This window comes from Flammeovirga sp. SubArs3 (genome assembly GCF_947387565.1).
Lineage (GTDB): Bacteria > Bacteroidota > Bacteroidia > Cytophagales > Flammeovirgaceae > Flammeovirga > Flammeovirga agarivorans.
This window is the reverse complement of the sequence record NZ_CANDOA010000015.1, coordinates 1-115,343: the sequence shown is the minus strand read 5'-3', so window position 1 is coordinate 115,343 and position 115,343 is coordinate 1. Positions and strand designations below refer to the sequence as shown.

Below are 115,343 nucleotides of genomic sequence, written 5' to 3'. Positions count from 1 at the left end.
ATAACCTTAGTTGTGCTTCTTGCTCAATAGGCTGATGAGTTGGTCCATCTTCACCTACTCTAAATGAATCATGTGTCCACATGAAAATCACAGGAGTTTGCATTAATGAAGCAATTCTAATTACTGGTTTCATGTAATCTGAGAATACAAAGAATGTTGCACAGACAGGAATAACACCTCCATGTAACCCCATTCCAACTGCTATTGCAGCCATTGTTAACTCAGACACCCCTGCTTGTAAGAATGCTCCTTTAAAATCATTCTTTTTAAAGGCAGTTGTTTTCTTTAAAAATGCTTCTGTTTTATCTGAATCTGCTAAATCCGCAGAAGCAACAATCATATTTTCAACTCTAGTCGCTAAGTGAGCAAGTACTTTACCAGATGCTGCTCTAGTAGCAACACCTTCAGTTTGAGTGATATTTGACCAATCTACAACCGTATTTTTTCGATCATAGAATGAAACTAATTTGTTTGCTAATTCAGGGTACATTTTACTCCACCCTTCTTCTTGAGCTTTTCTCTCATCAGCAGCAGTTTGTTTCTTCTTAATTACTTCCGCATAATGAGCCTTTACCTCATCAAAAATTTGGAATGGATCTTCAGGGTTACCTCCTAATTTCTTTATTGTTTCTGAGAAACTTGCTCCTGAATTTGATAAAGGCTGACCATGAGTTGAACATTTTCCTTCAAAACTTTGTCCTTCTTGATCAATCGCTCCTTTACCCATTACTGTTTTACCAATAATTAGTGTCGGTCTTTCTTTTTCAGAATTTGCTGCTTTTAATGCTGAACGTATTGCCTCGGGGTCATTGCCATCAATTGTGATTACATTCCAGTGCCATGCTTCGTATTTTTTAGCTGTATCCTCAGTTGTTACTTCTTCTACAGTTGTTGATAATTGAATATCATTCGCATCATAGAACATAATTAGGTTACTTAAACCTAAATGACCTGCGATTCTACCTGCTCCTTGTGATATCTCCTCTTGAATACCGCCATCTGATATATATGCATAAGTTTTATGCTCTACAGTTTTACCAAAACGACTTTGTAAAAAACGTTCTGAAATAGCAGAACCTACCGCAAAAACGTGTCCCTGCCCAAGAGGACCTGAAGTGTTTTCTATCATTCTGTGCACATCAACTTCTGGATGACCTGAAGTTGGGCTCCCCCACTGTCTGAATTGTTGTAACTCTTCCATTGAGAAACAGTTCAATAAAGACAATTGTCCATAAAGCATAGCCGACATATGACCAGGATCTAAAAAGAAACGATCTCTTGCATGCCATGAAGGGTCTTTAGGATCAAAATTTAAAAATTCACTATATAAAATTTCAATAAAATCTGCTCCGCCCATCGCACCTCCTGGGTGGCCAGATTTTGCTTTTTCTACCATCGCTGCTGCTAATATTCTAATATTATCAGCTGCCTGTGTATTAATATTTTTCATCTTATTTCGGTATATAATTAGTTGAAATGATCGGATAATGATCTTATTTGCTGGGTTTCATTGATATAAAAAAAGAGAAAAAAGGCCATCAAAGAAGACCTCCTTTCCCATGGAATTAAAGTTTATACTAAAGCCGATTCCTCTTGCATCGTTTTCGCCGCTTCTATAAACTGAGCTAACCCTTTGTCTGTTAGAGGGTGGTTTAATAGTGCTTCAAAAACTGATAGAGGACATGTTGCTACATCTGCTCCTACTTTTGCACATTTCAATAGGTGCATTGTATGACGTACAGATGCTGCAAGAATTTCTGTGTTCAACTCAGGATATTGAGAGAAAATTTCTTTGATTTCTTCAATTAGTAACATACCATCTTGTGATACATCATCTAATCTACCGATAAAAGGAGATACATAAGTTGCTCCTGCTTTTGCCGCTAGAAGCGCTTGACCTGCAGAAAAAATTAATGTACAGTTTGTACGGATCCCTTTTTTCGAAAAATGTTTGATTGCTTTTAAACCATCTTTAATCATTGGTATTTTCACCACGATTTTTGGAGAAATAGCAGCAAGTTCTTCACCTTCTTTGATCATTCCTTCCAAATCAGTAGATAATACCTCAGCACTTACCTTATCTTCTACGATATCACAGATTTTAGCATAGTGTGCCTTGATATTAGCATTACCTACTATATTTTCTTTAGCCATTAAAGAAGGGTTAGTAGTTACACCGTCCAAGATACCCATGTCATATGCTTGTGCGATATCACCTAAGTTTGCTGTGTCAATAAAGAATTTCATAACTATCGATTTTATATTATTTGATGAACTAGATTAAACCATTTGAGGCTCTTTATCTAAAATATTTAAAAGCATTTTTTTCCAATTTTGATAGGCTAGTTTTGTTTCTTCTACCTCATCGATATTTGGATATATTGTTTCGATCACATTCAATGATTGGAATGCATCTTCTAATGATGAAAAGTGTTTAACACCTACTGCTCCACCTATCGCTGCACCTCTTGCTCCATCTGTATCTAATAGTTCAATTGGAGCACCTGTGATGTTTGCCAATGTTTGTCTGAACAATGGACTCATAAACATATTGGCATAACCTGCTCTAATTACAGCTGGTTTTAAGCCCATTTCTTGCATCACTTCTATACCATATTGGAATGAAAATACGATTCCTTCCTGCGTGGCTCTAATCAGTTCGTTTGTAGAATGTCTATTAAAGTCTAAGTTTAGATAGTGTGCTCCAACATTATTGTTTTCCAAAACTCTTTCGGCACCATTACCAAACGGTAGATACACTACCCCTTTGGCTCCAATAGGTGATTTTACTGCTGCAACATTCATTGCCTCATAATCCATATTACCTGCGATATTTTTTTGGAGCCAAGAATTTGCAATACCTGTACCATTGATACATAATAAAACACCTAATCGAAGAGTCTCTTCAGTATGATTTACATGAGCAAAAGGGTTTACTCTTGATTTTGGATCGTATTTTACTTCATCAGTTACCCCATAAACAACTCCAGAAGTTCCACCTGTAGCTGCAATTTCACCTGGATTAACGACATTTAGAGAAAAAGCATTATTGGGCTGATCTCCTGCTTTATACGTAACAGGGATTCCTTCTTTAATACCTAATTCTAAAGCAATTTGTGAAGAGACTTTACCATGTTCCGTAAACACCTCTTTATAATCAGCTACTAAATTGAATGGTATTCCATAATGCTCTAGGAGCTCAGTATTCAGTCTGTTGTGCTTGAAGTTCCATAAAATACCTTCAGATAAACCTGATATAGTTGTATTTATTTCACCTGTCAACTTCATGTTGATATAGTCTCCAGGTAACATAAATTTGTGTATTTTTTTGAAGTTCTCTGGTTCATTTTCCTTTACCCACTTCAATTTTGATGCAGTAAAGTTTCCAGGAGAATTCATAAACTGCTTTAAACAGTTTGCTTCTCCAATGGCCTCAAATGCTTCTTGACCGATTTCAACCGCTCTACTATCACACCAAATAATAGAAGGTCGGATCACTTCTTTCTTATTATCAACAATCACTAACCCATGCATTTGGTAAGTGATACCAATAGCACCAAGTTCATCTCCTTTGAATGCAGGATCTTTCTTTAGTTGTTCAATTGCTTTTTTGATAGCATCCCACCACATTTCAGGATCTTGCTCTGCAAAACCCGGCTGAGGAGCATCAATTTTCATTTCCTTTTCAGGATATTGAGCGGATACTATCACTTTTCCGATTTCATCAGTAACTGATACTTTTACTGATGAACTTCCGATATCTAAACCTAAAAACTGCATCGTATTAAATTATTTTTTTGATCGCTGTAATTATCTTACTCATTCAAATGAGGCAATGATCTATTACTTGAAAAGAGTTTCCATTTCCTCTAAAGACTTTCCTTTTGTTTCTGGTACATACTTCCAAACAAAAAGAATGGTCAACAAACACATAAAACCATATACCCAGAATGGAAATGCTCCATGATATGTATTGAAGAGATAGTCATTATCCATCATCATTGGGAAGGTCTGAGAAACGATAAAGTTAAAGATCCATTGAAATGCTACAGCAATGGATAACCCTACTCCCCTTACTGCGTTAGGCATAATCTCTGACAATAAGACCCAAACTACTGGACCTAATGACAATGCAAAACAAGCGATATAGCCTAAAACAAAAGCCAAAAGCCAAACGTCTGTATTGCCAAAGTATGCTGCTGTTCCAATTGCACTGATACAAATTCCCATTCCGAGTGATCCAATGAGCATGAGTGGTTTTCTTCCAAATTTATCTACAGAGAAAATTGCAATCACTGTAAATAATAGGTTTACACTACCCACAACTATGGTTTGTAATAAGGCTGTATCTGTATTTCCACCTCCTAGTTTTTTAAAAATCTCTGGAGCGTAATACAAGAACACATTAATTCCTGTTACTTGTTGGAAGATGGATAGCATCACACCAACAAAAACAATAAACATATATGGCTTCTGGAATACACTTACTTTTACTTCGTTTTTAGAAGCATGAAGTGATAGCTTTATATCATTTAATGATAAGGAAGCGTTTTCCGAAATCTGATCTAATATTTTCAATGCTTCATCATCTCTATTTTTCATTGCCAACCACCTTGGGCTTTCTGGAACAATAAATAGTAATCCTGTAAACGTTAATGCAGGAATACATTCTGAAGCAAACATCCATCTCCATCCTACTGTATCTATCCAACTGTTATCCCCTAGACCTGCGATATAGTAGTTCACAAAATAAACGACCAACATACCAAAAATAATGGCGAATTGATTGCATGAAACCAACCTACCTCTGTAAGCTGCCGGAGCTATCTCTGCGATATACATTGGAGATAACATAGACGCAATACCTACTCCTAACCCTCCGATGATTCGGAAGATGATGAACACTGTGAAGGATTCAGGTATTGCTGATCCAAAAGCAGATATAAAAAATAGTATACCTGCAATAATTAATGACTTTTTACGCCCTAGAATTGTAGCTAAGTTTCCTGCAGCTGCTGCTCCTATAATACATCCAACCAAAGCACTGGATGCTGCCCAACCTTTCTCTGCTGCTGATAGTTGAAAAAATGTTTCAAGAGATCCTATAGCCCCTGAAATAACTGCAGTATCATATCCGAAGAGTAATCCGCCTAATGCGGCCACAAGTGTTACCTTGATGACAAACCCAAAATTGACCTGCGATTTTTGTTCTATTTTATGTTCTAGTATAGTATTGTTGTCCATTTCATTCATTGCTTTAATTCCTTAGTTGAGTGAGAGTTCGTGAGTTGATAGTTGAAAAAGTATAGGTAACCAACACAAGAAGACTCTCCTTGTGTTAGTTATCCATTTACTATATATACTTATTCTCTGAAATGATTAGATATACATATTAATCAAGTTTTCAAGGTATTCTTGCTTACCTGAAGTTGGTACAGGCTCACCTGTTTTAATTGCGATGTTACGCAAGTCTTCTAGAGACAACTTACCGTCTTCAAATAATTTACCTTCACCATTATCAAAAGAAGCATAACGGTCTGTTCTGATTTTGTTGTACTCAGAATTCTCCAAGATATCGTTAGCGATCAGTAGAGCTCTAGCAAAAAGGTCCATACCACCAATATGTGCATAGAACATATCTGCTAAATCCGTTGAGTTTCTTCTTACCTTCGCATCGAAGTTTACTCCACCACCTTTAAAGCCGCCAGCAGGAAGAATAATCAACATTGCTTCAACGATTTCATAGATATTATTCGGGAATTGATCTGTATCCCATCCATTTTGGTAGTCACCTCTGTTGGCATCGATAGATCCTAATTTACCCGCATCAACTGCTACTTGTAATTCATGAGTGAAAGTATGGCTTGCTAATGTTGCGTGGTTTACTTCTAAGTTTAAGTAGAAGTCGTCTGCTAGATCATATTTCTCTAAGAACCCTAATACTGTAGCTGAATCAAAATCATACTGGTGCTTAGTAGGTTCTGCCGGTTTTGGTTCGATAAAGAAATTACCTTTAAATCCTTGTTTACGAGCATAATCTCTGGCCATCGTTAAGAATCTAGCCATATGTTCTTGCTCACGTTTCATATCAGTATTTAAAAGGCTCATATAACCTTCTCTACCACCCCAGAATACATAGTTTTCACCATCTAAAGCGATAGTTGCATCTAATGCATTTTTCACTTGAGTACCTGCATGAGCAACAACAGAAAAATCTGGATTTGTTGAAGCACCATTCATATAACGTGGGTTAGAGAATGCATTTGCTGTACCCCATAGTAACTTCATTCCTGAAGCTTCTTGCTTTTGCTTTGCATAATCTACGATTGCAGATAATCTTTTTTCAGATTCTAAAACTGTTGAACCTTCATCAACTAAATCGAAATCATGGAAGCAATAATAAGGAAGACCTAACTTTGTAAAGAATTCAAAAGCAAAATCCATTTTCATTTTTGCCTTTTCGACTGCATCGCCCACATTAGCATAAGGGAAATCACGAGTACCAGGACCAAATGGATCACTACCTTCTCCACACATGTTATGCCAGTAAGCTCCAGCAAACTTGAAATGCTCTTTCATTGTTTTTCCTGCTACTACTCTGTTCTCATCATAGTAACGGAAAGCTAAAGGGTTTCTAGATTCAGGTCCTTCGAATTGGATTTTACCAATTCCTTTAAAAAATTCTTTTTCTCCTAAAATTACTTTTGATTCTGCTGCTGTTTCTAACATGGCTGTAATGTTTAAGTATATGTCTTTAAAAAATTCGCTCTTACCTTCTCAATGAAAGTTTATTTATTGAAATGTCCTTGTAACACTTGCTAGTTAGAAACAATAGGGTTCTGATGTCAAATATCTGATAATGAAATTACAATGAAACCGTGTTCGCAACCGCTCCCGAAACAGTTCCCGATACAAAAAATGCACATTTTCAGTGTTTTTAATCAAATAAAAATCTATAGACAGGAAGGCTTTTTCACAATAATTTAGGTGTTCTTTTTCAATAGTTATCCTCATGATTCTATAGGCAATTCACCATCAGAAACTACAAGTTTATAATGATGAAAACGATGGTTTATAAAACGAGTAGACATAAAAAAAGTCACTCAAAATGAGTGACTCGTTTTTAATTAAGTTTGTTTGTCTAGAATGAATGATAGGTACTTATAGTCTCTATAATTATAAATCCGTGTATAGTGTTGGTGACGACATTAAATATTTATCTTTTTCCATTTCGTCTATCCATCTTTTTTTCAAACCTTCATTGATTTGTAATCTTGCATCTATTCCTTTAAATGTTGGGTTTTCAAACCACATTCTATGTTCTTTCCAGTTACAGTTGATATATGAAAAAGCTTTAATCACATCAGGGTTTTCATCAATGGTCTTGAAGAAAGGAATAAACCATTTATCCCAAGCTAATTCTACATCATGTTGATTATTAAAGTCCATTGGTAAAGTTTCATTATCAAACTTCATGTTCGGACCAGAAACCGTTGGTGATGCTTCTGCAATAAATACAGGCTTGCCTTTTTTCCTTGCAAATTCTACCATCTCCTGCTCTCTCCATCGAGAAAAGAATGAAAAAGCACACCAATCCACATATTCATCACCAGGATACCATTCTTCTAATTGGTCTGGTGTAGAGACAAAGCCTGTTGATTGCCATACATAAGCAACATTAGTTACACCCTGTCCATCTAGAGTATCCTTTATTCTACGATATGCCTTTAAATACTCTTTCTTGTTGTAATGATTCCAAGGATGACCATCAAACTCATAGCCTATTCTAAGAAAAACGGGTCTTGGAGCTAATGATTTCAAGTAATTCCCTAACTCTTTGACCATTTCATCATGCTCACCATTAGCAATCTTCTCTTCATGGTTAACCATTCCTAAACCAATTGCTAATGCCATATTGGCATAATCTGGGTCGCTTAATTGAAGACTCATATTATAATCATTGTCTCCCCAATCATCAGTGGTTTCAATACCGTCTAACCCTTTATGTACAAACCCAAATGTTGTATCTCCGGGTGTTAGGAAAGTGTATGAAGTAAACCCTGCCGGTCTTTTTTCAAAATGATCTAGATAACCATCATTATATTTTTCCAAACCTCCAATAGCTGTCAACTCCTGTCCAATGAAAACCAAAACTTTTCCATCTTCAGGCTCAAACTTAGCTAATGGTCTCTCTCCTTTTTTATTAATACTATTTGACAATAACGGTGGGGTTATTGATGCTTCTCTAATAGATGGATTTTCTTGCTGCTCGACACATCCAGTTAGTCCTATTAATAAAGAAACAGCCCCTATAAAAACTGTTCTCAACATTTTCTTACTATTTATTCCATGAGGGTGACCAACCCATAATACCTTTTCTAATTGTTGAAGAGATAAGTCAAATAACTTCTTTCATTTCGATACTTCAAAGTTCTTCATTTTTGTTTAGTGTATTGATACTGCAAGTTTTCTAGGTGCTACTTCATGGATACGTCAATTAAGCTCTACACATTCTAAACGGCTATTTCTTTCAAGTAATACTACTACTTTGTATTCAAAGTTTTTCATTTCGCTAACTATTCAATCAATCTATTCACCAACTAATGAAAGACAACTTTTGGTTGTGTCCTTAATAATTTCATTAGAAACTTAAACAATACTTATTATGGATGTAAAAAAATTAGCAGAGCAATTCTGGGCCAACGGATATGTAGTTATTGAGGAATACTTTGCCGCTGAACTAATGGACCAGTTAAATAACAAAATCATTACTCATTTTGGAATGGATCCCAACTTTGAACATAACGATGAGTTTTTAGATAAGTCTGCTACTGAGGTAGTTCCTTGGTTTCCTGAAAGAGAAGGAGAAATGGCATTTAGAGAAGTAAATGATGACCCTTTGATGGTTAACCTTACAAAAGAAATTCTTGGGGATGACTGGAATGAATTATACTGTATGATCATGTTCTCGAAAAAAGGAACCAAGGGCCAAGCATGGCATCAAGACTGTCCTCCAGAGAATAAAGCACAATACAATCTAAACCGTCTGGTTTATACTCATGATATCACTGATGAAATTGGAGGACAAACATTAGTTGTCCCTGGTACTCATAAATACGGAGAAATCTCTGCTGGCGTACCTGATGAAGTAATAGAAAACCAGATTGTTCTTAAACCAAAAAAAGGAACAGTAGTACTTCTTCATGGACATTGCTGGCACAGGGTTTTACCAATTACAGGTACTTATAGAGTATCTACAAATTTTAGAGCAATGCCAGAGGGGACACCTGAAGACATTACTGATATCGCTGTATATCGTAATATGCGTTATAAATTCTCTACATCTGAAGTAGTAGAAGAACGTATCTAATTATTTTCACTTTTTATCTCACACTGCTCACACATGTTCTACAAGTGTGAGCTTTTATTATTATCATTAATAATATTTCTGTGAGCACCGATATAAACTTTTTACAATGAAATTATTCAACTATTGTATTCTTTTGAGCTTTCTCTTTCAATCACAATTATTTGCTCAACAGGATAATCCACGATTAAAATTATTTTATGAAGATCAATTCTTTATAAAAGGTGCAGGTATTGACAATAATGGTCCTCAATATTTTCAGGCATTGAAAAATGCGAGTGGTAATGCATTTAGAACTTGGAGATCTACCACTGCCGATGCCGAATTCGATTCTGCTGATAAATACAACCTAAAAGTTGCTTTGGGTATCGAAGTCGGTCAGGAATTACATGGTTTCGACTATAATGATAGCGCTGCTATTGCACAACAGTTTAATGAAATAAAGGAGAAAGTATTAAAGTATAAAGATGAAAAACAGCTGCTGTGTTGGGTAGTTGGTAATGAATTGAACTTACTATTCAAAGAAGATGGAACTTTAGGTACTGTTAATCCTAAAGTCTATAATGCCTTAGAAAATATAGTTCAATACATTCACAGTGTGGATAGTATACATCCTGTCACTACTACTTTTGCGGGTATTATATCTGATCATGTTAAAGTTGGTTTAGAACGTACTCCTTCTTTGGATTTCATTTCTTTTCAAGTGTATGGTGACCTATCTAATTTACCTCTAGCCACTAAAAGACTGAATCTTTCTATTCCGTTCATTATTTCTGAATATGGGCCTTTAGGACATTGGGAAAGACCTACAACAAAATGGGGACGAGAAATTGAAGAAACATCTACTGAGAAAGCCAAAGGTCTCAGAAACAGGATTAAAACTGCTTATATCAACCAAAAGCCAGAGTTATTGTTAGGAAGCTTTGCCTTTTTATGGGGAAATAAACAAGAGCGTACTCCAACTTGGTATGGTATGTTTTTATCCAGCGGAGAATGTGATGCCAGAGTAGATGAGTTAACCTATTATTGGAGTGGAGAATACCCTGAAAACAGAGCTCCTGAGGTCAATAAGATGACAATCAATAATAATATTGCGACGGATAATATCACTGTATCACATCAGTTAAACACACTTCAAGTTGAAGTAGAAACTTACGACCACGAAGGTGATGAATTAGTATATAAATGGGAGTTATTAGGTGAAGTAAAAGTAAAAAGTCAGGGTGGAGCTTTTGAACAAAAACCTGAAGTATATCCAATTACGTTTATCGAAAATCAACAAAATAAAATCAGTATTCAACTTCCTAAAGAAGAAGGCGAATATCGATTGTTTGTCTATGTATTTGATCAGAAAGGTAAAGTTGGCACTGCCAATGTTCCCTTTTTAGTAACAGATGCGATGGAATAAACTAGAAATAAAAAAGTCATCCTGTAATTATTACGGGATGACTAACACTTATCAAAAACCAGATTATCAACTGTTGTTTTGTTAATTACACACTAAGACTTTAATTCTATTGATCTGTCCGTTAAAGTCTTCAACACTTAATATATACACTCCTTTAGATGCGATAATGTTCAATACATTTTGTTCGGGGTGAAATAATTCTTTCATTACTTTACCTGTTGTAGCATCTAATAAGTTTATTCTCTTTACTTTAGAAAAATCTTTAAGATTGACTTTTAAGTTATTCGGTTCATTATTACAAACATACCCCCATTGATAAGGAGTATCATCCGTAGCATTCACAATATCCTTTGGTGGAAAACAATCTGAAGAAATATCAGCGAAAGGGTAACCTATCGTCTCAAATAATTCTGAGTTTCCGTATACCCAGTTTTCTTTTTGCAATTCATTCTCCCAATGTTGTGTCAATGCCTCATTCACTTCGATTCTTGTATCTCCCCAACCTTCACCTTTCCACATCTGTTGGCTATCCCAATCTGTATTGATATAGGCTAGACCTTTAATAATTGGATTATCATCCATTAATTGAATAAGTGGTTGAAACCATGAATTCCATAATTGATCACCATTAACTGTTTTCAAGTCATATCCTCTTGGTGTAGCCTCAGCGATCATTACAGGCTTCTCATATGTTTTTGCTAGTCGTATTAAATCATTCCCTGCATTTTTCTGAAAATATGAGAAAGCAAACCAATCTACATATTCACTTCCAGGGTAATATCTTTGCATTGTCGAAGTAGAGTGAACTCCATCCGATTGCCATACAAAATCGCAGTTTGCTACTGACTCTTCATCAAATATATCTACGATTCTTCTCCACATATTTTTGAAGTATGTCACACTATAATGGTTATGTTCACCATCAAACTCATAACCTATTCTTAGAAATACTGGTCGATTGGTATTTTTAATCCAATTCGCCATTGTTCTAATTTTATCATCTAAATCTCCGTCAACGATACGCTTTTCTTGATCGACCAAGTAAAGACCTATTACTAATGCAGTACTATCAAAAGTAGCATCGTCTAAGTAAACTTCCCCTGAAACATCCCCTGCTCCATAATTCACTACACTATACAAACCACCCAATGAGGGTAATGAAGTATACGTTGTAATTCCTGCAGGCATCTGACTAAAATGATCAACATAACCATCAGTATATTGATCTAATCCTCCTACAGCTCCTAAATCTTGCCCCATAATAAGTAGACGTTTTCCGTCTACAGGTGCAAATTTAGCGAGACCAGAAAGACATGAATTTCTTGTTTGTCCTATAGTCCATTGTAAGGAGAAAAAACAAATCAAAAATAGGATTCCTTTTCTCATGATATCACCTTTTAAAAAATCCCCCTTCAATAAAGAAGGGGGATGAAAATAATCTATTTCAACTTTTAAATTAGTTTACAGCATTTTCAACTAATTCGAAATCTTTAATGTAGAAAGTACCTGAACGTTTATGTCCTTCACCACCAATTTGGATAATGATTTTATCATAAGTATCTGACTCTGCAGCATCTTCCCAAACTATAGATTGATCGTTTCTGTTCGTTACTTCTAATCCATCATATGAGAATTCTAATTCTACCCACTCGTCTCTAGTATCATCAGAAACTCGTACAGTAGCCTCAGTATGCCAAGCATTACCACCCATTTTAGTATCATATAATTTCAAGTTCACCATAGAAGCTAGTTTACCTTCAGAGTCTGTCCAATCTTCAGCAGAATCATCAACAGTTTCATAATCATTAGAAGATGGGAAGTAAACTTTTAACTTGAATGTGTTATTTGTAGATAGATCCATTCTGTGGTTTAATGTTACTTGAACATCATCTACAGTACCATTTTTAGTATAAGATAAAACTTGAACACCGTCATCAGTAGGGTCTGCAACAAATGCAGTTACAATATCTGCTTCGTTGATAAATGCAATAGTTTCATCACCAACAGTAGCATCCATAGTTCCATTGAATGAAGCAGAAATTGCTCTGTACTCAAGGTCTTTTACAACTTCTTCTGGAGCTTCTTCAACTACATCTTCTTGAACATAACGTAAGTATCTGTAATTTTTATCTTCTCCATCATTATAGTTTAATACGTTTAAGTATCTAACATATAATTCAGTTTCAGTTAAAGTAACAATCTCATACTTAGTAGGTGTCGCTCCATCAACTTCTTGATAGTAAGCCATGTAACCACCATTTGCAATATTTAAGTACATTTTTCCTTCTTCCTCAGTGATTGAGTAACCATACGAGCTTTCACCACCATAAGTAGCTTGGTAGTCATGGAAAGGTGTTGCTTCACCATCTGTTTGCCAGTTATTAATTTGATGTGTTGCACTAACAGCCATTGTATTTGGCACTACACCAAATGTAAAACGAGATTCCATAGTTTCAGGCATTGCAAAACCTTCACCGTTATTACCATTCCAGTGGTCATACTCAGAGTTCCACCAAACTGCTTCTTCTCCATCTGCTGGACCTACACCATGTGAACCATATGCATTTGATAACTTCCATGTTTTACCTTCACCTGGACCATCATTAACACAACCACCTGTTAGTAATGTATAGTATTCGCTATTACAGATTCCTGAAACATCGATTGTAGTTACAGTTACTGTAGTTTTTAATTGTGCTTGATCAGATGCACTATTTAATGTTACAACAACATCGAAATCACCAGTTTCAACATATGTATGTGTTACTGAAGTTTCACCTGAATTTGCAGTTGAACCATCACCAAAATCAAAAGAGTAAGATAGAACATCTACAGGATTCTCTATAGTAAAAGTTACTTCATAGTCTGCACCTTCAGCTTGAGTGTAAGTTAACGTTCCTGTTGGACCTGTTACTGTTGTTTCATTATCATCACAAGCGCCAAATGCGAAAGCAATGATCCCTAAAATAAGCCAATTAACGAAGTTTAATTTTTTCATTTCAATTCAAAGTTTAATGATTTTCTTGAGCATTCTATGCCCATGTAAAAAGTTTAGGCAGTATGGTGCCAGCATGGTAAAAAATTACCATCGAATGAAAGAAGTAGTTTATATCGACCCCGTTAGGAAAATAAGAATTTCACATTTCGACTAACGGGGAATTATATACTATTAGTTACTAGGGTTCCCTACAATCAAACCATCCGTAAGATCGATTTCTGATTGTGGAATTGGGAACTTCTCGTGTACTCCCTGAACATAACCTTCATTAGCTAGTTCGGTAGTAATTTGCCCTGTTCTTACTTGATCAAAGAAACGGTGACCTTCTAATGCCAACTCTAAACGACGTTCATTATAAACATCCTGTAATGTTGGAGCAGCAATAGCGTCAAGACCTACTCTTGCTCTTACTTCATTTAAGTAAGTTGCAGCATCTCCTTTTCCTGTTTCTAAAGCCAATTCTGAAGCGAATAATAATAAATCCGCATATCTAAACATTCTATAGTTTGAATGACCATTATATCTATTATCACCAAAACCAGCTGTAAGTTCTCTTTGAGGTAAGAAGTACTTCTGAGGAGCAAAACCAGTTGTATTGTACCAATCACTGTCATTGTCTCCAGGTTGAGCTACTCTAATTCTCGGCTCACCTTCATATACTTCTTCACCATCATAGATGATTGTCTGCTCTCTACGAATATCATCGCCTGCATCTCTAAATGCTTGCTCTAATGCAGCAGTAGGTAGGTTAAAGCCCCATCCTTCTCCAATTGCAGAATCGTTACCCGAGTTACCACCAGCTCTTGGAGATTGCATCATATTTTCACCAGCACCTTCACCTTCTCTACTCCAGTTATTGAAGTTTGATGGTTCGTATTGAATTTCGAAAATAGATTCAGAACCATTTTCTTCCTCTAAGCGCCAGATTTGAGTGTAATCTTCCAATAAAGCGTACTCTCCTGTTCCGATTACCTCTTTTGCTAAGTTGTAAGCCTCTTCATAAGTACTTTCATCTTTAGAATAAAGAGCTGCTTTTGCAAAATATGATTTCGCCATACCTGAAGTCGCTCTTCCAAGATAGTTCTCATCATATTGACTTTTCAGTTTCAGTAAAGTACCAGCTTCTTTAAAGTCTTGAAGAATGACATCGTATACTTCACTTTCAGTAGATCTTCCTGTTGTATTCAGGTTTTCGTAGTCTTCTAATGAAGTAAATAAAGGTACACCACCAAACATTTTAGTTAACTGGAAATAGTGCCATCCTCTTAAGAATAGACCTTCACCTCTAATTTGGTTGTAAACTGACTCATCAACAATTGACTTTGCTACCTCAATATTTGAAAGTACTGTATTTGCTCTGAATACACCTGCAAAATGACGTTTCCAAACAGACTCAAATAATGGTTCAGCGGGGTTCCATTGGAATTTCTGAACTAGTGTCATATAGTCTAAGTCAGTTTCAGACAAACCACCTTTATCAGCATCATCTGAAGCGATATCACCAAAGATGAAATAGTTGTAGAACTGAACACCATCAAATCTCCACTGAATAGGATCATAACCTGCAATGACCATCAACTCTAAGTTATCTGGATCAGATACAAAAGTTTCCGTTGTTTCTCTCGCTAATGGTTCTCTATCAAGGAAGTTAGAACACCCTGTAGAAGTAAAACCAATAAGCGTACTTGCTATTAATATTTTATATAGATTTCTCATGTTTATTCGTTCAGATTAGAAGCTAATGTTTACACCTGCTGTATAGATTCTTGGAACTGGATAGTTACCTCTATCAATACTAAAGTCGATAGCACTTTGAGCAGTTGATAAGTTTTGACCAATTTCTGGGTCGAAACCTGTATACTTCGTTAGTGTAAATAAGTTTTGACCTGCGATGTATACTCTAAACTTGTTCACACCAATTTTCTGTGTGATTTCTCTTGGGATCGTATAACCTAATTGTAAGTTTCTTAATCTTAAGAAATCGCCATCTTCTACATAGTAGTCTGAATACAACTTGTTGTTTGCTGTACCTGTAACTCTTGGATGCTCATTTGTCGAACCAGGACCATTCCAACGGTTATCATATGTCAGTTTCATATAGTTTGTATTCGGAGCATTTGAGTTGTACTTGATACCATTGAAAATTTGGTGACCACCCATACCTTGTAAGAAGATTACTAAATCAAATCCTTTATAACCTAGGTTTGTTGTCAAACCGTAAGTATATACCGGAATAGTATTACCAAGAATTTTTCTATCATCAGGAGTAATACTTCCGTCTTCGTTGGCATCAACATAGATTAAATCACCTGCTTTTACATTTGGATTCAATACTGCTCCAGTTGGTTCTTTTTGGTAAACACCTGCAGTTTCGTAACCATAGATAGATCCAATCGAATGACCTTCCGTCGTAATTAGTACATCTTTACCAAAGAATGGTGCAGTGTAGAATGGTGTCTTAGCACCTGTACTTAATACTTCATTTTTATTGTATGAGTAGTTACCTGTAAGGCTATAAGAGAATCCGCTCTTTGTCTCATCAGACCAACCTAATACCAATTCAACACCTGTGTTTTGCACTGAAGCACCGTTTGTCCAAGGGTTTTCAGTAAATCCAGATGAACCTAAGATATCAGCTTGGAAAAGCATATCTAATGTTTTCTTATTGTAGAAATCTACCGAAGTTGATAATCTACTATTAAAGAATGATGCATCAAGACCTACATTCAACTGTTCTGAAGTTTCCCAAATAAGGTTTGTTGTTGGACCAGTAGTAAGTGATGCTCCATCTGCAATAGCACCAGTTCCTGTTGGGTATCTTAAACCATTTGAGATTGTAGAAATCGTAGGGTAGAAACCTAAGTTGTTTGGCATTTTATCGTTGGCAACTTGTCCCCAACCACCTCTAAGCTTAAGATCTTTCACAAAATCTACACCGCTCATGAAGTCTTCATTAGAAATTTTCCAAGCCAATGCGAACGATGGGAATACTCCCCAACGGTTTTCTTCAGTTAATCTTGAAGATCCATCCATACGGAATGAAGCAGTTAATAAATAACGGTCATCATAACCATACATCACACGACCTAAGTAAGACATTATACCTGCATCTTGAGCAAAGTTTCTTGGTGCATTATCTGACTCTTGGTCAACACCTGCATCTAAAAATCTTAAGTATTCAGCATTTGGTAAACCGCTCTTACCACCATTAAAGAATTCATGATACTCATTATATAATGAGAAACCTCCTAGTAAAGTTAAATCATGCTTATTATTCCAATTTCTTTTAAACGTTACTGTATTATCCCAAGTGTAAGAGAAATGTTTCTCCTGACCAATAAATAAGTTTCCAGACTCTCTAGAAAGCTTAAGGTTATTAGTATCTTCAAACTTAGGGTTGAATGTTTTTCTTTCAAGGTAAACTCTGTCCATACCAAACATTGTCTTGAAAGTTAAACCTCTGATTGGTTCTAACTCTGCAAAGAAATTGGCTAGGTAACGATCTACAATAATGTTATCGTTGTTTAATGCTAGTCTACCTACTGGGTTTGTAAACTGGTCTGAGATATTAGACGCACCGTATACTTTTCCTTCGTCATTTTCAGGAGCATAAACAGTGGCCATTGGATCCATACTCAACATGTGCATGATTGGATCTTCATACTCATTATTTTGAGGAATTACTTCTTGATCTGAACGGGTAATTACAATGTTAGAACCTACTGCAAAGATATCTGATACTTGAGATTTAACATTTACTCTACCTGAAAGTCTATTGTAAGCTGAAGGAGCAATAATACCTTTTTGATCAAAGTAGTTAAAACTCATCAAGAACTGTGATTTAGCATTACCACCTGAAGCAGTAAACTGGTAATTTTGGATAGCTGCTTCCGAAGGCTTACTAAATACTTCATCTTGCCAATCTGTACCAGGACTTTGTTTAAAAGCTTGTAATTCATCAAAAGAATATCTTTCACCTCTACCATCATTGATACTTGCTTCATTAATTAAGAAAGCTAATTCGTATTGGTTTGTTAAAGGAATTCTTTTTGCCACTTCCTGTACACCTGCATAAGCATCGAAAGAAATATTTACTTTCCCTTCTTTACCTTTTTTAGTCGTAATAATGATTACACCATTTGCTCCTCTTGAACCATAGATTGCAGTTGCTGATGCATCTTTCAATACATCCATCTTTTCGATATCAGCTGGGTTTAAGAAAGAAATATCTGTTGTTAAAATACCATCAACAACATATAAAGGTGTTGCATCACCAATAGTACCTTGACCTCTAATTGTAATCGTTGATGCAGAACCTGGTGAACCCGAGCTTTGCGATACAGTAACACCAGCTACTTTACCTTGCATTGCCATTTCAGCACTTGGTTCTACGGCTATTGCTAATGCTTCGTTATCAACAGAAGCAACAGAACCTGTAACATCTTTTTTGCTTTGCGTACCATAACCAATTACAACTACCTCTTCCATTTGTTTTACGTCTTCTTCAAGAACAACGTCAATAAATGTTTGAGTACCTATTGTGATTGATTGTTGTTTGTATCCAACAAAAGTAATGCTTAAAACATCTCCTTCATTTGCAGTAATTTTAAAATTACCATCAAAGTCAGTAACTGTACCTTGTGATGTACCTAAAATTGTAACGTTAACCCCAGGTACCGAACCATTATAATCTTTAACTGTACCTTTGATTACTCTCTCCTGTGCTTCGGCAGAGATTGCCAAAAGACCAAAAAGTAAACTCAGAAAATAGAGCTTAGACAGAAAAGAGAAAGGTTTCTTCATTTGTAAATTATTCATAGTATAATTCATTTGCGTCGTTAATCTTTAAGAGTAACATGTGAAGTAAGAAGGACAATTTCATCTCATAAAAAATTGAGAGAGTTAGTAGTGAAATCTTAAAGACAAGTTTTTCATTTCGCTAATGCAATTAAGGAATATTTATACTTGAGATTCAAAAAATGCACTACTTCACGACTACTTCAAGCACTACTCAACTATACTACATGTGTAAAAAGAACACTTCAATCCTTTTATTTCACTCACAGGGCATGTTTTTTTAATATTTTAAGAGACTTTATAGATAATACTCTTAAAAAATCTTTGGATTATTTGTCATTACAAACTCGTCAATCAACTCAAAAACCACTGATAACATGTCCATTAGACCATAAATGCAGTAATGAAGTACTTCAAAATGAACCCGTATTCTCTCAAAAGAGAATAGAATGTAGAAAAACACTTCATTTACCATTAGAAATAAAAAAAACGGTACAAAATGCACCGCCTTTCTACGATTAATTATTAAAATTACTTGATTCAGTAACTCAATGAGTTTCTTCTGTACTTGTTTCTAACTTTTCTTGATACTCCTTATAATGGAAGTAACCAAAAGCAGCTTCTTTTAGCTGTCCAGATAAGTCTTGACAAGTCATTCCTATAAATGATCCAGTGAAAGCAGGACGGTATCTACCAGTCCCATCGTATTGTATATAATCATCAGAAAGAATGGAACCATTTAGCGTTGGTCCAAACTCAATAAAATCTTTATCGTTCAGAGAATAGTAAAACTGAATGTTCTCTCTTTCAAATTTTACTTTTAAGTAAACCGTCTGATCAATTGGAAAAGATGTTTCCTTCACATCCACTTCGTCGTATTGAAATCTATTCGCAGAAATAATCTGTAATTGTTTTGTCTTTCCATTATCATTAGAAGTGAGATATAAATAATGAAAATGCTGAGTATTATAATAACAGACTAACCCTGCCATCTGCTGAAAGTTCTCAGGGGAGTAATCTAATTTCACTGCTGTTTCTACAGCATGAGATTGTACTCTTCTCGCCACCATACTTTGTGTATGATATGATGATAGAGAGCTTCTCCCTTTTATCACTAACTCACCATTTTCAATGTTTACCCAAGACTTATCAAAAGGTTCGCGTAGTGACGCGAAGTGTGGTGATAACTTTTCATTTGTGAAATTTTCTTGGAAAGGTTCTTCATTTGAAAATGTGTAATTCTTTCCAATACCTTCTACTTCCAACCTAGGTGCTTTTGACCCTGAGAATGTTCTCGGCCATTCTCCCTTTTCCCAAATGATTTTCTCTATGGATGTTTCTCTTCCCAGTGTACACTTTCCTCGTTTTGTTAACGGTCGACCTGTAAGAAAGACACAATACCATTCTCCATTTTCCGCTTGGAATAGATCACCATGACCTGATTTCTGAAGTGCATTATCTGGAAAATCTTTTGCTGATACTAATGGATTATTAGGAGCCGTCTCGTATGTTCCAAATAGTTCCTTTGATCGAGCTATACTGACAGCATGATCATATTCCGTTCCTCCTTCTGCAGTAATTAGATAATAATAGCCATCTTTCTTAATTATATGCGGCCCTTCGGTTAAACCCAATTCAGAACCTTCATAGATATGATGCATTTCACCTACTAATTTTTTGCTTTCTACATCATATTCTTGAATTACGATTCCTCCAAAGAATTTTCCTCCTCTATGATCAACGATCATACTTAAAAAATACTTTTTACCATCATCATCATGAAATAATGAACCATCAAAACCGCAAGATGTAAGGAATGACGGCTCACTCCACTCTCCAAAAATATTATCAGTAGTTACCACATAATTTGGGGTATCTTTCCATGGTCCTTCAAAGTTTTTCACATTAGAATACACCAAATAAAATGTTCCTTTATCATAAGATAAACACGGAGCCCAAACACCACATGAATCCGGAACACCTCTTAAATCCAATTGGGATAAACTTTTCAAAGGATGACCTATCAGTTTCCAATTTTTTAAATCCTTCGAATGATGAATCTGAACACCAGGATACCACTCAAATGTTGATGTAGCTATAAAGTAATCATCCCCGACCCTTACAATCGAAGGGTCAGGGTTAAACCCTTTCAAGATAGGGTTTTGTATAATATCTGTCATAATAATTTATTAATGTGCCATTGGAGTAATACCCTCCACCTCATCAGATGATGAACTTATTTGCTCACCAATTAGCTCTTTTTCGATTTCTTCTAATGATTTGCCTTTTGTTTCTTTTACGATCAAAGAAGAGAATAGTAAACAGGCAATCATTCCAAAACCAAATATCATAAAAGTGGTAGATGCACCTAATAGTTCTAGTTCTAACGGGAACATGGTTGCTACCAAGAAGCTTGTTGCTGAGTTTACACCTCCAATAATTGAAATACCTATTCCTCTTAATTTATTCGGTAAGATCTCTGGTAGCATTGCCCACATAACAGGCCCTACAGAAATTGAAAAACCAGAAATAAACCCTAAAATCCCAAGTAATACCCATAAAGCATTAATATGAATACTTGCATTTAAAATCGGCGATTGATAATCTCTTGAGAATACCTTATTGATTGCTGAATTAAATGCTTCCTTATAATCCTTTCCTTTCAATATGTCTTTTCTTGCCTGACTAAAGAATGGAGAAGATGCAGAATTACTCATTTCATTGATTGTTTCATTAAAGAAAAGAGTTTTCATATTCGCCTTTATTTCATCGAAAAAAGCAATTTCGGAACTAAATTCTTGCCCCTTTAAAGTATTCATTGCAGCTGTTAGAATTTCTACTTGAGTCAATTCTCCCAATGTTTGATCAATATTTGTACTTAATTTCTTTACCGTTTTTCCATCTTTCGTAAGGACTAATTCTCCTTCTATCCATTGATAATGATCAAAACCTTCAAAAGAAGGATCTTCAACTTTCGCTTTTTCCATTACAATTTGATGAGATAAACCTGACTTTATGTTATCAATATTCCTTGCATCTAAACTGTAAGTAGCTTCAGAGAAGTAATAACTTGTCATAAACAAAGAAAAACTCATTATCGTAGAACCAATAATTAATAATGGTCTTCTACCTAATCTATCTATCAAAAACATTGATAATACAGTCATTACTACGAATACTAAACCAATAATAATAGACTGCATAAATGCTGCATCCTGCCCCTCACCTGTCATTTCAAAAATCATAGGAGCATAATATAGAATTGCATTAATACCTGATACTTGTTGAAAAACTGCCAGTCCAACACCAATCATCATTACTAACCTGAGCTTTTTACTAAAAAGTTCTTTTCTTAATGCTTTACTATCTAATTGTTTCTTCCCTGATTTGTCTAAAGCAGCTTTTATTTGTTCGAATTCTTTTTGTGCATAATCTTCTCCTCCAATCTTAGACAAGACCGCCTTTGCTTCATCATGACTTGATTGCTGAATGAGCCACCTTGGACTTTCAGGTATTATTAATAACAATAACATATATACCAAAGCAGGAATAGCTCCTACACCTAACATCCATCTCCAATTCAGATCAGGGTCTTCTATCATTTGTAATATATAATAGTTAGAGAAGTAAGCGATAGATAAACCTAAGACAATATTCAATTGATTAAAGGTAACCAACCATCCTCTCTGTTTAGGAGGAGCTATTTCTGATATATACATGGGAGCTACCAAAATGGCTACACCAACTCCTAAACCTGCTATAAATTTGCACAATATAAAGAAATAGATATCGGTAGCTAAAGCAGTTCCTAATGCTCCAACACTAAACAATAATGAAGTTAGTAAAAGGCTTTTCTTTCTCCCGTATTTATCACTAATAAATCCCGCCATCAAGTTTCCTAAAAAACCACCGAGGATAATCATACTACTAGAGATACCTATTAATAAAGGAGTTTCTGCTATATCAAAGGTGTGTTTATAAAAAGGAATAGCCCCTGAATTTACTACCCCATCAAACCCTAAAAGGAAACCTCCTATCGCTACAATAGAAGCAACCATAATAGGATACATGATATTCTTATTTTTCATAGTACTCGACTTAATAATGTTAGTGTCTTTTAAGATAAACTGAGACCAATACTTTAATCTCAATCAACTCACTTCTTTCATGTTCACAATTCGAGTATACAGCTTTAAGTGTATCAAAAACACACAAAAACAAGGAAGAAGTAGTGTTTTTCGAAGGTTGACGTAGTTTTGAAGTACCTTGATTCACACTTGGCGTAAGACATTCTAAAATAAAATATTGATATTGCTAACGTACATCTTACACTAATTAAACAAAGACCAATAATACTTTTTAAGGCTATTCTTGACGACGAAAACAGTTACATTATGATCACTAGGTTATACATTTTACTTCTATTATTATTTAATTTTCTCACTGCATTTTCATCCAATGAGCATTACGGTATTCCTATAGTTAATAGATATTCTGCATCTGAGTATGGTGCTGGTTCTCAGAACTGGGGCATCTCACAAAACGAAGATGGTTTTATTTATATCGCTAACAACTTTGGCCTCTTAGAATTTAATGGAGTGAACTGGAATACCTTTACCATGAATAAAGGGAATAACAATTTAAAGTCTGTACTAGCTATTAATAAAAGAATATATGTCGGAGGACAGCATGAATTTGGGTACTTCGAAAGAAACACAAAACATGAACTGAAGTATGTATCACTACTTCCGCTGATTGATAGTAAAGAAGAGTTTGACGAAATATGGAACATATATTCTGGACGTAATGATAATGAAATCATCTTTTGTTCACACCGAAAAGTCTTTAGGTTTGACGGTTCAAAGATTACGAGTATCACCCCTCCTCAAAATATTTTTTACACCTTTTATATCAATGGAGATTTCATTTCCAGTAGCCCTGAAATTGGATTACTAAATTGGAATAATAAAAGAATCTTACCCCAATATAAAGGCACAAAATTACTTAAAGGTCATATGGTTCGGTCCATTATCAATTTTCCTAATGGCTTGTTGTTAGCATTATCTCATGATGGTAAACTATTAATGAATTCTGGTGATGGTTTTGAACCTTGGGCAACGGACACTTGGGATACTTTTAAAGATGCTAAAATAAATTCTGCTTTATTGTTAAAGGATAATTCTCTAGCGATTGCAACCCAAAATGATGGGGTATATATCTTAGACGAAGAAGGTAAAGTTCAGCTGCATATCAATAAGAAAAATGGGCTCTCTGATATGTCAGTATACCAAATTTTCCAAGATCAAACAGAAAACCTATGGTTAGCACATCGTAATGGTCTATCATATATTGAGATTCATTCTCCTTTTTCATTAATCAATGAGCAAATAGGTATCGATGGTGGTGGATATGCTGCTTCATTTTTTCAAAACACACTCTACCTAGGTACATCAAATGGAGTATTTAAATATGATCCTAAAGGCCCTTTTCTTGAACCAAATTATAATAAAATAAATATAGGACATACCTATAATTTAACGGTAAGTAATGGCTATTTATTCCAAGGTCAACATGAAGGTTTATACGCATTAAAAGACACTAAAAATGATATTGTCACTTCCAATAAGGGAGCATGGAATGCCATATATATTCCAGAAAAAGATGCCTATTTACAAGGAGCTTATGACGGGTTGTTAATTCATCGATTTAAAAATGGCCAATGGAATACACAAAAGCTACAAGGTTTTAATGAGTCTTGCCGATTAATAAAAGTGGATAACTACAATACCATTTGGATGAGTCATGGCTTCAAGGGTGTTTTTCGTCTAAAGATTGATTATTCGACAAATCAGATCACAAAAGCTGATTTTTATGGTAAAGAAAAAGGTTTTTACTCCAATGTTTTGATTAACCTCTTTACCGTAAATAATGAACTGATTTTCTGTGGTGAAAATGGTGTATATACCTACGATCAAAAGAATGATAGGTTTATCATCCATGAATTATATACAAAGCTATTAGGAACGGAAAGAGTTTCTAGTCTTACAAACGATGAAGAAGGAAACCTTTACTTCATTCAAAATAATAAAGTAGGAGCAGTTTATTCTCCAAAATCCAACAGTCCTTACGTAGAGCGTCAACTATTCGAGAGGATCAATAAATACATTTCAGATGACCTTGAAAGTATTATTGTTATTGACCCTTCCAATGTACTTATTACTGCCAAAGAAGGTTTTATCCGTTACAATCCGCGCTTTAAACAAGTAGTTCATAATAATATACCTTTGAGTATTACTCAATTTAGTAGTAGTAATGGTATTGATTACAAAAACGAACTCAATGAAGGAGCTGATATTAAAATCAACTATGCCAATAACGATATTAGTTTTTCCTATGCTACACCTTTCTTTGATGGACTGGAATACAATTCATACCAAACTTTTCTAGAAGGTTTTGATAAACTGCCTAAACCTTGGAATACACAGCCTAATATTTCCTATACCAACTTAAAAGAGGGAGAATATACTTTTCAGGTAACTTCAAAAAATATTTATGGTGAAGTGAGTAAAATGCAGAAAGTCAAATTTACCATTTTGGCACCTTGGTACAGAACTAGTTTTGCCTATCTTATTTATCTTATACTTACAGCTGGATTTGTATTCTTAATCACAAGAATTTCTAAAAAGAGGTATAGTAAAAAGTGGTTAAGTATACTAGGTCAAAAAGAACAGCAAATTGAAGATCAAGATGGCACCATTAAAAAACTTTTGGATGAAAAGCACCACCAAGAAATTGATTTTAAAAATAAAGAACTAGCACTCTCTGCTTTTCATTTATCACAAAGAAATGCATTGCTTACTTCTATAAAAACAGACTTGATTAAAGTATCCACTTCTGCAGAGGATGTTCGTACATCTAAAGAATTACACCATCTTGCTGTTAGAATATCGAAAGAAATTGATGATGAAAAAGATTGGGCTAGATTCAAAGATCACTTCAACCTGATACACTCAGATTTCTTTGAATATTTTAAAGAAAACTATCCACAATTAAGTACACAAGAACTTAAGATTTGTGCTTACATCAAGATGAATATGTCAACAAAAGACATCGCCAATGCACTTAACTTATCTGTTAGAGGCGTTGAAACATCTAGATATAGATTAAGAAAGAAACTGAATTTAGAGAAAGGGGAGAATCTATTAGACTTTATCGCTCAAGTAGAAACACAAGTTGAAATGGATCAATCACAAAATTAATATAAAAAGAAAGCCCTGTACGTATTAGGTACAGGGCTTCACACTTAATTTATTTCATCTGCTTGGTTAAGCATTTGCAATTTCATCTTTTAGTTTATTCAATGAAGCTTTAGCATCACCGAATAACATTTTTGTTCTATCCCCAAAGAATAATGGGTTCTGAACACCAGCATAACCTGTACTCATACCACGCTTAAATACTACTACATTTTTAGCAGTCTCAACGTCTAAGATCGGCATACCGTAGATTGGAGACGAAGTATCATCTTTTGCAGATGGGTTAACAACGTCATTTGCACCAATTACTAAAACAACATCAGTTGAAGGGAATGCATCGTTTGCAGGCTCAAGTTCTAATAACTTGTCATAAGATACATCCGACTCTGCCAATAATACGTTCATATGACCTGGCATACGACCTGCTACTGGGTGAATTGCATATCTTACTTCAACACCTTCCTCTTCTAATACTGATTCAATTTCATGACAAATATGTTGTGCTTGAGCTACAGCTAAACCGTAACCTGGAACGATACATACTCTGTCTGCATATTTTAATTGGATCGCTAAATCCGATACATTTACTTCTTTTACAATCTCTTCACGAGATGATCCAGATCCACCACCTGATGCACCTAAGTTACCTACTAATACGTTAACTAATGAACGGTTCATAGCTTCACACATCATCACAGTAAGAATAATACCTGATGCACCTACAAGGATACCACCAATGATCATAATATTGTTACTGTAGATAAGACCTGCACCAGTTGCTCCAATACCAGTTACTGAGTTTAGTAATGAAATAACTACTGGCATATCTCCTCCACCAATTGGCGTTACGAAAGCAATACCATAGAATAATGATAATCCTAATAAAGCATATACTAAAGGCATGTTCAATTCTGGTTGAGTCATGATCATACCAGCCAAAACGAATACACCAATTAAAGAAGCAATGTTGATTAATTGAGGAGCAGGTAACGAGAAGTTATCTCTTAAAGATCCATTCAATTTACCATAAGCTACTAATGAACCTGTTAACGAAACAGCACCTACAAACATTGCAAAGATGTTTGTTAAAACAGCACCACTCATCATTTCAGTACCAGCAGGTAAGTTATTGAATTCAGCAATACCAATTAACATGGCACAAGCACCACCTAAACCATTGAATAAAGATACCATCTCTGGCATTTTTGTCATGGCTACTTTCTTTGCTGATACCATACCGATACCACCACCTACTAACATTGCTCCTAAAATCCACAGGTAGTTATTATCTCCTGAAGCTTGTGGGGCAAATAAAGATATTACGATAGCCATACCCATACCTAAAGCAGCGACTAAGTTACCTTTACGAGCTGATTCCGGGTGAGACAGACCTTTTAATCCTATAATGAAAACGACTATACTTACTAAGTATAATAAGTCGATGATATTAGAATACTCCATTGTTTTTTAATTTCAGATTTTAGAGTTTAACTTAAGCTTTACGGTCTTTTTTCTTGAACATGTCAAGCATTCTGTTCGTTACAGCAAAACCACCAACTACGTTGATCATAGCTAATGCAATACCGATAAAACCTAATGAAAGAGTTAGGTAATCATCCGCTGATGCCTTACGAATTAGAATAATTGCACCGATAACAACTACACCTGAAATTGCGTTTGCACCCGACATAAGAGGAGTATGCAAAACAGTAGGTACTTTTCCAATAATCTCCATTCCTAAGAATGAAGCAAGTACTAACAATGATAACATTGCTAGAGTATTATCATCTAAAAATTGAATTAATTGTTCCATTGTTTGTGTTTTTTGTTTGTTCAGTAGTAATGATTAAGCTTCTGCAGTTTCTTCAACTTGAGGGGCAGGAACTAAAGCTTGTTGCTTTGCCTCATTACCATAAATCACTTCACCTTTGTATACTATACAGCTTTGAAGAATAATCTCATCACTAAAATCAAAGTTGAAACCTTCTTTTGTCAACATTAATTTAAAGTAATTCTGAACGTTCTTACTGAATAGTACTGAAGCTTGCTCACTGATATCTGCAGCTAGGTTTGAGTTACCAACGATAAATACATCGTGTTTCTTCACCACCTTAGCGTCTTCTGTTAAGGCACAGTTACCACCTGTAGAAGATGCGATATCAACGATTACTGAACCAGGTTTCATGCTTTTCACTGCTTCTTCCGAAATCAGTGTTGGAGCAGGTCTACCTCTTAACTGAGCAGTAGTAATTACAACATCAGCTTTTTCAATTTTCTGATTAATTAATTCTGCTTGTTTCTTTTTATATTCTTCTGATTGCTCTACAGCATAACCACCAGCATTTGTATCATCATTAGCTCCCGCTACTTCAACAAACTTCGCACCCAATGATTGTACTTCTTCTTTAGATGCAGCACGAGTATCAAAAGCCTCTACTTGAGCACCTAAACGTTTAGCAGTTGCAATTGCTTGTAAACCTGCAACACCAGCACCTAAAATCAATACTTTTGAAGGAGGTACAGTACCTGCCGCAGTAGAAAGCATTGGCATATAACGAGGAAGCAATTCTGTTGCTTTCAACACCGCTTTATAACCAGCAATTGAAGCCATAGATGATAATACATCCATAGATTGAGCAATAGTAGTTCTAGGAATCATATCAAAGCTAAATGCTGAGATTCCTTTAGTAGCGTACAATTCACAGATTGATGCGTCTTGAAAAGGCTCGAAAGAAGAGAACAACAACGTTCCTTCACTCAATAGCTCTACTTCTTCTTTAGAAATAGGAGCAAGAGTGATTAAAACATTTGCAGTCTTTAAAATATCCTCTCTAGATTTTTCAGTTGCTCCAACAGCAGTATATGAACTGTCATTAAAATAAGCTGTAGTCCCAGCTCCAATTTCAAAACACACCTCGTGACCTTCAGAAATAAACTTTTTAGCTAATTCTGGAGTAACGGACACACGGTGATCATTTTCTCTTAAAATTCCAAATAGCATACCGATGCGATTTTAAATAGTAATATCTAATAGAACGGAGCAACTTGCCCCACCTTTTATGTTAGTCTGTTTGTTGTAATGAATAATTAAAACATTTGATATGTTTTCCATTCATAGTTTAGCAAATATACAATAAAAATATGAATTTTTTACAATGATAATAATCAACATAGGGTATTTTTGTAAAAGTTTCAAAAATACACTTATTTTATTTACTTTTATTTACCTACTCAAAATGCAACTTTACAAAAATGATCATTCAGTTATAATTCAAACAAGGGTGTAAAACATCGTTTAGAATTATACAAAACAAAAGTTAATAACTCGGCTATCTCTGAGATAGCAATCATCACAATTTGATATATCAAGAATAACCTTACAACTAGATCATTATATGATATATTAGAATAATACAATTAACATAAAAAAAGCCCCTCACCTTTCGGGAGGGGCTTTTTTTTTAAAACCGCTTGCAAATATTAAAGACCTGAGTGCATAGTATGTCTTTCTCTAGAATCAATTAACGCTTCGTATTCTTCTTTAGAACCTACGCGGATTGAATCATAATCACGAAGACCTGTACCAGCAGGGATCAAGTGTCCTACAATTACGTTTTCTTTCAAGCCTACTAATTCGTCACGCTTACCTCTAATAGAAGCTTCACTTAACACTTTAGTTGTCTCTTGGAAAGAGGCAGCTGAAATAAACGATTTCGTATCCAATGACGCTTGAGTAATACCTTGTAACGTTGGTCTTGAAATAGCTGGCTGTGCATCACGAACCTTCATTTCTTTCAAGTCTCTACGCTTCAAGTTCGAGTTCTCATCTCTCATTTCTCTGAATGTGATTAAAGCACCCGCTTTGAATCTTGCAGAATCACCCGCATCAGTAACGATCTTCATGGCTAACACCTTGTCGTTTTCTTCACGGAAAGTAAATTTCTCTACTACTTGACCTGGCAAGAATGTAGTATCACCGTTATCTTCGATAACTACTTTTTGCATCATTTGGCGAACGATCACCTCGATATGCTTATCGTTGATCTTTACACCTTGTAAACGGTATACATCTTGAATCTCATTTACTAGGTACTCCTGAACTGCAGTAGGACCTTTAATTTTCAAGATGTCTGCAGGAGTAATTGCACCATCTGAAAGTGGCATACCCGCTCTCACATAGTCATTCTCTTGCACTAAAATATGTTTCGACAAGTTCACCATGTAACGACGCTTCACACCATCACGTGACTCTACGAATAACTCACGGTTTGCACGTTTTACCGCACCATAAGTAACAATACCGTCGATCTCAGAAACTACAGCTGGAGATGATGGGTTACGCGCTTCGAATAATTCCGTTACACGTGGAAGACCACCAGTAATATCTCGTGATTTACCTGCTGAACGAGGAATCTTCACTAGAATGTCACCTGCTTTCACTTTTTGACCGTCTTCAACAATCAGACGAGCGTCTGTTGGAAGGTTGGACGCTACTGTTTCCCCTTTGTCACCAGCGATGTGGATAATTGGGTTTTTCGTCTTGTCCTTAGTATCAATAATTACTTTCTCCTCGTAGCCAGTCATTTCGTCTGTTTCTACTCGGTAAGTAATATCTCTTTCGATTGATTCGAATTCAGTAACACCATCGTACTGAGCAAGGATTACGGCGTTGAATGGATCCCAGTTAGAGATTACATCACCTTCCTCAACCATATCTCCTTCTTTAACATGAAGATATGAACCATATTGAACGTGAGCGTTGAAAGCTACTTTACCTTCTTCGTCGATTACATTCAATTCGGCAGTACGGGCCATTACTACATCTTTAGGATCTCCGTTCGCATCTTTCGATTTTACAGAACGCATTTCCTCAAATGTTACTTTACCTGCTTTCTTAGACTTTAATGATGCATCAATCGCAATGTTTGATGCCACACCACCGACGTGGAACGTACGTAAAGTAAGCTGTGTACCTGGCTCACCAATTGATTGTGCTGCGATTACACCTACAGATTCACCTTTTCCAGCTACACCGCCAGTTGCAAGGTTTTTACCGTAACATTTCTCACAAACACCTTTACGAGTTTCACAAGTAAGTACTGAACGTACTTCTACTTCTTCGATACCCGCTTCTTCGATAGCCTGAGCAATTTCTGGAGTAATTGAACCCGTTGCAGGAACAATGATTTCACCAGTTTCAGGATGCTCAACATCATTTAGAGATGTACGACCTTCAATTCTATCCGCTAATGCTTCCTTAATTTCGTCGTTTTCTTTTAATGCTGTTACAGTCAATCCACGAAGAGTACCACAATCTACCTCAGTTACTACAACATCTTGTGCAACGTCTACCAAACGACGAGTTAAGTAACCCGCATCGGCTGTTTTCAAGGCTGTATCGGCAAGACCCTTACGAGCACCGTGAGTTGAGATAAAGTACTCAAGAACGTCAAGACCTTCTTTAAAGTTTGAAAGAATTGGGTTCTCAATAATGTTTGCTGCTGAAGCACCACCTAAGTTCTTCTGAGGTTTCGCCATTAGACCCCTCATACCACCTAACTGACGAATCTGCTCTCTTGAACCACGAGCTCCTGAGTGCATCATCATATAGATTGAGTTGAATCCTTGGTTATCCTCTTCCATTTGAGTCATTACTGTAGACGTCAACGTGTTGTTTGTTTTCGTCCAAACGTCAATTACTTGGTTGTAACGTTCGTTATCAGTAATAAGACCCATCATGAAGTTGTTACGGATGATATCTACTTCACCTTTCGCTTCTTCAATTAAGTCTACTTTCTCTTTTGGAATAATGATTTCATCAAGACCGAATGACAAACCACCTTTGTAGGCCATTTGGAAACCTTCATGCTTGATATCATCTAGGAATTGTGCAGCACGTGCCATACCTACGATATCTACCACTTTCGCGATAATTACCTGTAAAGCTTTCTTAGAAAGTAGTTCGTTTACGAAACCTACTTCTTCAGGAACGTGTTGGTTGAATAACACACGACCAGCAACAGTCTCAACAAACTTTTCTTCAAGTTCGTTAGTTTCGTCATTCAATACTTTTGTTTTGACATTGACCCAAGCATGACGAGAGATAGTTCCTTCGTTTAATGCAATGATCACCTCTTCAGAAGAGTAGAACGTCATACCTTCACCTTTTACTACTTCAGTATCGGTTGTACGACGACCTTTTGTCATATAATATAGACCTAATACCATATCCTGAGAAGGTACGGCGATAGGCTTACCATTGGCTGGGTTAAGGATGTTATGCGATGCTAACATCAATAAAGATGCCTCTAATACAGCTTCATGTCCAAGAGGAACGTGAACGGCCATCTGGTCACCATCGAAATCGGCGTTGAAGGCTGTTGTAACTAATGGGTGTAATTGGATTGCTTTACCTTCGATAAGTTTCGGTTGGAAAGCTTGAATACCCAATCTGTGAAGTGTAGGGGCACGGTTTAGAAGTACTGGGTGTCCTTTCAATACATTTTCTAGGATATCCCAAACTACTGGATCTTTACGATCAACGATTTTCTTCGCTGATTTTACCGTTTTTACGATACCACGCTCGATCAACTTACGAATAATGAACGGCTTGAATAATTCAGCTGCCATATTCTTAGGAAGACCACACTCATGAAGTTTAAGCTCTGGACCTACTACAATTACAGAACGACCTGAGTAGTCCACACGCTTACCTAATAAGTTTTGACGGAAACGACCTTGCTTACCTTTCAACATATCTGAAAGTGATTTCAATGGACGGTTACCATCAGAACGAACTGCATTTACTTTACGAGAGTTGTCAAATAATGAATCAACTGCTTCTTGAAGCATACGCTTCTCGTTACGTAAAATTACTTCAGGTGCTTTGATATCGATCAGACGCTTCAGACGATTGTTACGGATGATTACTCTTCTGTATAAATCGTTAAGATCTGATGTTGCGAAACGGCCACCATCTAGAGGTACTAAAGGACGTAACTCTGGTGGAATTACAGGAACCATACGAATTACCATCCACTCTGGGCGGTTTTCGATTCTTGTTCTTGCATCTCTGAATGCCTCAACTACTCTAAGACGCTTTAAAGCTTCCGCCTTACGTTGTTGAGAAGTATCATTATTAGCTTGGTCACGCAATGCTGCGGCCATATCATCCAATTGAGTACGAGCTAATAGCATTTCTAATGCTTCAGCACCCATCTTAGCGATAAATTTATCTGGATGGTCGTCTTCTAATTGTCTGTTTTCGCTAGGAAGTTTATCCATGATATCTAGGTACTCATCCTCAGTAAGGAAGTCCATTTTTGCGATACCATCAGCAGCTTTAATACCTTCTTGGATAACTACATAGCGCTCGTAGTATATGATTTGATCAAGTTTCTTAGTTGGTAAACCTAATAGGTAACCAATCTTGTTCGGTAAAGAACGGAAGTACCAAATGTGTGCTACTGGCACAACTAGTTGGATATGACCCATTCTCTCACGACGAACCTTTTTCTCTGTTACTTCTACACCACAGCGGTCACAAATAATACCCTTATAACGGATACGCTTGTATTTACCACAGTGACATTCCCAGTCTTTTACAGGACCGAAAATTCTTTCACAGAATAAACCACCCATCTCCGGCTTGTACGTACGGTAGTTGATGGTTTCCGGTTGAGTTACTTCACCATGTGAGCTCTCCAAGATTGACTCTGGAGATGCTAAACTCACTGTTACTGAAGTAAAATCGTTGTTGATCTTTTTGTTTTTTCTGAACGCCATTTGCAATTTGCGGTTTTCTTGAACTTGCAAATATAGAAACTATTAGTCAAATTTTCTATCCAACGCAATAAAAAAACTATTACATTTTTTGTATTTAAAAAAATAAATCATAAGTAATTAAAAATCAGTTAATTAAATTTATTGCATTATTTCTAAAAGATATTTAACAGAGATACTATATAGTACTTTTCTAATCTTTTACTGTATAAAAAGTGTATACCAAAGAAACTCAAGTTCTACTTGTGCATTACTCCAACTTTGGATCAATAGAAGAAGAGTTTTAACGATACAGAGAAATAAGACCTAATCTTGTCATACAATCAAAATCAATTTTCTTTTATATAAATAGTATATCAATTACTCTTTAATTTTTACTGTCAAATTATCGTGATATCCATTGTTTCTACATTATATTTGATATCACAATTAAAACTTCATAACATGAAAAAACTAAGTCTTATATTTTTTTGTATCGTACTATCCTATGCTTCCTTCGGACAAGGTGCATTATCTAAAATACCTGGTAATTTTTATGTTGACTTCGGCTTAACTTTTTGGGAAGATGATAGCGGACTACCTTTAGAATCTCAATCAAGATCAATCTCGATTTCTTATATGTATGAGTTTTCTTTATCACCTAGTGGTCAATTCACGTTCAATCCTGGTTTAGGTTATACTGGTGAAAACTTATTCTTTAAAAGTGGTATGACGTTAACACATGCAGGAGACCAGACAATAGCAACACCTACTAATAACCTTTATGACAATACAAAAAAGTCGAAATTAGTGGGCAATTATTTTGATCTCCCTGTTGAATTCCGATTTAGAACCTACCCTGGTAGAAATGCTTTCCGTTTTGCTTTAGGAGCAAAAGTAGGTGTATTAATGGGAGGACATACGAAAGTAAAATATGAAGACAATGGTGAAACAAGAATCGCAAAAGATAAAGGGGAGTTTAATCTAAATCGCTTCAAAGCTAGTCTTGTAGGACGAATAGGTTACGGATGGATTAACTTCTTCTGTACTTATGGATTAACTAACACTTTTCAAGACAATACTCTTGTTGATACTAATGGCAACCTAATTAACGTTAAGGATAGACCTATTACTGTAGGAATCACCATCTCCAATTTTTAAGAGTTCAAACACCAATATTCATAAAGCCTTTCTTATATTTTCAAGTATAAGAAAGGCTTTATTGTATATTATAATTCACTGACTTCAAGAAATATGATTCATCATGGTTTTTTCAAAAGAATTTTACTTAAATTCAGTTTCTGAACTTATCTCTATAAAGATCTAACAGTTATCTTTGAAAGATATGAAAGCTAATACATTAAAAATCACAACGAATTCCCTTACTGATTTACCGGAAGCAGCAAAGAAAATATTAGATTTCACTAAAAGCAGCTCTCCTGTTTGGCTCTTCGAAGGAGAAATGGGAGCAGGTAAAACAACACTAATTAAGGCAATTTGTGATGAATTAGGAGTACTTGACCATGTAAACAGTCCAACGTTTGCATTAGTAAATGAATATATGACCAATGATGCTGATACAGTTTATCACTTTGATATGTATCGTATAAAGGATGAGATGGAAGCCTTTGATATTGGTTTTGAAGAATATCTTTATAGTCAGAATCTATGTTTAATTGAATGGCCTTCTAAAGTAGAACGCTTACTACCTGATGACTGTACTGAAATTTCCATCACTACTATCGACGAAAATTCAAGAGAAATTATCGTCACTATCATGTAACTTTTTATTGAGTTAAAATGGGCAAACAACGTGAAGGCTTTGAAAAAGCTACCGAAAGTTATTTTCAATTCCATCCTCAAGAAGTGATGGAAGGTCCAGTTCATAAAAGAGGGAACCCTCTTAAAATTGGTGTTCCTAAAGAAATCAACCTTGATGAAAAAAGATGTGCTCTACGACCAGGAGCAATATCTCTTCTAATTAATAATGGATGCGAAGTTTATGTGGAGACAAATGCCGGAAAGCATGTCAATCACTTAGACAACGAATATTCAGAAGCAGGTGCTACTATTGTGTATTCTCACAAAGAGGTGATGGAATGTGATATCGTAATTAAGATTTCAGCTCCTACTATCGATGAGATTGCAGATATGAAACAAGGTAAGGCTATCATTTCTACCATTCATATGAGGGAAATCAAGAAAGATGTCTTAGTAGCTCTGAATAAGAAAAAAATCACTGCTCTAGGTTTTGAATTGATTGAAGATAAAGTAGGTGGACTACCTCTTGTTCGAGCTATGAGTGAGATTGCTGGTAGTACAGTGATGCTTATTGCTGCAGAATATCTAAGTAGTTATAATGGCGGAAAAGGAATTATCCTAGGCGGCATTACAGGTGTCCCTCCTTCAAAAGTTGTGATTCTAGGCGCAGGTACTGTTGCCGAATACGCAGCAAGAACTGCTATAGGTATGGGTGCAGAGGTAAAGGTGTTTGACAATGCCATTTACAAACTCAGAAGATTAAAGAAAGAACTGAATTACCCTCATCTATTTACGTCTGCCTTAGATAGTACCTCTATTAATGAAGCTTTAAAAAGAGCGGATGTTGTTATTGGAGCAATACATACTCACGGGGCAAGAACTCCATCGATTGTTACCGAAGAAATGGTCATGGATATGAGGGAAAACTCTATTATTATTGATGTTTGTATCGACCAAGGTGGTTGTTTTGAAACCTCAGAACCCACAAATCACAGACACCCTGTGTATAAAAAACACGGTGTAATTCATTATTGTGTTCCCAATATTGCATCAAGAGTTTCTAGAACTGCAACAGCTGCAATTAGTAATATCTTCACTCCCATCCTTATGAAAATAAATGATGAAATGAATGTAGACACCATGATGAGAAGACATCCATGGTTTTCAAAAGGAGTATATACTTACCGAGGGAGTATCACAAACCAAGCAATTGCGGAAAAGTTCAACCTACCATTAAAGAATCTCGATTTAATTTTGGCTGCAGGCTTATAAAGGTTTTACTTTTCAAAAAAATAACAAACCCTCATCTTAAAATGGCGAACCATTTATAGATGAGGGTTTTTCTTTTATTAGTAGATAGTAGTATTAGGGTTATTCTTCGTTATCTAAGTGCATTTTTGATTCTACTCTATTACCTGTATCATCAGTATACCAGTTAGAATTTGCACTACCGCTGGATTCAACGAAATTTTCAAAATTTGAATACGCATTCGTAATATCAATAGCTTCTTTCGGTGGATGGAATTTGTGCGGTAAGTGAATCGCCCATGGGTGCCCTTCTGCTGTTTTGAAATTACCATCATCAACACCATCTGTTTGTAATGATTGATTGAATTTCGATGTAGTAGGGAAATTAGCTAAATGGACTTCTTTCGTTCTATCTTTATTGATGAAAATAAATGGATTAAATGCACCAATCGGTAATGACGAAGGATCAATAGGCTCTGTAAAGGTGATCACTACTTCGAATTCATCACTCTTACTGATCTTACCAGGTCTACTTATCAATGCAAAGTGATCATCGAAAGCTACCACTACTGGTTTTTCAGGAGCAATACCACTTTCTAATCCTTTTGAATCCAAGGTTACGGCACCTGCTGTAACTCTAGATCCTGTTACACTTAAAATAGAATCTGCATGTATCGGTAATTGGAACGCAAAACCTGATGGTAAATCAGACTGTACTGTTTTTACAATATACTTTGTCTTGAACTCTACAATTTTATTGTCTGCATTACTCACACTAGTATGTCTGTAGTGTACTATAATATCGTTAAAATCGTAGTCACCTTTAGCAGGGTATAAATCCTCGAATGCATAAGTACCATAGCCATTTTCACCTGGAGTATAAGATTCAAATGCTCTTGTAGAATCATTAGGATATAAATCGAAACCATCTACAACTCCATCGCCATCTGCATCTTCGCCTGCAAAGTCTTCTTCGGTACATCTAAATGAACTTAAATCGTTCATCCTTCTTCCCATTCTTTTTAATGTCACATAGGAACCATCTTTGATGTCCATTTGAATCAACCTACTATTTTGATCATTTGTTGACGCGTACAAACGATCAAACCTGTCAATTGTAACACCTGTTAGATAGTGAGGAAAATTATCTGCACTAATACGAGTAGCATTAATAATTGTTGAGTCACTATTAAATGCCATTCGGAACATGCCTCCACTAGACACTTGATATAATGTCCCATCGGATGAAAAGTCAAAGTCACCTCCCCCATTTTGAGATCCTGTGATACCTTGAATTCTAGCATTTTTAACAACACTACCATCTGAAGGATCAATAATTGCGAAGTCTTCTTTCGCTGCGATATATAAATAACCATCACTTGGATTGATTACCATTCTTGGATAACCATCATTTAGATTATTACTTGAAGTGTTCAGTGATGCAATCAAGGTAGATGTTCCTGTTTCTTTTACATAGCTGTAGAGTTTACCTTTAACATCATAATAAATAATATTGTTCTCTCTATCATAAGTAGCTGCATAACTTGTCCCCTCCAAATCAGGGTAATCAGTTATTGCTAAATCGTTGTCCAAATTGATAGAAAAGAATTCACTGTTACCATTCACGACATAAATAAAGTCGTTACAAGTATTAGATTTTCTTGCTTGTGATGCTTCAAATGGTACTAATTCTGATTCTACATCAAATTCTACATTTACATATTCAGTAGCGATTGAAGCAGTTTCGAAAAACTCCAATCCTGCTGCTTGCTTTGAAATGTACAGTTCGTCGATATAGGTTGGTACCGACAATTCCATGTTTAGCACTCCGTTTTCATCACTGAGTCCTGAAAACATTTTGATTTTCTCTCCTGCTGGAGTTGATAAATAAGCTGTAATTAGGTTTGATCCTGCGAAATTAGATGAGGATACTTTTACATAAATTGTTTTTGTGGTTTTGTAATCGAAACCAGAAGGGACATTCACATCATTAATGCTTCCTTCTGAAATAGGGTCGTCTGTGTTGATCTCTTTATCTTTCTCATTGGTACAACCAATTAAAAGAAACAGAACAATGCTAATTGATAATAGGTTGAGTGGTCGCATTATAACGTTATTAAATATTTACATAATAACACTATAACACAGCCTTTTTAAAATTAATTCACTCAAATCGATTTTTTTTATAAAAAAGTAGATGCCCAAATCAAATTCAAGCATCTACATATAATTATATTTTCCTTTTATACTTAGAGTAAAATTAAGGGTGATTATTTATAGTTGTTTTTCCATTCTGACAAATAGAATTCCTTTACGTATAAAAGAAGTATCCGTTTGATGTAATCCCTCTCTTTCATATAAGATTGTAGCTGTTGCTCTTGCATTACACCACAATACTTTAGCTCCTTCTTCTTTTGCTAGCTTTATCACATGCTTTAGTAGAATACTTCCATACCCTTTCCCTTGCTGTTCTTGCAGAGTGGCAAATTTTCTAAACTGAACATTCTTGTCAGGATCCATAAATAATGAAATCACAGATGTTAATTCTTCTCCAACAAATAATCCTAAATGTCTTCCTTTATCATCATCTGGAATTTTGACATAAGATAGTGGTTCTTTCGGCCACATTACTTTATGTCGGATTGCCCAAGTTTGTGCAGCAGTAATATCTCTAATTTCAAATTTCATACAACAAAAAAAGCGACTAAAAAGCCGCTTTACAAATCCTTTAATATTTTCTTACATTTTAGAATGCAACTTCGACTCTAATTACCCAAGGAGAACCGTAAGTTACATAAGGAGAACCATAATATGCATTATTTGAATCGTAGGCTACATCATACAAAGCAATAATATTTACTCCTCCTTTTCTTCCTACTCCTTGAGAAACACCACCACCAATTAAGAACTGTTCCTGCCATCTTCTATCCGTAATATATCTTCTAGAAGAAGCATCATAATCTTCGATGTGCTCGTAACTAAAGGCATAGTATTCTATTTGTGGAAATATTTTTAAACCATCTCTTACGTTAATCATGTATCTAGCAAATGGTCTAAATCCATAATTATTAGTGCTGTAATCTGGTCCGATATCTGACTTATAATTGTAGTACTCATATACAAACCCAATACCTAATTGTAGGTTTGGTGTAATCAAGTAACCTACCATTGGTGTAACTGCGATTTGGGTGTAATAATTTGAAAAACCAAACCCTAAACCTCCTCCAAAAAATATTTTATCTTTTAACGGTTTATCAGAATGTTTTTGATCTTTAAAGGCATTAACTTCCGATTGTGTAGGTTTTTTGTACTGTTGTTGAGTGTAGGCATCTTTTTGTTTGGTACTATCTTCCACATAATCATAAGTTTGTGCAGACAAGTTTCCACTGAACATCAGTAAAACAAAAAGTAAAGCAATAGCTTTTATGGTATCTTTCATGGTAGATGCTTATTTTTATTTATATGAAAATACGTAAAAAAAATATATTTATTGAAATAATATGACAAATCAGACTTCCCAGTATGCCAACGATCCCTCTTATAAAACTTTAAAAAGAATTAGTTCTATCATGGATGAGGCCATTCCAATTCCTGGAACAAAACAAAGTATAGGATTAGATGCGTTTGTTGGGTTGATCCCGGGAGTTGGTGATACTATCTCTGTTTTTATTTCTGGAGTTGCCTTATTTACAGTGGCAAGAAATGGTTTACCCGCAAGACTAATCATGGCAATGACTTTTAATCTATTACTGGATTACCTCATTGGAATAATACCAGGCATTGGAGATTTCATAGATGTATTCTACAGAGCTAATAGAAATAATGTAAAATTGATTGAAGGATATTATAATCAGAACCCTCAAGCAATCAACCAAGTACAAAAAAGCTCCACAGGGTTAATGATATTCGCAGGGTTAATGTTCATATTACTGACTAGTGTTGTATTTCTTGTTGCCTATTTTGTAAAATTGGTCATTTGGCAATCAATGGGGTGGGAATAAATTATAAATCCAAAAGATACTCTACCAATACATAGACATTCGTGTAGGGTTCTCTTTCATGAAATTTAGTATTTGATTTTACACCAGAGATAAAATGCTCTTCTAACTTTTTTGCCCTTTCTATAGCCAAATCAGTCAGAGGTTTTAGCTCGTGGTAGTTTTTTGCATTTTTATGGTAACGGGACACATAATTTTGCTGGATGTATTTGATTAAATTTCCACATTTCAAATAGCGCTTATTGACGTCCACCATTTCATAGTGCAGTAAAAACCATAACTCAAAACAGATATTAGAGATAATTACTTTGATGTCATTTTTCCCTGCCAAAATGATCACTTCTTCGATATGTTTGTGATAATCTCTATCAAAGACAAGCCAAATAGTTTCGTATGGGTTTCCTTTTGTTAAGGCTTTCTTTTTTTTGAATATCGCTTCTCTCACTAAACCTAATGGGCTATGACTTTTAGGTTGATATACTTCAATATCAACAGCAGATAAAGTTCTTCTTTTTGCTGCATCATGTTTTAAACCATTAAAATAATTGGGTTCTGTTTTAGCTCCCTCACAAAGAATCAATACTCTTTGGCGAAGGGAATTATTCTTATCTCTCCTTCTGTTCCTCATCGCCTTGTATGTTAAAGTCAAACTCTAAACCTAATTGATTAATTGCAGGTGTTCCTCCAAATTTACCAGTCAGGTACCATTCCTCTAGTGGTACTTCTTTTTTCAAGTTAGGAATATCAGAAACCGATGATACTTCAGTCTCTCCATCTTCCGATCTCTCTGAAAGAAAAACTTGGTCGAAACGAAATAGATCATCATTTAATAAAGAAGCATCGTGAGTAGAAAATATCAATTGTGCTCTTTTAGGGTTCGTATTTGGATTATGAAAAAGCTTAATTAGTGCTCTTGTTAGGTGAGGATGCATACTCTGATCAAGTTCATCAATAGCAAGTGTATCTCCCGCTTCCAATACTCTTAATATTAACCCTCCTAAAGCTACTAGTTTTCTAGTACCAATAGATTCCTCTTTCAACTCAAATAATACTGGTTTTTCAGTATCTTCAGAATGATGCAGAGTTTTTATTTGAAACCTTCTTCTTCCTTCAAAAAGTCCCATTAACTCCGAATCTTCCTGAACAACATCAATCCCTTTTATCCCAGTGTCAGCATTATACACTAATTGACTCAAATTCTTCAGAAATCTTCCTGATTCATCATTGACAATGTGTTTTGCGATTCCTTGTAATAAAGCATCATCATATACTGATCGATAAAGGATATATGCTCTCAAATGACTCTTGAAAAACCTCCATGGAGCCATTAATTGACCTAAACCCAATTGAGCTCCCTTCGCTAACATTAACTGATGCGGTAGTACATGCCTTGCTATAGACTGTTTATCACCTTTAAGTTTCTTACCAAAGACTACAGGCAAATTTTCACTTCTTTCAAAAAGCTTAACTCTTCTGTTTTTGGGGTAAGAATACAAAGCCTCATGTGTTACACTTTCGGCGTCTCTAGACAATTCATATTCATACTGAACTCCATCTGACGCTATAAATCGAATATAGAAATTTGTAGGAAGCTCCCTTGACATTCGATCCAAACGGAAAGGAACATAGGCTTTAGCTCCTTCTCCTAACACACTATCATGCCCCTCTTGTACCATTACGCTAAGTGCTTCCAATGCTCGTAATAAGTTACTTTTTCCCGAAGCATTAGCACCAAAAACAACTGCAGAAGCCAAAGTCTCTGTTTGTGGATAATTGGAATGGGTTAACAATCTATTATCCTTGGAAATTTTTCTTACTCTTCCTGATGGAAGTAATGACAACACCTGTTCATTTTTAATAGACCTAAAGTTGGTCACAGAAAATTCTATCAACATGGCTTTTTGAGATAAAAAGTAAATTAATAGTGAAGCACTGATTATAAGGGAAGATACAAAATATTGAGATAGTAATTGATGATGTTGCTCTCCAAGTAATGGGTTATATAGAATAAAAAAAGGGTTTTAGAAGACTTATTACCCTTCTAAAACCCTTAATATAAACATCACAGATCTTGTGATGTTTATTTCAAGTATTAAACTTCTACTAGTTCTCCTAACAATGTACCACCTGTACAGTCATGTACTTTAACATGTGCATATGCACCGATTTGTGCATTTCCTTTTGGGAATACTACTACTTTATTTGCAGAATTTCTACCTTGGAAGTGTTCTTGTGAACGTTTAGAATATCCTTCAATCAATACTTTTTGAGTTTGACCAACATTTAAAGCATTACGTTCTGCTGAATGTATACGTTGTAATGTTACAATTTCTTGTAAACGACGTTTTTTCACTTCTTCAGGAATATCATCTTCAAATTTCTTTTCTGCTAATGTTCCTGGTCTCTCTGAATAGAAGAACATGTAACTGAAATCGAATTTCACATACTCCATCAATGACAAGGTATCTTTATGTTCCTCTTCTGTTTCTGTACAGAAACCAGCAATCATATCAGAAGAAACACCACACTCGTTTCCTAAAATTTCTCTAATCTTATCAATTCTATTAATGTACCATTCTCTATCATAAGTACGGTTCATAATATCAAGAACTCTAGAGTTGCCAGACTGTACTGGAAGGTGGATAAACTTACAGATGTTTTCGTACTTTTTCATAGTATATAGTACCTCGTCTGTAATATCCTTAGGATGAGAAGTTGAAAAACGAATACGAAGTTCAGGAGAAACTTGTGCTACCATTTCTAACAAATTAGCAAAGTTCACCACTTCTTCTACTTCTTCCTCCTTCTCTTTTTTCTCTAATCGAGCTTTATTGTTTTCTTCACCAGACCACTTGTATGAATCTACATTTTGGCCTAATAAAGTAACTTCTTTATATCCTTGTTCGAATAATTCTTTTGCTTCTTGTACGATAGAATGAGGATCTCTAGAGCGCTCACGACCACGAGTAAATGGCACTACACAGAAAGAACACATGTTATCACAACCTCTCATAATAGAGATCATTGCTGTAATACCATTTGAATTCAATCTGATTGGAGCAATATCCGCATACGTTTCATCTCTAGATAAAAATACATTGACACCTTTATCTCCTTCATCAACATCACCGACAAGTTTAGGAAGATCTCTGTAAGCATCGGGTCCAGCCACGATATCTACCATTTTTTCTTCTTCCAGTAATTGAGTTTTTAGACGTTCAGCCATACAACCCAATACACCGATGATCATTCCTGGCTTTCTTTTCTTTATCTTATTAAATACAGTTAGACGCTTACGAACAGTTTGCTCTGCTTTCTCACGGATTGAACATGTATTTAAAAAAACTAGGTCTGCTTCTTCGACATCATTAGTTGTTCCGAAGTTATTTTCCTGCATTACTGAAGCTACAATTTCAGAGTCAGAAAAATTCATCTGACAACCGTAACTTTCAATGTATAACTTACGTTGTCCTTCAGCTGCAGTGTTGTCAGTTACCTTAACTTCACAAGTCACAGCTTTCTTATCAACTTCTTCACCAACAAAGTTGATATCCTTAATTAAATCGCTCATTACGTTAGGAATTTAAGACAGAAGGTTGAGGATTTTCAGTCCTCCTAATTCTGAGCTTAATGATTCAAAAATTAATTAATACACATCTAAGTGTTAATTCCGGTCGCAAAAATAACATTTCAAAATACAATCAACAATTTTGTTTAGAATTCATTGACATTCACGTTATTATTCGAGTTGGTTTTAAAAAAGGATATTTAAAAGTATTTACTGAAAATATATTTTTACCGTTTAAAAAATTGATAATAAATCATAAAAACAACCTGTATAATTAAGGTAAAATAAGTTTATTAGTTAATATTAATTAATCATATTGATTAATTATTATGAATTGTACATTTTGTAGTGTGTAACTAAATAAATGAACTTTTAATTAAATATTCCACTACCATTTTGTCCCCTTTCAGAAGCTATATCATCTTTCTGTGTGCATTCCTTCCGAGTATATCTTTTGCACAATTACATCGCATGAACATAAATGCATGGAACACACATGATGCTCCGAAAATTGATGGTATTCTAGACGATGAAGTCTGGAGTGATCCATTGAACATGACAAATCTGACGGCAAGTCTTAACGGCCATTATTTAAATAATGATGAGGCTGATAAGTATATCTATGAAGGATATTTTACTCAGAACTGGCCGAACAATAATCAACCTTCAAGACAAAAAACCAGATTACAGGTAGCCTATGATGATTATGCTATTTATGTAAGTGCTCAACTATACGATACTGCTCCTGATTCTGTTAGAACAAACCTAGGCGGTAGAGACTCTGGAAGTGGAGCGGCAGATTCATTTATTGTTTCTTTTGATACATACAACAAGCAACAGGATTGTTTTGAATTCGAAGTAACTGCGGCTGGTGTACAAAGTGACAGAATGAGAGGTATGTCTGGCTGGGATGGCAACTGGAATGAAGTATGGCAATCTGCAGTTCAGAAGAATGAAGAAGGATGGGCTGTCGAAATGGCAATACCTTACCGAGCTTTGAGAATGCCTAACGCCAAAGAAATGGTATGGGGTGTCAACTTTGGTAGAGTAATTAAACGTTCTAACGAAACGGCTTTCTGGAATAATGTTGATGCCGAAAAACAAGGATATGTTAATCAGTTTGGGTCATTAAGAGGGTTATATGACATCAAACCTCCATTAAGACTTACATTATCACCTTATATCAGTAATGTGGCAGTAAGTAAACAAGGTTCTGATAAAATTGCGAATACATTCTCTGGTGGTGCCGATTTAAAACTAGGGTTAGGACAAAGTTTTACATTAGATGTTAGTTTAGTTCCTGATTTTTCTCAAGTTCAAGCAGACAATGAGGTACTCAACCTATCGGCTTATGAAGTTCAATACGGAGAGTTTAGGGATTTCTTTAGACAAGGTACTTCAATCTTTAATAAGTGGGGACAATTTTATTCACGAAGAATTGGTCAGAGTCATGTTGCTCCTTCTGATGATCACCTACAAGACAATGAAGAGTTTATCTTCAAACCTAATGACGCTCCTTTAATCAACTCTATAAAACTTACTGGTAGAACAGAAAAAGGACTCGGTGTTGGTATCCTTAATTCCATCACTAATGTTAGTTATGCAATTATTGAAGATACGCTAACAAATGAAACAAGAACTGTAGAAGCTGATCCTCTTACCAACTTCAATATCATTTCTGTTGATCAAAACTTACCTAATAATTCATCTATTGGTGTGATCAATACAAATGTTCGTAGAGGCCAAGGACATAAATCTTCTAACGTATCCTCTGGTCACTTCAACTTGTATGATAGAAACAATATGTTCCGCTTTAGAGGTTTTGGAGCTTTAAGTCAAGAATTCAATACTGAAGTAGGCAATAATGGTGAAGACGAGAGGTTAACAACTTTAGGACATCGCTTTGATTTAGGACATGGTAAAGTTTCAGGAAACTGGCACTACTGGGTATCTACAAATGTAGAATCGGATACTTACAACCCTAACGATTTAGGATATAATAGTTCTAATAACGCTATTCAAGTAAGAGCAAACACTTCATGGAATCAATATAAAGGAAAAGGTATTTACCAAAGATATTGGGTGAGAGTTGGATACAATGAGGACCATCTTTATGCACCAAAAGCATTTATGTATAGAAACTTATGGGGTGATGCAGACATGCTTTTCAATAACTTCTGGAGTGTGAGGTTAAATGCAGCTATTACGCCGCAAATGAGTTACGATTACTTCGGACCAAGAGAAGAAGGCTATCGCTTTGCTCAATATCCATCACATGATACAGGAGTTACACTTAACTCTGATGGTAGTAAAAGGTACTCAATCAGCATGAGAGCTAGTATATGGCAAAGACAACATTTCAATCAATTGGATGATTATTACCGTTATGGGCAAACATATAGGGTAAATGACAAATGGGATTTGAACCACCAAATTGCATGGAGTCAAAATAGAAATGAAAAAGGATATGTCACTACCGAAAAAGATGAAAGTGATAATGTCGAAGCAGTAATCTATGGAGATAGAAATGTAAAGACCTTAGAAAATAATTTCTGGACGCAATATACTTTCAACAATAAGATGTTCTTAAAATTGAGATTAAGACACTATTGGAGACAAGTTGCTTATGATGAATTTTTCGATTTAGCTAAATCAGGAGAGTTATTAACTTCAGACTTTTCTGATGTCAATGAAGATGGAGAAAAAGAACATGATGCCAACTATAATACATTTAATATGGAAGTATCGTATAGTTGGGAATTCCTTCCTGGCAGTTTTGTTACTGCTATGTGGAGAAATGAACTAGGGTCAAATTCTCATAACTCACATTATAACTTTACAGAAAATGTAAATGAGATGTGGAAAGAAGCTCAAGTAAATACACTTTCTGTTCGATTAATGTATTTCTTGGATTATCAACAAGTAAAAAGAGGAATTAAGAGCATGTAATTTTCTTAATTATCGAAATAGATTGATAAAAAAATAAAGCAACCTTATTCAGCGGTAGAATAAAGGTTGCTTTTCTCATTTTTTGCCAGCTTAAATTAACAAGCTTCAAAATTGATAGTAATTCGGTACTTTCATACGAGAAGTACAGTAATCAGATTCTGTTTTTAACCAGTTCGGCTTTCGCCATTAAGATTAATTAGTGAAGTTAGTTTTTAATAAAACAATCATTCTGTTCTATTCTTTTACCCATATTTCACACTTTAGACAAGGCGTTTACAGATATGTAATCACTGTAATCAAAATTTTTTCAATTTATTTACTTCTACATAGTGTTAGAGTGTTTTTCTTTCATAAAATGCCGTTTTGATTATAAAATCATCAAAAATTCTTTCGTCAAAGAACATAAATCGCTTTTCAAGAAAAAAATATTCAATATTTTAGGGCACTAATTTACACTTATCGCTAACTTAAGAGGTTAGCATTTCATTATTTAGATCGGAATTATCGGTCTCATCACGAAGAGATTGATATTAAAATAGAATAAGCGAGACGATGAGCGAACTCTCAAACTTAGCCTACGACGTACGTAAGCGATCAAAGAAACTACTGGGTTTACTTGGAGAAGACCTTCATGAAAAAGAAGATGTTCTTTCATTAGCGATGTTAAGCGCCATTGCCGGCGAAAGTATTTTTATGTTAGGCCCTCCCGGTGTTGGTAAAAGTATGATTGCAAGACGATTAAAATATGCCTTCAAAGGCGGCGATTCATTTGAATATCTAATGAATAGATTTAGTACTCCAGATGAAATATTTGGCCCTATCTCTATATCAAAACTTAGTAAAGAAGATAAATACGAAAGATTAACAGACAATTACCTTCCGGGATCTTCTGTAGTCTTTCTTGATGAAATATGGAAAGCTGGACCTTCTATTCAGAATGCCCTTCTTACTGTACTAAATGAAAAAGTATTTAGAAATGGTGATCAAGAAATAGAAGTAAAAGTACATGCACTTTTATCCGCTTCTAACGAACTTCCTGCTAAAGGCGAAGGACTAGAAGCTATATGGGACCGTTTCCTGGTAAGAGTTTATGTGGATAGAATTATCGATGAACAAAAGTTTTTCGATATGATTACGTCTTCTAAACTTACTACACCTATTGTAGACGAATCATTGAAGTTCGATGAAACTGAAGTAGACGGTTGGAGCCCTATCATTGACACTGTAAAAGTACCACAAGAGATACTTAGTGTCATATCGATTGTTAGAAAGTATATAGAACGCTACAACCAATCTTCTAAAGGAGAAAATGAAGAAAGCATTTATGTTTCTGACCGTAGATGGCATAAGATTGTTCGGTTATTAAGAACCTCTGCCTTTATGAATGGTCGAGACCGCATCGATCTATCAGATTGTTTCCTTATTTCCAATTGTATTTGGCATACTCCTGATCAAATTGATATGGTGAGACAATGGGTAACCAGAGCTGTTCAAAAATATGGTTGGAGTGCGAAGTACAGCATGGAAACTGTCCGCTCTCAGTTGGTATCTTTTGAGAAAGATGTTGATAGTATGACAAAAGAAGAAAAAGAGCTTCTTATTGAAACACCTACTATTATCGATGATGATTATTACATGATTGAAAACTTCATCGGAATCAATAACCGTATCTTAGCAGATGACTTTGAGATGATGGGCCGAGGTGCTTCTGATGTTATGTTATACTCATCTACAGGCAGAACGGAAACCTTTACGATTGGTAAGATTTCAGATATTGAAATCGAAGTACGTATGGGACATGAATATCATAAATATCAATTAAGATCTTCCAAAGAACAGCGTTTAGGTAAAGTAGCAAGAAGCATCACCGACGATGTAAAAGTTCAACTTAATAAAGAAGCTGATCTACTATTAAAATATTTGGATAAGATTTCAACAGAAATCGAAGAAGTGCGTCACAGTAGAGAAGAAGGTGTAGGTAAAAACATCTTCCTTTCAGAAAATTGGCGTTCATTGATCGATGAAAGTTTAAATGATCTGTGGAAACAAATTCTTAATTATAAACTTCAAACAGAAAAGTTAAAACGTAGTTATGGAGGATAAAACTTCTTTTGATGAAATCGAGAAGTTTAAAATGTTCTCTTCACTTGGAGAAACCGATGACCGCCAGGTTTTAGCTTCTTATTTAACGGAAATAGCCAGAGGACACCAGCCTGATATTAGAAACTCAGAATTTTCTGATATGGCTCTTGGCTATAAGTTTATTATTGATGATATCTTAGAAACACCTGGTTTAAAAGATTCCATTCATCGACATGCATCTTTGAGAGATCATGTGGTAAAGGAGTTAATTACGCATATTGAAAATATTGCAGAAACAACCTCAGAACCTCCACAAATTGATCGTCAGAGAAAACGCCTTAGTTTACCATTCGGAATGCGTTCTGGTAACGCCAACGGTGATAAAGGTCGATCTACTAAAGGAATGATGTCGAAGCTGATTGAGAGTGTTCGTAAAATGCTTGGAGGTAAAACCCAACAAAAGCAAGACGACCTCAAAAAGAAGCTTAGTGATAATGCCACAAAGTTCGACAAAAGTCAACACCTTATCAGCCAATTGATGGACCATCTTGGGCTAGGGTTTGAAAAGGCTAAAGGGAAATGGCAAAGTACTGGTTTTGATGTACTCACTCGATACGAACGTCTGCTCGAAGATGAGGAGATGCTAAAAGAGTTAGTAGAATTACTAGGTAGATATGCCAGTGCAGAACTTGAAGAAGAAAAGGAACAACTGGAAGAAATATCAATTCAACCTTTCAGAAGAACTTTCACTCATGGTAAAGAGTCTTTGATTGGTGTACATGAAAGTGATGATCTATCACAAATATTACCAACAGAAGCAGCCTTATTAGGAAATGAAGATACTGAGTTGATCTTTTACAAAAAGTTTGTTGAACATAAACTGCAAACTTTCGAGCTAAAAGCAGAAGAACGTCCTCCAGTAAAAGAAGAAGGAAAGAAAAGTCAGAAAGTAAGTACTAAGGAAGACGTTGTTGGGCCGGTAATTCTTTGTATTGACACCAGTGCATCCATGTTAGGAAAGCCAGAGCAAATTGCCAAAACGCTATGCTTTGCAATTATGAAAATGGCTTTGGAAAATAAACGAGAATGTATTCTTTTTTCTTTTGGTGCGACTGAGGATGAAATTGAGAAGATTGACCTAAGCAACTTAAGGGAAGGCTTAGAACCTCTAATACATTTCCTTTCTATGTCATTTAGTGCAGGTACCAATGCAGGACCAGCGTTACATGCAGCTATCGATCAGATGCAACAGCCAAACTACAAAATGGCAGATTTGATATTGATTACAGATGGAAAAATTCCAGAGTTATCTACTGATATCTTGCACAAATTGAGAAAAGCACAATCAAAAGACAGTAGATTTTATGCTGTTACCTTTGGTGCTGAGAATGCTCCAGAGTTGAAGCCTTTTGACTTAGTTTGGAAGTATCGAGCCAGTAAAAAAGAGAGTTTAGCTGAGTTTGCTAGAAAAATCAAAAAACTAAAAAGGAAGAAATAGAATAATTATTCAACTTCTTCTTTTTCGATATATTGATCAACTAATCTATAAAGAGATGCCTTCATTTTTCTTTCAAGGAAATTGTAAGGCTCTTTCTTTTTAGAGACATAAACAAACGAAATTGCCTCAATGCTTTTTTGAGGATTTTCTATGTTTAAGATATTTTTATTTAGGCGATAAGCTTCCTTCAATTGACGTTTAACCCTGTTTCTATCAGAGGCATTCTTGAAGGTTCTCTTTGATACTGAGAATAAAACTTGAGGGGGTATTGGAGCTGTAGTAAGATCATCCGACAAAGTGTAATATACTTTGTATGGAAAACAAAAAACAGATTGCCCTTTCTTGAACATCTGCTCTATTCTACTCTTACTCTTAAGGTGCTCACACTTCGGGAAAGTGGACCTTGTATATGTTGGCAAATTATTCTGCTCCATAAGAAACTACTTTGCACTTTTTTGAAAGGTCTTTAAATAAAAAGTGAAGGTTCGTCGTACTTGCTGCCGCCGAACCTTCAGCTCTTTAACCTTTTCGCGGGCTTCCGTAGAGCACCATAAAGATGCTCTACAGAGACGCAAGATAAAAAGCTGCTAGACTATGTCAGTCAATTAAGCGTTAGCGGCAGCTTTTTGTTTTTTTGCAACAAGGCGTTCAGCTTTTTGAACTTGACCTTTGTTGTAATTCAATTTCTCTTGATTTTTCAAGATTTTTTTTGCGATACGAGTTTTCATCACATTAATTTTTTAGTGTTCTGAAACACACTCTATTTTAGAGTGCTAACTACGCCTTGTGTTTTCTTGAGTCAGAAACTGTAAGGCTCTTTCTTCCTTTTTTTCTTCTCGCTGCAAGAACGTTACGTCCGTTTGCTGTTAGCATACGTTGACGGAAACCATGCTTGTTTCTTCTCTTGCGGTTCGAAGGTTGAAATGTTCTTTTCATCGTACTATGTAAGATTAGAATTTTTCGGCTTGCAAAAGTAAGCATACTTCTGCAAAATGACAAACCAAATATGACTGACAATCAATTAAAATCCTATTATTATGATTGAATTTCAATGACATTAACAGAAACAACTTATAAAAAGTGCCTTTAATTGACTGATAACGGCCTATTTACCTAAGAATCCATAGTTTAAACATTAGTCAGAAAAAAATATCAATTAATTCTTAACAGATATTTTCCATTGATTATTTAAGCTAAGAAAACCCAGTTTTGCTTGTCGGCTGACAAAGGTAAGTAATTAGTTTTAAAATATTCTTATTACTAGGTAATTATTATTTCTTTATTCACTGAAAAATTGATCTTATTAACAGCTATAAATCAACAAGTTACCAATAAATAAAAAAGTCATATAGTTTATATACTGTTGTACATACTATATGACTTAAAATTGAGCTCAGTTGTGTATTATACTACAGAAAGTAAATCATCCACTTCTGATACAATTTTATAAAAATCTTCTGATCGCTCTACAAAATCAACATCTTCCATTTTTAAACGGAGCAAAGGTCCTTCGTAGTTATCGATCCATTCATTATACAATACGTTCAGTCCCTTCAAATAATCTTCTGGGATAGTTTGTTCATACGAACGTCCTCGCTTCTGAATTTGAGAGATTAATCGTTCATAATCTGTATCAAGGTAAATCAATAGATCAGGCTTTGGCAATTGAGACGACATACTGACAAAAAGCTTCCAGTAAGATTCAAAGTCTCTTTCATCCATAATACCTGAAGTATGAAGGTTACGGGCAAAGATATGAGCATTTTCATCAAATGAACGGTCTTGAACAACCGCCTTGTTGCTAGTACGAAGATCAAGCATTTGCTGAAAGCTGTTATCTAGAAAACGAATCTGAGTATGAAAAGCCCATCTTTTCATATCGTTATAGAAATCCTCTAAATATGGATTATCGGCAGTACTTTCAAACTCCGCTTTCCAACCAAAGTGTTCTGATAACATTTTTGTAAGCGTAGTTTTCCCTGAACCAATATTCCCTGCTATGGCAATGTATTGCATTATATCTTGAAGTCTAAACTTGTGATGTAGGTTAATAAATAATCGATAAGAAGTCACAAAAAACGTGTGTCATTTTAGATAACACACGCTTTTAAAATAGTATTCCTCTTGTTCAGATTTATACACGAGCTTTTTGTGCGTGTAATTCAGCATCAATGCTTCCAATAATTTGTTGAAGGTCTGCCGAGTTCTCTACGAAATCTTTATCCTCCATATCGATAATTAATAATTTACCGCTATCATAATTGGAAATCCACTCTTCGTAGTACTCATTTAGACCTGTAAGATAAGCTCTAGAAATACTTTGTTCGTATTCACGGCCACGTTTACGAATATGATCCAATAATTGTGGTACGCTTGTTCTTAAGTAAATCAATAAGTCTGGAGCCGGAGCTGTTTCTGTCACAGAATCGAATACAGACTTAAAACATTCTGCATCTCTATCCGTAAGATGACCATCCGCATTCAATTGACGAGAGAAGATGTGTGCATCTTCATATAAAGATCTGTCTTGAATGATAGGCTGTTCTGTTCTTGAAACTTCCATTACCTGACGGTAACGACTGTTTAAGAAATATATCTGTAAAGGGAATGCCCATTTAGACATGTCCTCATAAAAATCTTCTAAGTAAGGGTTGTCGTCTGCACTTTCATAGCGTGGTTCCCAACCAAAGTGCTCAGCAAGTTTACCCGTTAGCGTTGTTTTTCCACTACCAATATTGCCTGCGATTGCGATATACATGTTTTTTGTTTTTTTGTTAGTAATGAATTAAGCAAAAGAACCTTGAGGTACTTTACGGATACGCATCGCAGATTCAATAGCTGAAGCAATACGTTCGAAGTCTTGAGAGTTTCCTACGAAATCTACGTCATTAACATCAACAACAACTAAACCTCCCTTATCGTAATTGTCTACCCACTCTTCGTATAAATCATTTAGATTTTGTAAGTATTCAACTGGGATTGTCTTTTCGTAATCTCTACCTCTTTTTTCGATATTCTGAAGTAATTTCGAAACATCGGCTCTTAAATAGATTAAAAGATGTGGAGGTGTTGCTTTAGCCTCATAAAGTTTAGATAGAGCAGTGTAGTTTTCAAAATCTCTTTGATTCATCACACCTGATCGGCGAAGGTTTTCTGTAAATACATAAGTACCCTCGTATAAGCTTCTATCTTGGATAATTGGGTTTTCTACAGTAGCTTCTTTTACCTGTTCAAATCTATGGTTTAAGAAGTATGTTTGTAAATGGAAAGCCCATGCTTCCATATCTTGGTAAAAATCCTCTAAGTATGGGTTGTTTACTGTGCTTTCATACAACGCTCTCCATCCGAATCGTTCTGACAGAAGACGCGTTAAAGTGGTTTTACCACACCCAATGTTCCCGGCTATTGCTATATACATGAAATTAAAATATCTGAAGTAAGAAGTATTTTTGTATGGCTATTGCCTATAATTTAATAGTTGCTGCAAATATATAGTATTTCGAGTTGCTAAACATCTGTATTTGAAGAAAGACTGTTAATAAGCGAGCAAACAACTATTAATAATTGATTACCAATTATTTACTTGTTATTTAAACAGATAATACATAAGACCAAACATTGCTGCTACAATAAATGCTCTTATAATCATAGGCTTATGTTCTGTTTTTCTTTGCCTTGATCTTGTAAAGTCAATTCTGTCTTCAATGTTCTCTATATTCTTCTCTTTCTCTTCGTCCGATTGAGAGTATTTCTCATGAAGAGCTTTTATTCTAGCATCGCGTTCTTCTTTTTCTGCATCATAATAACGAGTGGTAAAATCGAAGGTACGGTGTTGAAGTAATTTAAAAAACGGTGATCTTTTCATAGCAATCTCTTTATTTAAGTAAACAGGTTTCTAAAACGGAAGTTTCTCCTCAATACCAATTAATTAAAGATAATTCATCTATTCAATGTTATACTGATATTAATTCGTAATAAAGATTAAAGTAAATACTTTGCTGATTTCTCGCTTATTATTAATAATTTTTTCTATACAAAGGTACGATATATTAAAGGTAATTGATGCATCGTTTTTATTTTGTTTACGAACGTGTATTTTTGCATGGGAATTTTTATCAATTCCCTTAAGAAAACGAAAAACGAAAAGTTATATATTAACAACATTTGAATTATGTCAGCAACGAAATTTGATTTAATTGTTATCGGTAGTGGTCCTGGTGGATACGTGGCAGCTATCCGAGCTTCTCAACTAGGTATGAAAGTAGCCGTAGTAGAGAAAGCCGAAGTGGGTGGTATCTGCTTAAACTGGGGATGTATTCCTACGAAAGCACTTTTAAAAAGTGGTCAGGTATTCCAATACATCAACCATGCTAAAGACTTCGGTATTAATGTAGGTGAAGCAGAAGCTGATTTCCCTGCAATGGTACAAAGAAGCCGTGGTGTTGCTGCTGGTATGAGTAAAGGTGTTGAGTTCTTGATCAAAAAGAACAAAATCGAGAAATTACTAGGTTTCGGTAAATTAGTAGGCCCTAAGCAAGTTGAAGTAACTGATGCTGAAGGTAAAGCTACTGTTTACGATGCAGATAATATTATCTTAGCTACAGGTGGTAGAGCAAAAGAACTTCCACATATTAAGATTGATGGTGAAAAAATCATTGGTTACCGTCAGGCAATGACATTACCAAAACAACCTAAGAAAATGGTTGTAATGGGTTCTGGTGCTATCGGTGTTGAGTTTGCTTACTTCTATAACTCAATCGGTACTGAAGTTACAGTTGTTGAATACTTACCACGTATCGTACCTAACGAAGATGCTGACGTTTCTAAAGAATTAGAGCGTAACTTCAAGAAACAAGGTATTAACGTAATGACTAATGCTGCTGTACAAACTGTTGATACATCAGGAAAAGGTTGTGTAGTTACTGTAAAAGACAACAAAAAAGATAAAGAAACTACTATCGAGTGTGATGTAGTTCTTTCTGCAGTTGGTGTTGAAACTAACTTGGAAGGTATCGGTCTTGAAGAAGTAGGTGTTGCTCACGACAGAGGTAAAGTATTAGTAAACGATTACTATACTACTAACATCCCTACTGTTCACGCTATCGGTGACATCGTTAAAGGTCCTGCTCTTGCACACGTTGCTTCTCACGAAGGTATCATCTGTGTTGAGAAACTTGCTGGTTTAACTCCTGAGCCAATGAACTATGGTAACATCCCAGGATGTACATACACTGTTCCTGAAGTAGCTTCAGTAGGTATGACAGAAGAAATGGCAAAAGAAGCTGGTTATGAAGTGAAAGTGGGTAAATTCCCATTCTCTGCATCTGGTAAAGCTTCTGCTGCAGGTCATAAAGAAGGTTTTGTTAAAGTAATCTTTGATGCTAAGTATGGCGAATGGTTAGGTTGTCACATGATTGGTTCTAACGTTACTGAAATGATTGCTGAAGCAGTTGTTGGACGTAAATTAGAAGTTACAGGTCATGAGATCATCACTGCTGTTCACCCTCACCCGACTTTATCTGAAGCGGTGATGGAAGCAGCTGCGTTAGCTTACGACGAGTGTATCCACTTGTAATCATCCAAGATTCTATAATATTATAGATACATGCCACTATACTTTTTATGTGTAGTGGCTTTTTTATTGTAACTTCGTACTACTTAAAGCAACTTATAATCAATCTATTACCTCTTCAAACATCCCTGCTTATAGAGTACATTTTACTACTTTACATTTCACACAATCAGTATATTATATTTCTAACAAAATAGTAAAAGTAAAGTCTATTTTGTTTTCTATATCTCATTTTCAAACTTATGAAGACAATCTGCTGTCTACTCGGCCTTATAATTATACAAGGGTTGACTAATGCTTATGGACAAGATAAACATGCACATCCAAACCATGAGCAATACGAATCTTATTGGAGTTCATTAAAAGAACATAATCACGAATACACTCAACAACTTAAGCATCATGAGCGTTTAGAGCTTACGAAAATTCGACAATTGGTACAACAAAGTGTGCATCAAGAGATGGAAGAGGTAAAGCAATTGAGTGGCAACTTATTTCTTAATTTCGTAGTCATTGAAGAACATTTCCACGAAGAGTTTACAGCTTTAGGCTTAAGTTATAAGCGATATGAAGAGCTTCACCCTAAAACAAGATTACCTAGAGATGTTTGGGTTGATTATCATACTCAGAAGATTATCAAGCACAAATTATCTAAAATTGATGCAGAGTTAAGTCAAATACATGACTGAAATCATAGAAATAACTGATAATAAAGAGATCATTCATCTTTTTTATACAACTACATCAATTTACCTTTGTGATTCTTGAAAGAACTCACTTATCCTTAAAAATGAATCGATTTTTATTATCTACATTTTTCATAACATTATTTACTGTTTCCTCTTTCGCTCAATTGGCTGATTCTACCCAATCAGTGGCAGAAATGCCAAAAGTGGAAAAGACAAGTTATCAAAAATCTGTCGATGTCTTTAAAAGAGGTTTACGTCTTGATTTAAACGAGAGTAAAACTTCTTATTTAAAAACTATAATTGGTATCCAAAGTTGGTGGAGAATGGGAGAAACTAACCCAGGAACTATCAATAAGTTATCTGAGGAACCGATCTCTAATTTTAGTGACTTTTCAATGCGTAGAATTCGTACGATGTTCTATGCAAATATTGAAAACAAATATCTTCTATTTGCTCACTTTGGTGCAACTAGTGATGGTACATATTCGAATATCTATAACAACGTTTATGTCCATGACTTTCAAGGTCAAATGAAGGTCGCTGAAAAAAATTATATAGGTGCCGGTATTCACTTCTGGCAAGGTCTTGCTCGTTTATCAAGAGTAGGATCAAACAACTATCTTATCTTAGACAACCCTGGTTTTAACTACCCTGAAGTAAATAGAACAGATGCTATTGTACGTCAGATGGGTGTTTTCGGTAGAGGTATTGTATTTAAAAAGTTAGGTTGGCAAATGTCAATTAACAAGCCTATTATTAGTGATGATGCGGGGAGCCCAACTGTTGGAGGAAAGCCTATGTCTGTCAATGAGATGATTGATTTTGCCGAAGCAGACCACAGTGGAGCTACAGTTGGAAGTACATACTTGCTAAAGCAGACCAATTACAATTACAATGGTTATTACTTCTGGCAATTCTGGGATGTAGAATCTCAATCAGTATCAGGAGCTTCACAGATGAATTACTTTGGTCAGAAAAGAGTTTTCAATATTGGTGCAGGTTTCCAATACCAACCAGGAGGAACAGGTACTTATAGAAAAAATGAATTTGATGAATGGTACATTGAAGAAAATGACATTACAAAACTTGCTGTAGATGTTTTCTTAAGTACACCTGTTGGACATAATGGAGGTGGTTTTACAGGCTATGCTGTGTATTACAACTATCAATATGGTGATAATTACCTAAGAACATCCAATGTATTAGGTGGCTTTGCTGGCGTTGATCCAAGCGTAGATCCAGAGGACATTTCTCCACAAGGTGTGGGGTTTGCTCAATATTCACATGGTACTGGACATATTTTCCATACCGAATTGGCTTATACATTACCTAAAACCATTTATAATTCTGAAAAGAAAATTCAGCCATTTGTTGCCTTCTCTTATAAAAACTTAGAAGGTTTAGATGAAGCTTCATTCCAAAGTGACTATGGAGTAAACTGGGCAATCATTGGTCAGAATGTAAAATTATCTGCTCAATATTCACTACGTCCTGTATATATGATCAATAATGATGGACGTAATGTAGTAGATCACCATGCTGGGTTATTCGTTACTCAGCTTCAATTAAGAATCTAATATTTAATTCAAATATTTAGTTTTATCGTTTTCTTAAAAAAGAAGCCCAACTATTACAGTCAGGCTTCTTTTTTTATTGCATTCTTTTTGGTTGTCTTGGTTTCTTGTAGATCGGAACTGTACTACAAGGCTCACCAAACATGATTGTTTTCGCGATAGGTCGAAGTTTTTCGGTAATATCAACGTATGCAGTCATTGGTACTGACTCTTTACTACAACCTTTAATCACTACTGGTTTATCTCTGTATTCTTCTCCATCTAATTTCTCAATTGCCTTTTCAAAGATCTTCTCTTCTAAACGATTAAGATCTCCAAATACAATTGTTTTCGCATATTTTTCAAACCTAGTAGTTAAAAGCATATAAGCCCAGGTAGGAACAATAGCATCTGCAGAGCAAATAATCCCTACATGTTTACCTCTATATTGTTTCCAATCATGCTCTTTTACAAAAGCTCTAAAATCTTTCTCTCTAAGTACCAACTCTTGAAATAATTGGTCTTTTATATCGAAAATCACTCTCTCGCCTTCTGGTCTGATTTCTTCTAAATCCAAAGAAACCAAGGCACTTTGAGCAACTCTATTTACAATTTCATCCATGATTATTTATCCATTTATAGTATTGAATAAACTATTTTCTTACCACAAAGTTACAGGAATTTTGATTATAAAACCTTCATATAAAAATCACAAGCCAAGCCTTCAGTACCAAATTTAGATTTATATCTACTGAGAGATTCATTTAGCCATGTACCATCTTCTTCACAAGAATGTCCAAAATCTATGTAGTGGTAAACATAATTTGATATCAAATGCATTAAAAGAGCATCTACAATTCTTACTTCCTTCCCTTTTGAATTTGAAGAAGGGTATTGAATTCGAAGTACTTGTTCGGTTTCAAAAAATAAGATCCCTCCTACAAGTTCATTTTCATAAAAACCTCCTAAAACTTTAATCTGTTCTGGAAATTTATTCATTAAGAGCTGAATTTCTTTTAATGAATGGGCTGGTTTTAAATCATACCTTTCTAATAGATTTTCCTCTACAATTTTCCAAAACGAGGTAATCTCATCAACTCTCTTAATCTGTATTTTCTTGTTAAATTTTCTTTGATTCTGATACCTTGAGCGATGTATATTATCCTGTCTACCTCGGGTAAAGTATTGGCTATAATCTCGTCTAGTTAATTCCCATCCATTTTTAAAAAGAGCGTAACTTTCTTCCTCTCCTCTTTCTAGCTTATATATTGAAGGCATAACCTTATAATGGATTTCGGTAATTCCATTTCTTTTATAAAACTGTTCTATAAGCGTTAACCAATCTAGAATTTTTTGAATAAAAGTATGCCTAGGATATAACATTCCTCCAAAAGTTAAGCCTTTGTGTGATGTTACTACACCATGATCGACAGAGGCAGGAAATAAAGCACAGATTTGCCCTTTTTGATTTCTTATGACCAAAGAGAAGTCCTCAAACCTATCTTTATGATAATCCATGTATTCTCTTTTGAAAAAAATATGCTTTTGCATACACTTCTCAAGAAAGTGATTCCACTCCTGTTGATCTTCTTCCAGATACCGAGATATTAAAAATTGTTGTTTCAATTAAATTTCTCCTTCAAAAAATAATAATAAGCTACGAACTGTTTAACTTCGCTCATATCGCTTATCAAAAGTACGGATTCATTTTTGTATCTTATAGAGAAGGTACATAAACTTGGTTAATCAAATCAGCATGCTGAGATACGTATTACTACTTTTTATTTTTATTATTCATCATTTTGCTTTTGCTCAAGAAGATATAAAACAGGCAAAAGAACGTATTGCTAAAATGTCAGCCATCTTAAAAAACACGACAGAACAGAAAGAGGCTTCCATGACAGAACTTAGTGATATTGAAGCACATATCGAAGGCTTAAAGCATCTACTTGAACAAATCAATAAACGTATTGTCAATGCCCAAAAGGAAGGCATTCTGGCGGCACATAGTGTAGATTCACTAAGTGAAAAACTCATGTTTTTAAAAGAAGAATATGCTGAACTTGTATATGCATCTTATAAAACAGGAGGAGACTTTGAACAATTGGCTTACATCTTGGCGAGTGATAACTTCAGCCAGTTTGTAAGAAGAGCAAACTACATTGAACATTACAAGGATATTCGAAAAAAACAGATCCTTGAAATTGAAAGAACTCAGGAGTTACTAAACAGTAAACAAATTGAAGTTCAAGAGAGAGTGAAAGAGGAAGCAAATTCCTTAGAAGAAGAAAAGTTACAATTAGCTGAACTTAAAAAACTTGAAGAGAAACAAGGTGAAATGATCGCTAGTCTTAAAGACAAAGAGGAAGAAATAAAGAAGCAATTAGAATTAGAAAGAAAAGGGTTATCTGAATTACAAAAGCAAATGATTGCTATGACTTCCAAAGTATCTTCAAAGCCTGAAACTCCTATCACTAAAAAAGAAGAAACTGTCGAGGTAGAAGCCGTTTTTACAGAACAAGAAGGAAAATTAAGTTGGCCGGTTGATGAAGGTGTTGTTACCAACAAATTTGGATTACGTCCTCACCCCATCTTAACGGGTGTAACAATAGAAAACCACGGCATAGATATAAGAGTAAAAGAAAATGCAAAAGTAAAAAGTGTCTTTTCGGGTGTCGTAACAGCCGTTACAAAAGTGCCTAACCTACAAAATGTTGTCATGATCAGACATGGAGATTTTTTTACGGTTTATTCTAAGCTTTCTAGTGTAAATGTAAAGGTAGGTGATCACCTTCCTGCAAAAAAGGTATTAGGCAAAGCTGGCAAAAATATGGATGGAGCCTACGAAGTACAGTTTCAAATTTGGAACAAAAAAGGTCAAAAGCTAGATCCTGAAAAGTGGTTAGTCGCTCATCAATAAAAATATCTTGTTCATTTATAGTAAATAATCTATATCTTAATAGTAATCATCTCCATTAAGTTAATGGAACTGTTACTTTTGTTGTAATAATCCTGTCATTAGCTTTTGTTAAGACGCTGTTTTAAACTCTCAATGGTCAATCCCGTTCAAAATGAGAATAACAAATAAAAAAATTATGAGAAAAATTTTCGGAACTATTATCGCTCTGTTTGCTTCTATTAGCTTATTCGCTCAATCACCAGCACTTTCTACTTCAGTTCAAGGTCAAAATATGGACTTTGAAACCATAAAGACATTAATTAAGGCAGAGAAAAGAGGAGTTCTGAAAGAAAATATGAATTTATCAGAGTCTGAAGCAGAACACTTCTGGCCAGTTTATGATAGATACGAATTTGAACAAAGTAAATTACTAAACGATCAATATGCTCTACTAAAAGAATATGCTGAGAGCTTTGAGACTTTAGATGAAAAAAGAACTGATGAATTAATGGCATTAGCTTTCAAACACAACAAAGCTGAAGTAACATTAAATCAAAAATATTATAAGCAGATGAAGAAAGTAGTTTCTACTCAAACAGCTGCAAGGTTTGTTCAGATCATGAGTCAATTAAATACAGTAATTGATTTAAGCATGACACAAGAACTACCACTTATCAATAACCTATAAGAAGTTTATTGCATAAAAAAGGGTTCGAATTTTTACTAATTCGAACCCTTTTTTATTGATATCTATCTTAGTCCAATACTTTTGGAACTCTAAAAAAATCCTCATCTCTTTTCGGAGCATTCTTTAATCCATCCTCATGAGATAAAGTTCTTGCTGCTTCATCATTTCTAAAGACGCTTTGTTCGTCAGTCATATGTGTTAAAGGCTCTACCCCTTCAGTATCAACTTCTTCTAGCTTGGCTACCCAATCCACAATTTCATTCATGCTTTTACGCATCTTCTCCTCACTACTTTCATCTAGTTCTAAACGAGATAGGTGAGCCATTTTTTCAATTGTTTCTTTATCTATAATCATAATATATTGAGATCTAATTTTGAAACATTACACAAATTAAATCATTTCATTGAAAAATATTTAAAATTGACACTCAAAAATTATTAATTATATTTTTCAGGGTAGTATTTTATTAATTCTCTTTCAATGATCTCTTCCGTTTTTTGCCTTAATTGAGGTATATCTTCTAATGTCAACCCTTCAGTAGAAATTGGTTCATGCTGTACTAGTCGTAAAGGTGTCCAACATAAATAAGGTCTTAATGCTGGCCATATTTTCCAATTGCTCACGATCGTTACCGGTACTATTGGCTTTTGTGCTCTTATAGCAATAATATATGCACCATCTTTAAAACCTTTTAAATTCGGAGGAGTTCTGTTTTGGGTACCTTCAGGAAATACGCCTAAACTGTACCCATTATTTAATTTATTGATCGATTTACGAAACATCTCTTCTGTCTTCTCAGGGTTACCTCTATCAACACAGATATGTAAGTTTCTAAACATCCATCCAAAAATGGGTGCTTTTGCTAAACTTCTCTTTCCTAAGAAAACTACAAATTGATCAATAATTAATTGAGTAGCGGGAATATCTAAAAATGAAGTATGATTGGCCACAAAGACATATTGTTCTTTCTTCGACAACCTGACTTTCTTTTCCTTTTTAATAGGAATAAGAATCATGATGTACGTAAAGTAAGCCCATATTTTATTAAGAAAATAGGTAAGTGGCATCAGTTTGGGGAACCAAATCACTAATGCAAAAAGTGGGTATAAGATGATGAGTCCTAAAACAAACATACTCACTCCCCATATTAAATACAGTTTCAGAAAGAATTTCATTGAAATGGTATTTACACTCTATTATAGTTTGTTAGTCCTAAATAATAATTCAATTATAAAAAAAAATAATGAATGACCTTTCATTATGGCAATATGTTCTTAATTCATTATTGAAAAAATTAAGATCCTTCACAAAAAGAAACAAACAAGACACAAATTTGTCATTTATTTTCAACATAAAGTTATTCAAGAAGAATTTAACGTAAATCATCATATATTTTCCGCCTAAATGATGTAAAACAACTACGATTCTTTAATTTTATATTCTGTATTTGAAGATAATCATCCTTAGATTTTATGCGTTCAGTAGATCAACTCAATCCAAAAGAATACATCATCGTTAAAGGTGCAAAAGTGAACAATCTTAAGAATGTTGATGTATCCATACCTAGAAACAGCTTTGTTGTAATAACAGGTGTTTCCGGTTCTGGAAAATCTTCATTGGCTTTTGATACACTGTTTGCTGAAGGGCAAAGAATGTATGTAGAAAGCCTAAGTTCTTATGCTCGACAGTTTCTCGGTAGAATGGAAAAACCAGAGGTAGAGTACATTAGAGGTGTTTGCCCTGCCATTGCCGTTGAACAAAAGGTTTCGACAAAAAACCCAAGATCTACAGTAGGAACTACTACTGAAATTTATGATTATCTGAAGTTACTTTTTGCAAGAGTGGGTAAAACCTACTCACCTATTTCTGGTCAAGAAGTATCCAAGTCATCAGTGACTGATATCGTTAATTATATCTATTCTTTTGATGAGGGAACGCGATTTATTGTTTCTTGTCCTCTTACAATTCCAGAAGGAAGAGAACCTGCAGTTACTCTTAATTTACTTCTTCAACAAGGTTTCACAAGAGTGATTTCTGAAGGAACAACGGTATACATTGAGGAGCTTGTCGAAAATATTGAAAAAGGGGAAAAAGTAGATCTTGACGCCCTTGAAATGCTTATCGACAGAAATGCTGTAAAGAAATCTGACGAAGAAAACCAATTTAGAGTAGCCGATTCTATCCAGACAGCCTTATTTGAAGGACATGGAGAATGTCGAATTGAAATCATTCAGAAAGGAAAAGATAAAATTGACCGTACTTTTTCTGATAAGTTCGAAGCAGATGGTATTACGTTCGAAGAACCTAGCGTAAACCTATTTAGTTTCAATAACCCTTATGGTGCATGTAAAAGATGCGAAGGATTCGGAAAGGTATTAGGTATAGATCCAGATCTTGTTATTCCAGACAAATCATTATCTATTGTAGATGATGCCATTATGCCATGGAGAACAGAGACGATGAAGAAGTGGATCAAACCGCTTACAGATAACGCACATGAAAATGGATTTCCTATTTTTAGAGCTTATGCTGAATTATCTGATGATGAAAAAGATATACTTTGGAACGGTAAAGGTAAGTTCAAAGGAATCAATGCATTTTTCAAACACTTAGAATCAAAAACGCATAAAATCCAGTACAGAGTGATGCTTTCTAGATATAGAGGTAGAACTATTTGTCCTGAATGTCATGGTTCAAGATTAAGGAAAGATGCTTCATATATTAAAATCAATGGCAAGTCGATTATAGATATTGTATTAATGCCAATATCAGAATCGAGCGTCTTCTTCAATGAAATTGATTTAACAGAACATGAACATAAAATTGCAGATCGCCTTTTAGCTGAAATTAAAAATAGACTGCAATACATGAATAAAGTAGGTTTGGGGTACCTCACTCTAAACCGTCTAACAAGTACACTTTCAGGTGGTGAATACCAACGTATTAAATTAGCAACTTCTTTAGGTAGTGCTTTGGTGGGTTCGATGTATATTCTTGATGAACCAAGTATTGGTTTACATCCTAGAGATACTCAAAACCTTATTGTTGTACTGAAAGAACTTCAAAGATTGGGCAACACAGTTATCGTAGTTGAACATGAAGAAGAAGTGATGAAGGCTGCCGATGAAATTATTGATATAGGGCCAGACGCAGGAAGCTATGGAGGAACACTACAATTCCAAGGAACGATTCAGGAAGCCATAGACCACCCTGATATTTCGCATACTACAAGATACCTTAGTGGTAAATCATTTATCCCTACACCAGAAAAAAGAAGAGAATGGTCAGAATATATTGAAGTTATCGGTGCCAAAGAAAACAATCTGAAAAACGTCGATGTTAAATTCCCATTGGGAGTAGTTACTTGTGTAACTGGCGTTTCTGGTAGTGGTAAATCTACTTTGGTAAAAAGGTGTCTTACTCCTGCCCTAAATAGAGCATTGGGTAATCATACCGATGAAAAAGCTAAAATAGATCGTATAGATGGCAATATCAGTTCTATCACAAAAGTAGAATTTGTTGATCAAAACCCAATTGGAAAATCATCAAGATCTAACCCTGTTACTTATGTAAAAGCATATGATCCTATCAGGGAGTTATTTTCAAAGTTACCTCTATCAGTAAATAGAGGCTACAAACCTGCCTTTTTCTCATTTAATGTAGATGGTGGTAGATGCGAAGCCTGCCAAGGAGAAGGAACCACTAAAATCGAAATGCAGTTTATGGCTGACATTTTCCTTCCATGTGAAAGTTGTGGTGGCAAGAGATTTAAAAACGAAATACTAGAAGCAAAATATAACGACAAAAGCATATCAGATATCCTTGATCTTAGTGTGGATGAAGCTGTTGATTTCTTTAAAGGACAAAAGAAAATTATTCAACGTTTACAACCACTTTTAGATGTAGGTTTAGGTTATGTACGTCTAGGACAATCTTCGAACACCTTAAGTGGTGGTGAAGCACAAAGGGTAAAACTAGCTTCATTCCTTGCAAAAGGTACTTTAAAAGAATCAGAAAAAGTTCTTTTTGTATTTGATGAACCTACTACCGGTCTTCACTTCCATGATATTGATAAATTAATGAAAGCCATCAATGCACTTATTGAAAAAGGGCATTCGGCAGTAATTATTGAACACAATGTCGAAGTGATTAAAACAGCAGATTGGGTGATCGATATTGGACCTGAAGGTGGTAAAGATGGTGGTAATATCGTATTTGAAGGAACTCCAGATGAACTGGCTCAGTTTAAAGAAGGCTTTACTGGAGGGTATGTAAAATCAGTAATTAATTAATGATCTCGTTATGAGCATGGATATTTATCTAGTCAGACATACTACTCCTGATGTGGATGCTGGCAAAACTTTATACGGACAAACAGATCTTGAATTAATTGATTCTTTCCAAGAAGAAGCAAAAGAAGTTCAACGTAAAATCGGAGAGGCAACTTTAAATACAACTTATTACAGTCCTCTTATTCGTTGTAAGCAATTGGCTAAATACCTTCGATCAGACTTATATGTTCCTGATGAAAGACTAAAAGAAATTCATTATGGCGACTGGGAAATGAAGCAGTTTACCGAATTGAAAAATGAAATTAGTGAATGGTCGAAAGTTTTTGATCACAAGCCCGCACCCAATGGGGAATCACTGATGGACGTAAAATCCAGGATACAATCATTTTGGTTAGACTGCATCGAATATAAAGAAGGAAATAATATTGCTATAGTTACGCATGGTGTAGTAATGCGACTTCTTTTAGCTAATTTTTTAGAGATGCCTCTAAAGAATATCTTTAGATTTCAGTTTGATTTCGGAAAAGTCATTCACCTAACAATGAATGAATCTGGAGCAATCAGAATCCATATTTAATTAATACTATGAGCTTCGAAATTAAGATTCCTATTTTTGAAGGTCCTTTCGACCTTTTACTTTTCTTTATCCAAAGAGATGAATTGGATATACATGATATTCCTATTTCGAGTATCACCAATGACTTTCTAGGGTACATGGAAGACATGGAACGTCTTAATATTGAGTTAGCCAGTGATTTTATTGTAGTGGCAGCAACACTAATGAGAATAAAAGCGAAAATGCTTTTACCTCGTGTTGAAAAAGATGAAGAAGGTAATGATATTGACCCCAGAGACGAACTAGTTAAACACTTGCTAGAGTATATGAAATACAAATCTGTATTAAATACTCTAGAGGAATGGGAAACTGAGATGCTAGATAGAGAAAAAAGAGGAAATCTAACTTCAGAAATCAATAAAATTGAGGAAGAAATAGGTGTTGAAACCGAGCTTCAGAACGTAGATTTATTTAGTCTTTTACGTTTCTACCAAGGAGCTATGAAGCGTTTGGAAGCAGAAGATAATGCACCAAGGCATCAAGTCATAAAATACCCTTACTCTCAAGAGGAACGTCAGAGTAGTATATTAAAAACTTTAGTAGATCGTCCGAAATTTAGTTTTATAGAACTAGTTGAAGCCGATTTTAATAACGTAGCTATCGTTTTTAACTTCTTAGCAGTTCTTGAATTATTATCTCAGAATAAAATTACTATCGAAGTACATGAAGGTTTCAATAACTTCGACATTAAGCGAATAGATAATGCTGCTTAAGTTTAGCAAATCGTATGCTCATCAGTTTCTACTTTTATTACTTTGGTCAATTGTCCAAAGTCTTTTATGGTTTACTATTGGCCCCAAAATAGGCGCTGACTCTGATTTATATTTTACCCTAGCAGAAGAACTTCATCGATTAGAATTCCCTTTAAACAGAACACTACTATATTCTAGTTACCCACTTTTTATATTAGTTTCTCAAACTTTATTTAGTGGAAAGTTTTCTGTTCTTTTTTTTCATTTACTGTTTAACGGATTATCTATCCTTGCATTCTATTCAATCATTGCTAACACTTCTGAAAATAAAAAAACAGCTCTGATCGGGAGTATTATTTATTGTCTCTATCTCCCTCTACATGAATGGAATTTTATTGTATATGGAGAATCTATATTTACATCCTTTACTATTTTCTGCATTTACTTTATTGTGACCAAAAAATATAAATTGTTATCGATCACTTTATTGATTACTGTTTTTTGTCGACCTACAAGTTTATTGTTTTTATTAGCTCTATTTATAGGATGGGCCTATCAGAAATATAAAAATGGGAATTATAGCCAAAGGATCACTTTATTTTTGATGGGAATTATAAGTCTCACATTAGGTATACTATTTCATCAAGCCTTAGAGTATTATGGTCCTTTTATGATTGAGGGGTATTTGATTCCTGAAATCATTTACTTTAGAAATTCACTAGGAGTTTCTCCTCCAATAAACCCCTACATTCCTTCAGAAGATGATGATATCATTATTCAGCTATTCCTCTTTGTATTTAATAATTGGTGGTATTTCCTAAAAATAACGCTGATAAAAGGAGCACTGTTCTTTGGTAATATCAAACCATATTATTCTTTACCACATAATCTACTTATCATCTTATCATTGTATCCACTTTATTACTTCGCTTTCAAAAAGTGCCTGAAAAGAGCTAGGTTGAAGTTCATAGATATATTTTGTATCACTTATATCCTCTTACAAGGTTTTACAGTTAGTATCACAAGTGAAAATTGGGACGGGCGTTTCCTTATACCAATAATACCATTTATCATATACCTTTCTTGTTTTGAGATATACAATACATTGAAAAAGAATAGGGCACTGATCACTTTTGTGAGATACTTCACACTTCATTAAGAATCATCTCCTTACATTTGTAATAAAACAACTGCTACTACTATGAAAAAAACGATCTCATTATTGCTACTTAGTTTTATGTTTTCATGTTCAGATACTACTGATCAAGAAGATGATATTATCACCCCAGATGAAGAAACGATACGTTATGAGGTAACTTTCCAAGGAACTTGGTCAGATGCATCACATCCAAATACTCACCCTTCTAACTCACATTTTTCAGGTGTAATAGGAATGTCGCATAACGGGGCTGCCTATTTACCTACTGAAGACGATCTAGCTTCTGAAGGTCTCAAGGTAATGGCTGAAACTGGAGGTAAAAGTCCATTAATATCAGAAATAAATGCACTGATTGATACAAAATCTGCTGAAACACTTATTAGTGAAGGTGGTTTAGGAAGCGGTAGTTCTTCTATTTCATTTACTTTGGAAGTAACAAACAATAATCCGTATATCACTTTTTACTCTATGATTGCTCCGAGTCCTGATTGGTATGTAGCTGTAGAAAACCTAAACCTTTATCAAAACGATATATGGGTGGATTCTTTGACAATTATACCAACTCACTATGATGCTGGAACAGATTCAGGAACAACATTTGATGCCCCGAATAGTCCAACAACACCACAACAAAAAATTTATCCTTTAAGCAGTATTTCTCTTGGCAATGAAGAAGCTGCAATAACTCCTCTTGCATTATTTACCTTTAGGAAAATTGAAGAGTAAGTAATAAAAAAAGGGAGATTAATTCTCCCTTACTTCTTCTGGTCTTGAAATCTGTAAATTTTCCCATCCGCTCCCAATATTTAAATCTCTCTGAGGGAATGGTATTGATATGCCTTCTTCTTTGAATCGCTCAAACAATGCGTAATAAATATTACTTTTTAATACCATCGGTTGAGAATAGTATTTCACAGTCCAAACATTTAATATAAAATTGATAGAGTTATCGCCCCATTCTGTAAATATTAAATCAGGTGTTGGAGTCTGAAGAATACCATCTATCTTTTTCACTACATCCAGTGTAATCCTCTTTACTTCTTTTGGATCCTCATTGTATGAAACACCAATAGGAATACCTATTCTAACCCTACGCTCATTATGCGACCAGTTGATAACATTGTTTGATATAAACTGAGAGTTAGGAACAATTACCGTAATATTATCATTAGTCTGAATGGTGGATGACCTTGAATTGATCTCTACTACTTTTCCTCGAATACTATCCACTTCAATCATATCTCCCACCTTTATGGGTTGTTCAAATAATATAATGATACCTGATATGAAGTTGTCTGCAATTGTCTGTAAACCAAATCCAATACCCACACCCAATGCACCAATTAAAACAGATAATGAATTGAGGTTAATACCTGATGATTGAAAAATGACAATACAGCCGATACTTATAAAGGCATACCTAAATATTGTTCCTATGTTATAACTAACCGACTCATCTAAACCATATTTAGGTAAGATATTTCGGGCTAACATATTCCTAAACTTGCTCGATATAACAAATACAGTAACAAATGCCAATAAGATACCGAGAATAGATAATGGTGTAAATTCCTTTCCTCCTATATTCATAGGATAAGTAAATACATCTACTAACAGTTCGAATATATTGCTTTCAGAGAGGTCAAACATGATGATGAATAAATTACGTTTAATCGAAAATAATAAAAGGCTACCACTATTGGTAACCTTTTATATCTAAAAATAGAAAATATCACCTGGATTAATTACCAGACAAAATCTTATTATATCTCGCTTCATCGTTTAACACATTTACTGCTTCAATAATATCAAGGTCTGCAGTAAAAGTAGATTCTGTTTCTCCTGCTTCTAAGTAATATCTTTTAGCAATTTCTGCTTCTAAGATATCCTTAATTTCATCTTTGAATTTGATGACATCAGATTCTTTATTATGATAAACCTTCTTTTTCAAGTCTTCAATTTCAGCTTGAATATCATCATAATATTTATCCTCTTTTGCACTTTCTTCAAGCTCTTCGATTGTAGCTTCTACTTTAGTATGATAGCCATAATCTTTATCTTTTAACCAAGTGACAAAATTTTCAAACTGAGCATCTGACAACTCAAATTCTCTTGCCGGTGCAATCGACTCATTCTCATAATGGAATTTCGTTGCATAATCGAAGATCAAACCTTTTAATATTAAGCTCACTGAAATTTGAGCGAAATTAAATGGCTTTACATCAACATCTGGTGCTACTCCACCACCATCTAAAACGATACGTCCATTAGCCGTTTTAAATTTCTCTCTTAGTGAATCTGCAACTACGATTGCCTCACCATCTTCATTTCTATGGCTATAATCGATCGCTTGTATACATCTTCCACTTGGAATATAGTATTTAGCTACCGTTACTTTTAATCTTGAATTATAATCCAAAGGTCTTGTTGCCTGTACCAATCCTTTACCAAAGGATTTACTTCCAAGAAGAACTCCTCTATCATAATCCTGGATAGAACCTGATACAATCTCGGCTGCAGAGGCAGAACCACCATTAATTAATACTGCAATAGGAATATCAGTATCTAATGGAGCATTTAATGCCTTATAAGTTTTATTCCAGTCTTCAATGCGACCTTTTGTGTAAACCACATCCGACCCCTTTGGAACAAATAAGTTGACAATATTTACAGCTTCGTTCAATAAACCACCAGGATTTCCTCTCAAATCGATGATGACTTTATTTGCTCCTCTATCTTTTAATTCTACTAATGCGTCTGCTACTTCCTTACTTGCATTTCGAGTAAAATCAGTCAGTTGAATTAAACCAATATTATCTGTAACCATACCATAGTAAGGAACATTATTGATTTGAATTTTCTCTCTTTTTACTTTAACATCGAACGGTTGGTCTACACCATATCTTTTAATAGTTAAAACTACTTCTGATCCCGCCTGACCTTTTAAGTATTTACTAATTTCGTCTGTATTTTTCCCTTCAATATCTTCGCCACCTACTTTTTGAATAATATCTCCAATTTGTAGACCTGCTTCATATGCTGGGTATCCTTCATTTGGTAAAATCACAGTGATATCACCATCTCTATTACCAACTACAACACCGAGTCCACCGTACTCACCGGTCGTCATCGTTCTGTAATCTTCAATACGATCTTCAGGGATATAATTTGTATATGGATCAAGAGTGGCTAACATTGCTTCAATCCCAGTTGTCATCATCTCAGAAGGGTTCACATCATCTACATAATATGTATTCACTTCTTGATATAATTGAGCAAAAATTTTCATGTTTTTAGCAATCTCAAAATAGTGATTACTGACCTTATTGCTCGAAAATGAAAATAGGACAATAGGAATAATTCCTAAGGACACAAATACAGCTATTCTTTTTTTCAAACGCATATTTTTCTAGTGATTTTAATAATGAGAGGAATGAAGCAGTAGCAAAGGATACTTCATCATTTATTAAAGTTAATAGAATATTACTCAAAAAACACTACATTTTTAAGACTTCAAGAAATTTATTATAACTATTTAAAAAACTTCAATTTTAAGCTGATTATCACAATACCTAAAATAAATCCAATAATGGTATTAATTTCAGTAGAGTATTTTATATATTTACTTTTCTTAACATCTGATAAACTGTCTTCATTGAAACTTAAATTTTAGAGGCACCACAAAACTATCTTCAAGCTGATATGAAATTCTCAAAATTATACCTACTTTTTACTTTTGTTATACTAATAAGCTTACGTTCACCCATTTTTGCTCAAATGGAAGGTAGTGTGTATTCTGTCACTGGTAGAGGTGGTGTGGGTACTACTTTCGTCACTGATTACCAAAGTATTGGAATCAACCCTGCCAACTTAGCGATTAAAAAGAACTACAGAGATCCAAAATTCACTTTCGGACTATTAGAAACAAATGTTATTTTCTCTTCAGAAGCCATCAATACTGATGAACTTTTGGGAGCAATTACAAATTATAAATCCACTAGGTTTACATTAGACCAAAAAGACGAAGCTGTTCAAAAGTTTTCAAACAAAACAACTACAGTAGATGCTTCTGTTATGCTTTTTGGTGCTAGTATGCAACTTCCCAAAAAATGGGGTGGCTTAGCCATCAGTGTCAGAGATAATATTCATACTAGGGTAACAACAAATGACTTTGCCGCAGAGCTGATGTTCTATGGAGCAACTAGTAGCTATTTCCCAAAATTGGAATTAGCAAATGGAGACTACATTGACAACCCTAGACATACCGGTGTTGGAGAATTAACAGAAGATCAGAGAAACCAAGTAGTAGGCGGTACTTTTGAGGATTTGGATAATGCTCAAAACTATAGTGAAGTATTAAGTGGTACGAAGACAAAGTCAACTTGGACCAGAGAATACAACGTAGCTTGGGGAGCACAAATATTAGAAACTTACGACCTTTCTATCTATGCCGGTATTGGTGCTCGATATATTCAAGGATTACTCATCATGGACTTTGAAGTAGGAAGTAATGGAGAGTGGAACCAACCAATCTTCTCTTCATCATTGATCAATCAGCAAGATATTCTTTCTGCCGCTTCCTTAGATTCTATCTCTCAATTTAGAAATGTTGATAGTGATAATCGATCAATGACAGAGAAAATTTTACTACCAAAGCCTGCTGGTCATGGTTATGGTATCGACTTCGGATTGACGTTTGTAATCAAAAGAAATTTAAGAGTTGGGGCATCTATTTCTAACTTTGGAGAGATGACTTGGAAAGGTGAAATTTATGATATCAACGACGGGGAACTAGGAAGAATTAATGGTCAAGGTTTTGACAACTATAATATCCTAATTAGTGATCAGAGTGCTTTCCAATTCGCAGGAACCAATTCCCCTCTAAATTGGGAAGTAGAAGAAAGAACAGAGACTATAGAATTACCAACAGTGGTAAGATTTGGTTCTAGTTACGAATTCTTCCGTCTAATACATGTAGGTGTAGATGTCATACTTCCTCTTAATGATGCTCCTGGTAGTTTAGAAAGACCATTCTATGCAATTGGTGGTGATTTCAGACCTATCAAATCCTTTTCTTTTTCTACTGGATTTAACTACGGAGGTAATAACGAAGTGTATAACTTCCCTCTTGGTATCACCTATCACTCTCGTAAAGGAGGGTACGAAGCAGGAGTTTCGACACATGATGTCCTTTCGTATTTTGCTAGAGATAAAGATAGTAGTACAATTTCTATCGCTGGTGGTTTCTTAAGGTTCAAATTATAAGATCCCTTTGATAGAGAATAATAAACTCATTTTCATAAGTGATGTATAGCATTTTCAAGGCTTTATACATCACTTATTTTTTATTTGCCCAATATTTGTATAGTATCTATTATCACAATAGATGTTCAATAGAGATCATGACACAAAAATTAAGATATATACTCTCCACTTTATTTTTATTATTTGCTTTTCAAGCGAATGCCCAATTTGGGGTGTTTATTGAAAACGGTGATTTGGTAAATACGAGAGAAGTGAAGTTAATACTTAATGTTCCTGATGCCTATAAAATGAAAATCAGTAACCACTTCGATTTTCATGATAGTGAATGGAAAAATTACCAAAGAACTCACTTCTGGAATCTTTTAAAAGACGACGGTGAAAAAGAAGTCTTCGTAAAGTTTCAACTTCATAATGGACAGGTAACTGATGTTTTTGTTGCTTACACCATATTAGATACAAAACCTCCATTTGGAGGGCGAGTGAGCTTCTCTAGAGGTAACTATACGAAAAAAAGAAGAGTAGAAATTGACCTTAAATGTCAAAATGCTACTTGGATGAACTTAAGCAATACAGGTGTTTTCAGTAACGACGACTGGATTCCCTACAGAAAACATGTACATTCTTGGATGTTGCTTTCTGGAGACGGAATCAAAAAAATATATGTCAAGTTCAAGGATAATGCAGGAAATGAAACAAAAGTTTATACCGACCATATCAAACTTGACACAAAAGCTCCAACCCCTCAGTATATAGATATTGTACCCGACTTTGCGGTTGTTGATGAAGAGAAAAACATCAAGTACGTTAACCAACATAACCGACTTGTGAGTCTAGAATTAGGAGCAAAAGGAGCAGAATACATGAAGCTTAGTAACAGTATGAACTTCTATGGACACAAATGGAGACGCTACATGGACTTCATTGATGAGTGGGAAATGGAAGATGATATTTTTGAGGGCTATCGTGGTGTTTATGTTCGCTTCAGAGATAAGGCAGGTAATGAATCCGGTACAATACATACACAAATATATGTAGATACTAAACCTCCAATTAACCCAAGAATTACTGTCAATAATGGTGATGAATATACAAAATCAACTAAAGTAGCTCTACAACTAAGAGCCACAGATGCCGTTGAGATGCGTATTGCCAATGATAAAGATTTTGATTCTGCAGGAGAATGGGAACCTTTTTCACCTGTAAAAATGTGGGAACTAGAAGGAGGAGAAACAGGTAAAAGAGAAATTTGGGTTTCATATAGAGATAAAGCCAAAAATCAATCATTACCAATCAAAACAGAAATTGAGTACGACAAAGATCCTCCAGTAGATGGTGAGATTTATATCCAAGGAGATATCAAAACAACAACTGATAATCAAGTACGAATTAGAGTAAGAGCAAAAGGTGCTTTAATGATGAGAGTTGGTGTTGATGAAGAATTTGATAATACTCACTGGAGAGAATACTCTACTGCCCCATTCACACAATATATTGGTAATAAAGGCGGTGATAGAAAAATCTATGTCCAATTTAGAGATAGAGCAAGAAACGTCTCAGAGGTATTTGAAAAAACAATTTTCAAAGAAATAAGACCGCTTTCTCCACAAATCACTATCGATGAAAATAGTGAATACAATACAAGGGAAGATGGTAAGGTAAGTCTATTTGTATACTGCCTGAATGCAACAAAAATGCGTATTAGTACCTCTTCTCGTTTTGAAGATGTAGAATGGGTAGATTTCCAAAAACACATTGACTTCAACCTCAAAAAGCCGGATGGAAACAAAACGATCTATGCTCAATTCAAGACAGAAACCGAAACTGAAAGTAGAGTAGTAAGTGATGAAATTATTTGGGACATTACTCCTCCATTAAATCCATCGATGGAGTTAACAGTATTACCAACAGAATCGAGAATCTACTATACAAAAGACTACATTGTAAAGGTGAAAGCTCAAGACGCTGTAGCCATGCAAATAACTGAAGATTCTTCTTTTTATACTGCTTCATGGAAACCATATATCGAAACACCTTTCTATTATGGTATGAGTGTAAAAGGTGGACCGAGAGGATATAGAAATTTATACATTAGGTTTAAAGATTTTGCAGGAAATATTTCAGAACCATTAAGTAAGCGTCTTTATTTTGATGCAACAGCCCCTCAAAATTTAGCTGTAAACATTCATGTACCTGAAATACCAGAAAATATCGCTGTGCCTAAAAGCTACACATATATAAGAGATGTCGCTTTAGATATGCAAATGATTGCTGATTCAGCTTATTATATGAGAGTTGCCGATAATCCTACTTGGGAAGGTGTAGACTGGATTGCCTATAAGGAAAAATACAACTATCCATTAAAAGGAGAAGAAGGTAAAAAGACCATTTATGTTCAATTCAAGGATGATCACGATAATGTTACCCGTATCATCAAGAAGAATATTATTTGGGACCGAGATCCACCAGAACAACCTCAATTAATTATTGACAACAATAATCCATATACAAGGAATCCAAGAAGAGAGGTTTTACTCAACCCTATCTGTAAGGGAGCTGATTTTATGGTTATTTCAAATAATCCTGATTTCTCTGATGGGTATTGGACGCACTACCGTTCTAGAGTAAAATGGACTTTACCTGAAGAAGATGGTGAAAAAAATATCTATGTAAAATATTATGATTATGCAGGAAACGAATCTTTCCAAGCAGTATCTCACATTGTATTAGATAGAACACAGCCTGTGGCAACAGATATTACAATCAATAATGGAGATCCATTAACAAATCTATTGAACGTAGATTTAAAAATTAATGCAGACAATGCCACTGAAATGATTATCTCTAATGATTATTCATTTGCTGCTCCATCTACATGGGAACCTTTCAGAAGATCTAAGAAGTGGAAACTTAGAAATCAAGATGGTGTTGCCAAGGTATATGTAAAAGTAAGAAACAGAGCAGGCGAACAATCAAAACCAATCTTTGCTTCTATTACTTTAGATACAGATCATCCTATTCTTTACACCTTAGAGTTTAATAATGGAGCTACAGGAACAGAAAGTGAAGAAGTGACTGTAAGAACCCACGTATCTGAAGGTACCGTTCAAATGCAGCTATCAAATAGTTCTAACTTTAACGGAGCAACATGGATCGACTATTCTCCTGAAGTTCGTTGGAACCTAGGAGGTAGAGGTAGAAGAACCGTTTATGTAAGATTTAAAGATGAAGTTGGTAACGTTTCTCAACCATTAAGTCATCAAATTGTTGTCTTCGAGAATGTAAAATAAGACACCTTATGTATCTTAAAAATAAAAGTCACTTGATGAATTAAATCAAGTGACTTTTTTATTAACAGGTATTTTATAAATTAACAACATACACAATATCAAGTTTTTAACACCTTAACATTAACATCATACACAATTTTTTCATTTAATATTTTCTTTACTTTTTGTAGAATTCGATGAGATATACCTCGCCTACTTTTGCAGACGTAAAAAATATCAATCGAAAAAATGAAGAACCTAATTTTCTTAATTTTACTTACTTCAATTGGACTAACATCTTGGGCACAAAAAGGTACGATCTCGGGTACCGTCTATGATGCTGAAACAGGAGAAGAAATAATTGGTGCGAGTGTAATCATTAATGGCACCACCACAGGTGCATCTACTGATATCTTTGGTAAATTTTCATTTCCTGCTAACCAAGGTGAACATGAAATTCTAGCCACTTTTATCGGATACAAAGCTACCGCTCAAACTGTATTGGTGAAGGAAGGACAGACCTCTACAATTCAATTCTCTTTGGGTATTGATGCACAAGAATTAGATGCAGTAGAAATTGTTGGAAAAGCTAATAAAGAAAGCTCTGAAGCATTAATGGTAGAGAGAAAGAATTCTGATGTAATGATTCAATCTATCGGTGCTGAAGAAATGTCAGTGAAAGGAATCTCAGATGTTGAAGGAGCAATGACTCAAATATCTGGTGTTTCAAAAGTAAGTGGAAAAGGATTATTCGTTAGAGGCCTTGGTGATAGATACAATAATGCCACTATGAATGGCCTACCCATCCCTTCTACCAATCCTGATCTTAAAATGATTCCCCTATCCATCTTCCCTTCAGATTTGGTTAAGAATATAAGCGTTTCTAAAACTGCTTCTCCTGAGTTATATGGTGATTTTTCAGGGGCCAATGTAGATATTATTCTAAAGGATTACCCTGATGAGCCATTTTTCACTTTTGGAGTATCGGGTACATATAACAGTCAAGCTACTTTCCAAGACTTTAAAACACATGCTGATGGCCAATTTGAAGGGTTAGGGTTTAATGGAAATGCGAGACCAATGCCTCCAGGAGGAGTACCTCCAACTATCGGAAATGAAGTAGGTACTTACGAAACTTCATGGAGTCCATCTACTGTAAAAGCCCCCGTAGCTATCAACTTCAATACTTCTGGAGGTAAATTCTGGAATATCGGTAGCGAAGGTGGAATTGGTTTTGTTGCATCACTTGCTCATAATAACAAGTATGAACATAGAAGTGGAAAACTAGCTGCTTATAATGCACAAGCTAGCCCTACTGTAGATTATGAAAGAGATCAATGGATCTATTCTACAAATACTTCTGCATTAGCAAACCTTACTTTTAAAATCAATAACCGTCATAAGTTCAACATCAATAATATCTTAGTCAATGAATCATTTAATACTGTTGATGAGAACTATGGCTATCATAGAGATTTTGATCAGAACAACCTTTTAGTTCGAAGAAATACTTATATCCAAAATACAATTTGGGTAGCCCAATTTACTGGAGACCATTCCTTTCTAGAAAATAATCGATTAAACTTCAATTGGGGTGTATCTAGATCTGAAACAAGCAGTCAGGAGCCAGATAGGAAACAATTATTATTCACAGGTAAAGGAGAAAATGTCAACTTATTCACATTAAACCCTGTTGATAATCATCGCTATTGGGGCGATATGGGAGAAGTAGAATATGCAGCAAAAGGAGAAGTGAAATATGGATTAGGTGCGTTTGATCGCGATTCTGATAAATATAGAAGCAATCTTCGATTAGGCTATCAAGGGAAAGTAAAAACAAGAGAGTTTAATTGGTATCAAACTGGACTTTACGGATCAGGAGCAAATGGTATTGATTCAGAAAATCCAAATGACCAGATTAATAAGTGGTTACAAGATGGCACATTAGAACATAGGCCGTACAGAGTTGCTGATACATATTTTAAAGCTGAAATGGAAGTACATTCATTCTATACAGGATACGATTACGATATCATTCCTAACCGTTTGAAAATGAATGTAGGTATCAGAACTGAAGTAGGACGCCAATATGTAAAATACAGACTTAGAGAAGATGCTCTTGATGCTCCTTTTAGAGAAAATGTATACAACTCCACTGAGTTCTTACCTTCTGCCAACTTCAAGTATACCATCAATGAGCAATCCAATATGCGTTTTGCGGCTAGTAAAACAATCACTAGACCTGGTATGAGAGAAATTATTCCTTTTGAATACCAAAGTGTTGCTGGTGGAGAGTCCATTATTGGTAATCCCAACCTTAGAAATGCGGAAAACTATAACCTAGATCTTAAGTATGAAATCTTCCCTAATTCTGGAGAAATATTCGCCATCGGAGCATTCGGAAAACTACTTGATAACCCTATTGAGAGAGTAACCAAAGCTGCCGCAGGTAACCTTTATACTTATGAAAATGTCGGAGAAGCCGTAGTCGCAGGTATAGAATTAGAATTCCAAAAGAAACTCGATAATGTATTCAATACCGGAAGTACAGTCTTACAGAATACAACTTTCGGTATAAACGGTACCTTGATGTACTCTAGAATGAAAATTGGAGACGATGTGAGTACTGTAGTAACTAACAGAGAAAGAGCATTACAAGGTGCTTCACCATATATTCTAAATACCAATATTGGTTACAATCAAGAGTGGTTAAATGGAGATATCAACTCATCGTTTATGCTTAACTATACCACTTTTGGAGACCGTCTTTATGCATCAGGTTCTTACGGTGCGGGTGATATCTATGAAAAATCATTTGGCACATTAGATCTGATCATCAGAAATAAAATAAAAAAGAATCTTAGTCTGAATATTTCCGCTAAAAACTTACTGAATCCTTCTATCGAAAGATATCAAGAATTTGATGGAGGAATCACAAAACCAATTTCCTCATATAAAAGAGGTATGGAAATCGGTATCGGACTATCCTATACATTTTAGTAAACCTTAAAAATCAATCAAGTCTTAAATTCTATTAGAATGAAAAATTACTTTAAAACTCTAGCTGTTGCAGGTGTTTCTGCACTAACGGTATTTTCTTCATGCGAAAAAAGTGAAAACAACAACACTCCAAACCCTGAATTAGACGGAGAAGCTTTAGCTCAATTCTTAACTGAAAACAATCCTATTAATGCCAATGGTGAAGCCAGCGGATGGGATATGCCAGAATGGGCTGTTGATGCTGATTATGAAGGAACACAGACAGATGTTAGCAATGCGGATACACTTCCACAAGTAATTGATCAAAACCTAACGCTAGCAGCACATTCTACCTGGTTTTTGAAAGGTGGTGTACATGTAAAAGCTAATGCGACACTAACTATCGAAGAAGGTGTACATATCGTAGACCCTGATGAAGATGGTGTTTCTTATTTGATGATTGAGCAGGATGCAAAAATTATTGCAAAAGGTACAGCTGAAAACATGATTGTCTTCACTACAGAAGATGCTCCAACAAAAGGTAAGCCTGGATCATGGGGTGGTATTATTATCAATGGTCATGCTCCTATTAACAACGGCGATGATACAGGTAGAGCAGTACCCGAAGTTTCTGGCCCTGGTATTTGGTACGGTGGTAACAATCCATCAGATAATTCAGGTATCCTTGAGTTTGTTCGTTTAGAGTTTGGTGGTAACCAAATTACAGCAGATAAAGAGCACAATGGGTTCACATTCAATGGTGTAGGCAACGGTACTGTATTACGTAATCTACAAGCACATAAAGGTGCTGATGATGGATTCGAATGGTTTGGTGGTACTGTTAACGCAGAAAACTTAGTATCAACCGATAATGGTGATGATTCTTTCGACTGGACAGAAGGTTGGGTAGGAACAGCTGAAAACCTTTATGGTAAAAACACTACTCAAGGGGATAGAGGATTAGAAGGTGACAACAATCAAAATAACAATGCGATGGAACCATTCTCATTCCCAACACTAAGAAACGTTACATTAATCGCACATTCTGGTAACCAATCACAAGGTTTAAAATTAAGAGAAGGTACGAAAGTGAAGCTTGAAAATATCAAGGTAGAAGGCTATCCAACAGGTGTTAGTATTGAGCATAACATCACATTAGTACATGTTCATGAAACTTACTTCCCTGAAGAAGGTAAAGAGCCTGCCAACTCATTTACTGTAAATAATTTATCTGTTTCTGATGCTCAAACTCCTATTGAGTACAAAGCTAGTAGATAATGAAAATATTGAGTAGGGCTACTGTATATCTTCATTTTTTTGGAACCCTACTCATATAATAGGCTTGAGAAACCTATTTCTATTAACTGAAAACCAAAATCACAAAAACAAAAAATCCCCTCTTGTAGCAGTAATGCATTAAGAGGGGACTTTTTTATATATTATATCGAATAATTAAGCTTGTTGCTTTTCATATTCTTGCCAAGCTAAAGCTGAAGAACCTAAGATGGCAGTGTTATCACCTTCTAAGTTCGATACAACTAAGCGAGTTTTTCCTTTAAAGATTGATAAGCAATTCGCTTCCATTGCTTCGCGAGTTGGAGAAGTGATGTAATCACCTGCACTTGCTAAACCACCAAACAATACAATTGCTTCAGGACTAAAGATTGCGATAGTATCCGCTAATGCTTTACCTAAAATTTCACCTGTAACAGCAAATGCTTCTTTTGCTAATTCGTCACCTTGCTCAGCAGCATCAAAAATATCTTTTGCTTCTAAGTCTTCAAATGTTTTATTAGAAAGTAAGCTACTACCGTTGTTATCTGCTAATAGTTCAAACATAGTACGTTTGATACCCGTTGCTGAAACATATGTTTCTAAACAACCTCTTCTACCACAGCCACAGATACGACCGTCTTCAACTACGTTGATGTGTCCTAACTCACCAGCAAAACCATCATGACCGTAAAGTAAGTCACCATTTACGATGATACCACTTCCTAAACCAGTACCTAAAGTAACAACTAAGAAGTTTTTCATTCCTTGAGCAACACCAAACTTCATTTCACCTAAAGCAGCAGCGTTTGCATCATTTGTAATAGCTACAGGAACTTTGAAGTGCTCTTGCATTAAATCAGCGATAGCTACTTCCTCACCCCAACCTTTAAGGTTTACGGCTTTTTCAATTTTACCTGTATAATAGTTTGCGTTTGGAGCTCCAATACCTACTGCTACCATTTCGATTTCACCAGCTTCTTTTTTCAGTTCTTCTACTGTAGAAAAAACGTCTTTTAAGAAGTTATCGAATGGTTTGTCTGCACCTGTAGGAATGTGAGTACTAGCCAAACATCTACCGTGACGGTCTACAAAACCGATCTTAGTATTAGTTCCCCCAACGTCGATACCTAATGTAACTGTTGTCATGATAAGTATATATTTTTGAAAGTGTTCGTTTAATTGTTGATTTATTTCAATCGCGGCGGAATTTGTACATTCTTTTTCAATTTTGAAATGACTTTAATTATTTAAATGGAATTGATGTGACTTTTTTTTATAGATCATTACATTATTCGAATATTTCAGCAGTTTTTCATCATCATTTATGTAGATTTTGTTACAAATGAAAAATTGTAATAGCATTCTATGACCAAAAAACACTCTACCCTACTCATTCTTCTTGTGATTCACCTTTTCTTATTCTCCTGCAAAGAAGAAAAAATAGACTATAGTGTACAGTTCGACCAAAAAAATATAGTAAATGATCATTTCGAAGGCTTTGGAGTTCAATGGTCTACTTATATACACGCAGATGCTCCTAGAGATCCTTGGGGATACTTAATGAAAGACCCAAAACGATGGCAGTTCTTATTTCAGAAATTAGACTACATGCAGCCATCAATTATTAGAATTCTTGATAACTCTCAAGATCGTTACTTTAGGAGGTTAGACAACAATGGTATACCCGTACTCAGTTTTGACAGACATGAGATGCATGCATTATATAGAGTTTTAGACTATTGTCAGAGAGAGAATATTACCGTCATTTTAGGAGAATGGAACCCATCATGGCAATTCAACCAAAACAATTATGATCAATGGTTAGAAATGATTGGTCAATTTTTACATCACCTCATTAAGAAAAAAAAATATACTTGCATTAAGTATTATACAATTGTTGATGCTCCGAATACATTCAAAGCCAAGACTCAAGGAGATTGGGAACATTGGAAAGAAATAGTAGAAATGCTTCATCAACAATTAAACAAGAAAGAATTAAATCAATATGTAAAAATTATGGGTCCAAGTTCTGATCCACAATGGAGTATGCCAAATAAAGATACTGAAGGAAAAGAATGGCTAGGTAAAGCACAAAAGGAGCTTCAGGAAAAAATTGGTGCTTATGATATACATGCCATACTAACAGAACAGTCCATACTCAATGACCGTGTTGATTCTGCTTTGAATATTTCATCTGAATCTATTCAGCAATTAGCACATCCACTATTTATCACAGAATATGCGTTACAACAAAGCGATTCTGTGATTCATGATGGAAGAACAAGCAGAAACTCACAATCTGCGGTATATACAACTAAGTATGCGATCAATACCACCGTAGGAAGTATTCAATTATTAAATGACGGAGCAGATGCTATTGTAGCTTGGAATTTAGATGATGCTATGTTTACAGAAGCGAGTGATGGGAACAAATCACAGCTGATAAGATGGGGTATGTTTAATTCTCTTGGAGATACTCTCTATCAAGATTCGACCGAATTAAATAATCGACCTTGGTATTATACATGGTCATGGATGTCAAAATATATTCCTAAAGGCAGTCGAATTATCAAAATGGATAATAAAAATCATCATAACTTTTATGCAGTAGGTGCTATTACATTAAATAATGAATATGTAACTTTGATGGTCAATTTAGCGGAAACAAGTAAAGCTATATCGGTTGAATTCCAAGATGATATATCTGAACTTGATTTTTACTGCTTTGAAATGAACGCTCATCAAGTATTTGATCAGCATTCGGTCATATTATCAAGAAATACAGATATCAAAGTGATGAATCACCGAAATTTGTATGTGAAAATGTCTCCATTTGAGGTGAAATTGATTACTACTGAACAGAAATAAAACTATACAATAACAACGATGTCAATACAAGAGAAAAAACAAATTGTCCTAACACTTGATGCAGGTGGCACTAACTTCGTATTTTCAGCAATGCAAGGCGGAAAAATGATCGTTGATCCGCATAGACTACCTTCTAACGGTGACAATCTAGAGAAAAGTTTACAAAACATCCTTGATGGCTTTAATCATGTCATCCAACAATTAGGCGATAAAAAACCAGAAGCTATCAGTTTTGCATTCCCTGGTCCTGCAGATTACCCGAACGGTATCATTGGCGACCTTCAAAATCTTCCTGGATACAGAGGTGGCGTGGCACTTGGACCAATGTTAGAAGAACAATTTGGTATTCCTGCATTTATTAACAATGATGGTGACTTGTTTGCTTACGGTGAAGCAATTGGTGGTATTTTACCAGAAATCAATGCTAAGCTTAAAGCAAATGGTAGCGACAAGCAATACAAAAATATTATTGGTATCACACTAGGTACTGGTCTTGGTGGAGGTGTTGTTTCTGACAACAAACTTCACATTGGCGATAACAGTATGGGTGGTGAAATCTGGTTGATGCCTTCGAAGGTATTAGACCATATCAATGCTGAGGAAGCTTCTTGTATTAGAGCTATCCAAAGATTTTACAAAGAATTCTCAGGTGTAGATAATGCAGAACTAACACCAAAAGATATCTTTGAAATCGCAAAAGGTATCCAAGAAGGTGATAATAAGAGTGCACAAAAGTCTTTCGACACATTAGGAGAAAACTTAGGTGATGTTCTTTGTACTTTAGCCACAACTATCGATGCAATTGTAGTCATTGGTGGAGGATTATCTGGTGCTCACGAATTATTTATGCCAGCAACTTTAGCTGAGATGAAATCTAAATACAACTCTGGAACTGATCGTTTAGTAATGGAAGTATTCGACCTAACTAGCGAAACTGAGACAGAGAAGTTCGTGACAAATAACCAGTTAGAGATTAAAGTACCTTTCAGTGATAAAACTGTAAAGTATGATGCCAACCCTAAAATTGGTGTAGGTATTTCTTCATTAGGAACTAGTGAAGCGATTTCTCTAGGAGCTTATGCTTATGCCGTTGATCAATTAGAAAGTTAGTCAACTCTAGCACCTAACATAATACACTGCTGTGATTTTATTGGACTATATCAAGAAAAATGAACTCCGATAAAATTATGGTGGTGTATTTTTTTTACCTTTACTAACAGATAGAGAGCTCTTTACCTAATAAACATTAATTCACGATAATTATATCATACAAAATCTTGTCTTACTCGTAATAATAAATGTCTTAGGACATACAATACTAAATTCAACCTCTAAACTATAGTCTTATGGAATTACTTGCTTGTGTCTTCGTTCTTTCGTTAGTTTTCATGGGTTCATACCGTTTGATGGCTAAATCAAATTAATTTAATCTCTTGTTTTTATTGAATTAAATTAACCCGTACCCGTATCAACTAATTCGAATCTACTATGTACCTTTGTAGATATTTTCAATGAAATTATTATATCAATGCGTACGAGATTTGCACCAACACCTTCCGGTTATTTACATATTGGCAATGCCTATTCATTCCTTTTAACTTGGATTTTGGCAAGACAATCTGAAGATGGTCAAATACTTTTACGCATTGATGATATTGACAGTACTCGAGCTAGAGACGAATACATTGAAGATATTTTTCAAACCATTGATTGGTTAGGGCTAGATTATGATCAAGGCCCTTTTAGTGTAGATGACTTCAAAAAAAATTGGTCACAAGAATTACGCTATCACCGCTATCAACAAGCTTTTGACAAACTTAAAGAACAAGGCGATTTATTTGCCTGCAATTGTTCTAGAAAAGAAGTTTTTGAGCAATCTCCCTCTGGTTTATATACTGGTAAATGTAGAGATTTAAACCTCCCTTTCAGTAGTGACAATGCCGTAAGGATTAAAACTACGCCTACCCCTATTTTATTAGAAGATTTATTTATTGGCGATCTTGCTATCGATGTTGATGCTGTTATGAAAGACTTTATCATCAGACGAAAAGATGGCCTTTTCTCGTATCAATTGGCATCACTTATTGACGATGAAGATGATGGAATTGATTTTATTGTTAGAGGAGAAGACCTTGTTGAGTCTTCAGCTGCTCAAATCTTTCTCGGAAATAAGCTCGAACTAGAAAACTTTGAAGAAGTAGAATTTCTTCACCATCCACTATTAGTTGATGAAAAAGGAGAAAAACTTTCTAAATCTGATGGAGCTGATTCAATCAAAGCCTTAAGAGAAGGTGGCATGACACCCCAAGAAATTTATAGTGGTTTTGCTGAGTTCTACCTAGGCGAGGAAGTAGAAATCACACATATCGAACAATTATTAGATATTGATTTTATTGAGGAAGAAGACGAAGACGAATTCGATTTCTAATTGGTTCAATTCATTCCATTCTCTGTGTACAGTATTATAACATCACAAACTATAAGTGAATTTAGATTCATCTATTTACAAATATTTGTTATTAAATTTTAATAACCATCGTCACTTTATTTCCTTAAACTACTAATTACTTTTGTTATTGATAACGACGATGTATTAACGATCAGTAAGCGAAAACTATACATTAATATTTATCCAACTTCATATTAAAATAAATAACACCTTGATTTTCATCTACATACTATTTTACTAATCCATATTATGAACTACCAAAGTAAAATACACAGTATTCGCAAGAACAATGTTGTGACTATATATGTCCCTAATTTTTGTTTAAATGAATTATCACAGAAATTCACTTTAGATATTATTAATACCCTAGAAAAAATTAATACAGATACTAGCATTGATATGGTCATTTTACGAACGGTTCAAGAAAATTATTTTCTTCCAAAATTTCCCATCGATGACAAAAGCTTCAGTGCAAACAAGATTCTAAAAAGTGATTACTTTATTAAGCTGACGCAGATGATTCAAAATATGAGAGCAATGACTGTTGCAGTAATAGAAGGAACAGCTAATTTTATTAGTTCTTCATTCTTGAAAGCCTACGACCTTTCTTATGCCACAGAAAATACTGCTTTCACTAATAAATTGAATATCAATTCTTCTGAATTATTCTCTGCCAAGCAAGCTGAAGATCTAGGATTAATCACAAGAGTAGTACCCACAGATAAAATTGATATCACTCTAGATTACTTAATCAATACATATACAGTAGAGGACGAATAGAAATTCTTATCGTTTTTAGGGATATTTATGCGTTTTTTTCAAAAAAAATGAGAAAAAGGTGTGGGATGTCAAAAAAGGTTGATTAAATCGTTTCGAAGTGCGGTTCCAACTCCTTATTTTTGCGTTCGATAATTTCGACAAGACAGAAACAAAAAATAATATAAAATGCTTAGAACGCATAACTGCGGAGAACTCCGTGAAAGCCATATTGGGCAAAAGGTGACATTGAGCGGATGGGCACAAGCTATTCGTGATAAAGGTGGTTTAATCTGGATTGACATTCGTGACCGTTACGGTATCACTCAGTTGTTAATCGAAGATGATGGTAATGCAGCTGCTGCACTATTAGAAACTGCTCGTAAAGTGGGTCGTGAGTTTGTATTACAAGCTACAGGTGAAGTAATCGAAAGAGCGGCTAAAAACCCTAATATCCCTACTGGTAATATTGAGTTGCGTTTAAGCGATTTAGTAATTTTGAATGAGGCTCAAACTCCTCCATTCAAAATTGAAGACGAAACAGATGGTGGTGATGAGCTTCGTATGAAGTATCGTTACTTAGATATTCGTCGTAATCCTGTTCGTGAAAAATTAATTTTACGTCACAAGATTGCACAAGAAGTTAGAAGATATTTATCAGATCAAGATTTTATTGAAGTAGAAACTCCTGTTTTAATTAAGTCTACTCCTGAAGGTGCTCGTGACTTCTTGGTACCATCAAGAATGAACCCAGGTGAATTTTATGCTTTACCTCAATCACCTCAAACATTTAAGCAATTATTGATGGTAGGCGGTATGGATCGCTACTTCCAAATTGTAAAATGTTTCCGTGATGAAGATTTACGTGCTGACCGTCAACCTGAGTTTACTCAAATTGACTGCGAAATGGCATTTGTAGATCGTGAGGATATCATCAACAACTTCGAAGGAATGATGCGTCACCTATTCAAAATGGTGAAAAACATCGAACTTCCTGAATTCCCAAGAATGGAATATGCTGATGCTATGCGTGACTACGGTTCGGATAAGCCTGATACTCGTTTTGATATGAAATTCGTTGACTTAAACGATGTTGCTCAAAACAAAGGATTCAAAGTATTTGATTCTGCTGAGATCGTTTTAGGTATCTGTGCGAAAGGTTGTGCATCATACACTCGTAAGCAAGTAGATGAGTTAACGAAATGGGTACAACGTCCTCAAATCGGAGCAAAAGGTTTAGTTTATGTGAAGTGTAACGAAGATGGTTCATTCAAATCTTCTGTAGATAAATTCTACTCACAAGACGACTTGAAAGCATGGGCTGAAAAAGCAGGTGCTGAAGCAGGTGACTTGTTATTAGTATTATCTGGTGAGTTGGACACTACTCGTAAGCAAATGTGTGAGCTTCGTTTAGAAATGGGTGAGCGTTTAGGTTTAAGAAACCGTCAAGAATTCTCTCCACTTTGGGTTGTGAACTTCCCAATGTTCGAAAAAGACGAAGAAACTGGTCATTACCACGCAATGCACCACCCATTCACATCAGTACTTCCAGAAGATGCTGAAATCTTGAAAACTGATCGTTACAATGCGCGAGCAAATGCTTACGATATGGTCATCAACGGTGTTGAAGTTGGTGGTGGTTCAATCCGTATCCATGACAAAGGTGATCAAGCCAATATGTTCGATGCACTTGGATTTACTCCAGAAGAAGCACAAGAGCAATTTGGTTTCTTAATGAACGCGTTCGAATATGGTGCTCCTCCTCACGGTGGTATCGCTTTAGGTTTCGACCGTCTTTGTTCGTTATTTGGTGGTGTGGATTCTATCCGTGACTTCATCGCATTCCCGAAAAACACTTCAGGTAGAGATGTAATGATCGAGTCTCCATCAGCTGCTGATGCTCAACAATTAAAAGACTTAAGTATTCAATTGGATATTAAAGAATAAATTCTTGAATATTACATTCAAAAGAAAAAAGCCAATCTACTTTATGCAGATTGGCTTTTTTTAATTGTAGAACTTTAATTTCTGAGTAATAAATAACTGAAACCTGTGTTCATTATTATGTCCATTTTTGGATAGGTACATATAACCTGACTGAAGGTTTAGTGTAGGTGTTAACTGATAACCCAACATACAATATGATCTATTCTGATTAAAATTTACATTAGGTGTTACATCCATCAGAATCTCATTACCAAAAGTTGTAAACACAACTCCCTTTTTCATAGTACGGTCCGTCAGTGGAATTCCAACTTGGAGTCTATATCTTGCTCTTGTCTTAAAATCGTTTTCAATTAACCTCAACTCATACCTATATCTATGCTGAAGGTGAACCCTGCCCCAATGTTGAGTGGTTATAGCCTGTAAGGTTGTTCTATATTCTGAGGTATTAATTGATGGGTGATCAGGAGCTTCTTCAGACCAATTTGAATGATATTCTTGGCTAATACCAAACTGAAGATCATCTTTTACATAATAACTCAGAAAAGGTCTAACAAAAAAGCTCTGAGGTTCAGATATGAATTCATAAGTACGTAATTGTCCTTCAAAGAATAATTCCCATTTAGGACTAAGCTTATAAAATCCATTATATACATACCAAGATCCTAACTTATCATTTTTGTCTTGGGCTGTAGAGATTTGATTGATTAATAAAACCAGGAAAAAGATTAAAACTTTTTTCATGACAGTAGGTAGTAAATACGTTTTTAGTTTAGCATTCAACGAAATTTACATTGGCTTTATTTCTAAAACTAAATTTGTTATCTATCAATTGTTAATAAAAAAGCTGATTCACATTATCCGTAAATCAGCTTCTATCTATTAATTATAATTTTTGCATTTCCCACTCGATCATTTGTGACTTGAGCCATTCTGTGGCTTTGTTCCACTTCTTTCGTTTTTTATCGTCTGATAAAATGGAGTTGATTACTTTTTGTTTTGCGATGGAATTTAAAGTTGAGTAAGTCATAATTTTAAAAAAGTTCAGCACAATGCTGTTTCTCAATATCCATAAATGGAAAATGAGAGGTTAAGTAATAATTTAATTCTATTTGCTACACACTAATTAAGCAGTCTTTCATAGGTTTGATTAGTATGAGGCGTTTCATTTAAAATTAAATTGAACAAACTTTCACAAATAATCCACTCTGAAGCATATTTCAATCAACAAATGTACATATAGCATCATTTTATGTACATATAGTACTGTTACTAGATAATCAACATAAAAAAAGGCCAATTTACTTATACATTAAACTAGCCTTTTAATACTGTAAATTTATATTTTACTCGTTGTATAACACTTGTAATAATGTAACACCAACTGCTTCCAATGATTTTTTATCAATGTTTTCCATTGTATCATCTTGGGTGTGCCAGTGCTCAAAGAATGTATGCTGTCCTGTCGGATCAAGATCAATAATATCGATCATAGGGATCTTGGCAATTTCATTTACATATAAATGATCGTCTGTTAACTGAGGACCATTTTGCTTTAAAAACATACTTCCAAAACCTTTTCTTTCAGCAGTTTTCCAAACTTTCTTTACTATTCTTGGTGCAAAATACATTGATACACCCTCTCTTAAGAAAGTAGGGTTCTTTGCTCCAACCATATCCAATAAAATACCATAGTAAGCTTGGTAACCTTCTTCATGTGGATTGGCTGCCCAATATTTTGATCCCAAACAATATCCAGAATCCCCAGACTGATCTTCCTCAAATGCGGGTCTACCATAATCTTCTACATCGAAGAAGATTATATCAACACCAATATTTGGTTTAGTTGAAAAAGAATTGATTGCTCTCGCTACTTCTAGCAAAACACCTACCCCACTTCCACCATCATTGGCTCCCATTACGGGTTGGTTATGAACTGAAGCGTCCTCATCTTGATCAGAAACATGTCTTGTGTCCCAATGTGCAGCTAAGATGATTCTTGTTTTTGCATCTGGATTAATACTACCAATAATATTTTTCCCGTTTAATGTTGTTCCATTATAAGCGGTAACCATTAAAGGTTGTTCTGTCACAATAGCACCAAATCGCTCCAACTCGTTAGCTATGTATGCTCCACACATATCATGAGCCATAGTATTGGGTACTCTTGGACCAAAGTCTACTTGTTTTTGAACATAGCTATATGCAGAATCTGCATTAAATACCGGTATAGGATTATCTTTAACAACAGCCTCAGTACTTGTATTATCTGAACTCCCTTCTCCACATGAGAAAAGTGCAAAACAACATAAAGCTGCTATTATCATTTTTGTTTTAATCATCTTATCTTTTTCGAACTGCTTTAACACTCCCCAAAGTTATAAGAAATTAATTCACTATGATATTAATTTTCGTAATATGCGTTGGTGATAAAGTAATTATTGAACTAGAGTCTAAGGAATGTTTTTTATGATTGAAATCTGGTAATCTAACTTTAGACTTCACTGGAGCATGCTTTTTTGCTATTGATATTACCAATTTATATACACCTTCACCAAAGTTATTAATTGTATTCATCTTAAGATCAAACTTTTCTTGAGTACTAAATCTTACTAGATATACACTTAAATTGTGCTTATTAAAAAAGTTATCAGTTGGTTTTTCCCCATTAATCAATAACGATATATTTCCCAAAGTGCTAATCGAATCAGACACTTCCTGACTCACTTTTACTGCATAAGTTTTTGATGTTGTCGGCTTCTTAGGTGTAGTAGGAATTATCTCTTCTGTGACTGTTGAGCAAGAAAATAATAACCCAACAAATAATATATATATGAATCTTTTTTTCATGAATGACGACAGATGGAATGAAATGAGTTCTAATTTTTTTAACGTCATTTATCTCATCAAGTTTACAGAAGACAAAAAAGCTGTTGAGACTTATCATAATAAACCCCAACAGCTTTAATATAAACAGTTTAACTGAACTAGTTAACTTTTTATTTTTCTTTGAATACAATACCCATTGGTACACCTTCAAAACCAAAATGCTCTCTAATTTTATTTTCCAAGAAAGACTTATAAGGTCCTTTTACATGTCTTGGGTAATTTGAGAAGAACGCAAATACCGGAGTATGAATAGGCAACTGCGTAATATATTTCACTTTGATATGGTGACCACGGTGTGCTGGAGGCGGACGACGGTCAATCTCTCTACCAATGATTTCATTTAATGCTGAAGTCATTACTTTCATCTTACGGTTTTCGAATACTTCGATCGCCTTGTCAATGATTTTTGAGATACGTTGTTTTTCCAATACTGAAGTAGTGATAATTGGAATATAAGAAGCACCACCTAAACGCTCTTGAATTTTCTTTTCGAAATCTCTAGCAGTGTTAGTTTCTTTCTCAATCAAATCCCATTTATTCACCATGATGACAACGCCTTTCTTGTTCTTAATAGCAAGGTTAATGATACTCAAGTCTTGAGACTCAATACCTCTTGTTGCATCAAGAACAACAACACAGACATCTGATCTTTCAATAGCTTTGATCGTACGTAAATCTGAATAGAATTCTACGTTATCTTTTGCCTTTGTTTTTCTTCTTAGTCCGGCTGTATCAGTAAGGATAAATTCTTTACCGAAAGCTTTATATCTTGCATCTACTGCATCTCTTGTAGTACCAGCAATATCAGTAACGATACTTCTTTCTTTATTTAAAAGAAGGTTAGTTAATGATGATTTACCTACGTTTGGTCTACCGATCACAGAGATTCTTGGAATTTCTTCTTCTTCCTCTTCTTCTTCTTCAGGGAAATTAGATACTACTTCATCAAGAAGATCACCTGTACCAAAACCAGAAGCAGAAGCAATGGCCATTGGATCACCCATACCTAGTTCATAGAACTCTACAGCATGCATCACCTTTTCTGATGAATCTGCCTTATTAGCCACCAAATAGATTGGCTTTTGGCTTCTTCTCAGTAGTTGGGCAAAATCACGATCCAAATCTGTTAAACCTGTGTTTACATCTACTACAAATAGTAATACTGAAGCTTCATCAATAGCAATTTCTACTTGTTCGCGAATTGCTTCTTCAAAAGTATCTTCAGAACCTACTACATATCCACCTGTATCAACAACAGTGAATTTTTTCCCCGTCCATTCGGCCTGTCCATAGTGTCGGTCACGCGTTACACCACTTTCATTATCCATGATAGCGTCTCTGCGTTCCACCAAACGATTAAATAAAGTAGATTTACCAACGTTTGGTCTACCTACTATTGCGACAATATTAGCGTTTTTACTCATTTAAGAATTCTCTTTTCAGACTACTTTGCCTTCACCGGCAATGTAATAATATACGTATCTCCATGTTTAACAGTCAATTTATTTGACCTTAACCACGGATTGTATCTCTTAAGGATTTTATAGTTATATCCCTGTTCTTTTGCAAAGGTAGCAAGGTCAGGAATACTTTTCTTTATTTTTATCGATCTAAGTTCATGAGGCATATATAATTGATGCGTCGATAGCTCAAAATCATATTTCTCAGGATACATCATGATCTCTTTGAGCGCTAAGATACGGAATACATATCTTGAAGTTTCCTCATTCAGTAAAAGATCATAATAATTTTCTACTTTCTGATCTCTAAGACCTCTCTGAATACCAGATACTCCTCTGTTATAAGCTGCTGCAGCAAGGGTCCAAGAACCCAATTTTTCCTTTGCCTTCTTAAGATATGTACAAGCTGCATATGTAGCTTTTTCTACATGATAGCGTTCATCTACTTCTTTGGTTACCTTCAAGCCATATTCTCTTGCAGTGCTCGACATAAACTGCCAGAAACCTGAGGCTCCGGCTCCCGATCTTGCGGTTCTCATCAAGTCACTCTCAATAATACATAAGTATTTAAAATCGTCAGGAACACCTTCTTCTTTTAATATCTTTTCTAATGTTGGTAACCATCTTTGTGCTCTCTTTAATACCAAAATTGTATGTGAATGCCAATAAGAATTTACATACAATTCACGATCAAAACGTTCGTAAACATCAGGATCTTCCAAGGGTACTTTCTCTCCACAAAATTCAAACTCAGAAGGCATTTCAACTTCATAGCTCTGCTGATGTCCTTCTGCAACAATTACTTTCTCAGTAACCATTTCTTTTTTAGGAGAAATAAATTGCGGAGCATATGTCAATAAAACAGCTGACACTACTCCTAAAATAAACCACAAATATGATTTCATGCTTGATAAACAAGGAAATAGATTTAACAACAAAGGTCGGGTTATTTATTATTAAGATCTGAATATAAATGCATTAGTTAACAAATTATCCACCTGTTAAAGTTAAAGTATGGGTTAAATCGTCGATCTTATATAAAAAAACACCCCAATCGTATGATTGAGGTGCCAAATATAAGGTAAAATATCCTTTTAGAAGTTCGGAGACAGTAAATACTTCCCGTAAAAATCTTCAATTATTTTTACAGCTTCTTTTGGTGTATCTACTAAATGAATAAGATCCAAATCTCCTTCACTAATATTTTTCTCTTTTTCTAGCAACGTAGATTTAATCCAATCAAGCAATCCCTGCCAATATTCTTTACCAACTAATACAATTGGGAACTTCCCTATTTTTTTAGTTTGAATCAAAGTATAAGCTTCGAAAAGTTCATCTAAAGTTCCCAATCCTCCAGGCATTACAATAAAGCCCTGTGAGTACTTTACAAACATTACTTTTCTAACAAAGAAATAATCAAAGTTAATCAGCTTATCTCTATCAATATATGGATTACCATCTTGCTCAAAAGGTAATTCGATATTTAAACCTACAGACTTACCTTTTGCTTCGAAAGCACCTTTATTGCCTGCTTCCATAATTCCTGGTCCACCACCTGTAATCACACCATACCCATGTTCTACTAAAAGTTTGGCCACTTCTTCGGCCATCTTGTAATATTTATGATCAGGGGCTGTTCTTGCCGAACCAAAAATAGATACACAAGGACCTATTTTCGCTAATTTATCAAAGCCATCTACAAATTCGGCCATCACTTTAAAGATTACCCATGAGTTGGCACTCTTAATTTCTGACCAATCTTTTTTCTGAAAAGCTTCTTTAATACGTTCTACTTCTTCTTCGTTGATTTTATTTTTTTTGTCTGACATGTGTTTTATGGTTTTCGGTTATTTAAATTTTATCATGTTATTATCATCTGCCACCTTTGGTGCAGCAATCATAAATGCTTTTTGTTGAGGCATTTCTTTCTCATCAAGGTATGCTGATATTTTCTTCTCATCTAATGCGGTCTGCTCCCTTTTTAATTGTTCTAGTGTAATTTGAGCTTCTTTTTCATCACCATATTGGAATGTTACAAATGAAGCTCCATTGAATTTAGATCGAGGAGATAGTACGCCTTCAAAATTGACAATACTCCCCATTAATGTCTTTTTATTTCTCATCAACTTCAACCCTTCCTGGTCAATCCACAATGGTAAATCTTGATATAATGCCTCACCTTGTCCCCAGAAGTACATCGCAGATTTTGGAATGGTTCTAGAATCTATATCAATAGTTTTGTTATCCAACTTAGCATCAATTAATCGCTTTAATGAAAGTGGATGATTAGAAAAGGCTACTGCGTTTCCTAAAACAGTGTAATATGGTCTTTTAATTCTATCGAAGGCTTCTCCATAAATTCTTGGTAATAGGTCTTCGATTCCTAAATAACCAATGGCAAACCCTCTATACTTTAACTCTGAAAAACGCTCCAAAGTTTGTTTTTCAATCAATTCGTTTAAATCTCTCAATTTTTCTGAGGCCAATGCAGGGTTATCTGTTTTAAGTAACATCACCTCTCCATCTTTCCCTTTTAGTTGACTTGGTAATAATTTCACCCAAGCGGCTTCGTCTCCTAACCAACTATCAAAATCCTTTGCTATATTGATCTTTAAACGCTGTTCTATCACTTCCCAAGGTGCTACTCCTGCTCTTTTCAGGGCTGCTCTCCTTTCATTAATTTTATTGGATAATCCCCATTGAGAAGCCATAGTTACATCTTTAGGTATTACTGTTAGCAATTCTTTCGAAGATTGTGTTCCTGACCACATCCACCATACCGATTCTAAAGAAAATCCTTTTTGCTGTGTGGTGATTGATGCTTTAAGTTGTTTCTCTTCTTTATTCCACACCCAATGTTGATAGCCTAATAATTTACCCAATCCTTTGATAGAAACCAACGGTTCTACAAAATAGCTTTCCATTAATGAGTAAACTGCAGATGGATGTGCCCATACTTCAAACAAGGCTCCTTCTGTAAAAGATTTGCCAGATAAATCTGTTAACTCTCCTCCCTCTTCAATAGATTCTATCGATCTTTTTGCTAATGATTGATGAGTTGTAAAAACCAAGAGATTATTATACACGAAATAATATCCATATGTATGATTATTTCTTTTTAAGCTTGTAACCAATACCTGATCTCCAAAAACCTGCGATTCTAGAATGAATTTTTTCCCTAGTATGAACCTTAAGTTGTGAGTCAGCTTTGCTTTCCAACCTAAATTAACTACTCCAATTATAGCCTTCCCTTCTTTTTCTGTTTGATACATTCCACAAATCGCGGGATAATCAGACATCAAAAGGTGTAAAAAAGAATTTTCTCCTACTGCGCTTTGATACACCTTCCTTTTACCAGGAGTTAAAGCTTCAGAAATACTTTCATCCCACTCAGAATCTCTAATTTCTTTCCATGAAGACAATACATTTTCAGAACCAATTAAAATTCCTGGACTACTTGGTAAAGTAACCCACATTGGTGTAGTGGGTAACGATCTTGTCCACCATAAAAAAGTACCTATTAGGAGAATCAATATTCCCAATACAATATATTTCCAGTTCGATTTTTTTGGTTTATCTGTTACTTCCTCATGAGAAGACTGTTCTTCTGAAAGTTCTTCCATGGGAAATTCTTGGTTTTCTCCTTCGATGGTCATAAGGGGGATGTTCTTTATTATATGGTTTAAAAAATTATAGCTCTGTTCGATTTCCTAATCGGATCAATAAATCTACTACTATTTCAGGGTCTGTAAAAGGAAATATATGGCCTTTCTTCTCTAATACTTGAGTTTCTAATGGAGCTTTCCACTTTTCTTCTACAAATTCCATATTAGCAAAAGGAACCAATCCATCTTTTTTACCATGTACAATTGTTGTCGGCACTTCAATTTGTGACCAATCGTTTTCAATTGTCTTAAGAGCTGCAGCATGATGTGCTTTCTCATCAGTAGCCACCTTAAATGAAGAAGGAAGTATCGAATAAATCACTTTACTCTGGGCCCACCTCGAATACCATTTCATAGGCTCTAATTCAGCAGACATAGCGGGAGCTAACAAAGCAATGTGATTCACTCTTTTTTCCTCGCCAATACTTGCATAAGCAGCTATTGGACCTCCGTAAGAATGCCCTACTAAAATGTAACTTTGAGACTTTCCTTTTATTTTATCCCAATCGTCCATCACTGCATGTATACTCTTTGCATGTAAAGAAATATCATCTATTTCATGTCCTTTCTCGCTACCATACCCTAAACGCTCTACAGACAAAACACTTCCAAGGTGACGGATGCTATCATTTTTTAGAAACTTCCCAAAGTCATTTGCACTTCCAGGTGCACCATGAATAAAAATAAAAGTGAGATGAGATGTAGTGTCTAGTGCATTGACAGATAAATAATTTACTTCCATTGTATCTAATGCTGCATGGTATACTTTCATTGGTACACCATCTTTCAGATACTTTTTTTCAAGGTTTTTCCATTCCTTTTCCATAGAAGAAGCACAGCTAATAAGAGAAAATAGACAAAGTAAAATCAAAAGATGTCTACAATACCCCATTGAAGTCATAGGTTTATATAAGATTGTGGTTAAATTTGATGAAAGATAAGCAATAGATTACAATATGGAAAAGAATAAAAAATACGGTTTCTCAACTACTGCAATTCATGCAGGACAAGAACCGGATCCTACAACAGGTGCGGTAATTCCACCAATATATGCTACTTCTACCTATGCACAAACTGCTCCGGGTGAACATAAAGGTTTTGAATATACGCGTTCTCATAACCCAACAAGATATGCTTACGAAGATGCAGTTGCCGCATTAGAAGGAGGTAAAAAGGGATATGCTTTTGCAAGTGGACTTGCTGCAGCTGCAACTATTTTAGATATGTTGGAAAGCGGATCACATGTTATCGCCATGAACGATTTATATGGTGGTACGTTCCGTTTATTCGATAAAGTAAGAAAGTTTTCTTCTAAACTAGAGTTCTCTTTTATTGATCTCAATGATATTGATACATTAAAATCTGAGATTAAATCAAATACCAAGATGATATGGGCAGAAACACCAACAAACCCTATGCTTAGATTGGTTGATTTAGAAAAAGTAGCCGAAGTAGCAAAATCTCATAATATCATTACCGTTTGTGATAATACTTTTGCCACTCCTTACCTTCAAAAACCATTAGAACTTGGTTTTGATCTAGTAACACACTCTGCAACAAAATATATCAATGGACATTCAGATGTTGTAGGCGGTGTTGTAATTGTCGGTGAAAATGAAGAGTTGGAAGAAAAGCTTACTTTCCTTCAAAATGCAGTAGGTTCAGTTCAAGGACCATTTGATTCTTTCTTAGTGAATAGAGGATTAAAAACTCTTGGGGTTAGAATGGACAGACACTGTGAAAATGCTTCAAAGATTGCTGAATGGTTAGAACAACATCCTTTTGTTGAAAAAGTATATTACCCTCACCTTCCATCGCACCCTGATTTTGCATTAGCTAAAAAGCAAATGAAAAAAGGCGGAGGAATGATTTCAGTTACATTAAAAGCTGATTTAGAACAAACAAAGGTGTTCTTATCCAACTGTAAACTATTCACTTTGGCCGAAAGTCTTGGCGGTGTTGAAAGTTTAATTGAACACCCTGCAATCATGACACATGCTTCTATTCCTGCAGAAACAAGAAAAGAACTTGGTATTGATGATGGATTCATTAGAATTTCTGTTGGTATTGAAGACTTAGATGATTTGATTGAAGATCTTCAAAATGCATTCAAAGCAGCAGGATTAGAATAATAAACACATGGCATTAGAAATAGAAAGAAAGTTTTTAGTCAACAATTTTGATCCAAGTATCGCAGATCAGTCTAACAGAATTGTTCAAGGGTATATCCATAGCGATGAAAACAAAACTGTTCGAGTAAGAATAAAAGGCGATAAGGGCTTTATTACTATTAAAGGAAAATCTGATAATGAAGGTTTATCCAGATATGAATGGGAAAAAGAAATTCCAGTCGAAGAGGTAAACGAATTATTAAAGCTTTGTGAAGGTGGTGTAATTGACAAAATACGTTATGATGTATCAGTCAATAATCATACTTATGAGGTCGATGTTTTTTCTGGAGATAATGAGGGACTTACCGTTGCTGAAATTGAACTCTCTTCTACTGACGAACATTTTATTAAACCTGATTGGCTTGGTAAAGAAGTTACAGGAGATACAAAGTATTACAATGCTTTGCTAATGCAAAACCCCTATAAAAATTGGTAAAAAAAGCCTCAGTGATATACTATCACTGAGGCTTTTTTTTAAAATAGACATTTCGTACAGAACTCATCAAAATATTGATTAAACTCATCATCCTTCAATGTTGGATCTGTAATATCATATACTGTCGAAATACCTCTTTTGTATCTTACTAAATTAGATATAGGTGAATAGAAAAATTCCATTCCTCCTATTCCAGATAATTCTTTTAGTTTTTGATGTTCTACTGTTTGGTCTTTTTTATTCACAATACCATAGACATCAAATTTATATCCCTGCTTTTCCTTCATTTCTTTAATCATAGGTAATGTTTTTAAGAAACGAATCGTGGCTCTCATATCTAATACACTTGCCACTACAGGTACAACCACAACATCAGAAACCAAGACTGAAAAATAAATCTCTTTACCTTCAATTCTACCGGGAACATCTAGGAAAATAGCATCATATTTTTTCTCTGCTAAAGCTAAAGTCTTATCAAAGTTTTCTTCTGCCCTTGGCTGTTTCCAATTGAAAGAAATAACATCATAAGATTGCTCCTTGTCAGCTCCTTCTGTTGTAAATATATCTTTTACTGATTTTTGTGGATCACAATCGATCACTAAAACTTTCTTATTTGTCCTATTGTGTACCGCTGAAGCTGTAAGCATAAGCAGCGTACTTTTACCAACGCCCCCTTTTTGGGTTGCGAAAGAAATTACTTTTGCCATATAAGTTAAATTGTGGCGTATTTTACGTTAAGGTGATTAACTAAATCAGGTAAAACTGTTGGGTTAGTATATCAGTTAATCACAATTTGGGATTGAAAATACAACAAAAAACCGAATATTTCCCAATAATTACCCATCACCCCTATCACAAATTACCTAAGCTCTGAGGGGATTTTGTATGTTTGCAGACTGAAAAACAAAATTTTAGATAAATGGGTCGTCATAAATTAAAAAAGTTCGCAATTAATGAAACGCGAGACTATATCATAGAACCAGGAAAACCTTTATATGATAACATCAAAGGTAACTGGAGAAAAGAAGTATTTAAGAATGATAATCCTGTAGTACTTGAACTAGCTTGTGGTCGTGGAGAGTACACTACAGGTCTTGCTCAGGTATACCCAGACAAGAATTTTATCGGTGTAGATATCAAAGGTGATAGAATATGGAAAGGTGGTAATGTTGTAGACGAAAAAGGTCTGACAAATGCTGCATTTTTAAGAATCCATATCCAAAACCTTGAACAATATTTTGAACAAGGAGAAGTGGATGAAATTTGGATTATCCACCCTGATCCTCGTCCAAAAGATAGAGATGCTAAACGTCGTATGACACACCCTCGTTTCCTAAACATGTACAAGAACCTACTAAAAGAAGGAGGACAAGTACGTTTCAAAACAGATAGTAAACCACTATTTGAGTATACAGTGGAAACGTTGGTCTCAGAAAAGGTAAACCTTGAGGCAGTAACATTCGACCTTTACGAGTCTGATTTATTGGAAGAACATCATGGTATTGTGACTCGTTATGAAAAACAATTCACTGAGCTAGGACATACTGTTCATTACCTAAAGTTCCGCTTCAAGTAAAAAATATTTTATTGGGCGTTATAATAATTGTAACGCCCTTTTTATTCTTCATCACTATGCAGGTTTTAATCGATTTACACTACTTCCCTAACCTAGAGTATTTTACCGTTATCGCAAAAGCAGATAAAGTATACATTGAAAAGTTCGAAAACTTTCAAAAGCAGAGTTTCCGAAACCGTTGTTTCATAAAAACTGCTCAAAAGGTAGATCGATTAACTGTACCAGTAGAAGGTGCCAATAAAGGACGCCCTCTTAGAAAAGTGAAAATTGATCATAAAGATAATTTCGCAATAAAACACTGGAGAAGTATTGTAACAGCGTATGGAAGATCTCCATATTTTGAATATTATGAAGAAGAAATTAAGAATGTCTTAACGAAAAAAGTAGATACACTTTTTGAATTAAACATGAACTTACTCGCATCGATCACAAAACTGTTAGGAATTAAGACCGAAATAGAGATCACTAAAACCTTCGAAAAAGAAACTAGTGATGAGATCTTAGACTTAAGAAATAAAATCACAAAAACAGATTCTCCTACTTTTACTAAGCAGCAAGCCTATATTCAAGTATTTGGTGAACAATTCGACCAAAACCTCAGTATTTTAGATTTACTTTTTTGTGAAGGTCCTAATGCCCTGCACATATTAAAATCAAATTCTAGTAAATTAATCGAGCGTTAATATTGTTTAATAGAAAATATATGCTTTATTTTAAATAACAGAATTCACAAACACTACGATTAATCCATAATCAATATTTAAGATTTAAGTCTCCTTATTTCTGAATTAGCTTTGAATTCTGTATCTTATTATTTCTACATTAGAATAATGATAATTTAAAATTCCCTAACCATGGAGGCAAAATTTTCTAACAGAGTAAAAGAGGTCATCTCGCTTAGCCGAGAAGAAGCCTTACGCCTTGGACACGATTACATCGGGACAGAACACCTGTTGCTCGGTATGATCCGTGAAGGTGAGGGATATGCGATTACTTTACTTAAAAAGTTGAACGTAAACCTTAATGACTTAAAAGATGCAATCGAACAGTCAACTAAGAGTACTGCGAATTTCAACGTAAAGAATCTCGCTAACATCCCACTAACGAGACAATCAGAAAAAACGCTCAAAATAACATACTTAGAGGCAAAAATCTTCAAATCAAGCCTAATAGGAACAGAACACTTATTACTGTCAATATTAAGAGATGAAGATAATTTGGCCACACAAATATTACAGCGTTATGATGTAAACTATGATGTAGTCAAAGAAATGATCGAATTCCAAGGAGAAAACCAAAACCCAAAGGCATCGTCGAGCACAGACGATGATGATCCACAAGCGAAAGGCAGTGGATCATGGAGCTCTCGCCCAGAGTCATCAAAGAGTACAGAAAAATCTAAAACCCCAGTTTTAGATAACTTCGGTCGTGATCTGACTAGCTATGCAGAAGAAGGCAAGTTGGACCCAATTGTTGGGCGTGACAAAGAAATCGAGCGCGTAGCGCAGGTGCTTTCTAGAAGAAAGAAAAACAATCCTATCCTTATTGGTGAGCCAGGTGTTGGTAAAACAGCTATCGCCGAAGGTTTAGCATTGCGTATTGTACAGAAAAAAGTGTCTCGAGTTCTTTTCGGAAAACGTGTTGTTACATTGGACTTAGCTTCTTTAGTAGCAGGAACAAAGTATAGAGGACAGTTCGAAGAAAGAATGAAAGCAGTCATGAACGAGCTTGAAAAAGCTCCAGAAGTGATTCTTTTCATTGATGAGATTCATACTATTGTTGGTGCTGGTGGTGCTTCAGGCTCATTAGATGCTTCCAACATGTTTAAGCCAGCTTTAGCGCGTGGCGATATACAATGTATTGGTGCTACTACTCTTGATGAGTATAGACAGTATATTGAAAAAGACGGTGCATTAGCTCGTCGTTTCCAAATGGTAATGGTAGATCCTACCACACCTGAAGAAACGATTGAGATTCTGAACAACATCAAAGGAAAATATGAGCAACACCATCATGTAGATTATTCTGAAGATGCATTAGCTGCTTGTGTTAAATTCTCTGATCGTTATATCAGTGACCGTTTCCTTCCAGACAAAGCTATTGATGTTCTTGACGAAGTAGGTGCAAGAGTTCACATCAATAATATCCATGTTCCTGATAATATTGTGAAGTTAGAAGCACAAATTGAGGACATTAAGGAAGAAAAAAATAAAGTTGTCAAAAGACAAAAGTACGAAGAGGCTGCCAAGCTTCGCGATACTGAGAAGAAGTTATTAGAAGATTTAGATACTGCTAAAGAGCAGTGGGAAAAAGAAACTAATGAAACAATCTACCCAGTAACCGAGGATGATGTAGCTGCAGTAGTAGCCATGATGACTGGTATTCCTGTAAACCGAGTTGCTCAATCAGAAGGTAAGAAACTGATGAAAATGGCAGACGATTTACAAGGTAAAGTTATTGGTCAGGATGCTGCGATCGAAAAACTTGCAAAAGCTATTCGTCGTACTCGTGTTGGTCTGAAAGATCCTAAGAAACCAATCGGTTCATTTATCTTCTTAGGCCCAACTGGTGTGGGTAAAACCGAACTTACTAAAGTTCTAGCTACTCACCTATTTGACAAAGAAGATTCTCTAGTAAGAATCGATATGTCTGAGTATATGGAGAAATTCTCTGTATCTCGTTTAGTTGGAGCGCCTCCGGGCTACGTTGGATACGAAGAAGGTGGTCAATTAACTGAGAAAATCAGACGTAAACCTTATTCTGTTATTTTATTGGATGAGATTGAAAAAGCTCACCCAGACGTTTTCAACTTACTTTTACAAGTACTTGATGACGGTATCTTAACAGACGGTCTTGGTAGACGTGTTGACTTTAGAAATACGGTAATCATCATGACATCAAATATTGGTGTTCGTGACCTTAAAGATTTTGGTACAGGTATTGGTTTCAGTACTCAAACAAAATTAGATAATCAAGATGCTGAAATGCAGGCAACTATTCAAAAAGCATTGAAGAAAGCCTTCGCTCCAGAATTCTTGAACCGTCTTGATGATGTTATCATCTTCAACTCATTAGAAAAAGAGCATATCCACCAAATTATCGATATCTCTCTTTCTAAGTTATTCGAAAGAATATACGCAATGGGTTATGGTATTGAAATCACTAAGAAAGCTAAGGATTTCTTATCAGAAAAAGGATATGATCCACAATACGGTGCTCGTCCATTGAATAGAGCAATCCAGAAATATTTGGAGGACCCAATGGCTGAAGCAATCCTAAGTGGAGATATCGAAGATGGTGATACAATTGTTGCTGATTACTCTGGAAAAGGAGAAGAGCTAACAGTTTCTATCAAGAAAAAATCTACACAAGAAGAAAAGCCAGAAGAATAAAAACTTCTGAAATAGCATAAGACATCAGGTGGAGGAGAATGTAAAAGTTCTCCTCTTTTTTTATTTACTGTTTTCATATTATAATGAAAAACATCACTATTTGGTGAAAATCAGCTTTCTAAGGATCGTTTTTGTATATTTATGTATCTACTAGAAGTTTTACCCGTATAAAAGATTATTAAATTTTGTTTACAGCTTAATCTTTATACTAACTATGATTACCGCCATGAAATTAACGACTGACCGATTAGCATCTTTATTGATTACATCTGCATTATTTGGAACGAACATAGAACTGAGTAATGATGAGAAACAAGTAATCTGTATCGAATCACCAATCGCCCAAAATAACTTAAATACTTTTGATGAAGTAAGAGACAAAATCATAAAGGTATTCGTTACTGATATGATGAATGGAACTAGAGTTTTAGCTGCAAATCCTACAAATTCAATTGATTTGTCATTATTAGCTGTAGGTAATTATATTCTTACATTACAGTTAGCTACAGGAGAAATTTCCAGAAAGATGACTATCCATGAAGAAGGAGAATATTCTGTTGTAAGAGCTTAAGTTTATTTCCCTATCTTTACACAGTTTTTTACTGAGATAGGGAAAAATGACTGCTAAATACATCAAACAAATCGTTCTTGGAGGATTCTTTATAATACTTCCTTTTAAATCCATTTTAGCTCAAAACTTAATACCAAATCCAAGTTTTGAAAACATCGTAGAAGAAACTAGAGGACACGCATATCTAGATAATATCGACGATTGGTTTAATGCCAATCATACCCAACCTAAAACCTTATATGGCACTCCAGATCATTTATTTATAAATGAAAAACAACCATTAAAAGGTATTAAAGATACTTTTGAACCTAGAACCGGTAAATCTGTTCTGGGACTTATTTCTTATATGCAAAGAGTTAAGAATTACAGAGAGTACGCTTCTGTTAGATTCACTCACCCTTTGAAAAAAGGAGAAGCATATACTTTTTCAGCCTATATCAAAAATGGAAATCATGTCGCCTTTGGTAGTATAGCTACTAACGGTTTAGGTGCCTATTTTTCAGTGCACAAGATCAAGCAAAATCTTTTCGAACCTTTATCGGTAACACCTCAATTCCAAATCAAAGAAATTTTTTATACCACTGAATGGACTGAAGTACAATTCACGTTTGTTGCAGAAGACAATTATAAATACCTCACATTAGGTAATTTCTTAGATGATACACATACCGATTTAAAATACATCAACTATGATGTAGACCCTCAATGCTATGTCTACATTGACGACGTCTCTTTAGTACATGTTCCTAAAGAGGAACAGGAAGAAGTAGAAGAACCTGAGGAAGTTATAGTAGAGGAAAAAGTTGAAGAAGTCAAAGAAGAAGTTATCGTAGCTGTCGTTGATACTCCAAAAGTGGAGGTTCCGGAGAAGGTAATTTATGAAGATAGACCAACTGAAGTTCAATCATCCATTTATATCACAACATATGAAGTTTCTCTCGCCATTTGGGATAATAAAACTGTGGATGGTGACATTGTATCACTTTTCTGGAATGGAGAACATATTATTGAAGAATATGAACTTACAGCCAAAAAGAAAAAGCTGAAAATAAGGTACGAACCAGGAAAAGAAAACGTATTAATTCTTTACGCACATAACCTTGGAGACGACCCTCCAAACACTATGGCGATTCAAATAAAAGCAGGAAAAAAGAAGAGAGAATTGAGTATTCGATCAACTCTCGGAAAAAGTGGTGCAATTCGCTTTAAACGATAGAAATTAGAGTCATTTTTTCCTTTATTTAAAGCATGTTTTTTGTATCTTGCATAGTTGGGAAAAGATGAGTATTTCTTCTTTTTTCTTGGGTTGAAAAACATATCAATAATAATATATGGCAGACGAAAATATCATCTCTATTAACATCGAGGATGAAATGAAAAGTGCCTACATTGATTATTCAATGTCGGTGATTGTTTCAAGAGCGCTTCCTGATGTTAGAGACGGTCTTAAGCCTGTTCACAGGCGTGTTTTGTACGGAATGGCAGAACTTGGGTTAAGCTATAACAGATCGTACAAAAAATCAGCAAGAATTGTTGGTGAGGTACTTGGTAAATACCACCCTCATGGTGATTCTTCAGTATATGACACAATGGTTAGAATGGCTCAACCATGGTCATTACGATACATGCTTGTTGATGGGCAAGGTAACTTTGGTTCAATTGACGGTGATTCTCCTGCAGCGATGCGTTATACTGAGGCTCGTATGAAAGAGATCGCTGGTGAAATGCTTTCTGATATCAAAAAAGATACAGTAGACTTTGAACCAAACTTTGATGATTCATTAAAAGAACCATCAGTATTGCCAGCAAGAATTCCAAACTTACTTCTTAACGGTTCTTCTGGTATTGCAGTAGGTATGGCGACAAATATGGCTCCTCACAACATGAATGAAGTGTGTGATGCCATTATTGCATATATTGAAAACCCTGATATCCAAATTGAACAACTAACAGAGATCGTAAAAGGTCCTGACTTCCCTACAGGAGGTATCATTTATGGATACGATGGTGTAAAAAAAGCATTAGAAACAGGTCGTGGACGTGTTGTAATGCGTGCAGTTACTGACTTTGAGCAAACTTCTTCTGGACGTGAGCAAATTGTTGTAACGGAAATCCCTTACATGGTCAACAAGGCAAATATGATCGAAAAGACTGCCGACCTTGTAAATGATAAGAAAATCGAAGGTATTTCTGCCATTCGTGATGAGTCTGATAAAAATGGTATCAGAATCGTTTATGAATTAAAGAAAGATGCAGTGCCTGATGTAGTACTTAACCACTTATTCAAGCAAACAGCACTTCAAAGTTCTTTCAGTGTTAATAACATTGCCCTTGTAAAAGGTAGACCAAGAACTTTAAACCTTCATGACTTGATCAGACACTATGTAGATCACCGTCATGAGGTTATCATGAGAAGAACTCAATTCGAATTAAATGAAGCTGAACGTAGACTTCACATCTTAGAAGGATACTTAAAAGCGTTAGATAACTTAGATGAAGTTATTGCTTTAATTCGTGGTTCGAAAGATGCTGAAATCGCAAAAGCAGGATTGATTGATCAGTTTGAATTCAGTGAAATTCAAGCGAAAGCAATTCTTGACATGCGTCTTCAACGTTTAACAGGTCTTGAAAGAGAAAAAATCACTGAAGAACACAAAGAAGTTGTTGCTTTAGTTGAAGACTTAAGAGATATCTTAGCTAGAAGAGAACGTCAGATGGGTATCATCAAGACAGACTTGGCTGAGCTAAAAGATAAATACGGTGACGAAAGAAGATCTAAGATTGTTTACAATGCTGACGATCTTGATATTGAAGATTTAATCGAAGATAAAGAAATGGTGATTACTATTTCTCATGAAGGTTATATCAAGCGTACACCATTAAACGAATATAAATCACAAGGTCGTGGTGGTGTTGGATCGAGAGGTGCAACAACAAAAGACAACGACTTCACTGAACATATGTTTGTTGCTAGTAACCATAACTACTTATTGTTATTTACTAACTTAGGTAGAGTATACTGGCAGAAAGTATTCCGTTTACCTGAAGGATCTAAAACTGCAAAAGGTAGACCATTACAAAACCTACTGAACATCAGAGAAGGTGAAAAAGTACAGGCTGTAATCTGTACTAAGAACCTAAATGATCAAGATTATATCAATAATCATTACTTGATGATGTTAACTGAAAGAGGTATCGTTAAGAAGACAGTTCTTGAAGCCTATTCAAGACCTCGTAAGGACGGTATCAATGCTATCAACATCAATGAAGGTGATAAATTATTCAACGTAATGTTGACTGATGGTCAAAACGATGTAGTTATCGCTACAAGAATGGGTATGGCAACTCGATTCAACGAGGACAATGTTCGTTCTATGGGTAGAGGTGCAACAGGTGTTAAAGGTATCGAATTAAAAGGTACTGATGACTGTGTTGTAGGTATGGCTTGTATTTCTCAGGAAGAGTTGGAGACTAAATCTCTAATGGTAATTTCTGAAAACGGCTATGGTAAACGTACTGAATTGGAAGAATATCCAAGAAGAACAAACCGTGGTGGTAAAGGTCTGAAAGCTATGCAGGTAACAGATAAAACTGGTAAGTTAACATCACTATTCTCTGTAGAAGAAACTGACGACTTAATTGTAATCACTAAAGATGGTATTACAATTAGAACCGCTGTTTCTAACTTCAGAATTATGGGTAGAGCCACTCAAGGTGTAAAAGCTATCCGCTTAAATGATGGTGATGAAATTTCATCAGTTGAGATTGTTCCTATTTTAGAAGATGATGAAGTAGATATTGAAGCTACTGAAAACTCTGCTGAAGGATCAACTCCAGAAGACAGTAACGATCAAAACACTGAAAATACTGATTCAACAGAGGATAACACTTCTGAAGAATAATTTTCATTGAATGATATATTGAAGGCAACTGAAATTCAGTTGCCTTTTTTTTATTTCTTGATTACTGTATATTCGTTAGGTAAACATCTTATATATGAGCATTCGAAGTCTATTTATATATTCAGTACTTATCCTTTGTGTCTACAATTCGTATACTCAAGCCCAATCGATTACATGGCAGGAGAAGTATCTTAAATTAGCTCGTATTTCTATAAATGAGAATCGATGCCATGATGCATTACGCTATCTTGACTCCCTACAACAAGCTACACTCACTAGAGAAGGAGAATTAGAAGCGATTACTTTAGTGGCCAAATCGTATGGTATTTTAGCTTTGGAACCCTCTTGTAGTGAAACTGATAATTTTGGTGTATGCTCTGAATATGTCACTGAAACAATCAACAACTATAATCTAATTCTTCAGAAAACGGATATTGGAGAGATATTTAATCAATTCACGAAAGCAGAGCTAGATCGCTTTTATGATAACCTTATTACTGCAGGTGCCAATCAATTTATCACCCAGAACTTTCAAGGGGCTGCATTCTATTTTGATCAAGCTTTATTAGTAAACAGTGATGACCCAATCAATTGTAGATATGGCATGATTGCCAATGAGTTATGTAACAACTATGATAAAGCACTAGAATATTCTAATATGTTACTTGATTTGAATTATGACAGTATCAATGTTTATGAAAGTAGGTCTTTATACTATGAACAACTAAAAGCTCCTCAGAAAGCTATTGAAGAAGTCGAAAATGGATTAGCAAAACATCCTGTAAACTATAAATTAACTTATAGAGGAATCGGTATTTGTGTTAGAAATAAGTGGTTCAATAAAGCCATCGACTTAATTGATCCGATTCTAAAAAAATATCCTTTTGATGAACGCACATTAATGACTGCAGGTATGCTCAGTGAGGCTGTTCAAGATCATAAAAAAGCAATATTTTACTATGTTAGAGCAGCCAATATCAGCCCCACTCGATTTGATGCCTATATGAGTCTCAGTCAAGTACAGTTTAATGAAGCTATAAAACTTCAAAAAATTTTAATGAACTGGAACAACAATAAGAAAAAGCCAGAATATAAAAATGTACACAAATCTGATTTAAGAAAAGAATCAAAGTTTTACCTGGAATTAACTGTCAAAAACGCCTCTGAAGCATCGCGATTAAACAAAGAAGACAAGGAGTCATTAACAACTAAATACAATGCTTTGCTTTTATTAAATAGAACTAAAGAACTAAAGGACGTAGAAGAAACGTTAGACAAGATGTAGAGATGCAAAATTTATGCTCCACATCATCAAAAATATAAACTGAATATAGTATGTTTGCGTGTTGAGGAATAAATTATTGTATTCTAAGCTATATAACATATAATATTTCTATGAAATTCACAAAGGTCATTACAGTTCTTGCTGTATCAGCAGCTCTATCATCGGGTGCTCTGGCGCAAGAAAAAGGTTCTGCTACTAAAGCTGCAGCTTATTTAACTAAAGGTGAGATTGAGCAAGCAAAAACTGAAATTGAAAATGCCGTTGGCTATGAGAAATACAAACTGGAGTCGAAAGGTAAGCCAGTTGTAGTAAAAGAAAAAACTCTTGAAGTTCAAGGTGATATTTACTCTGCAATCGCAATCAATCCTGAAACAAGTGCAGACGAGATTCCAGCCGATATCGACAAGGCAATGGAAGCTTACAACGAAATCAAAACAAGACAAGAAGAATCAGGTAAAGCATCTGCTTCTTATAAAGCAATTTGGGAAAATCAAGGTGCTGACTTGGCAACTGGTCAAATCAAACCTTCAAAAGTTGATGATCTTTGGGGTCACTTCTTTAACATTGGAGCTGAAGCTTTCAATGAAAATGATTATCCTAAGGCAATGGAGAACTTCGAACTTGCTCTTAGAGTAAAGGCGGATACAACTACAGGGAAATATGGTTTCTATGCTTCTGCTATGGCTGAAGAGGAAGCTGCTGACGAAGAAGCTGCTGCTATCCGTGAAACTACTATGATGTTTATCGAGAAGTTGTTCGCAATGAACTACCACGATCCACAACAGTACTATTCATTACTTCGTTATGCTTCTGAAACAGCTGGTCCTGCTGAAGAGCGTATCGACGAGTTAAAGTATGAAATCAGAGATGCTGAAGGTACTATTGAGAAAGCTACTAAACAAAAAGAGCAATCTCAAGAACGTTATGAGTACTACACTAAAGGTGGTGGACGTAAATATGGTTCTGCTCGTCAAAAAGCAGCAACTGCTCAAAAAGAAGTAGAAGAAGCTACTGCTGAGATCACAAAAGCTCAAACTACTTTAGACGCAGCTAACAAAGAAGTTGAAGAATTAACAGCTCAAGCAAACGTTGCTTACGAGAAATGTTTAGAAATCGCTATCGAGGGTGCTAAAAATAACCCTGGTAACCCTACTTTAACTTCACAAATGGTTGCTTACTATGTGAAGCTTAACAAATTAGATGATGCTATCGCTTCTGTTAAATCTGCTTTAGCGGAAACTCCAAACGACGAAGGTATGAACTTCAACTTAGCAGTTCTTTATGATCAAGCTGCTGAAAAAGCTCGTGAGTCTGAAGAGTCTGCAAAAGCTCAAGAATACTTCGAAATGGCTGTTGCTCAATACAAAAAAGTAATTGATATCAACCCTGAGAGCAAGAATGGTTTATTCAACTTAGGTGCATTATATTACAACAGAGCTGCTGCATATAACAAAGAGAAGCAAGACTTACCAATGAAAGGTATGAACTATGCTGATCCTGCAAAAGCAAAAGAATTAGATACTAAAATGTTAGAATACTCTAAGTTAGCTGCTCCATACGCTGAGAAAGTTTCTGAACTTGCTCCAGACGAAAGCAAATATTTAGTACTTCTTTCTAGAATCTACTATATGACAAAAGAAAATGACAAATTAGAAGCTGTAAACAAAAAGTTAGAAGCAATGGAGTAATTCCTTTCTAAAACTTAACAGTTTTTCTAATTTTCATTGAAAAGCCCGAACTTCGCATTGAGGTTCGGGCTTTTTACTCTCTAAATCAAAAAGTTATATTTGCATTAAGAAAACAATTAGTATATATATACATCCATGATTAAAACGAAGAAAAAGGATATCCGTAAAATGACTCCTGATCAAATAAAGGATTTCCTTACTGAAAATGGTGAAAAGGGTTTTAGAGCAAAGCAAATCCAAGATTGGCTATGGAAAAGCTCTGTAAAATCTTTTGATGAAATGACCAACCTCTCAAAGAAAACTAGAGAACTTCTAAGTGATAACTTTGAGATCCTGCCAATTTCAACCTTCAAAGCACAGAAAAGTAGTGATGGTACGATTAAATCCGCTTTTCAATTACATGATAAGCATTTAGTAGAAGGAGTACTTATCCCTGCTGAACCAAGAATGACAGCTTGTATTTCATCACAAGTTGGCTGTTCTTTAACATGCTCTTTCTGTGCTACAGGATACATGGATCGTAAGAGAAACTTAGATGCCGCTGAAATCTATGACCAAGTAGTTGCTATCAATGAACAAGCAATGGAGAACTTTAATACTGGGTTATCCAACATTGTATACATGGGTATGGGAGAACCTTTATTAAACTACAAAAATGTTCTAGAATCAGTAGAGAAAATTACTTCTCCTAATGGATTAGGTATGTCTGCTAAACGTATCACAGTTTCTACTGCAGGTGTTGCTAAAATGATTAAAAAGCTTGGTGATGACAATGTAAAATTCAACCTAGCCTTGTCTCTACACGCAGCAAATGATGAGAAGAGAAACAAGATTATGCCTATCAATGAGCAAAATAATCTTAACGTTCTACGTGATGCATTAAAGTATTTCTTTAGTAAAACTAAAAGTCCAGTTACTTATGAATACATTGTTTTTAATAATTTCAATGATTCAATTCAAGATGCTGAAGAGTTGTATCAATTCACAAAACACTTACCGTCTAAGGTTAATATAATAGAATACAACCCTATTTCTGAAGCAGATTTCTTAAATGCTAAAGTTGATAAAATTCAGAAATTCGCTGATTACCTTTCTAAAAAAGGTGTTAACGTTCATATTAGAAGAAGCCGTGGTAAAGATATTGATGCTGCCTGCGGTCAATTAGCCAACAAAGATAAGAACAAGAAAAAATAAATTTATAAAGGCTAGAACTGGAGAAGGTTCTAGTCTTTTTTACTTTTAGCATTATGCATTGGTTATATCTCTTTATTGCGATTATCTCTGAAATTATCGCTACATCAACACTAAAAGCATCAGAAGGATTTACTAAACTAATACCCTCAGTCATTACAGTGATTGGATATGGTATTTCTTTTTATTTCTTATCGTTAGCTGTAAAAGGTATTCCTATCGGAATCACTTATGCGTTGTGGTCTGGTATTGGCATTATTTGCATTACTACTATCGGATATTTTTTCTATAAAGAACCACTGAATTGGCCAACAATTATTGGTATAGCTTTTATAATTACAGGCGTTGTTATCGTAAACCTTTCAAATCACACTTCCCATTAGTTAGTTCTTCTGATAAATCACATGATCATCTTTTGTGATTTCATCTGTTGCCAAACTCTCTAATTGAGTACTAGTTATATCATCTATCTCTTTTTTATAAAAGAAATTGATAAACTGACCTTTAACTTTATATAGATTATCTAAGTCATATATTGAGCTTAATGAAGTATTAAAAACTTTCATTTTATCGGTTTCAAAACTGAATAGATTTAATACGATTTGAAGCTGCGTCACAGAAATACCATGATTTTGAATTCTATTATCAAATAAGTTTATTTTATCCTTAGGGATATCATGAACTTGAAGGTCCCTAAATAACTTTTGAAACACATCATTACTCATGGGTTTATCTGCTCCAATTTTACCTCTATAACCATCCACATAAACTACTCTCTGTTCATCTGGTATTTCTTCCAAAACATAATCGGTGATCATTTCGGATTCTATTCTTGCTAAATCTTCTGAAATGTCTGACATATCACTTTCAAAGCTTTGTACAAAAGAAACAAATCGTTCTAAATATAAGCTATCTTCAAAATAAAAGTGCATTGTATGTAAATCTGACCAATCCTCTACATAAGCATATGCGTGGTATAAATACTCTATACGCTCATGATCTGATTTAAATATGGCAGCTAACTCATGTACAGATTTACTGTTCATACAGTATACCTCTGTAAATTCTTTAGCTTTTACACTATAGATATCTTCGGGTAATTCATGAAAAGTAGATATTACCTTCGTATACTCTTTTTTGGAGATTTCTTTACAGTCTTCCTGAATTGCGAATAGTGAAAATGGAAGAAATAATTGAGTGAGTAAATAATAAAATTTCATAGTTAGCAGTAATAGCCGTATAGCATTTTAAAGTATATAGATCTGTTAAGCTGGATATCCAAAGAACCAATAAGTACAAAAAATAGTTGATGAGTACACTTAAATTATAATCTATACATAAAATAGTACAATTTTTATATTTTATGATATACAAAAAAAGGTTAGTCAACATCTTGTGTTAACTAACCTTCTGTATTTTATGAATGTGGCGCCGACTTACTCTCCCGGGGGTTAACCCAGTAC

88 protein-coding genes (1 of these 88 running past the window's edge) are annotated in these 115,343 nt (G+C 35.0%); 41 read left to right on the top strand and 47 right to left on the bottom strand.

Annotation, left to right across the window (positions count from 1 at the left end):
- The 6 genes from QL232_RS25860 to QL232_RS25835 form a co-directional block, all read right to left on the bottom strand.
- A protein-coding gene (locus QL232_RS25860) for a transketolase (RefSeq protein WP_281616327.1) crosses the window boundary here: on the bottom strand, nucleotides 1–1,450 show its 5' portion. The gene continues 608 nt to the left of window position 1, outside the view; only the first 1,450 of its 2,058 coding nucleotides appear in the window; its start codon is at nucleotides 1,448–1,450; its stop codon lies beyond the left edge, outside the window.
- Between the two features lie 122 nt (nucleotides 1,451–1,572).
- Nucleotides 1,573–2,247 carry a fructose-6-phosphate aldolase gene (gene fsa, locus QL232_RS25855; protein ID WP_168885543.1) on the bottom strand — a complete coding sequence of 225 codons (675 nt, stop codon included), beginning with the start codon at nucleotides 2,245–2,247 and terminating at the stop codon, nucleotides 1,573–1,575.
- Nucleotides 2,248–2,280: 33 nt separating this feature from the next.
- Nucleotides 2,281–3,780: an FGGY family carbohydrate kinase gene (locus QL232_RS25850; RefSeq protein ID WP_281616326.1), complete on the bottom strand. Its 1,500-nt coding sequence runs from the start codon at nucleotides 3,778–3,780 to the stop codon at nucleotides 2,281–2,283.
- 63 nt (nucleotides 3,781–3,843) lie between these two features.
- Nucleotides 3,844–5,244, bottom strand: a complete 1,401-nt coding sequence (locus QL232_RS25845; RefSeq protein ID WP_168885541.1) for a sugar porter family MFS transporter — start codon at nucleotides 5,242–5,244, stop codon at nucleotides 3,844–3,846.
- A gap of 135 nt (nucleotides 5,245–5,379) precedes the next feature.
- Entirely contained in the window at nucleotides 5,380–6,729 is a 1,350-nt protein-coding gene (gene xylA / locus QL232_RS25840; protein ID WP_168885540.1) for a xylose isomerase, read from the bottom strand.
- Nucleotides 6,730–7,176: 447 nt separating this feature from the next.
- Complete coding sequence (locus QL232_RS25835) at nucleotides 7,177–8,331, bottom strand: glycosyl hydrolase (protein WP_281616325.1); 1,155 nt, start codon at nucleotides 8,329–8,331, stop codon at nucleotides 7,177–7,179.
- 334 nt (nucleotides 8,332–8,665) lie between these two features.
- Between QL232_RS25835 and QL232_RS25830 the strand changes: the two genes are divergently transcribed.
- Both QL232_RS25830 and QL232_RS25825 read left to right on the top strand, forming a co-directional pair.
- Nucleotides 8,666–9,370, top strand: a complete 705-nt coding sequence (locus QL232_RS25830; RefSeq protein ID WP_168885538.1) for a phytanoyl-CoA dioxygenase family protein — start codon at nucleotides 8,666–8,668, stop codon at nucleotides 9,368–9,370.
- 106 nt (nucleotides 9,371–9,476) lie between these two features.
- The gene (locus QL232_RS25825) at nucleotides 9,477–10,775 is read left to right on the top strand and encodes a hypothetical protein (protein ID WP_281616324.1); all 1,299 of its coding nucleotides are present in this window, start codon (nucleotides 9,477–9,479) and stop codon (nucleotides 10,773–10,775) included.
- 81 nt (nucleotides 10,776–10,856) lie between these two features.
- Here QL232_RS25825 and QL232_RS25820 read toward each other — a convergent pair whose 3' ends face one another.
- The 6 genes from QL232_RS25820 to QL232_RS25795 all read right to left on the bottom strand — a co-directional run bounded on the left by QL232_RS25820 (nucleotide 10,857) and on the right by QL232_RS25795 (nucleotide 22,658).
- Entirely contained in the window at nucleotides 10,857–12,161 is a 1,305-nt protein-coding gene (locus QL232_RS25820; protein ID WP_281616323.1) for a glycosyl hydrolase, read from the bottom strand.
- A gap of 70 nt (nucleotides 12,162–12,231) precedes the next feature.
- The gene (locus QL232_RS25815; RefSeq protein WP_281616322.1) at nucleotides 12,232–13,773 is read right to left on the bottom strand and encodes a PKD domain-containing protein; all 1,542 of its coding nucleotides are present in this window, start codon (nucleotides 13,771–13,773) and stop codon (nucleotides 12,232–12,234) included.
- A 171-nt stretch (nucleotides 13,774–13,944) separates the two neighbouring features.
- Nucleotides 13,945–15,489: a RagB/SusD family nutrient uptake outer membrane protein gene (locus QL232_RS25810; RefSeq protein ID WP_168885534.1), complete on the bottom strand. Its 1,545-nt coding sequence runs from the start codon at nucleotides 15,487–15,489 to the stop codon at nucleotides 13,945–13,947.
- Nucleotides 15,490–15,504: 15 nt separating this feature from the next.
- Nucleotides 15,505–18,591, bottom strand: a complete 3,087-nt coding sequence (locus QL232_RS25805) for a TonB-dependent receptor (protein ID WP_281616321.1) — start codon at nucleotides 18,589–18,591, stop codon at nucleotides 15,505–15,507.
- 527 nt (nucleotides 18,592–19,118) lie between these two features.
- Complete coding sequence (locus QL232_RS25800; RefSeq protein ID WP_281616320.1) at nucleotides 19,119–20,750, bottom strand: glycoside hydrolase family 43 protein; 1,632 nt, start codon at nucleotides 20,748–20,750, stop codon at nucleotides 19,119–19,121.
- Nucleotides 20,751–20,759: 9 nt separating this feature from the next.
- Complete coding sequence (locus QL232_RS25795; RefSeq protein WP_281616319.1) at nucleotides 20,760–22,658, bottom strand: sugar porter family MFS transporter; 1,899 nt, start codon at nucleotides 22,656–22,658, stop codon at nucleotides 20,760–20,762.
- A gap of 306 nt (nucleotides 22,659–22,964) precedes the next feature.
- Here QL232_RS25795 and QL232_RS25790 point away from each other — a divergent pair, with 306 nt between their 5' ends.
- Entirely contained in the window at nucleotides 22,965–25,829 is a 2,865-nt protein-coding gene (locus QL232_RS25790; protein ID WP_281616318.1) for a triple tyrosine motif-containing protein, read from the top strand.
- A 66-nt stretch (nucleotides 25,830–25,895) separates the two neighbouring features.
- Here QL232_RS25790 and QL232_RS25785 read toward each other — a convergent pair whose 3' ends face one another.
- The 4 genes from QL232_RS25785 to rpoC form a co-directional block, all read right to left on the bottom strand.
- Nucleotides 25,896–27,287 carry an NAD(P)(+) transhydrogenase (Re/Si-specific) subunit beta gene (locus tag QL232_RS25785; protein WP_168885529.1) on the bottom strand — a complete coding sequence of 464 codons (1,392 nt, stop codon included), beginning with the start codon at nucleotides 27,285–27,287 and terminating at the stop codon, nucleotides 25,896–25,898.
- A 31-nt stretch (nucleotides 27,288–27,318) separates the two neighbouring features.
- A complete protein-coding gene (locus tag QL232_RS25780) occupies nucleotides 27,319–27,639 on the bottom strand; it encodes an NAD(P) transhydrogenase subunit alpha (protein WP_168885528.1) in 321 nt (106 codons plus the stop codon).
- A gap of 33 nt (nucleotides 27,640–27,672) precedes the next feature.
- Complete coding sequence (locus QL232_RS25775) at nucleotides 27,673–28,827, bottom strand: NAD(P) transhydrogenase subunit alpha (protein WP_281616317.1); 1,155 nt, start codon at nucleotides 28,825–28,827, stop codon at nucleotides 27,673–27,675.
- Nucleotides 28,828–29,306: 479 nt separating this feature from the next.
- Nucleotides 29,307–33,611 (bottom strand): DNA-directed RNA polymerase subunit beta', encoded by a 4,305-nt coding sequence (rpoC, locus tag QL232_RS25770; RefSeq protein ID WP_168885526.1) that lies wholly within the window; start codon nucleotides 33,609–33,611, stop codon nucleotides 29,307–29,309.
- Between the two features lie 441 nt (nucleotides 33,612–34,052).
- On the opposite strand from rpoC, the gene QL232_RS25765 reads away from it, so the two are divergent.
- From QL232_RS25765 to QL232_RS25755, 3 genes are all read left to right on the top strand, one after another.
- Nucleotides 34,053–34,748 (top strand): outer membrane beta-barrel protein, encoded by a 696-nt coding sequence (locus QL232_RS25765; protein ID WP_281616316.1) that lies wholly within the window; start codon nucleotides 34,053–34,055, stop codon nucleotides 34,746–34,748.
- Nucleotides 34,749–34,932: 184 nt separating this feature from the next.
- Nucleotides 34,933–35,370, top strand: coding sequence for a tRNA (adenosine(37)-N6)-threonylcarbamoyltransferase complex ATPase subunit type 1 TsaE (gene tsaE / locus QL232_RS25760; RefSeq protein ID WP_168885524.1), 438 nt, complete (start codon nucleotides 34,933–34,935; stop codon nucleotides 35,368–35,370).
- Between the two features lie 17 nt (nucleotides 35,371–35,387).
- Nucleotides 35,388–36,620, top strand: coding sequence for an alanine dehydrogenase (locus tag QL232_RS25755; protein WP_168885523.1), 1,233 nt, complete (start codon nucleotides 35,388–35,390; stop codon nucleotides 36,618–36,620).
- 99 nt (nucleotides 36,621–36,719) lie between these two features.
- Here the strand turns inward: QL232_RS25755 and QL232_RS25750 are convergent, their stop codons facing one another.
- From QL232_RS25750 to QL232_RS25740, 3 genes are all read right to left on the bottom strand, one after another.
- On the bottom strand, nucleotides 36,720–38,702 hold the full coding sequence (locus QL232_RS25750; protein WP_281616315.1) for an LruC domain-containing protein: 1,983 nt from the start codon (nucleotides 38,700–38,702) through the stop codon (nucleotides 36,720–36,722).
- A gap of 168 nt (nucleotides 38,703–38,870) precedes the next feature.
- Entirely contained in the window at nucleotides 38,871–39,284 is a 414-nt protein-coding gene (locus tag QL232_RS25745) for a GNAT family N-acetyltransferase (RefSeq protein WP_168885521.1), read from the bottom strand.
- Between the two features lie 58 nt (nucleotides 39,285–39,342).
- Nucleotides 39,343–40,035 carry a hypothetical protein gene (locus QL232_RS25740; protein ID WP_281616314.1) on the bottom strand — a complete coding sequence of 231 codons (693 nt, stop codon included), beginning with the start codon at nucleotides 40,033–40,035 and terminating at the stop codon, nucleotides 39,343–39,345.
- A gap of 61 nt (nucleotides 40,036–40,096) precedes the next feature.
- On the opposite strand from QL232_RS25740, the gene QL232_RS25735 reads away from it, so the two are divergent.
- On the top strand, nucleotides 40,097–40,597 hold the full coding sequence (locus tag QL232_RS25735) for a DUF4112 domain-containing protein (protein ID WP_168885519.1): 501 nt from the start codon (nucleotides 40,097–40,099) through the stop codon (nucleotides 40,595–40,597).
- 1 nt (nucleotide 40,598) lies between these two features.
- Here QL232_RS25735 and QL232_RS25730 read toward each other — a convergent pair whose 3' ends face one another.
- The 3 genes from QL232_RS25730 to miaB all read right to left on the bottom strand — a co-directional run bounded on the left by QL232_RS25730 (nucleotide 40,599) and on the right by miaB (nucleotide 44,165).
- Complete coding sequence (locus tag QL232_RS25730; protein WP_168885518.1) at nucleotides 40,599–41,222, bottom strand: RloB family protein; 624 nt, start codon at nucleotides 41,220–41,222, stop codon at nucleotides 40,599–40,601.
- Nucleotides 41,200–42,489: an ATP-binding protein gene (locus QL232_RS25725; RefSeq protein ID WP_281616313.1), complete on the bottom strand. Its 1,290-nt coding sequence runs from the start codon at nucleotides 42,487–42,489 to the stop codon at nucleotides 41,200–41,202. Before QL232_RS25725 ends, QL232_RS25730 begins: the two co-directional genes overlap by 23 nt.
- A gap of 197 nt (nucleotides 42,490–42,686) precedes the next feature.
- Nucleotides 42,687–44,165 (bottom strand): tRNA (N6-isopentenyl adenosine(37)-C2)-methylthiotransferase MiaB, encoded by a 1,479-nt coding sequence (miaB, locus tag QL232_RS25720; protein WP_281616312.1) that lies wholly within the window; start codon nucleotides 44,163–44,165, stop codon nucleotides 42,687–42,689.
- A 468-nt stretch (nucleotides 44,166–44,633) separates the two neighbouring features.
- Between miaB and QL232_RS25715 the strand changes: the two genes are divergently transcribed.
- From QL232_RS25715 to QL232_RS25705, 3 genes are all read left to right on the top strand, one after another.
- Nucleotides 44,634–47,111, top strand: a complete 2,478-nt coding sequence (locus QL232_RS25715; RefSeq protein WP_281616311.1) for a DUF5916 domain-containing protein — start codon at nucleotides 44,634–44,636, stop codon at nucleotides 47,109–47,111.
- A 552-nt stretch (nucleotides 47,112–47,663) separates the two neighbouring features.
- Entirely contained in the window at nucleotides 47,664–49,214 is a 1,551-nt protein-coding gene (locus QL232_RS25710) for an AAA family ATPase (RefSeq protein ID WP_281616310.1), read from the top strand.
- Nucleotides 49,204–50,691, top strand: coding sequence for a VWA domain-containing protein (locus QL232_RS25705; protein ID WP_281616309.1), 1,488 nt, complete (start codon nucleotides 49,204–49,206; stop codon nucleotides 50,689–50,691). Before QL232_RS25710 ends, QL232_RS25705 begins: the two co-directional genes overlap by 11 nt.
- 5 nt (nucleotides 50,692–50,696) lie before the next feature.
- Here the strand turns inward: QL232_RS25705 and rnpA are convergent, their stop codons facing one another.
- The 7 genes from rnpA to QL232_RS25670 form a co-directional block, all read right to left on the bottom strand.
- On the bottom strand, nucleotides 50,697–51,125 hold the full coding sequence (rnpA, locus tag QL232_RS25700) for a ribonuclease P protein component (protein WP_168885512.1): 429 nt from the start codon (nucleotides 51,123–51,125) through the stop codon (nucleotides 50,697–50,699).
- A 171-nt stretch (nucleotides 51,126–51,296) separates the two neighbouring features.
- Nucleotides 51,297–51,419 (bottom strand): hypothetical protein, encoded by a 123-nt coding sequence (locus QL232_RS25695; protein ID WP_257794019.1) that lies wholly within the window; start codon nucleotides 51,417–51,419, stop codon nucleotides 51,297–51,299.
- Between the two features lie 49 nt (nucleotides 51,420–51,468).
- Nucleotides 51,469–51,627, bottom strand: coding sequence for a 50S ribosomal protein L34 (rpmH, locus tag QL232_RS25690; protein ID WP_062619986.1), 159 nt, complete (start codon nucleotides 51,625–51,627; stop codon nucleotides 51,469–51,471).
- A 468-nt stretch (nucleotides 51,628–52,095) separates the two neighbouring features.
- Nucleotides 52,096–52,707, bottom strand: coding sequence for a deoxynucleoside kinase (locus QL232_RS25685; RefSeq protein ID WP_168885511.1), 612 nt, complete (start codon nucleotides 52,705–52,707; stop codon nucleotides 52,096–52,098).
- A 118-nt stretch (nucleotides 52,708–52,825) separates the two neighbouring features.
- Nucleotides 52,826–53,449 carry a deoxynucleoside kinase gene (locus QL232_RS25680; RefSeq protein ID WP_168885510.1) on the bottom strand — a complete coding sequence of 208 codons (624 nt, stop codon included), beginning with the start codon at nucleotides 53,447–53,449 and terminating at the stop codon, nucleotides 52,826–52,828.
- 27 nt (nucleotides 53,450–53,476) lie between these two features.
- Nucleotides 53,477–54,109: a deoxynucleoside kinase gene (locus QL232_RS25675; protein WP_168885509.1), complete on the bottom strand. Its 633-nt coding sequence runs from the start codon at nucleotides 54,107–54,109 to the stop codon at nucleotides 53,477–53,479.
- A 168-nt stretch (nucleotides 54,110–54,277) separates the two neighbouring features.
- Nucleotides 54,278–54,556 (bottom strand): hypothetical protein, encoded by a 279-nt coding sequence (locus QL232_RS25670; protein WP_168885508.1) that lies wholly within the window; start codon nucleotides 54,554–54,556, stop codon nucleotides 54,278–54,280.
- Between the two features lie 306 nt (nucleotides 54,557–54,862).
- On the opposite strand from QL232_RS25670, the gene lpdA reads away from it, so the two are divergent.
- From lpdA to QL232_RS25655, 3 genes are all read left to right on the top strand, one after another.
- Nucleotides 54,863–56,266 (top strand): dihydrolipoyl dehydrogenase, encoded by a 1,404-nt coding sequence (gene lpdA, locus QL232_RS25665; protein WP_168885507.1) that lies wholly within the window; start codon nucleotides 54,863–54,865, stop codon nucleotides 56,264–56,266.
- Between the two features lie 239 nt (nucleotides 56,267–56,505).
- A complete protein-coding gene (locus QL232_RS25660; protein ID WP_281616308.1) occupies nucleotides 56,506–56,952 on the top strand; it encodes a hypothetical protein in 447 nt (148 codons plus the stop codon).
- 101 nt (nucleotides 56,953–57,053) lie between these two features.
- Nucleotides 57,054–58,529, top strand: a complete 1,476-nt coding sequence (locus tag QL232_RS25655) for a hypothetical protein (protein WP_281616307.1) — start codon at nucleotides 57,054–57,056, stop codon at nucleotides 58,527–58,529.
- Between the two features lie 73 nt (nucleotides 58,530–58,602).
- On the opposite strand, the gene QL232_RS25650 is transcribed toward QL232_RS25655, so the two are convergent.
- Together QL232_RS25650 and QL232_RS25645 are read right to left on the bottom strand one after the other, a co-directional pair.
- The gene (locus QL232_RS25650; RefSeq protein WP_281616306.1) at nucleotides 58,603–59,127 is read right to left on the bottom strand and encodes a DUF2480 family protein; all 525 of its coding nucleotides are present in this window, start codon (nucleotides 59,125–59,127) and stop codon (nucleotides 58,603–58,605) included.
- 65 nt (nucleotides 59,128–59,192) lie between these two features.
- Nucleotides 59,193–60,056: a hypothetical protein gene (locus QL232_RS25645; protein WP_281616305.1), complete on the bottom strand. Its 864-nt coding sequence runs from the start codon at nucleotides 60,054–60,056 to the stop codon at nucleotides 59,193–59,195.
- Nucleotides 60,057–60,261: 205 nt separating this feature from the next.
- On the opposite strand from QL232_RS25645, the gene QL232_RS25640 reads away from it, so the two are divergent.
- Together QL232_RS25640 and QL232_RS25635 are read left to right on the top strand one after the other, a co-directional pair.
- Entirely contained in the window at nucleotides 60,262–61,425 is a 1,164-nt protein-coding gene (locus tag QL232_RS25640; RefSeq protein ID WP_168885502.1) for a peptidoglycan DD-metalloendopeptidase family protein, read from the top strand.
- Nucleotides 61,426–61,600: 175 nt separating this feature from the next.
- The gene (locus QL232_RS25635; protein WP_168885501.1) at nucleotides 61,601–62,092 is read left to right on the top strand and encodes a hypothetical protein; all 492 of its coding nucleotides are present in this window, start codon (nucleotides 61,601–61,603) and stop codon (nucleotides 62,090–62,092) included.
- A 67-nt stretch (nucleotides 62,093–62,159) separates the two neighbouring features.
- Here the strand turns inward: QL232_RS25635 and gatC are convergent, their stop codons facing one another.
- Together gatC and QL232_RS25625 are read right to left on the bottom strand one after the other, a co-directional pair.
- Nucleotides 62,160–62,447, bottom strand: coding sequence for an Asp-tRNA(Asn)/Glu-tRNA(Gln) amidotransferase subunit GatC (gene gatC / locus QL232_RS25630; protein WP_168885500.1), 288 nt, complete (start codon nucleotides 62,445–62,447; stop codon nucleotides 62,160–62,162).
- A gap of 83 nt (nucleotides 62,448–62,530) precedes the next feature.
- A complete protein-coding gene (locus QL232_RS25625; RefSeq protein ID WP_281616304.1) occupies nucleotides 62,531–63,268 on the bottom strand; it encodes a lysophospholipid acyltransferase family protein in 738 nt (245 codons plus the stop codon).
- 297 nt (nucleotides 63,269–63,565) lie between these two features.
- Here QL232_RS25625 and uvrA point away from each other — a divergent pair, with 297 nt between their 5' ends.
- Genes uvrA through QL232_RS25600 form a run of 5 tightly spaced genes read left to right on the top strand, consistent with a single transcriptional unit; the run spans nucleotide 63,566 to nucleotide 69,578 of the window.
- The gene (uvrA, locus tag QL232_RS25620; protein ID WP_281616303.1) at nucleotides 63,566–66,385 is read left to right on the top strand and encodes an excinuclease ABC subunit UvrA; all 2,820 of its coding nucleotides are present in this window, start codon (nucleotides 63,566–63,568) and stop codon (nucleotides 66,383–66,385) included.
- Nucleotides 66,386–66,401: 16 nt separating this feature from the next.
- Nucleotides 66,402–66,962, top strand: a complete 561-nt coding sequence (cobC, locus tag QL232_RS25615; protein WP_281616302.1) for an alpha-ribazole phosphatase family protein — start codon at nucleotides 66,402–66,404, stop codon at nucleotides 66,960–66,962.
- 8 nt (nucleotides 66,963–66,970) lie between these two features.
- Nucleotides 66,971–67,714: a segregation/condensation protein A gene (locus tag QL232_RS25610; RefSeq protein ID WP_281616301.1), complete on the top strand. Its 744-nt coding sequence runs from the start codon at nucleotides 66,971–66,973 to the stop codon at nucleotides 67,712–67,714.
- A complete protein-coding gene (locus QL232_RS25605; protein WP_281616300.1) occupies nucleotides 67,704–68,852 on the top strand; it encodes a hypothetical protein in 1,149 nt (382 codons plus the stop codon). Before QL232_RS25610 ends, QL232_RS25605 begins: the two co-directional genes overlap by 11 nt.
- A 42-nt stretch (nucleotides 68,853–68,894) precedes the next feature.
- Nucleotides 68,895–69,578: a spondin domain-containing protein gene (locus QL232_RS25600; RefSeq protein WP_281616299.1), complete on the top strand. Its 684-nt coding sequence runs from the start codon at nucleotides 68,895–68,897 to the stop codon at nucleotides 69,576–69,578.
- Between the two features lie 18 nt (nucleotides 69,579–69,596).
- Here the strand turns inward: QL232_RS25600 and QL232_RS25595 are convergent, their stop codons facing one another.
- Together QL232_RS25595 and QL232_RS25590 are read right to left on the bottom strand one after the other, a co-directional pair.
- Nucleotides 69,597–70,502 carry a mechanosensitive ion channel domain-containing protein gene (locus QL232_RS25595; RefSeq protein ID WP_281616298.1) on the bottom strand — a complete coding sequence of 302 codons (906 nt, stop codon included), beginning with the start codon at nucleotides 70,500–70,502 and terminating at the stop codon, nucleotides 69,597–69,599.
- A 91-nt stretch (nucleotides 70,503–70,593) separates the two neighbouring features.
- Nucleotides 70,594–72,255 carry a S41 family peptidase gene (locus QL232_RS25590; protein ID WP_168885493.1) on the bottom strand — a complete coding sequence of 554 codons (1,662 nt, stop codon included), beginning with the start codon at nucleotides 72,253–72,255 and terminating at the stop codon, nucleotides 70,594–70,596.
- Nucleotides 72,256–72,554: 299 nt separating this feature from the next.
- Between QL232_RS25590 and QL232_RS25585 the strand changes: the two genes are divergently transcribed.
- The 4 genes from QL232_RS25585 to QL232_RS25570 all read left to right on the top strand — a co-directional run bounded on the left by QL232_RS25585 (nucleotide 72,555) and on the right by QL232_RS25570 (nucleotide 81,640).
- Nucleotides 72,555–74,117 (top strand): DUF5723 family protein, encoded by a 1,563-nt coding sequence (locus tag QL232_RS25585; RefSeq protein ID WP_281616297.1) that lies wholly within the window; start codon nucleotides 72,555–72,557, stop codon nucleotides 74,115–74,117.
- A gap of 137 nt (nucleotides 74,118–74,254) precedes the next feature.
- Entirely contained in the window at nucleotides 74,255–77,404 is a 3,150-nt protein-coding gene (locus QL232_RS25580) for a hypothetical protein (RefSeq protein ID WP_168885491.1), read from the top strand.
- Between the two features lie 228 nt (nucleotides 77,405–77,632).
- On the top strand, nucleotides 77,633–80,383 hold the full coding sequence (locus QL232_RS25575; protein WP_281616296.1) for a TonB-dependent receptor: 2,751 nt from the start codon (nucleotides 77,633–77,635) through the stop codon (nucleotides 80,381–80,383).
- Nucleotides 80,384–80,422: 39 nt separating this feature from the next.
- Nucleotides 80,423–81,640, top strand: coding sequence for a hypothetical protein (locus QL232_RS25570; protein ID WP_281616295.1), 1,218 nt, complete (start codon nucleotides 80,423–80,425; stop codon nucleotides 81,638–81,640).
- A gap of 174 nt (nucleotides 81,641–81,814) precedes the next feature.
- Here the strand turns inward: QL232_RS25570 and QL232_RS25565 are convergent, their stop codons facing one another.
- The gene (locus QL232_RS25565; protein WP_168885488.1) at nucleotides 81,815–82,783 is read right to left on the bottom strand and encodes an ROK family protein; all 969 of its coding nucleotides are present in this window, start codon (nucleotides 82,781–82,783) and stop codon (nucleotides 81,815–81,817) included.
- Nucleotides 82,784–83,002: 219 nt separating this feature from the next.
- Between QL232_RS25565 and QL232_RS25560 the strand changes: the two genes are divergently transcribed.
- The 5 genes from QL232_RS25560 (at nucleotide 83,003) to aspS (ending at nucleotide 89,657) form a co-directional block, all read left to right on the top strand.
- Nucleotides 83,003–84,505: a hypothetical protein gene (locus QL232_RS25560; RefSeq protein WP_281616294.1), complete on the top strand. Its 1,503-nt coding sequence runs from the start codon at nucleotides 83,003–83,005 to the stop codon at nucleotides 84,503–84,505.
- A gap of 18 nt (nucleotides 84,506–84,523) precedes the next feature.
- Nucleotides 84,524–85,615: an ROK family protein gene (locus QL232_RS25555; RefSeq protein ID WP_168885486.1), complete on the top strand. Its 1,092-nt coding sequence runs from the start codon at nucleotides 84,524–84,526 to the stop codon at nucleotides 85,613–85,615.
- A gap of 418 nt (nucleotides 85,616–86,033) precedes the next feature.
- Nucleotides 86,034–86,933: a glutamate--tRNA ligase family protein gene (locus QL232_RS25550; protein ID WP_281616293.1), complete on the top strand. Its 900-nt coding sequence runs from the start codon at nucleotides 86,034–86,036 to the stop codon at nucleotides 86,931–86,933.
- A gap of 270 nt (nucleotides 86,934–87,203) precedes the next feature.
- Nucleotides 87,204–87,734, top strand: a complete 531-nt coding sequence (locus QL232_RS25545; protein ID WP_168885484.1) for a hypothetical protein — start codon at nucleotides 87,204–87,206, stop codon at nucleotides 87,732–87,734.
- A gap of 165 nt (nucleotides 87,735–87,899) precedes the next feature.
- Nucleotides 87,900–89,657, top strand: coding sequence for an aspartate--tRNA ligase (gene aspS / locus QL232_RS25540; RefSeq protein WP_281616292.1), 1,758 nt, complete (start codon nucleotides 87,900–87,902; stop codon nucleotides 89,655–89,657).
- 60 nt (nucleotides 89,658–89,717) lie between these two features.
- Here the strand turns inward: aspS and QL232_RS25535 are convergent, their stop codons facing one another.
- From QL232_RS25535 to QL232_RS25495, 9 genes are all read right to left on the bottom strand, one after another.
- Nucleotides 89,718–90,398 carry a DUF2490 domain-containing protein gene (locus QL232_RS25535; protein WP_281616291.1) on the bottom strand — a complete coding sequence of 227 codons (681 nt, stop codon included), beginning with the start codon at nucleotides 90,396–90,398 and terminating at the stop codon, nucleotides 89,718–89,720.
- A 142-nt stretch (nucleotides 90,399–90,540) separates the two neighbouring features.
- Nucleotides 90,541–90,684 carry a hypothetical protein gene (locus tag QL232_RS25530; protein WP_168885481.1) on the bottom strand — a complete coding sequence of 48 codons (144 nt, stop codon included), beginning with the start codon at nucleotides 90,682–90,684 and terminating at the stop codon, nucleotides 90,541–90,543.
- 316 nt (nucleotides 90,685–91,000) lie between these two features.
- Entirely contained in the window at nucleotides 91,001–91,996 is a 996-nt protein-coding gene (locus tag QL232_RS25525) for a M28 family peptidase (protein WP_281616290.1), read from the bottom strand.
- Between the two features lie 46 nt (nucleotides 91,997–92,042).
- Nucleotides 92,043–92,504, bottom strand: coding sequence for a hypothetical protein (locus QL232_RS25520; RefSeq protein ID WP_281616289.1), 462 nt, complete (start codon nucleotides 92,502–92,504; stop codon nucleotides 92,043–92,045).
- Nucleotides 92,505–92,653: 149 nt separating this feature from the next.
- Nucleotides 92,654–93,967, bottom strand: coding sequence for a ribosome biogenesis GTPase Der (gene der, locus QL232_RS25515; protein ID WP_168885478.1), 1,314 nt, complete (start codon nucleotides 93,965–93,967; stop codon nucleotides 92,654–92,656).
- Nucleotides 93,968–93,987: 20 nt separating this feature from the next.
- A complete protein-coding gene (locus tag QL232_RS25510) occupies nucleotides 93,988–94,908 on the bottom strand; it encodes a lytic transglycosylase domain-containing protein (RefSeq protein ID WP_281616288.1) in 921 nt (306 codons plus the stop codon).
- 189 nt (nucleotides 94,909–95,097) lie between these two features.
- Nucleotides 95,098–95,832, bottom strand: coding sequence for a TIGR00730 family Rossman fold protein (locus QL232_RS25505; RefSeq protein ID WP_168885476.1), 735 nt, complete (start codon nucleotides 95,830–95,832; stop codon nucleotides 95,098–95,100).
- A gap of 18 nt (nucleotides 95,833–95,850) precedes the next feature.
- The gene (locus QL232_RS25500; RefSeq protein ID WP_281616287.1) at nucleotides 95,851–97,659 is read right to left on the bottom strand and encodes a hypothetical protein; all 1,809 of its coding nucleotides are present in this window, start codon (nucleotides 97,657–97,659) and stop codon (nucleotides 95,851–95,853) included.
- 34 nt (nucleotides 97,660–97,693) lie between these two features.
- Entirely contained in the window at nucleotides 97,694–98,494 is an 801-nt protein-coding gene (locus QL232_RS25495; RefSeq protein ID WP_281616286.1) for an alpha/beta hydrolase, read from the bottom strand.
- 130 nt (nucleotides 98,495–98,624) lie between these two features.
- Between QL232_RS25495 and QL232_RS25490 the strand changes: the two genes are divergently transcribed.
- Together QL232_RS25490 and QL232_RS25485 are read left to right on the top strand one after the other, a co-directional pair.
- Nucleotides 98,625–99,800, top strand: coding sequence for a PLP-dependent aspartate aminotransferase family protein (locus QL232_RS25490; protein WP_281616285.1), 1,176 nt, complete (start codon nucleotides 98,625–98,627; stop codon nucleotides 99,798–99,800).
- Between the two features lie 7 nt (nucleotides 99,801–99,807).
- Nucleotides 99,808–100,275, top strand: coding sequence for a CYTH domain-containing protein (locus QL232_RS25485; protein WP_168885472.1), 468 nt, complete (start codon nucleotides 99,808–99,810; stop codon nucleotides 100,273–100,275).
- 38 nt (nucleotides 100,276–100,313) lie between these two features.
- Here QL232_RS25485 and QL232_RS25480 read toward each other — a convergent pair whose 3' ends face one another.
- The gene (locus QL232_RS25480; RefSeq protein ID WP_168885471.1) at nucleotides 100,314–100,982 is read right to left on the bottom strand and encodes a ParA family protein; all 669 of its coding nucleotides are present in this window, start codon (nucleotides 100,980–100,982) and stop codon (nucleotides 100,314–100,316) included.
- 212 nt (nucleotides 100,983–101,194) lie between these two features.
- On the opposite strand from QL232_RS25480, the gene trmB reads away from it, so the two are divergent.
- The 10 genes from trmB (at nucleotide 101,195) to QL232_RS25430 (ending at nucleotide 114,263) form a co-directional block, all read left to right on the top strand.
- Complete coding sequence (gene trmB / locus QL232_RS25475; protein ID WP_168885470.1) at nucleotides 101,195–101,851, top strand: tRNA (guanosine(46)-N7)-methyltransferase TrmB; 657 nt, start codon at nucleotides 101,195–101,197, stop codon at nucleotides 101,849–101,851.
- A gap of 56 nt (nucleotides 101,852–101,907) precedes the next feature.
- Entirely contained in the window at nucleotides 101,908–102,534 is a 627-nt protein-coding gene (locus tag QL232_RS25470; protein ID WP_168885469.1) for a WbqC family protein, read from the top strand.
- Between the two features lie 171 nt (nucleotides 102,535–102,705).
- Entirely contained in the window at nucleotides 102,706–105,243 is a 2,538-nt protein-coding gene (locus tag QL232_RS25465) for an ATP-dependent Clp protease ATP-binding subunit (RefSeq protein ID WP_168885468.1), read from the top strand.
- A 226-nt stretch (nucleotides 105,244–105,469) separates the two neighbouring features.
- Nucleotides 105,470–105,814 carry a hypothetical protein gene (locus QL232_RS25460; RefSeq protein WP_168885467.1) on the top strand — a complete coding sequence of 115 codons (345 nt, stop codon included), beginning with the start codon at nucleotides 105,470–105,472 and terminating at the stop codon, nucleotides 105,812–105,814.
- 46 nt (nucleotides 105,815–105,860) lie between these two features.
- Nucleotides 105,861–107,030 carry a hypothetical protein gene (locus tag QL232_RS25455; protein ID WP_281616284.1) on the top strand — a complete coding sequence of 390 codons (1,170 nt, stop codon included), beginning with the start codon at nucleotides 105,861–105,863 and terminating at the stop codon, nucleotides 107,028–107,030.
- Between the two features lie 115 nt (nucleotides 107,031–107,145).
- Nucleotides 107,146–109,716: a DNA gyrase subunit A gene (gyrA, locus tag QL232_RS25450; RefSeq protein WP_281616283.1), complete on the top strand. Its 2,571-nt coding sequence runs from the start codon at nucleotides 107,146–107,148 to the stop codon at nucleotides 109,714–109,716.
- Between the two features lie 94 nt (nucleotides 109,717–109,810).
- The gene (locus QL232_RS25445; protein ID WP_281616282.1) at nucleotides 109,811–111,001 is read left to right on the top strand and encodes a hypothetical protein; all 1,191 of its coding nucleotides are present in this window, start codon (nucleotides 109,811–109,813) and stop codon (nucleotides 110,999–111,001) included.
- 110 nt (nucleotides 111,002–111,111) lie between these two features.
- Nucleotides 111,112–112,689: a hypothetical protein gene (locus QL232_RS25440; protein ID WP_281616281.1), complete on the top strand. Its 1,578-nt coding sequence runs from the start codon at nucleotides 111,112–111,114 to the stop codon at nucleotides 112,687–112,689.
- 135 nt (nucleotides 112,690–112,824) lie between these two features.
- Entirely contained in the window at nucleotides 112,825–113,883 is a 1,059-nt protein-coding gene (rlmN, locus tag QL232_RS25435; protein ID WP_281616280.1) for a 23S rRNA (adenine(2503)-C(2))-methyltransferase RlmN, read from the top strand.
- A gap of 50 nt (nucleotides 113,884–113,933) precedes the next feature.
- A complete protein-coding gene (locus tag QL232_RS25430) occupies nucleotides 113,934–114,263 on the top strand; it encodes a multidrug efflux SMR transporter (RefSeq protein WP_348646768.1) in 330 nt (109 codons plus the stop codon).
- Here QL232_RS25430 and QL232_RS25425 read toward each other — a convergent pair whose 3' ends face one another.
- Complete coding sequence (locus QL232_RS25425; protein WP_281616278.1) at nucleotides 114,264–115,100, bottom strand: DUF4476 domain-containing protein; 837 nt, start codon at nucleotides 115,098–115,100, stop codon at nucleotides 114,264–114,266. It abuts the gene before it with no gap.
- Nucleotides 115,101–115,343: the final 243 nt, after the last annotated feature.

What these genes read in the sequence shown, in the direction of transcription:
- fsa (WP_168885543.1), bottom strand. Translation starts at nt 2,247, where the DNA reads ATGAAATTCTTTATTGACACAGCAAACTTAGGTGATATCGCACAAGCA.
- QL232_RS25850 (WP_281616326.1), bottom strand. Translation starts at nt 3,780, where the DNA reads ATGCAGTTTTTAGGTTTAGATATCGGAAGTTCATCAGTAAAAGTATCA.
- QL232_RS25845 (WP_168885541.1), bottom strand. Translation starts at nt 5,244, where the DNA reads ATGGACAACAATACTATACTAGAACATAAAATAGAACAAAAATCGCAG.
- xylA (WP_168885540.1), bottom strand. Translation starts at nt 6,729, where the DNA reads ATGTTAGAAACAGCAGCAGAATCAAAAGTAATTTTAGGAGAAAAAGAA.
- QL232_RS25835 (WP_281616325.1), bottom strand. Translation starts at nt 8,331, where the DNA reads ATGTTGAGAACAGTTTTTATAGGGGCTGTTTCTTTATTAATAGGACTA.
- QL232_RS25830 (WP_168885538.1), top strand. Translation starts at nt 8,666, where the DNA reads ATGGATGTAAAAAAATTAGCAGAGCAATTCTGGGCCAACGGATATGTA.
- QL232_RS25825 (WP_281616324.1), top strand. Translation starts at nt 9,477, where the DNA reads ATGAAATTATTCAACTATTGTATTCTTTTGAGCTTTCTCTTTCAATCA.
- QL232_RS25820 (WP_281616323.1), bottom strand. Translation starts at nt 12,161, where the DNA reads ATGAGAAAAGGAATCCTATTTTTGATTTGTTTTTTCTCCTTACAATGG.
- QL232_RS25815 (WP_281616322.1), bottom strand. Translation starts at nt 13,773, where the DNA reads ATGAAAAAATTAAACTTCGTTAATTGGCTTATTTTAGGGATCATTGCT.
- QL232_RS25810 (WP_168885534.1), bottom strand. Translation starts at nt 15,489, where the DNA reads ATGAGAAATCTATATAAAATATTAATAGCAAGTACGCTTATTGGTTTT.
- QL232_RS25805 (WP_281616321.1), bottom strand. Translation starts at nt 18,591, where the DNA reads ATGAATAATTTACAAATGAAGAAACCTTTCTCTTTTCTGTCTAAGCTC.
- QL232_RS25800 (WP_281616320.1), bottom strand. Translation starts at nt 20,750, where the DNA reads ATGACAGATATTATACAAAACCCTATCTTGAAAGGGTTTAACCCTGAC.
- QL232_RS25795 (WP_281616319.1), bottom strand. Translation starts at nt 22,658, where the DNA reads ATGAAAAATAAGAATATCATGTATCCTATTATGGTTGCTTCTATTGTA.
- QL232_RS25790 (WP_281616318.1), top strand. Translation starts at nt 22,965, where the DNA reads ATGATCACTAGGTTATACATTTTACTTCTATTATTATTTAATTTTCTC.
- QL232_RS25785 (WP_168885529.1), bottom strand. Translation starts at nt 27,287, where the DNA reads ATGGAGTATTCTAATATCATCGACTTATTATACTTAGTAAGTATAGTC.
- QL232_RS25780 (WP_168885528.1), bottom strand. Translation starts at nt 27,639, where the DNA reads ATGGAACAATTAATTCAATTTTTAGATGATAATACTCTAGCAATGTTA.
- QL232_RS25775 (WP_281616317.1), bottom strand. Translation starts at nt 28,827, where the DNA reads ATGCTATTTGGAATTTTAAGAGAAAATGATCACCGTGTGTCCGTTACT.
- rpoC (WP_168885526.1), bottom strand. Translation starts at nt 33,611, where the DNA reads ATGGCGTTCAGAAAAAACAAAAAGATCAACAACGATTTTACTTCAGTA.
- QL232_RS25765 (WP_281616316.1), top strand. Translation starts at nt 34,053, where the DNA reads ATGAAAAAACTAAGTCTTATATTTTTTTGTATCGTACTATCCTATGCT.
- tsaE (WP_168885524.1), top strand. Translation starts at nt 34,933, where the DNA reads ATGAAAGCTAATACATTAAAAATCACAACGAATTCCCTTACTGATTTA.
- QL232_RS25755 (WP_168885523.1), top strand. Translation starts at nt 35,388, where the DNA reads ATGGGCAAACAACGTGAAGGCTTTGAAAAAGCTACCGAAAGTTATTTT.
- QL232_RS25750 (WP_281616315.1), bottom strand. Translation starts at nt 38,702, where the DNA reads ATGCGACCACTCAACCTATTATCAATTAGCATTGTTCTGTTTCTTTTA.
- QL232_RS25745 (WP_168885521.1), bottom strand. Translation starts at nt 39,284, where the DNA reads ATGAAATTTGAAATTAGAGATATTACTGCTGCACAAACTTGGGCAATC.
- QL232_RS25740 (WP_281616314.1), bottom strand. Translation starts at nt 40,035, where the DNA reads ATGAAAGATACCATAAAAGCTATTGCTTTACTTTTTGTTTTACTGATG.
- QL232_RS25735 (WP_168885519.1), top strand. Translation starts at nt 40,097, where the DNA reads ATGACAAATCAGACTTCCCAGTATGCCAACGATCCCTCTTATAAAACT.
- QL232_RS25730 (WP_168885518.1), bottom strand. Translation starts at nt 41,222, where the DNA reads ATGAGGAACAGAAGGAGAGATAAGAATAATTCCCTTCGCCAAAGAGTA.
- QL232_RS25725 (WP_281616313.1), bottom strand. Translation starts at nt 42,489, where the DNA reads ATGTTGATAGAATTTTCTGTGACCAACTTTAGGTCTATTAAAAATGAA.
- miaB (WP_281616312.1), bottom strand. Translation starts at nt 44,165, where the DNA reads ATGAGCGATTTAATTAAGGATATCAACTTTGTTGGTGAAGAAGTTGAT.
- QL232_RS25715 (WP_281616311.1), top strand. Translation starts at nt 44,634, where the DNA reads ATGAACATAAATGCATGGAACACACATGATGCTCCGAAAATTGATGGT.
- QL232_RS25710 (WP_281616310.1), top strand. Translation starts at nt 47,664, where the DNA reads ATGAGCGAACTCTCAAACTTAGCCTACGACGTACGTAAGCGATCAAAG.
- QL232_RS25705 (WP_281616309.1), top strand. Translation starts at nt 49,204, where the DNA reads ATGGAGGATAAAACTTCTTTTGATGAAATCGAGAAGTTTAAAATGTTC.
- rnpA (WP_168885512.1), bottom strand. Translation starts at nt 51,125, where the DNA reads ATGGAGCAGAATAATTTGCCAACATATACAAGGTCCACTTTCCCGAAG.
- QL232_RS25695 (WP_257794019.1), bottom strand. Translation starts at nt 51,419, where the DNA reads ATGAAAACTCGTATCGCAAAAAAAATCTTGAAAAATCAAGAGAAATTG.
- rpmH (WP_062619986.1), bottom strand. Translation starts at nt 51,627, where the DNA reads ATGAAAAGAACATTTCAACCTTCGAACCGCAAGAGAAGAAACAAGCAT.
- QL232_RS25685 (WP_168885511.1), bottom strand. Translation starts at nt 52,707, where the DNA reads ATGCAATACATTGCCATAGCAGGGAATATTGGTTCAGGGAAAACTACG.
- QL232_RS25680 (WP_168885510.1), bottom strand. Translation starts at nt 53,449, where the DNA reads ATGTATATCGCAATCGCAGGCAATATTGGTAGTGGAAAAACAACGCTA.
- QL232_RS25675 (WP_168885509.1), bottom strand. Translation starts at nt 54,109, where the DNA reads ATGTATATAGCAATAGCCGGGAACATTGGGTGTGGTAAAACCACTTTA.
- QL232_RS25670 (WP_168885508.1), bottom strand. Translation starts at nt 54,556, where the DNA reads ATGAAAAGATCACCGTTTTTTAAATTACTTCAACACCGTACCTTCGAT.
- lpdA (WP_168885507.1), top strand. Translation starts at nt 54,863, where the DNA reads ATGTCAGCAACGAAATTTGATTTAATTGTTATCGGTAGTGGTCCTGGT.
- QL232_RS25660 (WP_281616308.1), top strand. Translation starts at nt 56,506, where the DNA reads ATGAAGACAATCTGCTGTCTACTCGGCCTTATAATTATACAAGGGTTG.
- QL232_RS25655 (WP_281616307.1), top strand. Translation starts at nt 57,054, where the DNA reads ATGAATCGATTTTTATTATCTACATTTTTCATAACATTATTTACTGTT.
- QL232_RS25650 (WP_281616306.1), bottom strand. Translation starts at nt 59,127, where the DNA reads ATGGATGAAATTGTAAATAGAGTTGCTCAAAGTGCCTTGGTTTCTTTG.
- QL232_RS25645 (WP_281616305.1), bottom strand. Translation starts at nt 60,056, where the DNA reads ATGCAAAAGCATATTTTTTTCAAAAGAGAATACATGGATTATCATAAA.
- QL232_RS25640 (WP_168885502.1), top strand. Translation starts at nt 60,262, where the DNA reads ATGCTGAGATACGTATTACTACTTTTTATTTTTATTATTCATCATTTT.
- QL232_RS25635 (WP_168885501.1), top strand. Translation starts at nt 61,601, where the DNA reads ATGAGAAAAATTTTCGGAACTATTATCGCTCTGTTTGCTTCTATTAGC.
- gatC (WP_168885500.1), bottom strand. Translation starts at nt 62,447, where the DNA reads ATGATTATAGATAAAGAAACAATTGAAAAAATGGCTCACCTATCTCGT.
- QL232_RS25625 (WP_281616304.1), bottom strand. Translation starts at nt 63,268, where the DNA reads ATGAAATTCTTTCTGAAACTGTATTTAATATGGGGAGTGAGTATGTTT.
- uvrA (WP_281616303.1), top strand. Translation starts at nt 63,566, where the DNA reads ATGCGTTCAGTAGATCAACTCAATCCAAAAGAATACATCATCGTTAAA.
- cobC (WP_281616302.1), top strand. Translation starts at nt 66,402, where the DNA reads ATGGATATTTATCTAGTCAGACATACTACTCCTGATGTGGATGCTGGC.
- QL232_RS25610 (WP_281616301.1), top strand. Translation starts at nt 66,971, where the DNA reads ATGAGCTTCGAAATTAAGATTCCTATTTTTGAAGGTCCTTTCGACCTT.
- QL232_RS25605 (WP_281616300.1), top strand. Translation starts at nt 67,704, where the DNA reads ATGCTGCTTAAGTTTAGCAAATCGTATGCTCATCAGTTTCTACTTTTA.
- QL232_RS25600 (WP_281616299.1), top strand. Translation starts at nt 68,895, where the DNA reads ATGAAAAAAACGATCTCATTATTGCTACTTAGTTTTATGTTTTCATGT.
- QL232_RS25595 (WP_281616298.1), bottom strand. Translation starts at nt 70,502, where the DNA reads ATGTTTGACCTCTCTGAAAGCAATATATTCGAACTGTTAGTAGATGTA.
- QL232_RS25590 (WP_168885493.1), bottom strand. Translation starts at nt 72,255, where the DNA reads ATGCGTTTGAAAAAAAGAATAGCTGTATTTGTGTCCTTAGGAATTATT.
- QL232_RS25585 (WP_281616297.1), top strand. Translation starts at nt 72,555, where the DNA reads ATGAAATTCTCAAAATTATACCTACTTTTTACTTTTGTTATACTAATA.
- QL232_RS25580 (WP_168885491.1), top strand. Translation starts at nt 74,255, where the DNA reads ATGACACAAAAATTAAGATATATACTCTCCACTTTATTTTTATTATTT.
- QL232_RS25575 (WP_281616296.1), top strand. Translation starts at nt 77,633, where the DNA reads ATGAAGAACCTAATTTTCTTAATTTTACTTACTTCAATTGGACTAACA.
- QL232_RS25570 (WP_281616295.1), top strand. Translation starts at nt 80,423, where the DNA reads ATGAAAAATTACTTTAAAACTCTAGCTGTTGCAGGTGTTTCTGCACTA.
- QL232_RS25565 (WP_168885488.1), bottom strand. Translation starts at nt 82,783, where the DNA reads ATGACAACAGTTACATTAGGTATCGACGTTGGGGGAACTAATACTAAG.
- QL232_RS25560 (WP_281616294.1), top strand. Translation starts at nt 83,003, where the DNA reads ATGACCAAAAAACACTCTACCCTACTCATTCTTCTTGTGATTCACCTT.
- QL232_RS25555 (WP_168885486.1), top strand. Translation starts at nt 84,524, where the DNA reads ATGTCAATACAAGAGAAAAAACAAATTGTCCTAACACTTGATGCAGGT.
- QL232_RS25550 (WP_281616293.1), top strand. Translation starts at nt 86,034, where the DNA reads ATGCGTACGAGATTTGCACCAACACCTTCCGGTTATTTACATATTGGC.
- QL232_RS25545 (WP_168885484.1), top strand. Translation starts at nt 87,204, where the DNA reads ATGAACTACCAAAGTAAAATACACAGTATTCGCAAGAACAATGTTGTG.
- aspS (WP_281616292.1), top strand. Translation starts at nt 87,900, where the DNA reads ATGCTTAGAACGCATAACTGCGGAGAACTCCGTGAAAGCCATATTGGG.
- QL232_RS25535 (WP_281616291.1), bottom strand. Translation starts at nt 90,398, where the DNA reads ATGAAAAAAGTTTTAATCTTTTTCCTGGTTTTATTAATCAATCAAATC.
- QL232_RS25530 (WP_168885481.1), bottom strand. Translation starts at nt 90,684, where the DNA reads ATGACTTACTCAACTTTAAATTCCATCGCAAAACAAAAAGTAATCAAC.
- QL232_RS25525 (WP_281616290.1), bottom strand. Translation starts at nt 91,996, where the DNA reads ATGATTAAAACAAAAATGATAATAGCAGCTTTATGTTGTTTTGCACTT.
- QL232_RS25520 (WP_281616289.1), bottom strand. Translation starts at nt 92,504, where the DNA reads ATGAAAAAAAGATTCATATATATATTATTTGTTGGGTTATTATTTTCT.
- der (WP_168885478.1), bottom strand. Translation starts at nt 93,967, where the DNA reads ATGAGTAAAAACGCTAATATTGTCGCAATAGTAGGTAGACCAAACGTT.
- QL232_RS25510 (WP_281616288.1), bottom strand. Translation starts at nt 94,908, where the DNA reads ATGAAATCATATTTGTGGTTTATTTTAGGAGTAGTGTCAGCTGTTTTA.
- QL232_RS25505 (WP_168885476.1), bottom strand. Translation starts at nt 95,832, where the DNA reads ATGTCAGACAAAAAAAATAAAATCAACGAAGAAGAAGTAGAACGTATT.
- QL232_RS25500 (WP_281616287.1), bottom strand. Translation starts at nt 97,659, where the DNA reads ATGACCATCGAAGGAGAAAACCAAGAATTTCCCATGGAAGAACTTTCA.
- QL232_RS25495 (WP_281616286.1), bottom strand. Translation starts at nt 98,494, where the DNA reads ATGGAAAAGGAATGGAAAAACCTTGAAAAAAAGTATCTGAAAGATGGT.
- QL232_RS25490 (WP_281616285.1), top strand. Translation starts at nt 98,625, where the DNA reads ATGGAAAAGAATAAAAAATACGGTTTCTCAACTACTGCAATTCATGCA.
- QL232_RS25485 (WP_168885472.1), top strand. Translation starts at nt 99,808, where the DNA reads ATGGCATTAGAAATAGAAAGAAAGTTTTTAGTCAACAATTTTGATCCA.
- QL232_RS25480 (WP_168885471.1), bottom strand. Translation starts at nt 100,982, where the DNA reads ATGGCAAAAGTAATTTCTTTCGCAACCCAAAAAGGGGGCGTTGGTAAA.
- trmB (WP_168885470.1), top strand. Translation starts at nt 101,195, where the DNA reads ATGGGTCGTCATAAATTAAAAAAGTTCGCAATTAATGAAACGCGAGAC.
- QL232_RS25470 (WP_168885469.1), top strand. Translation starts at nt 101,908, where the DNA reads ATGCAGGTTTTAATCGATTTACACTACTTCCCTAACCTAGAGTATTTT.
- QL232_RS25465 (WP_168885468.1), top strand. Translation starts at nt 102,706, where the DNA reads ATGGAGGCAAAATTTTCTAACAGAGTAAAAGAGGTCATCTCGCTTAGC.
- QL232_RS25460 (WP_168885467.1), top strand. Translation starts at nt 105,470, where the DNA reads ATGAAATTAACGACTGACCGATTAGCATCTTTATTGATTACATCTGCA.
- QL232_RS25455 (WP_281616284.1), top strand. Translation starts at nt 105,861, where the DNA reads ATGACTGCTAAATACATCAAACAAATCGTTCTTGGAGGATTCTTTATA.
- gyrA (WP_281616283.1), top strand. Translation starts at nt 107,146, where the DNA reads ATGGCAGACGAAAATATCATCTCTATTAACATCGAGGATGAAATGAAA.
- QL232_RS25445 (WP_281616282.1), top strand. Translation starts at nt 109,811, where the DNA reads ATGAGCATTCGAAGTCTATTTATATATTCAGTACTTATCCTTTGTGTC.
- QL232_RS25440 (WP_281616281.1), top strand. Translation starts at nt 111,112, where the DNA reads ATGAAATTCACAAAGGTCATTACAGTTCTTGCTGTATCAGCAGCTCTA.
- rlmN (WP_281616280.1), top strand. Translation starts at nt 112,825, where the DNA reads ATGATTAAAACGAAGAAAAAGGATATCCGTAAAATGACTCCTGATCAA.
- QL232_RS25425 (WP_281616278.1), bottom strand. Translation starts at nt 115,100, where the DNA reads ATGAAATTTTATTATTTACTCACTCAATTATTTCTTCCATTTTCACTA.